This is a genomic window from Acinetobacter sp. P8-3-8 (assembly GCF_000214135.1).
Taxonomy (GTDB): Bacteria; Pseudomonadota; Gammaproteobacteria; order Pseudomonadales; family Moraxellaceae; genus Acinetobacter.
The window spans coordinates 1-93,075 of sequence record NZ_AFIE01000009.1; the positions used below are offsets into that span (position 1 = coordinate 1).

85 protein-coding genes, 7 tRNA genes, 1 other RNA gene, 2 pseudogenes and 1 riboswitch are annotated in these 93,075 nt (G+C 37.4%); of the genes and pseudogenes, 43 read left to right on the forward strand and 52 right to left on the reverse strand.

The window, feature by feature from the left end; translation table 11 throughout:
- Positions 1-383 (forward strand): diguanylate cyclase (locus tag GGG_RS0105960; RefSeq protein ID WP_010113059.1); only part of this gene is annotated, 383 nt, incomplete at its 5' end.
- A 201-nt stretch (positions 384-584) separates the two neighbouring features.
- Here GGG_RS0105960 and GGG_RS0105965 read toward each other — a convergent pair.
- Entirely contained in the window at positions 585-767 is a 183-nt protein-coding gene (locus GGG_RS0105965; RefSeq protein ID WP_010113062.1) for a hypothetical protein, read from the reverse strand.
- 451 nt (positions 768-1,218) lie between these two features.
- On the opposite strand from GGG_RS0105965, the gene GGG_RS0105970 reads away from it, so the two are divergent.
- On the forward strand, positions 1,219-2,130 hold the full coding sequence (locus tag GGG_RS0105970; protein ID WP_010113063.1) for a polyprenyl synthetase family protein: 912 nt from the start codon (positions 1,219-1,221) through the stop codon (positions 2,128-2,130).
- 179 nt (positions 2,131-2,309) lie between these two features.
- On the opposite strand, the gene GGG_RS0105975 is transcribed toward GGG_RS0105970, so the two are convergent.
- The 4 genes from GGG_RS0105975 to GGG_RS0105990 form a co-directional block, all read right to left on the reverse strand.
- Entirely contained in the window at positions 2,310-3,164 is an 855-nt protein-coding gene (locus GGG_RS0105975; protein WP_010113064.1) for an SPFH domain-containing protein, read from the reverse strand.
- A gap of 20 nt (positions 3,165-3,184) precedes the next feature.
- On the reverse strand, positions 3,185-3,652 hold the full coding sequence (locus tag GGG_RS0105980; protein WP_010113065.1) for an NfeD family protein: 468 nt from the start codon (positions 3,650-3,652) through the stop codon (positions 3,185-3,187).
- A 112-nt stretch (positions 3,653-3,764) separates the two neighbouring features.
- On the reverse strand, positions 3,765-4,682 hold the full coding sequence (locus tag GGG_RS0105985) for a patatin-like phospholipase family protein (protein WP_010113066.1): 918 nt from the start codon (positions 4,680-4,682) through the stop codon (positions 3,765-3,767).
- 61 nt (positions 4,683-4,743) lie between these two features.
- The gene (locus GGG_RS0105990; protein ID WP_010113067.1) at positions 4,744-5,370 is read right to left on the reverse strand and encodes a lysophospholipid acyltransferase family protein; all 627 of its coding nucleotides are present in this window, start codon (positions 5,368-5,370) and stop codon (positions 4,744-4,746) included.
- A gap of 163 nt (positions 5,371-5,533) precedes the next feature.
- Between GGG_RS0105990 and GGG_RS0105995 the strand changes: the two genes are divergently transcribed.
- The 4 genes from GGG_RS0105995 to GGG_RS0106010 all read left to right on the forward strand — a co-directional run bounded on the left by GGG_RS0105995 (position 5,534) and on the right by GGG_RS0106010 (position 10,959).
- On the forward strand, positions 5,534-6,823 hold the full coding sequence (locus tag GGG_RS0105995; RefSeq protein WP_010113068.1) for an MFS transporter: 1,290 nt from the start codon (positions 5,534-5,536) through the stop codon (positions 6,821-6,823).
- Positions 6,824-7,253: 430 nt separating this feature from the next.
- A complete protein-coding gene (locus GGG_RS0106000) occupies positions 7,254-8,915 on the forward strand; it encodes a phosphoethanolamine transferase (protein ID WP_010113069.1) in 1,662 nt (553 codons plus the stop codon).
- 18 nt (positions 8,916-8,933) lie between these two features.
- The gene (locus GGG_RS0106005) at positions 8,934-9,626 is read left to right on the forward strand and encodes a DNA-binding response regulator PmrA (protein ID WP_010113070.1); all 693 of its coding nucleotides are present in this window, start codon (positions 8,934-8,936) and stop codon (positions 9,624-9,626) included.
- Between the two features lies 1 nt (position 9,627).
- Positions 9,628-10,959: an ATP-binding protein gene (locus tag GGG_RS0106010; RefSeq protein WP_010113072.1), complete on the forward strand. Its 1,332-nt coding sequence runs from the start codon at positions 9,628-9,630 to the stop codon at positions 10,957-10,959.
- Positions 10,960-11,494: 535 nt separating this feature from the next.
- Here GGG_RS0106010 and GGG_RS0106015 read toward each other — a convergent pair.
- On the reverse strand, positions 11,495-12,175 hold the full coding sequence (locus tag GGG_RS0106015) for a phosphatase PAP2 family protein (RefSeq protein ID WP_029574471.1): 681 nt from the start codon (positions 12,173-12,175) through the stop codon (positions 11,495-11,497).
- Positions 12,176-12,265: 90 nt separating this feature from the next.
- Between GGG_RS0106015 and GGG_RS0106020 the strand changes: the two genes are divergently transcribed.
- A complete protein-coding gene (locus GGG_RS0106020) occupies positions 12,266-12,982 on the forward strand; it encodes an HAD family hydrolase (RefSeq protein WP_010113075.1) in 717 nt (238 codons plus the stop codon).
- Between the two features lie 73 nt (positions 12,983-13,055).
- Here GGG_RS0106020 and GGG_RS0106025 read toward each other — a convergent pair whose 3' ends face one another.
- Complete coding sequence (locus GGG_RS0106025) at positions 13,056-14,243, reverse strand: ammonium transporter (RefSeq protein ID WP_010113076.1); 1,188 nt, start codon at positions 14,241-14,243, stop codon at positions 13,056-13,058.
- 598 nt (positions 14,244-14,841) lie between these two features.
- On the opposite strand from GGG_RS0106025, the pseudogene GGG_RS19525 reads away from it, so the two are divergent.
- Positions 14,842-15,863: pseudogene (locus GGG_RS19525) on the forward strand (molecular chaperone DnaJ).
- Positions 15,864-15,937: 74 nt separating this feature from the next.
- Here the strand turns inward: GGG_RS19525 and GGG_RS0106035 are convergent.
- The 3 genes from GGG_RS0106035 to GGG_RS0106045 all read right to left on the reverse strand — a co-directional run bounded on the left by GGG_RS0106035 (position 15,938) and on the right by GGG_RS0106045 (position 21,027).
- Positions 15,938-16,633 carry an HNH endonuclease gene (locus tag GGG_RS0106035; protein WP_010113078.1) on the reverse strand — a complete coding sequence of 232 codons (696 nt, stop codon included), beginning with the start codon at positions 16,631-16,633 and terminating at the stop codon, positions 15,938-15,940.
- Positions 16,626-18,071, reverse strand: a complete 1,446-nt coding sequence (locus tag GGG_RS0106040) for an AAA family ATPase (protein WP_010113080.1) — start codon at positions 18,069-18,071, stop codon at positions 16,626-16,628. The genes GGG_RS0106035 and GGG_RS0106040 overlap by 8 nt, the downstream gene beginning before the upstream one ends.
- A gap of 64 nt (positions 18,072-18,135) precedes the next feature.
- Entirely contained in the window at positions 18,136-21,027 is a 2,892-nt protein-coding gene (locus GGG_RS0106045) for a valine--tRNA ligase (protein ID WP_010113082.1), read from the reverse strand.
- 375 nt (positions 21,028-21,402) lie between these two features.
- Here GGG_RS0106045 and GGG_RS0106050 point away from each other — a divergent pair, with 375 nt between their 5' ends.
- From GGG_RS0106050 to GGG_RS0106060, 3 genes are all read left to right on the forward strand, one after another.
- Positions 21,403-22,098: a hypothetical protein gene (locus GGG_RS0106050; RefSeq protein ID WP_010113084.1), complete on the forward strand. Its 696-nt coding sequence runs from the start codon at positions 21,403-21,405 to the stop codon at positions 22,096-22,098.
- Between the two features lie 80 nt (positions 22,099-22,178).
- The gene (locus tag GGG_RS0106055; RefSeq protein WP_010113087.1) at positions 22,179-22,976 is read left to right on the forward strand and encodes an SDR family NAD(P)-dependent oxidoreductase; all 798 of its coding nucleotides are present in this window, start codon (positions 22,179-22,181) and stop codon (positions 22,974-22,976) included.
- A 105-nt stretch (positions 22,977-23,081) separates the two neighbouring features.
- A complete protein-coding gene (locus tag GGG_RS0106060; RefSeq protein WP_010113089.1) occupies positions 23,082-23,858 on the forward strand; it encodes a hypothetical protein in 777 nt (258 codons plus the stop codon).
- 136 nt (positions 23,859-23,994) lie between these two features.
- Here the strand turns inward: GGG_RS0106060 and GGG_RS0106065 are convergent, their stop codons facing one another.
- The 9 genes from GGG_RS0106065 to sdsA form a co-directional block, all read right to left on the reverse strand.
- The gene (locus tag GGG_RS0106065; protein WP_029574472.1) at positions 23,995-25,029 is read right to left on the reverse strand and encodes an agmatine deiminase family protein; all 1,035 of its coding nucleotides are present in this window, start codon (positions 25,027-25,029) and stop codon (positions 23,995-23,997) included.
- A gap of 488 nt (positions 25,030-25,517) precedes the next feature.
- Positions 25,518-25,955, reverse strand: coding sequence for a YbjQ family protein (locus tag GGG_RS0106070; RefSeq protein WP_010113093.1), 438 nt, complete (start codon positions 25,953-25,955; stop codon positions 25,518-25,520).
- A gap of 9 nt (positions 25,956-25,964) precedes the next feature.
- Positions 25,965-26,330, reverse strand: coding sequence for a YbjQ family protein (locus tag GGG_RS0106075; RefSeq protein ID WP_010113094.1), 366 nt, complete (start codon positions 26,328-26,330; stop codon positions 25,965-25,967).
- 161 nt (positions 26,331-26,491) lie between these two features.
- Positions 26,492-27,952, reverse strand: coding sequence for a multidrug efflux RND transporter AdeIJK outer membrane channel subunit AdeK (gene adeK / locus GGG_RS0106080; protein ID WP_010113095.1), 1,461 nt, complete (start codon positions 27,950-27,952; stop codon positions 26,492-26,494).
- Positions 27,952-31,128, reverse strand: coding sequence for an efflux RND transporter permease subunit (locus GGG_RS0106085; RefSeq protein ID WP_010113096.1), 3,177 nt, complete (start codon positions 31,126-31,128; stop codon positions 27,952-27,954). Before GGG_RS0106085 ends, adeK begins: the two co-directional genes overlap by 1 nt.
- 13 nt (positions 31,129-31,141) lie before the next feature.
- Positions 31,142-32,395 (reverse strand): efflux RND transporter periplasmic adaptor subunit, encoded by a 1,254-nt coding sequence (locus GGG_RS0106090; RefSeq protein WP_010113097.1) that lies wholly within the window; start codon positions 32,393-32,395, stop codon positions 31,142-31,144.
- Positions 32,395-33,033, reverse strand: coding sequence for a phosphatase PAP2 family protein (locus GGG_RS0106095; protein ID WP_010113098.1), 639 nt, complete (start codon positions 33,031-33,033; stop codon positions 32,395-32,397). The genes GGG_RS0106090 and GGG_RS0106095 overlap by 1 nt, the downstream gene beginning before the upstream one ends.
- 161 nt (positions 33,034-33,194) lie before the next feature.
- Positions 33,195-35,249, reverse strand: coding sequence for a site-specific recombinase (locus GGG_RS0106100; protein WP_029574473.1), 2,055 nt, complete (start codon positions 35,247-35,249; stop codon positions 33,195-33,197).
- Positions 35,250-35,264: 15 nt separating this feature from the next.
- Positions 35,265-36,248, reverse strand: coding sequence for an All-trans-nonaprenyl-diphosphate synthase (sdsA, locus tag GGG_RS0106105; protein ID WP_010113100.1), 984 nt, complete (start codon positions 36,246-36,248; stop codon positions 35,265-35,267).
- Positions 36,249-36,675: 427 nt separating this feature from the next.
- Here sdsA and rplU point away from each other — a divergent pair, with 427 nt between their 5' ends.
- The 9 genes from rplU to GGG_RS0106150 all read left to right on the forward strand — a co-directional run bounded on the left by rplU (position 36,676) and on the right by GGG_RS0106150 (position 45,160).
- A complete protein-coding gene (gene rplU / locus GGG_RS0106110; RefSeq protein ID WP_010113102.1) occupies positions 36,676-36,987 on the forward strand; it encodes a 50S ribosomal protein L21 in 312 nt (103 codons plus the stop codon).
- 19 nt (positions 36,988-37,006) lie between these two features.
- Positions 37,007-37,264 (forward strand): 50S ribosomal protein L27, encoded by a 258-nt coding sequence (gene rpmA, locus GGG_RS0106115; protein WP_010113104.1) that lies wholly within the window; start codon positions 37,007-37,009, stop codon positions 37,262-37,264.
- A gap of 43 nt (positions 37,265-37,307) precedes the next feature.
- Entirely contained in the window at positions 37,308-38,297 is a 990-nt protein-coding gene (locus GGG_RS0106120; RefSeq protein ID WP_010113106.1) for a hypothetical protein, read from the forward strand.
- A gap of 150 nt (positions 38,298-38,447) precedes the next feature.
- Positions 38,448-39,143: an outer membrane lipoprotein chaperone LolA gene (gene lolA, locus GGG_RS0106125; protein WP_010113107.1), complete on the forward strand. Its 696-nt coding sequence runs from the start codon at positions 38,448-38,450 to the stop codon at positions 39,141-39,143.
- A 182-nt stretch (positions 39,144-39,325) separates the two neighbouring features.
- Positions 39,326-40,804 (forward strand): carotenoid oxygenase family protein, encoded by a 1,479-nt coding sequence (locus GGG_RS0106130; RefSeq protein WP_010113112.1) that lies wholly within the window; start codon positions 39,326-39,328, stop codon positions 40,802-40,804.
- Positions 40,805-40,955: 151 nt separating this feature from the next.
- A complete protein-coding gene (locus GGG_RS0106135) occupies positions 40,956-41,762 on the forward strand; it encodes an RsiV family protein (RefSeq protein WP_010113114.1) in 807 nt (268 codons plus the stop codon).
- Between the two features lie 108 nt (positions 41,763-41,870).
- Positions 41,871-43,142 carry a serine--tRNA ligase gene (gene serS, locus GGG_RS0106140; RefSeq protein WP_010113115.1) on the forward strand — a complete coding sequence of 424 codons (1,272 nt, stop codon included), beginning with the start codon at positions 41,871-41,873 and terminating at the stop codon, positions 43,140-43,142.
- 81 nt (positions 43,143-43,223) lie between these two features.
- A complete protein-coding gene (gene cysG, locus GGG_RS0106145) occupies positions 43,224-44,615 on the forward strand; it encodes a siroheme synthase CysG (protein ID WP_010113117.1) in 1,392 nt (463 codons plus the stop codon).
- Positions 44,616-44,680: 65 nt separating this feature from the next.
- The gene (locus GGG_RS0106150; protein ID WP_010113119.1) at positions 44,681-45,160 is read left to right on the forward strand and encodes a tRNA (cytidine(34)-2'-O)-methyltransferase; all 480 of its coding nucleotides are present in this window, start codon (positions 44,681-44,683) and stop codon (positions 45,158-45,160) included.
- Between the two features lie 216 nt (positions 45,161-45,376).
- On the opposite strand, the gene GGG_RS0106155 is transcribed toward GGG_RS0106150, so the two are convergent.
- Positions 45,377-45,766, reverse strand: coding sequence for a helix-turn-helix domain-containing protein (locus GGG_RS0106155; RefSeq protein ID WP_010113121.1), 390 nt, complete (start codon positions 45,764-45,766; stop codon positions 45,377-45,379).
- A 179-nt stretch (positions 45,767-45,945) separates the two neighbouring features.
- On the opposite strand from GGG_RS0106155, the gene GGG_RS0106160 reads away from it, so the two are divergent.
- Positions 45,946-46,647 carry an SDR family NAD(P)-dependent oxidoreductase gene (locus GGG_RS0106160; RefSeq protein WP_010113123.1) on the forward strand — a complete coding sequence of 234 codons (702 nt, stop codon included), beginning with the start codon at positions 45,946-45,948 and terminating at the stop codon, positions 46,645-46,647.
- Positions 46,648-46,704: 57 nt separating this feature from the next.
- Entirely contained in the window at positions 46,705-47,259 is a 555-nt protein-coding gene (locus GGG_RS0106165; RefSeq protein WP_010113125.1) for a flavodoxin family protein, read from the forward strand.
- An 86-nt stretch (positions 47,260-47,345) separates the two neighbouring features.
- On the opposite strand, the gene GGG_RS0106170 is transcribed toward GGG_RS0106165, so the two are convergent.
- The 4 genes from GGG_RS0106170 to lipB form a co-directional block, all read right to left on the reverse strand.
- Positions 47,346-48,731: an APC family permease gene (locus GGG_RS0106170; protein WP_010113128.1), complete on the reverse strand. Its 1,386-nt coding sequence runs from the start codon at positions 48,729-48,731 to the stop codon at positions 47,346-47,348.
- Positions 48,732-48,996: 265 nt separating this feature from the next.
- Positions 48,997-50,181, reverse strand: coding sequence for an iron-containing alcohol dehydrogenase (locus GGG_RS0106175; protein WP_010113130.1), 1,185 nt, complete (start codon positions 50,179-50,181; stop codon positions 48,997-48,999).
- Positions 50,182-50,184: 3 nt separating this feature from the next.
- Entirely contained in the window at positions 50,185-50,718 is a 534-nt protein-coding gene (locus GGG_RS0106180) for a hypothetical protein (RefSeq protein WP_010113131.1), read from the reverse strand.
- A 78-nt stretch (positions 50,719-50,796) separates the two neighbouring features.
- Entirely contained in the window at positions 50,797-51,456 is a 660-nt protein-coding gene (gene lipB, locus GGG_RS0106185; protein ID WP_029574474.1) for a lipoyl(octanoyl) transferase LipB, read from the reverse strand.
- 221 nt (positions 51,457-51,677) lie between these two features.
- Here lipB and GGG_RS0106190 point away from each other — a divergent pair, with 221 nt between their 5' ends.
- Positions 51,678-52,409 carry a CDGSH iron-sulfur domain-containing protein gene (locus GGG_RS0106190; RefSeq protein ID WP_029574475.1) on the forward strand — a complete coding sequence of 244 codons (732 nt, stop codon included), beginning with the start codon at positions 51,678-51,680 and terminating at the stop codon, positions 52,407-52,409.
- An 83-nt stretch (positions 52,410-52,492) separates the two neighbouring features.
- Here GGG_RS0106190 and GGG_RS0106195 read toward each other — a convergent pair whose 3' ends face one another.
- Positions 52,493-52,780: a YbeD family protein gene (locus GGG_RS0106195; protein ID WP_010113134.1), complete on the reverse strand. Its 288-nt coding sequence runs from the start codon at positions 52,778-52,780 to the stop codon at positions 52,493-52,495.
- Positions 52,781-52,891: 111 nt separating this feature from the next.
- Positions 52,892-54,781, reverse strand: a complete 1,890-nt coding sequence (gene rpoD, locus GGG_RS0106200; RefSeq protein WP_010113135.1) for an RNA polymerase sigma factor RpoD — start codon at positions 54,779-54,781, stop codon at positions 52,892-52,894.
- Between the two features lie 389 nt (positions 54,782-55,170).
- Between rpoD and GGG_RS0106205 the strand changes: the two genes are divergently transcribed.
- Both GGG_RS0106205 and GGG_RS0106210 read left to right on the forward strand, forming a co-directional pair.
- Complete coding sequence (locus GGG_RS0106205) at positions 55,171-55,380, forward strand: PA3496 family putative envelope integrity protein (protein ID WP_010113136.1); 210 nt, start codon at positions 55,171-55,173, stop codon at positions 55,378-55,380.
- Positions 55,381-55,447: 67 nt separating this feature from the next.
- On the forward strand, positions 55,448-55,975 hold the full coding sequence (locus GGG_RS0106210) for a YecA family protein (RefSeq protein WP_010113137.1): 528 nt from the start codon (positions 55,448-55,450) through the stop codon (positions 55,973-55,975).
- A 104-nt stretch (positions 55,976-56,079) separates the two neighbouring features.
- On the opposite strand, the gene tmpT is transcribed toward GGG_RS0106210, so the two are convergent.
- The 4 genes from tmpT to GGG_RS0106230 form a co-directional block, all read right to left on the reverse strand.
- The gene (gene tmpT / locus GGG_RS0106215) at positions 56,080-56,721 is read right to left on the reverse strand and encodes a thiopurine S-methyltransferase (protein ID WP_010113139.1); all 642 of its coding nucleotides are present in this window, start codon (positions 56,719-56,721) and stop codon (positions 56,080-56,082) included.
- A gap of 51 nt (positions 56,722-56,772) precedes the next feature.
- Complete coding sequence (locus tag GGG_RS0106220) at positions 56,773-57,375, reverse strand: DedA family protein (protein ID WP_034598947.1); 603 nt, start codon at positions 57,373-57,375, stop codon at positions 56,773-56,775.
- 99 nt (positions 57,376-57,474) lie between these two features.
- A complete protein-coding gene (locus tag GGG_RS19530; RefSeq protein ID WP_010113142.1) occupies positions 57,475-57,780 on the reverse strand; it encodes a hypothetical protein in 306 nt (101 codons plus the stop codon).
- A gap of 250 nt (positions 57,781-58,030) precedes the next feature.
- Positions 58,031-58,963 carry a rhodanese-related sulfurtransferase gene (locus GGG_RS0106230; protein ID WP_010113145.1) on the reverse strand — a complete coding sequence of 311 codons (933 nt, stop codon included), beginning with the start codon at positions 58,961-58,963 and terminating at the stop codon, positions 58,031-58,033.
- A 236-nt stretch (positions 58,964-59,199) separates the two neighbouring features.
- Here GGG_RS0106230 and GGG_RS0106235 point away from each other — a divergent pair, with 236 nt between their 5' ends.
- Positions 59,200-59,682, forward strand: coding sequence for a DUF1289 domain-containing protein (locus tag GGG_RS0106235; RefSeq protein ID WP_010113147.1), 483 nt, complete (start codon positions 59,200-59,202; stop codon positions 59,680-59,682).
- 200 nt (positions 59,683-59,882) lie between these two features.
- The gene (locus tag GGG_RS0106240; protein WP_010113149.1) at positions 59,883-60,263 is read left to right on the forward strand and encodes a DUF2750 domain-containing protein; all 381 of its coding nucleotides are present in this window, start codon (positions 59,883-59,885) and stop codon (positions 60,261-60,263) included.
- A gap of 50 nt (positions 60,264-60,313) precedes the next feature.
- On the opposite strand, the gene GGG_RS0106245 is transcribed toward GGG_RS0106240, so the two are convergent.
- Positions 60,314-60,886 carry a TetR/AcrR family transcriptional regulator gene (locus tag GGG_RS0106245; RefSeq protein WP_010113150.1) on the reverse strand — a complete coding sequence of 191 codons (573 nt, stop codon included), beginning with the start codon at positions 60,884-60,886 and terminating at the stop codon, positions 60,314-60,316.
- Between the two features lie 99 nt (positions 60,887-60,985).
- Between GGG_RS0106245 and GGG_RS0106250 the strand changes: the two genes are divergently transcribed.
- Positions 60,986-61,516 (forward strand): HPP family protein, encoded by a 531-nt coding sequence (locus GGG_RS0106250; protein ID WP_010113152.1) that lies wholly within the window; start codon positions 60,986-60,988, stop codon positions 61,514-61,516.
- 102 nt (positions 61,517-61,618) lie between these two features.
- Here the strand turns inward: GGG_RS0106250 and ribB are convergent, their stop codons facing one another.
- The gene (gene ribB, locus GGG_RS0106255; protein WP_010113154.1) at positions 61,619-62,278 is read right to left on the reverse strand and encodes a 3,4-dihydroxy-2-butanone-4-phosphate synthase; all 660 of its coding nucleotides are present in this window, start codon (positions 62,276-62,278) and stop codon (positions 61,619-61,621) included.
- A 107-nt stretch (positions 62,279-62,385) separates the two neighbouring features.
- Positions 62,386-62,558: riboswitch (FMN riboswitch) on the reverse strand.
- A gap of 272 nt (positions 62,559-62,830) precedes the next feature.
- On the opposite strand from ribB, the gene GGG_RS0106260 reads away from it, so the two are divergent.
- Positions 62,831-64,633, forward strand: coding sequence for a DUF2157 domain-containing protein (locus GGG_RS0106260; RefSeq protein ID WP_010113156.1), 1,803 nt, complete (start codon positions 62,831-62,833; stop codon positions 64,631-64,633).
- Complete coding sequence (locus GGG_RS0106265) at positions 64,630-65,247, forward strand: GDYXXLXY domain-containing protein (RefSeq protein ID WP_010113158.1); 618 nt, start codon at positions 64,630-64,632, stop codon at positions 65,245-65,247. Before GGG_RS0106260 ends, GGG_RS0106265 begins: the two co-directional genes overlap by 4 nt.
- Before the next feature lie 83 nt (positions 65,248-65,330).
- Here GGG_RS0106265 and panD read toward each other — a convergent pair whose 3' ends face one another.
- The 10 genes and pseudogenes from panD to GGG_RS19535 form a co-directional block, all read right to left on the reverse strand.
- Positions 65,331-65,711 carry an aspartate 1-decarboxylase gene (panD, locus tag GGG_RS0106270; protein WP_010113160.1) on the reverse strand — a complete coding sequence of 127 codons (381 nt, stop codon included), beginning with the start codon at positions 65,709-65,711 and terminating at the stop codon, positions 65,331-65,333.
- 156 nt (positions 65,712-65,867) lie between these two features.
- On the reverse strand, positions 65,868-66,446 hold the full coding sequence (gene pth / locus GGG_RS0106280) for an aminoacyl-tRNA hydrolase (RefSeq protein WP_010113161.1): 579 nt from the start codon (positions 66,444-66,446) through the stop codon (positions 65,868-65,870).
- Positions 66,447-66,466: 20 nt separating this feature from the next.
- On the reverse strand, positions 66,467-66,763 hold the full coding sequence (gene rplY / locus GGG_RS0106285) for a 50S ribosomal protein L25 (protein ID WP_010113162.1): 297 nt from the start codon (positions 66,761-66,763) through the stop codon (positions 66,467-66,469).
- Positions 66,764-66,860: 97 nt separating this feature from the next.
- Positions 66,861-67,814: a ribose-phosphate pyrophosphokinase gene (locus GGG_RS0106290; protein ID WP_010113163.1), complete on the reverse strand. Its 954-nt coding sequence runs from the start codon at positions 67,812-67,814 to the stop codon at positions 66,861-66,863.
- A gap of 36 nt (positions 67,815-67,850) precedes the next feature.
- Positions 67,851-67,925: transfer RNA gene (locus GGG_RS0106295), tRNA-Gln, on the reverse strand.
- A gap of 104 nt (positions 67,926-68,029) precedes the next feature.
- Positions 68,030-68,104 (reverse strand) — tRNA-Gln (locus GGG_RS0106300).
- A 30-nt stretch (positions 68,105-68,134) separates the two neighbouring features.
- Positions 68,135-68,209, reverse strand: a tRNA-Gln gene (locus GGG_RS0106305).
- A 4-nt stretch (positions 68,210-68,213) separates the two neighbouring features.
- Positions 68,214-69,041 carry a 4-(cytidine 5'-diphospho)-2-C-methyl-D-erythritol kinase gene (ispE, locus tag GGG_RS0106310; protein WP_010113164.1) on the reverse strand — a complete coding sequence of 276 codons (828 nt, stop codon included), beginning with the start codon at positions 69,039-69,041 and terminating at the stop codon, positions 68,214-68,216.
- A 21-nt stretch (positions 69,042-69,062) separates the two neighbouring features.
- The gene (gene lolB / locus GGG_RS0106315) at positions 69,063-69,677 is read right to left on the reverse strand and encodes a lipoprotein insertase outer membrane protein LolB (RefSeq protein ID WP_010113165.1); all 615 of its coding nucleotides are present in this window, start codon (positions 69,675-69,677) and stop codon (positions 69,063-69,065) included.
- 9 nt (positions 69,678-69,686) lie between these two features.
- Positions 69,687-71,389: pseudogene (locus GGG_RS19535) on the reverse strand (tetratricopeptide repeat protein).
- A gap of 89 nt (positions 71,390-71,478) precedes the next feature.
- Between GGG_RS19535 and hemA the strand changes: the two are divergent.
- Positions 71,479-72,768, forward strand: coding sequence for a glutamyl-tRNA reductase (gene hemA, locus GGG_RS0106325; RefSeq protein WP_010113167.1), 1,290 nt, complete (start codon positions 71,479-71,481; stop codon positions 72,766-72,768).
- 313 nt (positions 72,769-73,081) lie between these two features.
- Here the strand turns inward: hemA and GGG_RS0106330 are convergent, their stop codons facing one another.
- Both GGG_RS0106330 and GGG_RS0106335 read right to left on the reverse strand, forming a co-directional pair.
- Entirely contained in the window at positions 73,082-74,980 is a 1,899-nt protein-coding gene (locus GGG_RS0106330; RefSeq protein WP_010113168.1) for a DNA primase, read from the reverse strand.
- A 184-nt stretch (positions 74,981-75,164) separates the two neighbouring features.
- The gene (locus GGG_RS0106335) at positions 75,165-76,181 is read right to left on the reverse strand and encodes an outer membrane protein assembly factor BamD (protein ID WP_010113169.1); all 1,017 of its coding nucleotides are present in this window, start codon (positions 76,179-76,181) and stop codon (positions 75,165-75,167) included.
- A 71-nt stretch (positions 76,182-76,252) separates the two neighbouring features.
- Here GGG_RS0106335 and rluD point away from each other — a divergent pair, with 71 nt between their 5' ends.
- The 3 genes from rluD (at position 76,253) to GGG_RS0106350 (ending at position 78,796) form a co-directional block, all read left to right on the forward strand.
- Complete coding sequence (rluD, locus tag GGG_RS0106340) at positions 76,253-77,305, forward strand: 23S rRNA pseudouridine(1911/1915/1917) synthase RluD (protein ID WP_010113170.1); 1,053 nt, start codon at positions 76,253-76,255, stop codon at positions 77,303-77,305.
- Positions 77,306-77,341: 36 nt separating this feature from the next.
- Positions 77,342-78,082, forward strand: coding sequence for a peptidoglycan editing factor PgeF (pgeF, locus tag GGG_RS0106345; protein ID WP_010113171.1), 741 nt, complete (start codon positions 77,342-77,344; stop codon positions 78,080-78,082).
- Between the two features lie 162 nt (positions 78,083-78,244).
- Positions 78,245-78,796 (forward strand): flavodoxin family protein, encoded by a 552-nt coding sequence (locus GGG_RS0106350; protein ID WP_010113172.1) that lies wholly within the window; start codon positions 78,245-78,247, stop codon positions 78,794-78,796.
- 87 nt (positions 78,797-78,883) lie between these two features.
- Here the strand turns inward: GGG_RS0106350 and smpB are convergent, their stop codons facing one another.
- Complete coding sequence (smpB, locus tag GGG_RS0106355) at positions 78,884-79,360, reverse strand: SsrA-binding protein SmpB (RefSeq protein ID WP_010113174.1); 477 nt, start codon at positions 79,358-79,360, stop codon at positions 78,884-78,886.
- A 161-nt stretch (positions 79,361-79,521) separates the two neighbouring features.
- Between smpB and coaD the strand changes: the two genes are divergently transcribed.
- From coaD to GGG_RS0106370, 4 genes are all read left to right on the forward strand, one after another.
- On the forward strand, positions 79,522-80,013 hold the full coding sequence (gene coaD / locus GGG_RS0106360) for a pantetheine-phosphate adenylyltransferase (protein WP_010113176.1): 492 nt from the start codon (positions 79,522-79,524) through the stop codon (positions 80,011-80,013).
- A gap of 1 nt (position 80,014) precedes the next feature.
- Positions 80,015-80,278, forward strand: a complete 264-nt coding sequence (locus GGG_RS0106365; protein WP_010113178.1) for a YfhL family 4Fe-4S dicluster ferredoxin — start codon at positions 80,015-80,017, stop codon at positions 80,276-80,278.
- Between the two features lie 26 nt (positions 80,279-80,304).
- An RNA gene (gene rnpB, locus GGG_RS20430) (RNase P RNA component class A) lies at positions 80,305-80,682 on the forward strand.
- A 74-nt stretch (positions 80,683-80,756) separates the two neighbouring features.
- Positions 80,757-80,833, forward strand: a tRNA-Met gene (locus GGG_RS0106370).
- Between the two features lie 510 nt (positions 80,834-81,343).
- Here the strand turns inward: GGG_RS0106370 and GGG_RS0106375 are convergent.
- Positions 81,344-81,429, reverse strand: a tRNA-Leu gene (locus GGG_RS0106375).
- A gap of 207 nt (positions 81,430-81,636) precedes the next feature.
- Between GGG_RS0106375 and GGG_RS0106380 the strand changes: the two genes are divergently transcribed.
- The gene (locus GGG_RS0106380; RefSeq protein WP_010113179.1) at positions 81,637-83,403 is read left to right on the forward strand and encodes an alkaline phosphatase; all 1,767 of its coding nucleotides are present in this window, start codon (positions 81,637-81,639) and stop codon (positions 83,401-83,403) included.
- Between the two features lie 110 nt (positions 83,404-83,513).
- Here GGG_RS0106380 and GGG_RS0106385 read toward each other — a convergent pair whose 3' ends face one another.
- The 3 genes from GGG_RS0106385 to GGG_RS0106395 form a co-directional block, all read right to left on the reverse strand.
- Positions 83,514-84,245 (reverse strand): hypothetical protein, encoded by a 732-nt coding sequence (locus GGG_RS0106385; protein ID WP_010113181.1) that lies wholly within the window; start codon positions 84,243-84,245, stop codon positions 83,514-83,516.
- Between the two features lie 293 nt (positions 84,246-84,538).
- Positions 84,539-84,624, reverse strand: a tRNA-Leu gene (locus GGG_RS0106390).
- A gap of 10 nt (positions 84,625-84,634) precedes the next feature.
- Positions 84,635-84,708, reverse strand: a tRNA-Cys gene (locus GGG_RS0106395).
- Between the two features lie 151 nt (positions 84,709-84,859).
- On the opposite strand from GGG_RS0106395, the gene folD reads away from it, so the two are divergent.
- Positions 84,860-85,708, forward strand: a complete 849-nt coding sequence (gene folD, locus GGG_RS0106400) for a bifunctional methylenetetrahydrofolate dehydrogenase/methenyltetrahydrofolate cyclohydrolase FolD (RefSeq protein WP_010113182.1) — start codon at positions 84,860-84,862, stop codon at positions 85,706-85,708.
- A gap of 366 nt (positions 85,709-86,074) precedes the next feature.
- Positions 86,075-86,743 (forward strand): methyltransferase, encoded by a 669-nt coding sequence (locus GGG_RS0106405; RefSeq protein ID WP_010113183.1) that lies wholly within the window; start codon positions 86,075-86,077, stop codon positions 86,741-86,743.
- Positions 86,744-86,784: 41 nt separating this feature from the next.
- Here GGG_RS0106405 and GGG_RS0106410 read toward each other — a convergent pair whose 3' ends face one another.
- Entirely contained in the window at positions 86,785-87,213 is a 429-nt protein-coding gene (locus tag GGG_RS0106410) for a hypothetical protein (protein ID WP_010113185.1), read from the reverse strand.
- A gap of 333 nt (positions 87,214-87,546) precedes the next feature.
- On the opposite strand from GGG_RS0106410, the gene GGG_RS0106415 reads away from it, so the two are divergent.
- A complete protein-coding gene (locus GGG_RS0106415) occupies positions 87,547-88,308 on the forward strand; it encodes a DeoR/GlpR family DNA-binding transcription regulator (RefSeq protein ID WP_010113187.1) in 762 nt (253 codons plus the stop codon).
- Between the two features lie 277 nt (positions 88,309-88,585).
- Positions 88,586-90,115 carry a glycerol-3-phosphate dehydrogenase gene (gene glpD, locus GGG_RS0106420; protein WP_010113188.1) on the forward strand — a complete coding sequence of 510 codons (1,530 nt, stop codon included), beginning with the start codon at positions 88,586-88,588 and terminating at the stop codon, positions 90,113-90,115.
- 84 nt (positions 90,116-90,199) lie between these two features.
- Here glpD and GGG_RS0106425 read toward each other — a convergent pair whose 3' ends face one another.
- Together GGG_RS0106425 and GGG_RS0106430 are read right to left on the reverse strand one after the other, a co-directional pair.
- The gene (locus GGG_RS0106425) at positions 90,200-91,912 is read right to left on the reverse strand and encodes a flotillin family protein (RefSeq protein ID WP_010113190.1); all 1,713 of its coding nucleotides are present in this window, start codon (positions 91,910-91,912) and stop codon (positions 90,200-90,202) included.
- 30 nt (positions 91,913-91,942) lie between these two features.
- Complete coding sequence (locus tag GGG_RS0106430; protein ID WP_029574478.1) at positions 91,943-92,587, reverse strand: YqiJ family protein; 645 nt, start codon at positions 92,585-92,587, stop codon at positions 91,943-91,945.
- Positions 92,588-93,075: the final 488 nt, after the last annotated feature.

Here is a 93,075-nt window from a genome sequence, read left to right on the forward strand (position 1 = left end):
ATGATTTTAAGCGCTTCAATCAGTTGCATAGTTATACCAATGGCGATGAAGTCTTATCACAGTTGGGGGAAATTTTAAGTGAAACCATTGCGCATACGGAAGCGAAGATTTTCAGGCTCAATTCAGCAAGTTTTGTTGTTGTCATTACAGATTTAACTGATTGGGCAGTCATCACACTTGCAGAAAGGTTAAAATTTACGATTGCAGATCAGCAAATTATATTTGGCAAAGCCGATGAGTTTTTAACAGCATCTATAGGAATTTATCATTTAAATCAATCGGATAATGTTATTGGTTTAGATGTTGTACAAAGACTTGATGAGGCTGTACGACGTGCGAAAGTGCAGGGGAAAAATGAATTGTATGTGCTAAAAGATCAATAATTTGAGCATTCGTATTGTAAGACTGTATTTTGATTAGTTTTTAGTTTTTAGTTTTTAGTTTTTAGTTTTTAGTTTTTAGTTTTTAGTTTTTAGTTTTTAGTTTTAGCAATAGTTTTTTAAATAAGATAGAAAAATAAAAGAGGAAAAATAAAAGGGTTGAAGAAAAACCCACATAAAGTGAGTTCTTCGTTTAGGACTTAATTATTGAGTTGGAGATTCTTTTTGATCTGATTTTTTTTCATCAGGAGTCTCTACTTTCGGTGCATTTTCAGGCGCTGGTTGAGGTTTTTGATCGTTGCCACGAGGATGTTGAGTCGTTTCATTTGCTTTAATAGAGAATTTATTGAATGAACTTTTTCGTGGACTATTTGTATTAACTAACATAATTATTCTCAAATTTTACTGCCGAAGATTCGACCTCACAACCATGACATGTTCTGTGACTTACAATGAGACTGATTAGAGATGTTTTTGTAGAGATATGTAGGAATAAAATTTATATATCTTATTTATATTTCAAAGATTTTTTATGATTTCAGCCATGCTTTTGATTTGTCTAGCGATGTGGGAAGTCAACATAATTAAATTATATTTCATGGATACCGTACAGATACATTACTTTTTATTATCATAGCGAATGTAATATCAATATCTTGAATTGATCTATTCAGTTGTAACGGCCATAACGACAGTGCTTAAGTGATGCTATCGCTTTGGAATTAATGGGTGTGAATTATAATGACTCATAGTAGAATGTTCTCACTCATCAAATATACCAATTTATCTAGAATTTATTTTTATTGAATGCTAGAAATTCGTACAAATCGAGGCGGATGTGACTTCTATTCCAAATGTAAACGCAGATATTTTAAAACGTGCCCAACAGCAAATTCAGCAAGATTTACAAAGAGCTTTGGATGCATTTTCATTACCAGAACCTTTGAAATCTGCTGTGCATCATACGGTAATGCTCGGTGGTAAACGTGTTCGACCTGCTTTATGTTATGCCACTTCACATTTAAAACCAGATAATCCAAATTTTGCAGCAGTACGCCGTGCTGCCGTTGCCGTAGAGTTTATTCATTGTTATTCATTGGCTCATGATGACTTGCCTTGTATGGACAATGATTTATTACGTCGTGGACAACCTACATGTCATGTCGCTTACGGTGAAGATACGGCATTGCTTGCGGGTGATATTCTACAATCTATGGCTTTTGAAGTTTTAGGTAGTCGTTTATTTGATCAAGGACAATCTGTAGATCAAGGCATTGTTTTAAAACAAATGCAGATTTTGGCAACAGCAAGTTCAAAAATGGTATGTGGTCAGGTTTTAGATTTGCAAGCAGAAGGGAAACACGTAGATCAAGCGCATTTGGAAAATATCCACCGCAATAAAACTGGTGCACTTATTCAAGCGGCAATCATGTTGGCAGCAGTAACGATTTTTGCAGGAACTGATCAAGCGATTCCTCAGTTACGCCAATATGGGCAAGCGATTGGTTTAGCATTCCAAGTCCAAGATGATATTTTGGATGTCATTTCAGATACTGAATCATTAGGAAAAACTGCGGGTAAAGATGAGCAAGTGGATAAGTCTACTTATCCTGCCTTGATGGGGTTGGAGCAAGCGAAGCTCTATGCTCAGGAATTACATGATCAAGCTTTCAAAGCTTTAGAATATTTTGGTGGTCATGCTCAGGAATTAGATCAGATTTCGAGATTCTTATTGGCACGACAAAGTTGATTTGAGGCTATTGATCATTTATTCATGTTTTGAGGAATATGTGTCGAATGCGCAATTTTAGTTATCAATTCATTGATAATATGAATAAAATTTCTGTAGATATTCACATCACAAAAGAATTTAAGCCAAAAAATAGGCAACCTTAGCGTTGCCTATTTTTTTGATAATCAATAACAACTTTAGTTATTTCTACCCATCACACCACGAATCGTATTCATGATGTCTGCTGGAAGAACCACAGTTTTCGCATTATTCGATTTAGACATGTCTTGCATGGCTTTAACATATTGTTCGCCAAGCAAGTACGCAACAGGAATCTCTTTATCACCAACAGCGCTGGTCACCATTTCGATGGCTTTTTGTGATGCTTCTGCAAGAACAACTTGCGCTTCTGCATCACGACGTGAAGCTTCTAAACGACCATCTGCTTCTAAAATAGCCGCTTGTTTTTCACCATCCGCTCGAGTAACGGTTGCTCGGCGTTGACGTTCAGCAGCAGCCTGAGCTTCCATTGCTGCCTGCATCGTATTAGACGGCTGAATATCTTGAATTTCAACAGTTTTAAGCGTAATTCCCCAATCAGAAATATCATCGGAAATTGCAGCTTTTAACTTTGCTTTAATATGATCACGAGAAGACAAAGCATCATCTAAATCCATTTCACCAACGATCGAACGTAGTGAAGTTTGAACAAGATTTTGAATCGCCCACGTATAGTTTTCAATCCCATAAACCGCTTTTTCAGGGGTCGTTAAATTGATGTAGGCAACAGCATTGATGACCAATACTGCATTATCACGGGTAATCACTTCTTGTGATGGAATATCCAGTACGATGTCTTTGGTTGTGACTTTATATGCAACTTCGTCTACATAAGGAATAACAAAGTTTAGCCCTGGATTGAGTGTGGTATGGTATTTACCTAAACGTTGTACAATCCATTTATATCCTTGCGGAACAATTCGAACACCTTTAAAGATGGTGATCGCAACAAATGCAAAAATTGCTAAAACAATAATAGAACCAAATCCCATTTATTTTTCCTCTTTGTTATTTATGAAGATATTGATGAATAAGGCTGCACCACCAGATCATTGCCCAAAATATCAGTGACTTTTACTCTGTCACCCACTTGAACTGGGGATAATGTACGGCAGTTCCATTCATCGGAACCCAAAACAGGCATGGGGAAACGGACACGGATCTGATCATGTGCCAGTCCAATTTGGATGACCATACCAGTTTGTCCGATCGTTGCCTCACGGGGCATACCTGCTTTGGTTTTATCAATAGACAATGGTTTGATAAATTTAAACCAAGCGACAGTACAAATGATCGAAAGAATGATCCAACTGATGATTTGCACGGTAAAACTCATGCTTGGAAAAAGCCACAATAAAAGACTAACGACAACAGCGGCTATGCCAAACCATAACGCAGCAAATGCAGGTAAAATTAATTCAGATAAGATCAGCAAAATGCCTAAGACAAACCAATGCCACGGTTCAAAAATAAAGTTCATACATCTACTCTAGTGATTATTCATTGATATAGATGACGCATCATCTATATCAATGTAGCAGATCATTTGAATACTGCATATAAAAACTTGATTATTCTTGTTTTAGCCTTGTTTAGAATTTAGCATGAGGTGCGGGTTTCAACGCAGCAGGGGATTTTTTAAAGTTATTAATCGCTGCTTGAATTGAAGTAATTTTCAATTGTGCAGCTTTTTCACCTTCTAAAATGGCTTGATTGCTAGATTTCAAATCCAAAGTACCTAAATGACCAACTTTGGGTTGAATCACCACATTCGCCTGACTCAATTCCTGATTGATACTTTGTTGTCCCATGATGTTAATGGTTTGATCTAATAATCCCCACATATTCATCGGTTGGCTGCCCGTTGGACATGCGGAAATATCTACAGCAATCACGATATCTGCACCCATGTCACGGGCTGTTTGTACAGGAATCGGACTGACTAAACCGCCATCTACATATTTGGTTTTGCCAATGGTTGCAGGTACAAATACATTGGGAATACTGCAAGATGCACGAACGGCTTGACCTGCATTACCTTTAATAAATTCAGCTTTTTGACCATTATCCAAGCGAGTTGCAACAGCAGCAAAGCGAACAGGGAATTGTTCGATTGGTTTATTGGCAACATTGCGATTGATATAGTCTTGTAGTTTTTGACCTAAAACAATGCCTTGGCTGTTTAAGGTTAAATCACGCAGATCAGATTCTTTTAGCTGTTGAGCAATCTGTTGCATTTGATAAGGTGACTTTCCGCTTGCATAGATACTGCCAACAAAACTACCCGCACTGGTTCCTGTGACAATTTTAGGTTTAATGCCGTGAGATTCTAAAACTTTCAGCACACCAATATGAGCAAAGCCTTTCGCACCGCCACCACCGAGTGCAATTGCAATCACAGGTTCGCGAGCCTTTATCGACGTGGTTTGAGTTGGAGTTTTAGTGGCCTTATCACAACCAACTAGGGCTAGACCCATTAAGCCTATAAAACCAAGTTGTTTAAAACGCATACGGTATTACTTTTGATCAGATAAAATATGCGCACATCTGAACAGATTGCATGATTTTTTTCTAGCCATTTTTCAAAAGTTTTTGTAAAGGTTTAGATAACCAACTTGGCTTTTTAGGTGAAAAGTTGCCTTTAAAACGATTCAAAATATCCTCTAAGTCTTGGTCATAATTACCCGTAGCTTGTAAAGTGCCTAGACAGTGAATGGTTTTATGATCGTAGTCGAAAGAAAAAATAGCGATTGGAATATTGGCGCCCATTGCAATATGGTAAAAACCACTTTTAATTTTCTCTGCTTTTTTTCGTGTACCTTCAGGTGCGATTGCGATCCAAATTTTTTCTTGTTGATTGATAATGTCGACAATCTCTTGCGTTAAGCCATGCGCAGAATCACGATTGACAGGAATCACGCCCATCCATTCAAAAAGCCCTTTTAACGGTGTTTTGAATAAACTGTCTTTACCAAAAATGGTAATTTTTAAGCCGATGCCTAACATGGCCAGAAAAGCATACAATCCATCAAAATTTGACGTATGTGGTGCAATAAATACAACAGCTTTAGGTAAATTCGGAAATTCACCCACAAATTTCCATCCTTGAGCTAAGTAAAGGTTTTTAAAAAGATTTCGACTGGTTTGACTTCCACGCTGTGGAACTTGCTCAGGGAGCACTGGAAATTTTTGTGACATATTTTTAGAATGACTACTTTTAGTGGTATTTAATGATCAGTTTTTGTTTTTGCCAATGTTCAGATGATTTGCAAAATATGAATATTACAAAGAATAGCAACTAAAGCAAACAATTAAAGCAATATAATTGCCTAGCCCTCATATGGATTTTGGACAAAACCGAATGCCTAAAATGTATCTGTTATTATTTTCATTGTATTGGGCGCAAGGTTTACCTGTTGGCTTTATGACACATGCCTTACCTGTGATTTTACGTTCACAAGGGGTTTCTTTGGCACATATTGGTGGCTTTGGTTTATTGATGGCACCTTGGGCGATGAAAGTACTTTGGGCGCCTTTTGTGGATAAATTTGGACATTCACATTGGGGGCACTATCGAAGTTGGATTTTACCTACCCAGTTTTTGACGATTTTCATCCTGATTATTTTGTCTTTTTTACCGATTCAGTCATTGAATCAGCCTATTTATTTACTGTGTTTTTTCATCGCTTTATTGTGCATGAATAGTGTTGGTGCGACCCAAGATATTGCTACAGACGGTTTAGCGGTAACCATCCTCAAAGCAGATCAACAACATCTTGGAAATATGTTTCAAGTGATTGGTTCACGTTTGGGTTTTATTGTCGGTGGTGGTGCAATTTTATGGGCAATGGATTGGTTAGATTGGCAAAATACCTTTTTGATTTTGGCTGCAATTGTGGCTTTAAATACTATTCCTATTTGGCGTTATAAAGAATCGACATATCAAAATAGGGAAATAGGTCAAGATAAAGAAAAAGGTGTAAAGGATACAGTAATTGATCACACACAAAGTATTGCTCAGACTGAGTTAAGCATTGTCGAAAAATTTAAGTCTTACTTAAATTATTTTTTTGAAAATAAACAAATGCGTACATGGTTTTGGGTTTTGTGTAGCATTAAAATTACTGATGGTTTAACTGGCCCAATCACTAAACCATTATTGGTTGATTTAGGTTTAACGCTTTCTCAGATTGGTGTTTATATCACCATGTTAGGAGCGGTTGCTGCGTTGTGTGGCGCAGGTTTAGCAGGGTTTTTACTTAAAATAATAAAGCGCAATCGGGCATTATTACTATTCGCTATTTTGAAATTGATCAGTTTGGCAGGTTTTGTTTGGTTAGCAGCGATGCATGAGCAAAGCTTGCAGGTTCCAGCTACGTTGATCTATTTAATCAATGCCTTAGAAGATATGACCGCAGCAATGTTGTTGGTGATTATTTTAACTTTAGTGATGCAATACAGTCGTAGCAAACATGCTGGAACAGATTTCACTTTTCAAGTCTCCATCATGGCATGTGTGAGTGGCGTTTTGTATACCATCAGTGGTGTTATTGGTGATTATTTAGGTTATTTAAACTTTCTCTGTTACATTGTAATTATAGGTGTAATTTGTTTGATTCCTATTTACCGTTGGATGATTAATTTTAAATGATAATTATAATCAATATATTATGTAATTAAACTCAATCAATATGTTTTGTAAAAGATTTATTATATGTATGAACTTGAATTTAATCTGAGTAAAGTTTTGATGCATAGTTTAAAATTTATTTGATTTATATCGGTTTTTTAAGGTATAAAGCACTTTTCTTATTGATTATTATGATTTTTTACTAACCGTAGATCGTTAAATCACTGGAAATAATAAAAGAATTTTTAAGAACTTGATATATTTAAAAGATTAATTTTCTATATGCGAATATGAATGCTTTATATATTCGTATGATGAGAATTCTGACCATGTTTTTGGTGTTGGAATAATAGAATCAGGATAATATTTTAAGTTTGAGAATTATATTTTAAGTTGAATTTAAGTTTCATTTTTTAAATTGAAACGGTCTTAGAGAGTTCCTGCCAAAGTGATGTCTAATTTAATACAACGAATAAAACGCCGTGAAATTTCGATTTCTCTTACTACTTTTAATTTAATTTTAGCAGTATGGTTAGGTGTGTGTCTAAATTTTGGATTTTTAAATAAAATTCAGTCGTTTACGCCATATCAAGGGATTAAAGCACAACTGTTTATTTTTGCGACAGCTTTTGTTCTTATCGCTTTATATAATCTATTGTTGAGCATTTTAGACTGGAAATGGACAGCAAAGTTTTTTGCAATCGTTTTGGTTTTCATTGGTGGTTTTAGTTCGTATTTTGTGAACTCATTGGGTGCTGTGATTTCACCTGACCAAATTCAAAATATTGCGCAAACAGATACAGCCGAAGCATTTGATTTATTATCGATACAGTATTTTGTGTGGACAGCATTTTTTGTTGTACTTCCTATCATTCTCATACTTTGGATTAGAATTAAACCTGAGAAAATCGGTAAAATGCTGATGTTTAAAGGGCTGAATATTGCGGGCTCTTTTGCTGTTATTGCGAGTTTATTATTTGTATTTTATGTGGATTATGCAGCAATCTTTCGTGAACATCGTGATTTAAAAGGGATGATTTCTCCACAGAATACCATTGCCTCAACGATTTCTTATTTTCATAAAAAAGCACCAAAAGAAAATTTACCTTTAATACGCTATGGTGAAGATGCGCATTTGGTTGAAGATGTAGCGTTGAAGCATTTACCGAAACTTATGGTTCTGGTCGTGGGTGAAACAGCACGTGCTGAAAGCTTCTCTCTAAATGGCTATGCGAAAAATACCAATCCAGAGTTGTCTAAACAAGCCAATCTTATTAATTTCTCTCAAGTAAGTTCGTGTGGTACAGCAACAGCGGTCTCTGTTCCATGTATGTTCTCAGGTATGCCACGTGTGGCTTATGACGAAGGTTTAGCAAGTCATCGTGAGGGCTTACTCGATATTGCACAACGTGCAGGTTATAAAGTGACTTGGATTGATAATAATTCAGGTTGTAAAGGTGCGTGTGACCGTGTTGAAAAGTTCGTTATTCCTGAAGAGTTAAAGCAAAAATGGTGTAAGGATGGTGAGTGTGAAGACGGCATTCTTATCGATAGCTTACAGCAGTATATTGCTCAAATTCCTAAAGATGATAAAACACCGCGTTTAATCGTTTTGCATCAAATGGGTAGCCACGGTCCTGCATATTACAAACGTGCTCCAGCAGAATTCCAAAAGTTCAAACCGATTTGTGCAAGCAATGCGATTCAAGGTTGTTCACGTGAAGAATTAATCAATACTTATGATAATACAATTCTGTATACCGATCATATTTTGAATCAAGTGATTGAGACGCTTAAACAGCAACAAAATTACCGTACAGCGTTTTGGTATTTATCAGATCATGGTGAATCTACAGGTGAACATGGTATGTATTTACATGGTGCGCCATATAGCCTTGCACCAAGTCAGCAAACCCATGTTCCAATGGTGATGTGGTTCTCTGATGCATGGAAATCAATTGCAGCGAAACAAGTGAATTGTTTAACTCAACAAAAAGGTGCAACATTAAGCCAAGATAATTTATTCCCAAGTTTGTTGAGTTTACTAAATGTAAAAACTCAAGTGATTGATCCAAAAAATGATATGTTGCACCAATGTGTTGTCCGTAGCTGATTTAAAGGATATTAACCTGTGATTAAAATCTTGATGATTGAAGATGATTTTATGATTGCTGAATCATCGCAAACGCTGCTGAAGTTTCATGGTTATGACGTTGAGTGGGTGAACAATGGTTTAGATGGATTAAAACTGCTCAGCCAACAACAGTTTGATTTGGTTTTATTGGATCTCGGTCTACCGATGATGGATGGGATGCAAGTTTTAAAGCAAATCCGTCAACGTTCGAGTTTGCCTGTGCTGATCGTTTCAGCACGTGATCAGTTGCAAAATCGTGTTGAGGGCTTAAACCAAGGTGCAGATGATTATTTAATTAAACCGTATGAGTTTGAGGAATTGGTTGCACGTATTCAGGCTTTGCTAAGACGTAGTGGCAGTTTAAATTCGCAAATCATTACTCAAGAATCTACGATTTTAAAAAATGGTGAAGTGACTTTAGATGTAGAGCAGCATATCGCTACTTTAAAAGGCGCAACTGTAGATTTATCCAATCGTGAATGGGCAATTTTGATTCCTTTAATGACACATCCTAACAAAATCTTTTCTAAATCGAATTTAGAAGACAAGTTGTATGCTTTTGATAGTGAAATTAATAGTAATACCATTGAAGTCTATGTTCATCATATTCGTTCAAAATTGGGTAAAGATATTATCCGTACGATACGTGGGTTAGGTTATCGCTTAGGGCAAGCACAGAAAGCAGAATGATATGGCAACGCAATATTCATTAAAAAAGCGTTTAATCCGTTATACCTCAATTTTCAGTATTTTATTAGGCTGCGTATTGGTGTTTTCTGCATATAAAATTTCATTGGAAGAGATTGATGAAATTTTAGATGCGCAAATGGTGTATTTGGCTGAGCGTGTTGCCTTAAACCCAAGACCTATTCAAAGCGAATTTGATATACATAAGCGTTATCATGAAGAAGATTTATTCATTGATATTTGGTCTTATGCAAACCAAAGCCACAAAACGCATCCACATCATTTTTTAGTCGAGCCTAAAGAAAAAGCAGGTTTTTACCGCCAAAACTCTCCAGCGGGGATATGGATTACCTATGTTGTTCCGACAAAGAATTTTCAAATCCAAATTAGTCAACAAGAAAAGGTTAGACAGCATCTAGCTCTTGAGCTTGCTGCCAGCATGTTTGTTCCTTATTTGTTGATTATTCCTTTTGCTTTGTTTGGACTGATTTATATTATTGGAAGAAGCTTAAAACCACTGGATGATTTTAAATCTGAGTTAGCGAAACGTGATCCAGATTCATTGAAAGCGATTCAGAATGGACATTACCCAGAAGAGCTTATTCCTACGATTCATGAAATGAATCATTTATTTGAACGAATTTCTGTCGCACAGCAAGAACAACGTCAGTTTGTGGCTGATGCTGCACATGAGTTGCGAACACCCATTACTGCTTTGAATTTACAGACTAAAATTCTAATGAGTCAATTTCCTGAAGAGGAAAATTTACAAAATCTAAGTAAAGGTTTGGCTCGAATGCAGCATTTAGTCACGCAACTTTTAGCATTGGCAAAACAAGATTCAACCTTAAAGCATGAGATTCAAGTGACACAATTCAAACTGAATGATGTTGCTTTAAATTGTGTTGAACAGCTTGTGAATTTGGCAATGGAAAAGGAGATTGATTTAGGCTTTATTCGTAATGATGATGTTATTTTAAAAAGTGTAGAGCATAGTCTTCATTCAATTATTTTTAATTTAATTGATAATGCAATTAAATACACTCCAGTTTCAGGCATCATCAATATTTCAGTTTTCTCTGATATTCATGATTTTGCTTATGTTTTAATTGAAGATAGTGGATTGGGGATTGACCCTGAAATGTACGATAAAGTGCTAAAACGTTTTTATCGCGTACATCATCATTTAGAAGTCGGAAGTGGTTTGGGACTTTCTATTGTCGATAAAGCCATTCAACATTTGGGTGGTGAATTAACACTGTCACGGAGTGAAGAATTAGGTGGCTTGAGCGTATTGGTTAAAATACCAATGCAATTGACGACGAAATCTGAGTAAGGCTCAGATTTCGTGAGATACTTAGCAAAGAATCATAAAATATTTTCTTCAATATTAAATTAACGTCAGTTCGGGATAGATTTTGATGTAAGTTATTGAAAAGATAGATCAGGCACAGCGGAGTCTTACCGTTTAAAAGTCAAATGCAAGGATTAACCCACTTCGTCTTGCACTTCACTTGAAATATATTTCAATCTCGTTCAGGTTCGACCTGAGAGGTACTACCTCGCAAGGCTTTCGGGATGAGTGGCACTGCCACGCAAGGGCAAAACCATTTGTCAGTCGCCAACTCGATAGATACCATCAAGTACCTAATATATCGCAAAAACAATATATTACAGATCTTGCGGAATATATTCCTCATGCCTCAAACAATGCGACTGACATTTCCGCGTATCATATAGCTGGAAACATATCTTATCCCGAACTCAGGTTAAATTAAAACCTGAACATGTGTAGTATCAGTTTAAGTTTTTAATCATCGTATTCTTCTTAAAATAAAAATATATAAATCGAAAATCAACAGCTAAATAAGCTATAGGTTAGTGATCAACTTTTTATAGAAGATTCGGTAAAGAACGAGGTTAAAAGCAAAAATAACCCAGCCTGTCCATAAGTTATGACTTAAAAAATGTGCACCACGCATCATTTGTCCCCAACCCATGATAAAACCAAGAACAAGTCCAAGGCATAAAAATAGATAAGCAATTTTAGGATGAGATTTTCTAAAAACAAAAAATCCTGAAATGAGTGAAAAGCCTGTACTGGCATGACCACCAGGGAAGCAGTGTCCTTTGGTTGCAGAAAAATCCCAGACGTAGCCGAAAGCAGTTTGTTCAGTCATCGACCAAGGGCATGCATGAGCAGAATGTGCTTTAAGTAAACCAACGACAGCTGTTGATAAAATACTGACCCAAAATAAATAACCGAGTTGCCAACGGTAAACTTTTAACTTTGCAGATTTAAAAGAGGCAATCCAAGCGATGAGTACACAAACATAAAAACCAATGATGATATGTTTTACGACTTTATGGTTAATTTCAACCAGATACCAATTATTTTTAAGTGGAAAATGTCCAGTAGAATCCATCCAAGGTTGGATGAAATGCATATCAATTGCACCACCGACAGGGAAAACAAACCACAAGACTACAAACAAAACACCTAACAATAAACTATTTCCTAAGAAGAATTTGTTTGATTCGGAATTTTGCATGGTCAATCATAATCTATTAATATTTCTACTATTATAATAATAGAAACTTAACTTACACTTAATTATTTATTCAGACTGGAATTGTCTGCTATGACTAAACAGCTTAATACGATTATTTTTGATTTAGACAATACATTGACGCACCGAAGTCAAACAGTTGAAAAATATAGCGAATATTTACTTAAGTCTTTTAAATTAGAAGATAATTTAGAAAATGTACTGAAAATACAATCTATTATTCACAGAATTGACAATGGAGGCTATCCTCAAAAAGAACGATTAACACATTCGAGTATTGCAGCTAGTGTTGCAAATGCATTGATTGAATCACTAGATTGGCAAGTCACGCCGACTATTGAGTATCTTACTGATTTTTGGTTTGATCATTTTCCGAAACTTGCTGTTGAAATGCCTCAAGCTAGAGTCGTCTTAGAAAGTTTAAAAGCGAAAGGCTATGTTCTTGCTGTGATTTCAAATGGAATGCATTTATCAAGATTAAAAACAATTCAGAGTTTAGATTTTGAACAATATTTTGATGAAATCATCAGTTCTGAAAAAGTAGGTTTTAAAAAACCTGAGGCTGAAATTTTTCAGAAAACTTGCGAACTACTCAATGTATCGGCACAGCAATGTTTGTTTATTGGAGATCATCCAATCAATGATTATTTAGGTGCTACACATGCAGGGATGAGCGCTTTATTATTAAAAGGTTTTCATGATGTATTTGATGAAAATATTCAAACTATAGATAACTTGGAAGAAATTTTATCTTATTTGGGAATTACACATTTCGGGACTACACAATGATCGGAATCTAATGTTTAAAATGATCATAAAAAAAGCGGCTATTTGAAGCCGCTATAAACTGAAATAATGAAAATTAAAACATTGCATCTTCTGAGTTGGCAGAGATTTTGTGAATCGATAAGTCTGCACCACGGAATTCTTCTTCTTGAGTTAAACGAATACCCATGGTCATTTTGAGCACACCATAAACAACCAAACCACCAAGCATTGCAATGGCAATCGCAAGTAAAGTACCAATCAATTGCGACATCATCGATACGCCACCTAAACCACCTAACCATTGTTGACCAAAAAGCCCAACGGCAATTCCACCAAAAGCACCACAAACACCATGTAATGGCCAAACACCTAAAACATCATCCACTTTTAATTTGTTTTGTGTATAGGTAAATAATTTTACAAAGAAAAAGCCTGCACAAATTCCGATGAATAAAGCACCAATTGGGTGAACAATATCTGAACCTGCACAGATGGCAACTAAGCCTGCTAATGGTCCATTGTGTAAGAAACCTGGATCTTCTTTACCAAAAAAGTTTGCAGAGAGTGTCCCGCCAACCATTGCCATTAATGAGTTGATTGCCACAAGCCCTGAAATTGCATCTAAACGTTGTGCACTCATCACGTTAAAGCCGAACCAGCCGACAATTAAAATCCATGAACCAAGTGCTAAAAAGGGGATTGAAGAAGGTGGATGTGCGCTCACACGACCATCTTTTTTATAGCGTCCGTAACGTGCGCCTAAGAGCAATACTGCAACCAATGCGATCCATCCGCCCATGGCATGAACTACGACAGAACCTGCAAAGTCATGGAAACTTGCACCAAAAGTATTTTCTAACCACTTCTGTAAGCCATAATTTCCATTCCAAACTATCCCTTCAAAGAATGGATAAACCAAAGCAACTAAAAATAATGTTGCAATCGCCTGAGAACGCATCTTCGCTCTTTCAGCAATCCCTCCCGAAATGATTGCAGGAATAGCCGCAGCAAAAGTAAGCAAGAAGAAGCAACGCATGAGGTTATAGCCGTGCTCTGCGGACAAGTCGGCACCTGAGTGGAAAAAATGCTGTCCATAAGCAATGTAATAACCCACAAAAAAGTAAGCAATTGCAGAAATTGAAAAATCGGTGATGATTTTACTCAATGCATTGACTTGGTTTTTATGACGAACTGTGCCTAATTCTAAAAAGGCAAAACCTGCATGCATTGCTAATACAAGCACTGCACCCAGTAGTAGAAAGAGAAGATCTGTATTTTGCATAATCTGGTTCTATTTTGGTGCTATTAATCTCAATTTAGCCAGTATAGCGATACAATTGCGCAGTAAAAGAGTTTAAGCGTTTGGAAAAATTGATTAAACAATTCAAAACATTAGCAAGACTCGATATAAAGCAATTCAATGCACTAATATGGAATTTATGCACCTTAGTGATGCATTGCAATTTTATTGTATTTTTATAACTAATTGAAATTTATTATTAAAATAATTCTTGAAAAATGACGGTTTATCTCATTCATGTATGTCTTAAATATAAACTACAGAATAAGATTGAAAATAATTTTGTAATTCCGATGAAGATTCATCTAATTTTGTTAGATAAACTATCCATTAAAAGGCATTTTTAATTATAAATGATCAATAAAGTCGCATTTTGGGTGGTTTTGATGTGTAAAACTTCAAAATAATGCATGATGAACTAACTTATTATAAGAATAGTATGATGTAGAAAAATAACACACTCAAACTTACTCGGGTTTGTTTATGAATACATTTTAGATTCAAATCGTTGCTTATCTCCACTTGGTTTCATCGTATTAGTGATATTGTTATAGCACTTCTTCTATATTTTTAATTGGCTATGTCTTTTGATTTAAAAATCAGTTTTCAGCAAGCGACGATACTTAGACCACAACAGAAAAAATTAAAGCGTTTGATTGATAAAATTGAACAGCAAAAGTACGATCTTAGGACTTGGGAAAATGCTCAAGCAGATATTCAGAGTTATACTCGAAGCAAACTTTTACCGATTTATGGTGAGTTATATACGGTTTTATTTGAGCAGCTTAATACACTGTGGAATCATTTAGCCAGTGATGTATTTTCCAAAGCAGATTTAACTCAGATCGACAGTAAAATAGCAGCTTTAGTCAAAATGTTGAAAAAATCACAGATGTTGAGTACGCAGCAAAAAGAGCAAGTTGATAAAATAGATACCTTTTATCAGCAACATTCAGCGCATTTAAAAGCTAAAAAACCAAAACAACGTTAAGACAACAAGTAGATTTGTCTGAAACAATAGAACAAGAAATAGAGATGGATTGGGAGAATTATGAATATGATTCAGCTCAATATGAAGCGGAAAGAGAATGTGCAAAGCAGTTGAAACTACAAGAAAAACGTGAGCAAGCCACTAAAATGGCAGAGCAGTCGCTTAAAACGGTGTATTTAAAAATTACTGCGATGATTCACCCAGACCGTGAACCTGATGAAGTTAAAAAGTTAGAAAAAACTGAATTATTGCAAACGGTGAATGCGGCTTATACAGCGCAGGATTTATTTTATTTGCTCAAATTACAATTAGATTTAGAACAGCGCAAAGAGCAGACAGCTAAGGATTTAACTGCGGAACAAGTGAAGTTTTATAAAATCGCTTTGGAGGCACAAAGTCAGAAGCTTGAAGGTCAAATGATTGAAATTTTAGATTCTTTCCATTTAGGCAATAAAGTGAATTTGGAAAATGTACATATTGGTGATGTATATAAAGCCATAGATATTGATTGTGCTGAATTAAAACAGCAGTTAAAAGCTGAGAAAGAACGATTGAAGTATATGGAGCGAGTGAAAGGGTTAGAGATGTTATTGGAGCATGGGGTACTTTGATTTTCCCTCACCCCAACCCTCACTTGCGCTTCGCTTTAAAGCAGTGCTTTAAAACTTGCTCAGGAGAGGGAATATTATTCCAAAACGGACTGATGAAGCTCGATTTTTTCAATATCTTCTAAGGCATTTTTCAGTCTAGAGTCTTTTTCTAAATATCCACGGAGTACAGCAGAAAAAGCATAATGTGATTTTAAACGTCTTTTAATATTGTTAGCCTTTTTAATTTTTTTTTCATCTGACCAATCATCCAACTTACGTAAAAATTTGCTTCGTAATTTCAAAAAATCATTATGTACTTCAATGATTTTTTCTCTTAAATCCTCTTTACTCACTTCTTGAATGCCACTATTTTCACTATTAAAGGATTTAGTGATTAATTCTTTAGAACTTTCAGCTTTTGAGTAATATGGATGGTCATTAGGACAAGCATTAATTACTTCAATATCCTCATCGGGATTTCTGTAATAAACTTTTATCCATTCTTCAACTAAATGATCTTCATAACAGCAATTTAACATATCGTTGTGATATTTATTTTTAATAGAATTACAACGTGAACAAGCATAATAGAGATTATTCCAATCAAGTTTTAGTTTTTCATCATCTAAATGTGGAATAAAATGTTCAACATTCAAATTAGGGAAATGTTTTTGTTCACAGATATAACACTTTCCATGAAAGTCTTTTTTTAGTTGTCTAACTACTACAGGATCTTTATAATCTTTAGTAGTCCAATCAATTGGTCTAGGAGATTTGCATACTTTAAACATCTAGATCCTCCAATTCATCATGATCTAAAAGTAGATTAACAGCCTGTAAATAAAGATTTCTCAGTTTTTTATCTAATTTATCATTTTCCTCTAATGGAATTAACTTTTTGATAATAGATCTTATAGCCACAAAATTGGTCGGTGTTTCATTTAGAAGATTTTTTAATATTTGAATTAATTCTATTATTTCTGCACTAATAGGATTTACGTGGAATAGCCCTTTAATCACGGATTCATAAGAATAGCGACTTAAATCGTCTTCAAAAAATTCACCATTTGAAATATCGTAAACAACAGTGTCATTATTTGTTGATGTGATAACAAAAGGTGAATGTGTGCTTACAATAAATTGTATATTTGGAAAAGCTTTAATAAAAAAAGGTAAGACCCTCTTTTGTAAAGAAATATGAAGGTGAGAGTCAATTTCATCTATTATTACGATGCCATTAAGATTGCTTTTTAGTGTCTTTATTAATTTGGATTTAAATAATAGATTGGAATAAATTTTAAAAATAGATTTAAATCCAGAAGGTAGTTCATCAAATCCAAAAGAAATATTTTCATTTTTTTGAAGTACTAATACTCTATTATTAAAGTCATCGAAAGATAAAGAAGTAGTTTCATCATCAAATATTAATTTTAGATCCTTTTCAATATCTTCAAAAATTTTATAATATTTTTCAGAAACAGCATCTTCGGAATCTCTCATTTCTTCTCTTTTTTCTATGAGATATCTTTCTAAAGCACCTTCTACGTCAGAATCTATATTTTTTCTTAATATATCTAAATAATAAGCTAAATTTTTTATATCATAGTAACTTCCCATTTTAAGTGCTTTTTCAGGTAATTGGAGTCTATTTACATCAAAGAAACTGAAAATAGTATTGCTATTCATTTTATCAGAATTAAATGACAATCTAATATGTCGCTTTTCTGAAGTGACGTCATCTAAAGTATTCTTTAAGAGTTCATTTGATCTTTTAATATGTTCTATCTTTGCAAAATAATAAGATTTCTTCTGACTATCATGAAGAATTGAATCATTATGATCATAAATATTCTTATCTGATAAGAACATGTTGGTATGATCATTATATATTTTATATAAATTATTAAGTTCAAGAATATTATGATTTATAGTATTTTGACTATTACTTAGTAAGTTTGAAATTTTTTTAATGAATTTAAAATCTATTTCTAATACTTCTGAGTATGCTATAAATTCATTATAGAAAATGTCTAGAGCTTTTTTGATTTTAGTATCAATTAAGTTTTTATCTTTATGTATTAGTTTATCTCTGAACTCCTGTTGTAAATCTTCATATAACTTTGTTAAAAAATAAGTTTTTCCAACTCCATTGTTGCCAGTCAATATTAAATTTCTTCCTAATAAAGGGATACTTTTGCCTTGAAAATTTATCTGATCTATTTTTTTCATAAAAAGTATAAAGGGCCGAATAATCAGCCCTTTATACTACAGATTAGATCAACCTATCAACATCTTACAGCGCCGCAATCTGATCCATATTCGCTTTAATCTTCTCTAACTGAGCAGCAAACTCAGCCAGTTTAACTTTCTCGCCTTCAACTACAGCAGCAGGTGCTTTCGCCACAAAACCTTCATTACCAAGCTTCGTTGCAATTTGGTCATGTTGCTTTTGAACTTTATCAAAGTCTTTTTGCAAACGACCTAATTCTGCTTTCGGGTCAATCAAACCTTTCATTGGAACAAATACAGATGCATGACCAACGACACTTGAAGAAGACAATGGCGGTTGTTCACCATTCGCCAAGAAAGTAATACTTTCAACTTTCGCCAAAGCTTTAAACAATGGTTCAATACGCGAAATCTGCGCTTTTTCAGCATCCGTCGTATTTTGAAGCAATACTGGAAGCAAACGAGCATTACCTAAGCCCATTTCACCACGGATGTTACGTACAGCACCAATCAAACCTTGTAACCACTGCATATCTGCTTCAGCTTGATCATTGATTTTTGCTGTATCTGCAACAGGGTACTGAGCCAGCATGATGCTGTCACCGCCACGACCAATCATCGGTGCAAGGGTTTGCCAAATTTCTTCGGTCAAATACGGCATAAGCGGATGCGCAAGACGTAATGAAGCTTCCATCACAGAAAGAAGAACACGACGAACTTCAGCTTTACGCTCAGTTGGTACATCGACATCATTTAAAACGGGCTTAGTTAATTCTAAATACCAGTCACAGTATTCATTCCAAATAAATTCATAAATGGCTTGAGCAGCTAAGTCTAAACGGTAAGTTGCAAACGCTTGTTGAACAGCCGCTTCAGCTTTTTGTAAACGACTTACAATCCACTGTTCAGGAAGCTCCCAAAGATCTTCACGAACGTCTTGACCAATGGCTTGTTCTTCGCAGTTCATCATTACAAAACGAGTTGCGTTCCAAATCTTATTGGCAAAGTTACGATAACCTTCAACACGTTTCATATCGAACTTAATGTCACGACCTGTATTGGCAAGTGCGCAGAAGGTAAAACGAACAGCATCTGTACCGTAAGCTTGAATGCCTTCAGGGAATTCTTTACGAGTCGATTTTTCAATCTTGGTTGCTTGTTTCGGGTTCATCAAACCTGTTGTACGTTTTTGAACTAAGGTTTCAAGATCTACACCATCAATCAAATCTAATGGGTCAAGTACATTACCCTTAGACTTAGACATTTTTTGACCTTCACCATCACGTACCAAACCATGTACATACACAGTTTTAAACGGGACTTGTGGTGTGCCATCTTCATTTTTCATAAAGTGCATCGTAAGCATAATCATACGAGCAACCCAGAAGAAAATGATGTCAAAACCAGTCACCAGTACATCAGTTGGGTGGAAAGTATTTAAGAAATAGTTTTCTTTATCTTTCGCTTCATCACCTGTCCAACCGAGTGTAGAGAATGTCCAAAGACCTGAAGAGAACCATGTATCCAATACATCTTCATCTTGATCCAATTGAACATCCGCAGGGATACCATTCTTTTCACGAACTTCTTGTTCAGAACGACCTACATAGATGTTGCCTTCTGCATCATACCAAGCTGGGATACGATGACCCCACCACAGTTGACGTGAAATACACCAGTCTTGAATGTTGTTCATCCAAGCCATGTACATATTGCTGTATTGTTCAGGAACGAATTTAATCTCACCATCTTTAACTGCTTTGATTGCAGGCTCAGCAAGTGGTGCAATTTTTACATACCATTGGTCAGTCAATAATGGTTCAACGATTACACCTGAACGGTCACCACGTGGTGCTTTCAAGTCATACGGTTGGATTTGATCTAACCAACCTTCCGCTTCGGCTTGTTCAACTAATTTTTTACGTGCAGCAAAACGCTCTAAACCAATATAGTCTGCTGGTGCAGCAATGGTTTTAGAAATCTGTTCACCTGCTTTGGCAATAAATTCAAAATCAGCCAAAATTTCAGCGTTCTTGTTGAAAATATTGATAATTGGTAAATCATGGCGTTTACCAACATCGTAGTCATTGAAGTCATGTGCTGGGGTGATTTTTACACAGCCTGTACCGAACTCTTTTTCTACATATTCATCGGCAACAACAGGAACTAGACGACCTGTAATTGGTAATACAATGTTTTTACCCACCAAGTGTGCATAACGTTCGTCTTCAGGATGTACTGCAACAGCCGAGTCACCCAATAAAGTTTCAGGACGAGTCGTTGCAACAACTAAATAGTCGTGACCATCTTGCGTACGAAGTGATTTATCTTCAAAGAAATATTTGAAATGCCACAAAGAGCCTTTTTCTTCAACAGATTCAACTTCTAAGTCAGAAAGGGCAGTTTGTAATTTAGGATCCCAGTTTACAAGGCGTTTACCACGGTAAATTAAGCCTTGCTCATGTAGTTTTACAAAGACTTCTTTTACTGCATTGGATAAACCATCATCCATGGTAAAACGTTCACGTGACCAATCTACAGACGAGCCTAAACGACGGATTTGACGTGTAATCGTGCCGCCTGATTGTTCTTTCCATTCCCAGATTTTTTCAATGAACTTTTCACGACCAAGGTCATGACGGCTGATATTTTCAGCAGCCAATTGACGTTCAACAACCATCTGAGTTGCAATACCCGCATGGTCAGTTCCGGGTTGCCACAAAGTATTTTTGCCTGACATACGGTTATAACGTGTCAAAGCATCCATGATGGTATTGTTAAAACCATGACCCATGTGCAAGCTACCAGTGACGTTTGGTGGCGGAATCATGATACAGAATGAGTCGCCCTTACCAGATGGTTTGAAATAACCATTCTCTTCCCAAGTCTTGTACCATTTTTTCTCGATCTCAGTAGGATCGTAGGTCGTAGCAATATTTTGCGCTGAATCAGTCATAGTAAAAACAGACCAAAAGTAAGTAAAAATTGCATCTATTGTAGCAAATAATTTAGCTATATAGTTGATTCAGTTTCGAGCTTGATCAAGCAGGTTTTACAAAATTGCAAGTAGGGGATGTCGATTTGAGTATTGTTTAAATAAACTTTTAAATGAGCAGTTATATTGTTGTTTAAAAAACAATCTAACACGGTCATATTCTTTCTATATATCAAGTCAAAATTACAATGACGAAGAATAGATGACTGATTTATAATTAGTTTAATTAGAGTAAATATTCTATATCATGGTAAGAAAAGACAATGTAGCTGTCACATTGCTTTGATAAGATAGCTATCCGTAAATTTGTATAAAACAACAACAGGACAAATACTAATGCAGTATCAGATTGATTTATTGATTCAACAAAAAACTTATCAAGAATTAAAACAAATCACCAAGAGTTTAAACAATGGAGAAAAACAAGACCTTGCTAAACAGTTAGGGACAATATTCACAGAGATATCATGTCAAGTTTTAGATCAGGTCTTTGGTGCTTTGCTTGAAGAGCAACGTTCGAATAAAAATTTAGATGCGCACGGTCAGAAAAAATTAAAAGAAGCTGAACAAGTTTTTGAACAAATTGAAAGTGCTTTAAAAAAATATATGCCGTGGTCGATATCATTTTTTAGTAACGATCGTTTAAAACCTGTTGCAAATTATATGCTTGAAAAGTTTGAAGATTCTGATGCTAGTCAGGTGATTATGTACTATAAATTAGATCGTCATTTAGGTGAAGAAGCCACCAAAAATCTGCAACAATTACTGGAAGGAAATACCAGCATTCTGCCTGTTACTGTGAAAAATTTAATTAAAATTATTGACCTAGGGGTTTCTGAGTTTATCCGTGATCCAAAAACATTATTAAAGTTTAATTTTGTTGTGAATAAAACTTTAGATGGCGTGATTAACATGGTTACTAGCTCAGGCTATAAACGTTTAGACAAAGCAGGCGAAGAATATAATCCAAATAATGTTGAAAAAGCACAATATTATGCGGAGCATTTCAAGAAGTTTTTAGTTGAGGCTTAAATCGATACCATCGCAATCTTGATTTATTTGACAAATCACGTAGTGTTGTCTTTATTGATTATATTCAAGAGCATAGCGATATGGATCGTTTAGATGGCAAAGTGATTTGGATTACGGGTGCTTCTTCTGGTATTGGTAAAGCATTGGCGACCGAATGTGCTTTGAAAGGGGCTCAAGTGATTTTAAGTGCTCGGCGCTTAGATGAGCTAGAGAAAGTGCGGAGCAGTTTACACAATGCTGAACGTCATATTGCAGTTGCGATGGATATTACAGATGAAGCACAGGTACGTCATGCGTATGAGCAAGTGCTCAAAGAAAAAGGACGAATTGATTGGTTAATCAATAATGCAGGTTTAAGCCAACGTGCTTTGATTGCAGATACCACCATGCAAACTGAACGTGCGATTATGGAAATTGACTATTTCTCGCAAGTCTTTTTAACCAAATTAGTTCTTCCAACTTTCTTGGCACAAAAATCAGGGCGTATCGCATTTGTTTCGAGCGTAGCAGGGTTATTGGGTACACAATATCGTGCGACGTATTCCGCTGCCAAAGCGGCTATTCACATGTGGGCAAACAGCTTACGTGCAGAAGTTGCGCAGGATGGTGTGAAAGTTTCGGTGATTTTCCCTGGCTTTGTGAAAACCAATGTATCGTTTAATGCTTTAAATGGGGCAGGGAAACCACAAGCTCATCAAGATGATGCAATTGAAAATGGTTTGGAAGCGCATGAATTTGCACAACAAACAGTTGCAGCTCTGATAAAGGGTGAAGAATATATTGTGGTAGGTGGTCGCAAGGAAAAACTAGGCGTATTGGTATCACGACTTTCACCAAGTACGCTTTATAAAATGATTCGAAAAATGAAAGTGAAGTAGTTGAAAATTTATAAATTTTAATGTGATCATAAAGTGTTTATTGCTTATAAAAGTGATAAGCACTTGATACAATCAGCCCTAAGTACAAAAACTAAGGTTGAAACAATGAGAATTATTTCAAAAACAATTTTAAGCGTTATTTTAAAAATTAGTGTCCTACAATTTATTTTAATTGGTACAGCATCTGCGAATATTTGTGATAATGATCAAGCTGTTGCGAAAATATTGAGTCAAACCCAAATTGCTAATCTTGAACAGTCATTAATGGATTGTAAAGCTGATCCTTTAGATCATTCGAAGGTGATCATGGCTTTTGCACAATGGATTCCTGTCAAAGATGAGCCAGAACAAGGCGCTTATTATTTAAATCTTTTAAAATTCAATCAAGCAGATTTAAAAGTCTTTTATGACTATGTGGTTAGAGGCGAAATCGTGTCTGATGCGATAAGTTTGGAATCAATTCAACTTGATACAGCGAACTATAAAGTGACAAACTCAAATCGTGCTTTAGGTGTGCGCTTAAACTATTCAGGTCATTCACAACCGAATCCCTTTTCAATGCAAGTCTTAAATTTATATGATCTTAAAAATAAAAAGAAAATCTTAGACAGCCTGATTATTGAACGCTATCAAGCAGAAACAGATACACGTTGTAATGCGGCAGTGGAAGAACGTTCTTCTATTTTGGTGATGCAAAATAAGCAGAGCAAAAATTATTCAGATATTCAGGTGAATAGCAAAATTAAAAGTTATGAAATGGTTGGGACGAGAGGGGATTGTAAAGAGATCAATCAAAGGCTATCACAGCAAAGTTTTGTTCTGAAATTTGATGGTCAGGAATATCAACTCCCTAAAAAATATAAAGATGATTATCAATACTAAAATAATAGGCTTCTTGTGTAAGTTGGGTTGTGATGAGTAATTATTTATATTGACAAAGAAAGTCCCTTTCTCAGAGGGAGAAGGGACTTCTGATATTCATTTTACGAATCATTTTCAACTTTATCTGTTTGAAAATTTATTCATTAATTTCATCGAGATAATCTAAAAATAATTCAGCATTTTTCCCACGGACTTGCCATGACATACAGCGTACACCACCGCCCATATTGCAGACACTGGCAGATTGCACTGGAACTACAGTGCGCTTCGTTGCACTACGAATTTGCTGTAAGGCAACAGCATCTTCTTTTATGCCAAATTGTGGGAAATAAATACGTTCAGGTGTGACGAGCATATTGGTATATAAACCACATGCTGAACCAAATTTTTCATCGTAGATTTGACTGCCATCATAAGGTGTAATGATTTCTCGGATTTTGACATTCGGAAGCCCACGCTTTAAATCAGCTTTTAATTTTTCAGCATAATCAGGATCTTCTGGGTACGAGTTAATCACCAAAGTATTTTGATCTACAAAACTGACCACACCGTCAGCATGCTCCAAACCACCTTGTTCATCTGCTTCGATAAAGGCAATGTTCTTAGCACCTGTTAAAGCAATTAGTTTTTGTCGAGCTTCACTTTCAGATAAACGATTATCCGCTAAAAATTTTGTGCTCACGACAACATTGCCATAACCATCTTCAACCCAGTTACCACCGTCATTTAACAGTTGAGTAGTGGTATATTGCAAACCTGCTTTTTTGCCGTAGTATTTAAACTCTGCTTGTACATCATCTGAAATAGACTGGCCTTTTTTTGCACCCCCTTGTCCAGCCGCTGTATAGCGGAATAGTATAGGTTGAGCAGGGTTGGCACTGGTAAAGTCACGCATCCAAATATCGTGCATGGGGGCAATTGCGACATGATCTTCACCCAGTTCTTTTACATAATCAGGGTAAAGTTCTTTATCCGTTAAAATAACGACATTATCACCATTTTTAAGTATCTTTTTTGCATAATCGACATGAAATTCAAAAATGTCATCAATCATTTCTGCATAGTAGGCATCATCACTTTGAGGAGAAGCCAATACAATTAATTCTGCTTTTGCTACAAATGGAAGCATTGAGATTAAAGCCATACTTGTTTTAAGTGCTAAGGATTTCATCATATATATAACCTATTTATGAATATACGATATTAGCTTTTCTGCTAATTACAGTTTAGTGAATTATTGTTAACGAGCTAAGCCATATATTTTTAAATTAGTTTGGATAATAAACGGGGGATACATGGGCAATCATTTAAAAGCCCATGTTGTAATAATAGAACGTCAGTTCGGGATAAACTTTGATGTAAGATATTGAAAAGATAAATCAGGCACAGCGGAGTCTTACCGTTTAAAAATCAAATGTAAGGATTAACCTTCGGTTCGACCTACTTTTCTTTCGGGAAAAGTAGGCAAAACCATTTGTCAGTCGCCAACTCGGCAGATACTATCAAGTATCTAATATATTGCAAAAACAGTATATTGTAGATCTTGCGGAATATATTCCTCATGCCTCGAACAATGCGACTGACGTTTCCGCGTATCAAACAATTGGGAACATATCTTATCTCGAACTCAGGTTAATAGAGAATAGGTACAAATTAAGATTAAGAAGCGGAAATCGCTGTACCATAAGCAAATACTTCAACCATACCACCTTGCATGCCGAGCTCAGTCGTACTTAAACGTAATCCCATGATTTGTTTTGCACCGATTTTTTCAGCTTCTTGTTTGAGTCTAACAATAGCTTCACGACGTGCACGTTCAACCACACTTTCATAAGTGGTTAAATTTCCCCCAAGGAAGTTCTGGATTTGTGCAATGATGTATTTAAAATAATCATGTGAAATGACCACATTACTGCTAATCAGTTGCCCTTGAGCTTCGGATGTTTGGAACTTATTGGTATCGATACGGATATGCAATAAACGTTGTTCTTTTTCTGCTAATTCTTTCAAATGCTTTTGTTCAATAAAACGTCCAAAACCCCAACCAATAAAGAACAGAACCAGTGTAATGACAATTTTTAAAATTAAACCATCCATTTTGTTTGCCTAATTCGAGAAAGGGTCGGGTAATTTTGTTTGTTGTGTAGTCGTTAAGTTAGGTTCAATGATGACGGCTGTTCCATACACAAAAATTTCGGAAGCCCCTTGTGCAATATTTGAAGTTGAAAAACGAATACCGACAATCGCATTAGCACCTAGACCTTGTGCTTTTTCAATCATACGATTCATGGCTTCTTGGCGGGATTCTTCGAGCAATTCTGTATAAGCTGTAAGTTCGCCACCGACAATATTCTTTAATCCTGCCAAAAGATCACGTCCAGCATGTTTGCTGCGAACAGTGCTTCCATAAACCACATCCAGTTGTTGAATAATTTGATGCGCAGGTACGCTTTCTAAATTGCTTAATTTCATTGTAATTCTTTCAATAGATTTTAGCTTCTGATGATAAAGCATAAATCGCTGAGGTGCTAAGCTAATATTAAACAGCGCTCAGACGAACATCGTAAATTATGTTTAAGTGCAATAAAAAAGCTCACCGAGGTGAGCTTTTCATTATTGAGGATCAATCAATCTTATTTCTGATCATTTGCATGATATTTCAATTCAGATGATGAAGGCGGTTGTACAATTTGATCAGATGAGTTGGCTTTTATACCACCACCTAAAGTTTTGTACACTTCCACTTGGTTGTTCAAGTTTGCTTGTTCTAAAAGCAATAAACCTTGTTCAGCCGCATAAGAAGAACGTTGCGCATCTAATACAGACAAGAAGCTGTCAATACCAGCACGGAAGCGGGCATTTGAAAGTTTATAAGTTGTATTGGTTGCATCAACTAAACGTTTTTGTGCAGCAAGACGATCGCCAATATTTTCACGAGTCGCCAATGCATCGTTTACTTCACGGAAAGCAGATTGAATCGATTTTTCATAATCAGACAACGCAATTTGTTGATCTGTTTCTGAAATCTTAATATTTGCTTTACGTGTACCCCAATCCCAAATTGGAATATCAAGGCTTGGGCCTAAAGACCAAACGAATGCACCTGATTTAAATAAATCACTTAAATCAGTCGAAGCATAACCCGCAGAACCCGTCAAACTGATCGTTGGGAATAAACGCGCCTTCGCAGCACCAATATTGGCACCAGCAGCCGAAAGTTGATATTCAGCAGCTTTCACATCTGGACGGTTATTCAACAAGTCACTCGGTAAGCCTGAAGCAAATGCAGAACTATTGCTAATACGTGTTACACGTTGTTTAGGCAATAAATTATCTGGCACTTGTTCACCAACAAGCAAATTAAGCAAGTTTTGAGCTTGAGCAATTTGAGTCTTATAGTTTGCAACATCATTTCGTGCAGTTTCTACAGAAATCTGAGCCTGACGAACAGGAACTTCACTGTCGATACCGACATCAAAACGTTTTTTGTTCAAGTTATAAGAATCAAGCTGTGCTTTTAAAGTTTGATCAGCAAGTTTCAACTGTGCAGTGGCAAAAGAATAGTTTAACCACGCTTGAGCAACTTGACCAATCAAGCTGATTTGAGTTGCATCACGAGCACTTGCAGTCGCTAAGTAATTATCAAGCGCATTGTCTTTTAAGCTTTTTACACGTCCCCAAAAATCAAGTTCGTAAGCAGTTACACCTAGACCAACATTATATGAGGTCATTGGTTTATTTGTACTTAACGTATCTTGACGAAGAACACCACCACTCGCACCAATGGTTGGAAGCTGGTTGTTCTCTGTGATTTGGTACTGTTGTTGAGCACGTTGAATGTTCAAAGTCGCAGTACGCAAGTCACGGTTATTGGCTAATGCAAGATCAATAACTTGAAGTAAGCGTTGATCAGCAAAAAAGTCTTTATAGCCTTGTTCAGCAATAGAAGTACCAGACGCATTTGAAAGATAACTTGTTGGTAAATTTGCCTGTGCTACCGGTTCTGGGCCACGCATGCTTTGACAAGCTGTCAAAGCAAGCGCAAGTGCAGATACCGCAATGCTACGACCTGAAATAGACCATACTTTTTGCATCACGATTTATGCTCCTGAATATTTTGGTTTTTAGGTTTGTACTTAAAGATACTACGAATCCATACAAAAAATACAGGAATAAAGAAGATACCTAAAAGTGTTGAGCTGATTACACCACCAAGAACACCATAACCGACTGAGTGTTGGCTACCTGCACCCGCACCATTTGATAGCGCAAGAGGAAGTACACCAAAACCAAACGCAAGGGTCGTCATGATAATTGGACGTAAACGCATTTTCGCTGCGTGTAACGTAGCTTCAAACAGTTCTTGACCTTGTTCCTGTAACTCTTTAGCAAATTCGACAATTAAAATTGCGTTCTTCGCAGAAAGACCAATTACAGCAACAATTGCAACTTGGAAATAGATGTTAAACGATAAGTTTGGATCACCCTTAATCGTCATTCCCAACCACGTTAAAGTAAATGCACCAACAATACCTAATGGTACTACAAGTAATACTGAAACAGGAATTGACCAGCTTTCATATAAAGCTGAAAGACAAAGGAATACGATTAATAACGAAAGAAGCAATAACGGACCAGTTTGGCTACCAGAATCACGTTCTTCCAAAGATAAACCTGTCCACTCATAGTCGAAACCAGATAAGCCCATTGATGGTAACTTGCCAATAATTTCTTCCATCGCGAGCATTGCATCGCCTGAACTTACGCCCGGCGCTGGTGTACCTTGGATGTTAGCCGAAGCAATACCGTTATAGCGCTCAAGACGAGGTGAACCATAGGTCCATTCACCCGTTGCAAATGCAGAGAAAGGAACCATCGTACCTACGTTGTTACGTACATACCATTTGTTTAGGTCTTCAGGCATCATACGTGTATTTGAATCGCCTTGAACATAAACTTTTTTCACACGACCACGGTCAACGAAGTCATTGATATAAGAACCGCCCCACGCCATGTTCATGGTTGAATTAATCTCGGCAATACTCACACCCATTGCCCCTGCTTGCGCTTGATCAATGTTGATTTGATATTGCGGAGTATCTTCTTGACCATTTGGACGAACACCAGCAAGACGTTTGTCTTGTGCAGCCATGCCTAACACAGCATTACGTGCTGCAATCAGTTTATCGTGACCTTGACCACTAGCATCTTTTAACTGGATGTCAAAACCTGAAGAAACGCCTAATTCTGGCATTGCAGGTAATTGCAATGGCATGATGTAAGAGGCATCTTTAATCATATTGAGTGACATACCTCGTTGGATAATGGCACCAATTTGCGATTCAGGCGTTGTACGCTCACTCCAGTCTTTCAGTTTAATAAATGCAAGACCCGCATTTTGACCAACCCCTGTGAATGAGAAACCAGAAACCGTAAAGATTGACTCTACATTTTCTTTTTCCTTATTCAAGAAGTAATCCGTCATAGTTGTGATGACTTTATCCGTTCGCTCAAGGCTCGCACTTGGTGGTAATTGCACCAGCGTCATTACAACACCTTGGTCTTCTTCTGGTAAGAAAGAAGAAGGGAGCATTTTGTAAAGACCTACTAATGCAGCAATTACAGCAATGTACACAACACCAGAAAATAACTTGTGATGTGTCATGCGATTGACACCACCTTGGTATTTTTCTGCGAGTTTATCAAAACTGCTGTTAAACCAACGGAAGAAGCGCGCAATAATATTATTACTTTCAGCTTGATTTGGATCGTGCTGTTTTAACAATGTTGCACACAGTGCTGGCGTAAAGGTTAAAGCAATGATCAATGATAAAATCATTGCAGTTACTAAGGTAATGGAGAACTGACGATAAATAACCCCAGTTGTACCACCAAAGAATGCCATTGGAACGAATACAGCAGTTAATACACTGGTAATACCCATCAATGCGCCAGAAATTTGTTGCATTGACTTTTCAGTAGCGGTAACCGGGTCGAGATGTTCTTCTTGCATAACCCGTTCGACGTTCTCTACAACAACAATGGCGTCATCGACTAAGAGACCGATTGCCAGTACCATGGCGAACATGGTTAATGTATTGATTGAGAAGCCAAAAATATTAATAACTGCAAATGTTCCCAATACCACGACTGGAACAGCAAGTGTTGGAATAATCGTTGCACGCCAGTTCTGTAAGAATAGGAACATGACAATGAAAACCAACACGATTGCTTCAACCAGTGTATGTACTACACTCTCAATTGAAAGTCGAATAAACGGTGTAGTGTCATAAGCCAGTTGGTCTTTCAAACCACTTGGATAGTTTTTACGAAGTTCACTTAAACGTTTTTCGACAGCAGCAGCAGTTTCAAGTGCGTTAGCACCTGTTGCAAGTTTAATTGCAATACCACCTGCTTGTTTACCCATGAACTTAGAATTAAATTGATAAGTATCTGAACCTAATTCAACACGAGCAACATCACTCAAACGAACTTGAGCACCAGAAGCTGTATTTTTAAGAAATATATTCTTAAATTGTTCAGGTGTTTGCAACATACTTTGTGCATTGACAGTCGCATTCAGTACTTGACCTTGTACAGAAGGTGCACCACCCAACTGACCTACAGCCACTTGAGCATTTTGAGCACGAATTGCTGCAGCAATGTCACTTGGTGTCACTTGCAAACTGTTCATTTTCGCTGGATCTAGCCAAATACGCATTGCATATTGACCACCAAAGACTTGAATCTCACCTACACCAGCAACACGGCTAAGTGGTTCAGAAATATTAGAGTTCACATAGTCTTTAATGTCCGCCCCAGAAAGACTTCCATCTGGAGAGTAAAATGCAAGTACTTGCATAAAACTTGCGCCAGACTTAGTCACTTTCACACCTTGACGTTGTACATCTTCAGGTAAAAGTGCTGTTGCAGATTGCAATTTGTTCTGAACTTGAACCTGTGCAATGTCTGGATCAACCCCTTGTTCAAAGTTCAAGTTGATTGATGCTTGACCATTACCCGCACTGTTAGATGAAATATAACGTAAACCATCTAAACCATTCATTTGTTGTTCAATGATTTGCGTTACAGTATTTTCAACAGTTTGTGCAGAAGCACCAGGATAAGTTGCAGCAATTGTCACCACGGGTGGTGCAATTGTTGGATATTGGGCAACTGGCATTGTAGTTAGCGAAAGAACCCCCGCTAACATAATCACCAGTGCAATCACCCAAGCAAAAATAGGGCGATGAATGAAAAATTGAGCCATATTCGTCTACCCCTTATGTATTTGAAGTAGCTTTTTGTTCACTAGACTTATTTTGTTGAGCTGGTTGTGTTGCACCTTGCTTAGCAGCACCTGCTTGTGGAGCAGCTGCTTGAGGCTGATAAGGTTTAGCCACTACAGCTTGTTCAGGTTTGACTTTGGCAATACCATCAACGATGACTTTGTCACCTGTTTGTAGACCTTGGGTCACAATCCAGTCTGTACCTTGAACACCAGAAGTCGTAATAGGACGAGGCTCTACTTGACCTTTAGCATTAACTAACATTGCCATCGCTTGACCTGTAGGTGTGCGTGTAATCGCAGCCTGTGGAATCAAGTAAGCATTTGGAATCACACCTTGAACAATTTGCGCATTGGCAAACATACCTGGCAACAACAAATGGTTCGGGTTAGAGAATACAGCACGTAAAGTTACTGTACCTGTATCTGGGTTTACGCTTGCATCAGAAAATGCAAGATTGCCCTCAATTGGGTAATTACTACCATCTTCAAGTTTTAAACGAACTTTTGTATTGTTACTGCGGTCAATACTACCTTGGCTCAATTGCTGGCGTAGGCGTAATAATTCAGCACTTGATTGATTAATATCAACATAAATCGGATCAAGTTGTTGAATTGTGACCAATGCAGTCGCTTGGCCCGCTGTAACTAAAGCACCAGCAGTGACAGACGAACGACCAGATTGGCCTGAAATAGGTGAACGAACCGTAGAGTAACCTAAGTCAATTTGAGCATTTTTTACAGCTGCATTTGAAGCTGCAATATCTGCTTCAGCAAGTTTAATTTGAGCAACTAAGTCATCATATTCTTGTTTAGAAACAGCATTAATGCCCACAAGTTGACGATAGCGATTCGCTTTCACTTGGTAAGCATTTAAGTTGGCTTGTTGGCGCACTAAAGCAGCTTTAGCGCTGTCTAAGTTTGCGCGGTTTATGCTTGAATCAATCTCGTATAGAGGTTGACCTTCACGAACAAAGCTGCCTTCGGTAAACAAGCGTTTTAAAATCACGCCATTTGTTTGTGGGCGAACTTCAGAGATTTGATACGCTGATGTACGACCTGAAAGTTCGACAGTTTGTTCAACACTTTGTGGTTGAGCAACAATGACACCAACTTCAGTTGGTGGCATTTTCTGGGCAGCAGCGCCTTGCTCAGCTTGTTTAGTGTCTTTGCTACAACCAACAAGTGCAATACTTGTTGCGAGAGCACAAGCAGTAAGGGCAGGAGCCCAAAGCTTTGCCGACATCATTATTCCACCTCGTTCAGATTTTTATTTGAAAATAATTTATTTCTACTCAACGTCTTTGATGACAACATGAACCATAAAAGAGCAGTCCATATAAAGCCTATACTCCAACCTGCAACGACATCGGTTGGAAAATGTGCTCCCAAATACACCCGAGAGATACCCATGCTTAGAAACCAAAAACAGCATACTAAGCTAATCAGTTTAGCCCGCTTATATTTATGAAATATAAAGATAATCGAACAACTTAAAAAAGCAGCATAAATACTGTGAGCACTTGGAAATGAAGCACCATAGGTTTGAACCATTTGGTACATTTCATCTGGTCGTGGGCGATTTACTAAATATTTGATTATCCAGCCAATCACCGTCACACCAAACAAACCAATCGTGAGCATAAGTACATTTGTATATTGTTTCAGCCGAAAAAAATACAAACTACTTATTGCTACAATCACAATCATCGGTGGCAAACCACCCAAGTAGGAGAGCGTGACTGTAATATTATCCATTATGTTTGAACGATGTGAACTCATCCACGCAACACTTGAAAAATCAAATTGTTGTATGTCTTTAATATTTAAACCAATACTACTAGTTAATAAACCTATACAGCCAATCCAGATAAGTAAATAAGGCATAAAATAACCTAGAGTATATTAATCACACTCGTTGAGCTTTAAATTAATGGGGCAAAGTGTACTAGTCAGTACACTTTTTTTCAAGTGAGTATAATTATGTAATTTATACTAATTTCTTTTTGCAAAAAAAATAACAATTCGCACAAAAAATAACAAAATCTTTAATGATTTAGTTTGTTTTGTGCGCTGGTTTGCTCTTCTACTTGCAAAGGTTGTTTAGGCGGCCAGAAGAAATCGAGAGGGCGAGTAAAAAAGTGAGTAAAAACAAGCTTTGCCAGTGGTTTCCATTGTTCGAAACGGACTTGTCTTGCTCTTAATGCCACAATAATGGTTAAAGTGAAGCTGACAAAGAGGTTGGTGAGTCCAATACACAATACGCCGAAGAAAGAGACAATGATGACGCCTAAATCAGGGGAACCATTGACAGTCATTAAGCCTTGAATAAAGTTTGCCGATGCAAAGGCAATATGACGGATATCAATCGGTAAACCTAAGATAAACCCTATAGTTCCCATGCTTCCGAGCATGACCCCAAATAGAAAATTACCTGCTAAAGCACCTAAATTTCTTTCGATATATGCTGCAAATTTATCCAGTCTTTCTTGTCCCATTAAGTTTCTTAATTTGACATGTGCTTTCAAACGAGGGCCAACTTTGCGATAAATGGCCATATTGTCAAAATATCCAGCAATTAATCCTGATAAAAATAAACAAACTCCTGCGATTGCAGCATGTGGAATAGCGAGTGAAGTGAATGGATTTAAACTGTGCAGTAAATGCGTTGCTTTGGCATGATTTAACAAAGGCTCATGCATCATTACTTGCCAAAGAAAGGTTATTAGCGCTGCTGTTGGAATAGCGATAGAAATATTACCGAGAATCGCAATAAACTGCGTCCGTATAATATTGATAATTAGACCTGCTAATTCAGCGATTTGAGCAGTTTTCGAACCTTTACGATGTTGTACCGTAGAGGCCAAAGCGGCAGCGGTCATTGCGGGCTGTTTGGTTGCAACAGTAAAGTGCAAAACATGAATCAGTATAAAACCCAGTGAGTAATTCATACTGAACAAAAAGGCTTGGAGAAATGGTGCCAATACAAGTCGAGCAGTCAATATCTTAATGGTCGCCATGATGGCAATGATGACACCTGCACCTGCCGCAGCATTGTACATTCCCAAAAAACCTTTTTTATCGGTACTTACATAGTGCTCGCCTGTTTTACTGGCATTCTCAGTCACCTGCAATGCGATCAGTTCACTATTGGTTTTCAATAAGTCACGTACACTGGTTTCACTATAATGTGCATGAACCAAATCAATGAGCAATTCACCATAGATTTGATAACGGGTTTGGTCATATTCAACGATCAAATTTAAAAGCAGTTCAATCCGATCTAAACATTGCTCTAATAAAGACACAAGATAAGTCAGACTTAAACTTACCCCCGTTCTTTTGGTTGCTCGACGAATTTTTAATACAACATCACGGCACTGTTCAATCATCACCAGTGCTTGATCAGCATCAGGTAGAGCGCTATCAGTCAGTTCGTCTTGATTACGATGTGATTTTTTATAAGCTTCTATAAATTCAATAATTTCACGGTTTTGAACCAGAAAAGGGGATTCGTATTCCTGTAGCTCAGGATGAGCGTTGATAAATTCTGGGTAGAGTCCAATACCGCTAATTCGATAAGAAAGCACAGTAATGGCTTTGACAATTTCTCTTTTAATTCCAAGCTTGGCACTTTTATAACGATGACCTTGATTCAGAAGCTGAAATAACAGATGCCATTGCTCATCTTCAATATTTTCAAGCCAATACTTATCACTACGTTGATGAAAGACTTTCCCCACTAAGTCTTTGAGTTCAGATCCATCGACCAATAGCGGTAGAAAGTGAGCGCCTACTCGTTGCCCAAGCTGATTCCAAAAGCCATCTAAAGATAAAATTCCGCTGTCTGCATATAAACTGGCTTGTTTGTAGTGGTTAATCAGTTTGAGTAAATAGCCTTGAAATGCCGATGCAGCATTGGGTGTGATGAGTAATGCTTGAGTTAAAGCATCGAATTTATAATGTGTTTCTTCTAAATTATGGCTGTCATCGGGTCTGATACGATCTATCAGGGTAATTAAAATATTCGGATTTGGAACAGCTTTGACATTATCAAGCTGTTCCTGCATGAGGATAAAAAGATCATTAAATTGTATCTGCATAAGCCTTGGGAGTTTTTATTGAATTCGGTGTAAGGCAAGTTGCGCTAAATTATAGAGTGCTTGACGGTATTCAGATTCAGGTAGAGACGTCAAAGCTTGAATAGCGGCTTCCGTTTCTTCAGTCGCACGGCGACTACAATAGTCTAAAGCACCAGATGTTTGCACGATTTCGATCACACGCGCTAAATCTGCTGTTCCACCTGTAGCAATACTCTTTCTAATAATTTCGTGCTCTTCGCCTTGTGTATTTGCTAGGGCAGAGATTAAAGGTAAAGTCGGTTTGCCTTCCATTAAATCATCACCAATATTTTTACCTAATGTTTCAGCATCAGACGTGTAATCTAAAATATCGTCAATAATTTGGAACGCATTACCAAAATGACCTGCAAATAAACGCAGTGGTTCACGGTACTCAGGTTTACCCGCAAGAATTGCTGCGCCTTCAGTCGCTAGCTCAAATAAACGTGATGTTTTACCGTGGATAATATCTAAATAAGTTTGTTCATTGGTGTCAGGTTGATGCTGTGCTTGAAGTTGTAATACTTCGCCTTCTGCAATTTCACATGTACCTGTTGAGAAGTCTTTGAGCAAAACCATATTGTCGAGATCGACCAATAAGTCAAACGCACGAGAAATCAAAAAGTCACCGACCAAAACTGCTGTTTGGTTATTCCATGTAGCATTGGCAGTTGGACGACCACGACGTAATCCAGATTCATCAACGACATCGTCATGGACAAGTGTTGCTGTATGTAGCATTTCAATAATTGCAGCAAGTTTACGATATGCATCCATCTGTGCATCTGTTGCACCACAAGCTTTTGCGGCAAGTAGGCACATAATTGGACGCATGCGTTTGCCACCTGCTTCAACTACATGCTTACTGACGGCCATAACCAATGCAACTTTTGAAGTAATCCCTTCATTAATAAACTTGTCCATTGCTGCAAAGTCAGTTGCAACAGGAGCGAGAATATCTTGCTTAAAGTCAATGGTCATAGAGAGGGGGCCTCATGCAAATGCGTTTAAGTGGTGAGTGTAACAAGTAACATCAATAAATGTTGCAATAGAAAACAGTCATTGTACTGAATCTTAATGATTTGTTCTTTATCTGTCCAAATATAATGAAAGTAACATGCATCAGTCAGTCGTTCTTTTGCGTTACATAGTAGCGGATTTGTTTTAAAAATCTATTTCAATTTTTGTAATATCTCAAAAAAATATTCATATTTTCAATGGGTAAATCTTAAAACTTGGATCTAAGATTGATTATTTTGTTTATGCTAAGATTATTTGATGGAAATGACTTGTTGTTTAATTCATTATCACTTAAAATCTTTGCCCTTGTATAACCCCCAGTGGCGTTCGTATTAAGATCGATATATTCCTTTATCGGCACGACGACACGGGCAAGTTGGAGTACATTATGTACGCAGTAATCCAAAGCGGTGGTAAACAGCACCGTGTTGTTGAGGGTGAAACCCTTAAAGTAGAATTGTTGAAAGCTGAAACTGGCGCAACTATTACATTTGATGATGTATTAATGGTTGTGAATGGCGAGAGCATTCAAATCGGTGCTCCAGTTGTTGCTGGCGCGAAAGTAACTGCAGAAGTGGTTGGTCATGGTCGTCACGACAAAATCCGTATTGTTAAAATGCGTCGTCGTAAGCATTACCGTAAACAACAAGGTCACCGTCAATGGTTTACCGAGTTGAAAATTACTGCGATCGCAGGCTAATCACTAGGAGTAAATAGACATGGCAACTAAAAAAGCCGGTGGTTCGACTAAAAACGGTCGTGACTCGAACCCTAAAATGTTAGGTGTTAAAATGTACGGTGGTCAAGCTGTGACTGCTGGTAACATTATCGTTCGTCAACGTGGTACAGAATTCCACGCTGGTGCAAACGTAGGTATGGGCCGTGACCATACTTTGTTCGCTACTGCTGACGGCGTAATCAAATTCGAAGTGAAGGGTCAATTTGGCCGTCGCTACGTAACTGTTGAAACTGCATAAGTTTTAAGAGTTCTAAAAGACCCGCTTAATTGCGGGTTTTTTTATGGCTATAATAATGCGCATTGAAAAGAAAGAAATAATGACAATGTATTTGGAAGAAATAGTTGAGCAACTAAATTGGGTTGCTAAAGAATTACAAAATAATTGTAAGCCTTATCAAATGGTGCTAAGTGAAAGCGCAAGATTTATTTCAGTAAAAAAAGAGAGTATCAATCATTATATAAAACACCGATATCCTGAATATGAACGAGTATTTGGATATCAGGATTATTTGGTTTTCTTTGAAAATGATCGACTGACTTTTGCTTATGAAACAGGTGTGAGTATTGGAGGTGAGCATCAGGTTTTAATTAAGAATATTTATGATTTGGTCGACTTAATTGCATGGCTGAGCGATTGGACTTTAAAGAAAAAATTTGAAAGAATTACAGATGAATTTATTGCCCATGTTGAAAAAAATCATCCACATTATGCGTTGGTGGAGCAATTTATAGCGATTAATCAGGAGTACAGTGAATTAAACTCTATGGATGATACAGAAAATTTAATTCGAACTTATCCTGACTTGTCTGAATTATATTTTGTTGTCAAAGCAAATGAAGGGCAAAATGTTGATGCGCAATTGATAGAATATGCCAAATCGGTTTTGCAGCAGGATTATGAATTAATGCCTGAATTTTTAACTGATCATGGTATCAAATTATCTGATATATTCAGTAAAATCAGTATCATTAATGCTATTTTTAAAGTGCTGTATTTTAGGCAAAGTATAAGAATGGAGAGTTTCCTAGGCTCTATTAATTCACCTGAATATTTACAAAAAGAAAAATTATTAATTGATTTGAGAGCTAGACTTAAAACGGATATTGAGCCGATCGCACGGCTTTATTATGTAGAAAAAATAGTTAAAGAATTGTTTCTAAGCGAAGCTTTTCTTTGGCTAAACTCCGAATTATTTCCTGAAAGTACTGACGCAATGTATATTGCAAAGCTGAGGTCTTACTTAGCTGTCTGTATCAATGGTATAGAATAGTTATCCTCTCCATCATGATGAATACTTTTCTACATTTTGCACCAATAACAATACAAAACTTCTTATTTTCTCTAATATTAGCGCTAAAATTTAGTTTATGATGAACCATCTTACAAATTGCGATGACGCAAATATATAAAAGGTGAACCTATGAATATGCTTCGTAAAACGATGGGTGCAGTAGCAATCAGTGCGACTATGCTTGCACCTGTAATGAGCACAACAGTTTTTGCAGCTTCTGCTGCGTCGGAGCAACAAGCAACTGCAAATTTAGTACGCCAATTAAGTGGTGTAAAAAGCTTTACAGCAGATTTTGAGCAAAGTACGAAAGTGACTCAATCAAGTAAAGTTGCTCAGAAGAAAGGTTTAACTGCACAACATATGAATCAGACCTTCAAAGGTGTGATGAAAGTAGAGCGCCCAGGTAAATTCTATTGGCAGACGACAACACCTGCGAAACAAACCATTGTGACTTCTGGTAAAACTGTTTGGATTTACGATCCTGATTTAGAGCAAGCAGTACGTCAAAGCCTAGATGAGCAAGTTGCGAATACACCAGCGTTATTATTGAGCGGAAACACTCAACAGATTCAAAAAGCGTATCGTATTACTCAGCCTAATGCAGGGAAAACATACTATACCTTGTATCCAAAACAAAAAGATGGTGCTTTTCAAAGCTTGACCATTAGTTTTGGGGCGAAAAATGCGCCGACTTTAATGATTTTGCAAGATTCATTGGGGCAAACAACCACAGTACGTTTCAACAATGTACAGGTCAATGCATCTATTCCTGCATCAACCTTTAACTTTGTACCGCCTAAAGGTACTGATATTATTGATCAATAAGTTCTTGATCTGTTTAATGAGCAACCTTCGGGTTGCTTTTTTGTATCACCTGATCCAAATAATAGTAAGGATGAAGTGATGACTTTTGAATAAGCAACGTTGTTTGAGAAATTAAAGTGGTATTCAATTTTTGTTTATTCTATTCTCAAACAATAGCTTGAATATAAAAATTGAGATGCTTTATGTATCGCAAAGAGCAGTTGAAATCATATCCACGCATGACTGTCCAAAAGTCCCTGTGGAATGTGTTTAGACAAAAACTAATCAAAGTGATTGGACAGTTTTTACGACGAAATAATCATTATCGCGAAGCCAACCTTTATCAGAAAAAACTGTATCAACCTGTAGAAGAAACAACAATTACTGCGCTAAAAGTTTCAGGGATCATTCCGCCTCATTTGAATGGTTTATTGCTCAGAATTGGCTCAAATCCTATTTATACTCCGCAACCTACATTATTTGAATGGTATCTCGGTGATGGAATGATTCATGCACTAAAACTGCAACAGGGGCAGGCTGTTTGCTATCAAAGCACGATGATTGCAACCGATCGGGTACAGCGATTGAAGCAAAAACCATTGATTCAAGGTTTTCGTCGTGGTGCGCATGATGTTGTGAATACCAATATTTTTCAACATGCAGGTAAGCTTTGGGCTGTGATTGAAGCGGGCGCATTTCCGATTTGTTTAAATGATCAATTACAAGCTGAGCGTTATCAACTTTTCAATAGTGATGCTGATTTACCCTTTACAGCACATCCTCGGAAAGACCCTAAAACTGGGCATTTACATGCGATTAGTTATGATGCCTTAGATGGTAAAAATGCCTATTATCAAGTCATTGATGAAAAGGGTACTTTAATCCATGTGACTCAAATTTTATTGCAACATGGACCAATGATTCATGATTGTTTAATTACAGAGCAAGAGGTTTTGGTATTTGATTTTCCACTGACTTTTTCTACGAAGCGGTTATTCCACGGTGCGAGTGTTCCATATCAGTGGAATAAACAGCATCAAGCACGGATTGGAATATTACCTAAGTATGGAAATGCCGATCAAATTCAATGGATCAATCTTGAGCCTTGTTTTGTTTTTCATGCTGCAAATGCTTTTCGTGATCAGGACAATAGAATTATTTTAGATGTCATCGTCCATCAAGATGATTTTGAGCATTCTCAACATGCTGCTTATGAATTGCAAAATGCCAAGTTAGAGCGTTGGATCATTGGCCCAGATATGCAAATGCTCAAGCGATCTGTATTAGATTCTCGTATTCAAGAATTTCCGAAAATTGATGAAAGGTTTACAGGAAGCCCATATCGCTATTTATATACTTTGGGATTTGCTCAAGCAGGTTTGTTTAATTGCTTATATATTCATGATTTAGAAATGAAAACCTCTGTAACTTATGATTTTGGAGCACAGTGGGCAATTGGTGAAGTGACTTTTGTTGCAGATGTTCTCGATATTGAAGAACATCAGCACAGTCCAGAAGGTCATGGCTATTTGATGGCATATTTACACCATATTGATGGTGAGGTTGCCAAAGCTGTTATTTTGAAAGTAAAAGGTTTAGACATTCAAAGACAAGCTGACATTGATTTAGGGGTACATATACCTTTAGGTTTTCATTGTAATTGGGTTGGAATACAGCCTTAAAGCAAGCAGAAGCTATGCGAAATTGATGACATTTAAAGCATATTCCAAAACTTAAACAACAAAATATCAATAATTAACAATTATGAATATTAATTTTGGGGTTCTGGTTTTATGATAGTGTTATTACTTAATATGCTTTAAAGATATAGAAATGAAAGTAAATTTTAAAAGTGGTCTGATTTTTTCATCTCTGTTATCGACGATGCTCATGGTTACAGCATGTCAAGAAAAGCCTGCACCTCAAGTAGAGCAAGCAACGACTCAAAATCAAGCAGAAACAACGCCACTCATTCAAGCGAAAATTGAGCGTGTTGAAATTCCTAAAAAACAATTTTGTGATGAAGATGGTTGCATTCAATACGACTTACAAACAGTGAAGTCGAATGTGGCTTGGATTGATGATTATTTTCTAACACGTATTAAAAAAGATGTGCCAAATGCTTTTGAGCAAGGGCATGCAAATCCGCAAGCGAATGATGAAGCACAATCTTCACCTAAAGGTTTAAATCAAAATTCGATTTATGTACGTTTTATTTCCCAACAAAATAATTTAGCGACTTTTGTGATTCAAACTTATAGCTATGCAGCAGGGGCTGCGCATGGCATGTATCACAATGAGTATGTCACTTTTGATTTAAATGCCAAGAAACGTTTGGCACTGACTGATATTTTAAAACCTAATGTCGAAGCAAAAGTGGCTGAACAACTTTATGATGCCAATGCAAACTGGTTGATTCAAAAAGACATTACCCGTGAAAAATTACAATTGAGTGATAACTATTATTACGGTGTAAACGGTATTGTTTTTGTGTATCCATTGTATGAGTTGACATCTTATGCAGATGGAATGCCTGAACTGAAATTACCGTACCAAGTGGCAAGAGATTTGGTTAAACCTGAATATTTACCAAGTTTACCGCAAGTAGAACCTGTGGTTGAAAAACCAGTAAATCCATAATTTGTTGTCAAATCATACAAATTCATGTCTGTGTAATGCTCTGTCACTGTATTTTTTTAGGTGAAGGGCTTACACTATAGTCAGTTTTTTTCTTACTTTAGATTGGCTATGATTGACCCGAAATTACTCAGAAATAATATTGAGGCTGTAAATTTAGCCTTAGCGAAACGTGGTGTACAACTCAACGTTGAAGAATGGGCATCACTAGAAGCTCGCCGTAAAGAAATTCAGTCTAGAACTGAAAATTTGCAGGCTGAGCGTAATTCGGGTGCAAAACAGGTTGGTCAAATCAAAAAAGCAGGCGGCGATGCTTCTGAGATCATGGCGCGTATGGGTGCTATTGGTGATGAAATCAAAGCTGCGGAAGTTGAATTGAATGAACTTCAAGCTGAACTTGAAGGAAAATTACTGTCTATTCCAAACTTGCCACACGAATCTGTACCTGAAGGTAAAGACGAAAGTGATAATGTTGAAGTTTTAAAATGGGGCACACCTCGTCAATTTGATTTCGAAATTAAAGATCACACAGATCTTGGCGAAATGATGGGTGGTTTAGAGTTTGAAACTGCAACAAAATTGACAGGTACTCGTTTTAGCGTGTTAAAAGGGCCATTGGCTCGCTTACAACGTGCTTTAACACAGTTTATGTTAGATACACATACGCTTAAAAATGGTTATACAGAAGCTTATGTACCTTATTTGGTGAATGCTGATTCACTGCGTGGTACAGGACAATTACCTAAATTTGAAGAAGATTTATTCAAATTACAAGGTGAAAAAGAATATTATCTTATTCCGACAGCGGAAGTACCTGTAACGAATTTTGTCCGTGATGAAATCATCGATGCTGATCGCCTACCACTGAAATACGCAGCACATACGCCATGTTTCCGTAGCGAAGCAGGTTCTTATGGCCGTGATACACGTGGTTTGATTCGTCAACACCAATTCGACAAAGTTGAAATGGTGCAAATCGTTAAACCTGAAGAATCTATGGATGCCCTAGAAGCATTAACAGGTCATGCGGAAGGAATCTTACAAGTTTTAGGCTTACCATATCGTAAAGTTCTATTATGTGCAGGCGATATGGGCTTTGGTGCGTGTAAAACTTATGATTTAGAAGTTTGGGTTCCAAGTCAAAACACCTATCGCGAAATTTCTTCTTGTTCAAACATGTGGGACTTTCAAGCACGTCGTATGATGGCTCGTTATCGTGCAGACCAAAAGAAAACTGAATTGGTACATACCTTAAATGGTTCAGGTTTGGCAGTTGGTCGTACATTATTGGCGGTGATGGAAAATTATCAACGTACAGATGGCTCTATTGAAGTGCCTGAAGTGCTTCGTCCGTACATGGCTGGTGCAACTTATATCGACTAAGGCAAAATTAGCTGATAAATGACTTAGTTTTGTGCACAAAAATTGCTTAGTACAATCAGATTTGAACTTTTGAGGAACACTGTGGAAATTTTCCCAATTTCGTTAAAGCTACAAGGGCAACCTTGTCTGATTGTCGGTGGCGGACATATTGCCTACCGTAAAGCAGTTTTACTTGCAAAAGCAGGTGCAATCATTCATGTGGTTGCACCTGAAATTGAACCAAGTTTGTTGGAAATTATTCATGCAACGCAAGGACAGTTCCATCAAGCAGCATTTGATGATCAAATTAGCCTAAGCAGTTATCGTTTGGTTATTGCAGCGACCAATAATGGTGCGGTTAACCAAGCTGTTTTTGAGGCTTGTGAAGATTTAAATGTGTTGGTTAATAGTGTTGATGATCCTCCACATTGCCGTTTTATGGTGCCTGCGATTATTGATCGTTCACCTTTAGTGGTTTCGATAGCCACCAATGGTGCATCACCTGTTTTATCTCGTCAGATTCGTACCCAATTAGAAGCGGTAATTCCACATGGTATGGGGAAACTTGCTGATTTTTCAGGTAAATGGCGCAAAGTTGTTAAAGAAAAGATTATTAATCCTGATGAACGTCGTATCTTTTGGGAAGACTTGTATGCAAGTCCACTGAAAGAGCAGGTTTTTAATGACAATCTAGCTGAAGCAGACCATTTAATTGAACAAGCTTTGACTAAGTGGCAAAAGCCAAAAGGTGAAGTGTATTTAATTGGTGCAGGGCCGGGCGATCCAGAGTTATTAACGCTAAAAGCACTTAGATTGATGCAACAAGCAGATGTAGTTATTTACGATCGCCTTGTTTCAGCACCTATTTTAGAACTGTGTCGCCGTGATGCAACCAAAATCTATGTAGGTAAAGCCCGTTCTAATCACTCCGTTCCGCAAGATGGAATCAACGCCTTATTGGTTCAATATGCTTCAGAAGGTAAGCGAGTTTGCCGTTTGAAAGGTGGTGATCCATTTATTTTTGGACGTGGTGGTGAAGAAATTCAAGAGCTTTATGAAGCAGGGATTACCTTCCAAGTCGTTCCTGGAATTACGGCTGCTTCAGGCTGTTCGGCTTATGCAGGGATTCCGCTCACCCATCGTGATTATGCGCAAAGTGTACGTTTTCTGACTGGGCATTTGAAAGAAGGTTCACCTGAATTACCTTGGAATGAGTTGGTCTATGAAAATCAAACCCTTGTACTTTATATGGGCTTGGTCGGTTTAGAAAAAATTTGCCAACAACTTATTGCACATGGTCAGCGTCCAAGCATGCCTGTTGCACTTATTTCTAAAGGCACGACCCCTGATCAAAAAGTGGTCGTCGGGACTTTGGCTGATATTGCTTCAAAAGTTGAAGAAAATCATATTCAAGCACCAACTTTGACCATTATTGGTGAAGTGGTGAGTTTACGTGAACAGTTGCAATGGCAATTCCTCCCAAGCTCCTCTTAAAAAGGGAGAAATTCTCCTCTTTAAGAAAGCGGAGTTCGGGGGAGATTTTAAAGTAGAGATATCTTGTGATTCATGTTGTTTTATTTGAACCTGAAATTCCTGCAAATACTGGGAATATCATTCGTTTATGTGCCAATACTGGTGCGCAATTACATTTGGTCAAACCTTTAGGTTTTGAGTTGGATGATAAAAAGCTGCGCCGTGCAGGTTTGGATTATCATGAATGGGCGCATATGAAAGTTTGGGAAAATTTTGCAGAATGTTTGGCTCATCTTGAAGCACAAGGGATTGATCAAAATGCCATTTATCCTTTAACCACCAAAGGTACAGAAACACCGCACACTTCTGATTTAAATCGTTCGATTGCGTTGTTAATGGGGCCTGAAACACGTGGCCTACCAGAAGATGTTCGTATGATGTTTCCGCAACAACATTGGATTCGTCTGCCGATGGCGCCAAACTCTCGTAGCTTAAACTTATCCAATGCAACTGCTGTTATTCTTTATGAAGCTTGGCGTCAGCAAGGGTTTAAAGAATTGGTTTAATTTATTTAATCAACCATTCAAACAATATTGTGATGATACCAAAGTGAATCCATTGCTTAATTCACTTGGTATCAAAAGCTTATAGCGACATATTATAATTACAAAATTTTAATGATTTTTCTTATTTTCAATAAAAATAGCGTTAATCCTCTTGAATCAGCAGACCCTAAGTACAATTGATATTTTTCATATCGATTATTCACTCATCACCACTGTTTAAGCATTTTGTTCAAGCTCGACTTGAGCCGCATCAAATTTTCTTTGTGCACGAATCACATGTTGCATATTTCCCTCAGCCCATATTTTGAATGACAACGCTGTTTGCGCAAATTCCAACCCTAAAGGAGTGAGTGCGTATTCAACACGAATCACATTATTCTCGTGAATAGTACGAGAGATAAAACCATCTCGTTCCAATATTTTAAGTTTTTGCGAAAGTACTTTTGGAGAAATTCCAATCAAACTTTTTTTCAGTTCGTTAAAATGTTGAGACTGTTGATCTAAGCGATAAATAATTAATAGAATCCATTTATCTGCAAATTTTTCAAAAAAAGATCGGGCAGGGCAATTGGGATGAAAAATATTAAAATTGAAAGCATTAGTCATTTTAAATCACCTTGATCATCGGTTTTTAATACAATCAATACAAAAAAGAGACCAGTTACCAGCTAGTAACTAATTGATACTAGGTTTCAAAAGTATATCATAACTCAATCAGATCAAGTGAAGTTCAGTGAATGATCTTCAATATGAAATAAAGACTTTTCAATTTTGAGCATAGTCCGATGAAAATAACAGATGCAGTGGTTTTTGTTACAGGCGCTAATCGTGGATTGGGATTGGTTTTAGCCAAAGAAGCATTACAGCGTGGCGCTAAAAAAGTATATGCAGGTATGCGCAACACAGCAGGTTTTAATGAAGTGGGGATTACTCCCATTCAAATTGATGTAACAGATAGTGAATCCATTCAAAAAGCAGTTGCAGAATGTGGTGATGTAAATATATTGATTAACAATGCAGGTATTGCAAGATTAAATCAAAGTCCTGTAGATTCAGAAATAATGACAACAACACGTAAAATTCTAGAAACGAATTTGTATGGCGTCATTGGTAGTACGCAATATTTCTCTTCAACTTTGCAGAAAAATAGTGAAAGTTATATCGTCAATATTTTGTCAGATGTGTCTTGGGAACCCAGTACATTTCTTGCAAGTTATGCGATATCTAAGGCAGCGGCGTGGTCTTATACCAATTCCACGCGTCAAGCTTTGAGTCAGTCGAATGTGCATGTCATGGGTGTGCACGTCGGATTTATTGATACTGACTTAACTCAAACCTTGGATATTCCTAAAATCTCACCGAAAACGGTTGCAGAACAAGTTTTTGATGGGATTGAGCAAAATGCATTTGAGGTTTTGGTCGGGGAGTCTACTCAAAAATTGAAACAAGATCTCACTGCGGCTATCCCAAGTTATGTGAAGATTTAATTCTTAGATTTAAATAAAATTTTTAAGCACAAAACATTTATTCATGAGGAATTCATAATGTCAAATATCGCTGTTGTTTATTATTCAGGATACGGTCATACCAAAGTTATTGCAGAAACATTTGCACGTGAAATTGATGCGCAATTGATTGAAGTCGATCAGGAAGGCAATGTTCCTGAAGATGCTTGGGACAAGCTAAATGCGGCTCAAGGTATTGTTTTTGGCGCACCAACGTATATGGCTGGTGTGCCATGGCAGTTTAAAAAGTTTGCTGATGCAACATCTAAGATTTGGTTTACCCAAGGTTGGAAAGATAAAATATTTGCAGGTTTTACCAATAGCGCAAGTATGAATGGTGATAAACAAGTGACTCTCATTAGCTTGCAAACACTGGCTTCACAACATGGTGGTATTTGGGTAAGCCTAGGTCTTGCACCATCAAATACCAAAGCAGCGACGCGTGCTGATGTGAATAATCTGGGTGGTTCTGTGGGCTTATTGGTGCAATCTCCAGCAGATGCAAGTGTAAGCGAAATTCCTTCAGGAGACTTGGATACAGCTAAATTGTATGCACTACGTGTTCAAACGATTGTGAATAAATTTGTAGATTAAATTAACTCTGAGCATTTAAGTCGAATGAATAAAACAAAAGGCGCATCATGCGCCTTTTGTCGATTTTGAATCATGCCAGCGAAAGCTTATTCATGTTCATTATGTTGTGGAGCAGGGTAACGGAAACCTTTGGTTTTATAACCTAAGTAAAGGATACCGAACATCGCCCACCACAAGCCGAATTTCAATGCTGTTTCTTCAATTTCAAGCCACATTGCAAAGATACTGATAAAACCAAGCAAAGGAATAATCACAAAGCTTAAAATATCTTTAAACGTTTTGGTACGACCATCACGCAGTGCATAGCGCGAGATCACAGACAAATTCACGAAAGTGAATGCAGTTAAAGCACCAAAACTGATCATTGAAATAACAATATCAAGATCCATAAAGCCTGCAGTTAACGCTACAGCACCAACGATCAAAATATTGTATGAAGGTGTAAAGCTTTTTGAACTGATATGACCAAAGACTTTCTTGTTAATGACACCATCACGTCCCATCACATACATCAAGCGTGATACACCAGCGTGTGCTGAGATACCTGAAGCCATCACTGTAACAATCGCAAAATACAGCACAACTGTTTTAAAGGCAGCGCCACCCACAGCTTGAAGAATATCTGGTTGCGTCGCAGCAACATCTTCAAAGTAGGTCTTAGGATCGTTCGGGAAGTAAATTTGCATGAAATAAGTGCTGATAATGAAGATCACACCTGCAAACAAAGCAGTCATGAAAATTGCACGTGGCAATGTCTTTTCAGTATCTTTAGTTTCTTCCGCAAGAGAACTGAGTGAATCGAAGCCTGTGAACGAGAAGCACAGTAATGTTGCACCAGTGATCAGTGGGCCTAATGCAGTCATCTCATTCCAAAACGGTTCTAAACTCCACAATTGGTATTTGGCATTAACCAAAGTACCATCGGCATTGACACCACTTGCGAGAAGTTGATAGACCATCCATGTGAAGTATGCAATCACACCCAACTGTACGAAAACGATCAAACTGTTAAAGTTTGCAACGAATTTAGCACCCCGTAAATTCACTGCGGTCATTACAGCAGTCAAACCAATAACCCAAACCCAATGATTGATTTCTGGGAATAATGCTTCCAAATAAATCACAGCAAGAATGATATTGACCATTGGTGAGAGTAAATAATCTAACCAAGAAGACCAACCCACCATAAAGCCAACATTTGGGTGAATGGATTTTTGCGCATAGGTATATGCAGAACCCGACGAAGGATATCGACGGATCATATGACCATAACTAATGGATGTAAATAAAATTGCAATCAGCGCAATAATATAAGAGGTTGGAACGTGATAATGACTTTCTTCAGATACTAATCCAAAAGTATCAAATAGGGTCATCGGTTGGATATATGCCAAACCAATAATAATGATGTGCCAAAAGCCAAGCGTTTTTTGCAGTTTAGCTGCCGATTGAGTCCCAGGGATATTTGTCAACGGCGTTGTCCTCTTAATCGTTGATCAAGGATCAGTCATGTTTATAAGGATCGTTTGAGACGAACGATCCCCCCTACAAATGAAACAAAAGTTCGCCAATCTACTCTAAAAAGGTGGCTTTTGTCAGTAACTTTGTTAAGTTTTTTAGCAGAAAATGTACCAACTTGTCTAAAAAATAGATGACTTTAAGTTCAAAATAGCAAAAGCCCAATGTTGATTAAACATCGGGCTTTTATTCACACTATGCTTTAAGCATTTGAGTCGATTACCAAGCTTTTTCTAAAATGTCTCTTAAATCTTTCAATGTTGCTTCTTTCGGATTGAAAATGATTGAACCATCATTTAATGCTTTCTCAGCCACATCATCCAATTGTTCTTTAGTGATTTTACCAGTTTCACTCAAAGTACGTGGAAGTTTGGTTAAAGCAAATAAACGATCACGAATTTCATTTAAAGTTGCAATGGTTTTATTGGCACGTTCGTTTGCAGGTGTTTGCGCATAAATGTCTGGCCCTGCAAGCGGTAACAGTAAATCAGCGATTTTGTCACCATTCACATCTTTGTTGTACTCTAAAACATAAGGTAAGAACAAATTCATGCATAAACCATGGGGCAGGTGAGCGACAGCACCTAAAGCATGACCTAGAGAATGGACTATGCCAACCATTGAATTCGAAAACGCAATTCCCGCCATTGTTGATGCTTGAGCCAATTCAAGGCGACCATTCGCATCCGTTAGGTTTTCTAAAACATTAAATAAATTATTGCTTACTTTTTTGATTGCAGCCGTTGCATAGGCATCTGAAATCGGATTGGCTGCCATACAAGTGTAGGCTTCAACTGCATGAGTCATCGCATCCATAGCGGTCATTGCCGTTAAGTGCGGTGGCAAAGTTTGTGTCATGCGAGGGTCTAAAATTGCAGCATGAGGCATTAAGTAGTTTGATGCAAAAGCTAACTTCACATTTTTCTGATTATCCGATACGACAGCAGCAAGTGTAACTTCTGAGCCTGTACCTGATGTTGTTGGAATCACAAAAAAAGGTTTAAGCGGTTTCGGAAGATTATGTGCGCCTGAATATTTTAAAAGGTCATCACCACCTTCAGAAACAAGAATATTTGCCGTTTTAGAAGTATCAATGACTGAACCACCACCCACAGCAATAATCGCATCACAATTATTTGCACGATAAGCCTGCGCTGCAGCACGGACTGTTTCTAAACTTGAATCAGGTGGAACATCATCAAAAATAAAACCGATTTCAATATCTGTCGATTCGAAAGATGCTTCAATAGGCGCTAAAAGATTATTGCTACGTACACCTTTGTCGGTGATGATCATTGGGCGTTTTGAGCCTAAAACAGCCAATTCAAAAGGAATATGTTCGAGTGCAGCATGACCAGCAATCACTTTTACAGGACAGAAAAATTCGTAATATGGTTTAGCCATGGGTTAAGCACTCCTTTTTAAATATGATTGGGCAACTTTTAGATAAATATTTGCAGCACCAGCAAGTTTTTCTTTTAACGATAAATCGGTAGGGTATTCTTTCACCGCAAGTTCAGCGACCAGTTTCGGTAAAATTAAAGCTTCCATTTTATTTAAACAACGCACCAAACGAATGGCATAAGCAACATCGCCATCCGCAATCATACGGTCATTAGCAAAAGCCTGCGCTGTACTTTCTTGGAAAGAAAAAACTAAAAAAGCATGATGAACATGTTTGAAAATGATGGAAAGATCAGGTTTAGTGTCTAAAGATTTTACCAGTTCCAATTGGTGGTTTTGATTCACTCTGGCAATAAAAGCAGCTCCGTTTGGGAATACTTTCATTGAGAGCGTAAAACCAACAGGGAAGACTGATACTTCATGTTTTATTTCGTCATCAACTTGACTCGCCATAACCAAGCCTCTGCCAATCACATCCATCATGACTTTGACATAAGCTTGTTCTAAAGCGGGTTTGACAGATTTACTTGAAATCACACGCTTGTCCCTTTTATGAATTGTATTTCTGTTTTAGAGTAATTACTCTAATTTGTTTTAAGATAAAAAGAAAGCGATTTATGTAGAAATGACTTCAACGTCATTAAAGTAACCGCTCTGTTGCAAATATTCAATCACATCATGACATAATTGCTTGTAATCAGGATAATTTTTAACAAGATCACTGACTCGAACCATTTCCAAGCCTGCATAACCACATGGATTAATGGTATGAAAACCATCTAAATTACAGTCAATATTTAATGCTAAACCGTGATAACTACGCCCTTTACGGATTTTAAATCCAAGTGATCCAATTTTTCGCTCATCAACATATACACCGGGCGCATCAGGTTTTGCATAGGCCTCAATATCGTATTTTTTGAGTAAATTAATCATTAGATTTTCGGCATAAGTTACCAGAGTGCGGACATTCCATTTCAATCGATTTAAATCAAACATGAAGTAAATGACCATTTGACCCGGACCATGCCACGTGACTTGCCCGCCACGATCTGATTGCACGACAGGGATATTTGTCGGGATTAAAATATGTTCAGGTTTGCCTGCTTGTCCTTGAGTAAGTACATCAGGATGTTGCAAAATCCAAAGTTGATCCGGAGAATTTTCATCCCGTTGTTCAGTGTAGCTTTTCATTTCTTGAAAACGGTCTGAATAAGGGGTGAGTTCAAGATATTGACGAATAATAAGAGAGGGTTTCAGAACAGCATCATTCACTGACATGCGTCCTTTAAAAATTCAAATAAAATTGATTATAAATAAATTTAGTAAAGAATGGCTAAGTCTTAGGAGATTAAGTCAATATTTCTTCAATTTCTATATCAACATTAACGCAAAATTGAAATGAGAATAATTTTTATCTATTACAAAAAAGCTGATTTAATTTTTTAAAATCGATGCATTCTATAAAAGATAACAACGACATGGAAGATATTAAAATGACAACGCAACCACGTTATATTATTCAAACAGGTACAACCGTAGCACCTGACACTATTTATATTCAAGTCACGAAAGATGGCCCATATTTAGTTCATGGCAGCCCAAAACTATTACAAGTTTTTATTGAAAAGAATGCGTCTGGAAATTCGGGACAATATCGACAAGGTAAAGAATTTAAAGTTCAAGACAAAATGTATTTATGTCGCTGTGGGCACAGTAAAAATGCACCATTTTGTGATGGATCACATTTAAAAGCAGGGGAAGACCTTACAGAAGCAGAGAACTTTGCGCCATTGCTTGAAGGTTCCTCAGAAATTGATGGACCTACTCAAATTTTGACTGATAATGAAAATTATTGTGCGTTTTCAAGATTTTGTGACAATGGAAATCGTGTTTGGAATGAAGTGCAAATGCAGGGAGAAGAACACGAAAAATTGACGGAATTTATGGTACACAATTGTGCTGCTGGACGGTTATTGGTGTGGGATAAGAAAACTTTACAGCCCATAGAAACGGCAGAAGATGCGGGCATTTATCCAATTGAAGATCCTGGGATTGGTTGCAGCGGACCTTTAATGGTACGTGGAGGTGTTCGCGCAGAAAGTGCTGATGGTCGATCTTATGAAATTCGAAACCGTCAAGCATTGTGTCGTTGTGGAAAATCTTCGAATAAACCATTTTGTAATGGCGCACATGCTTCGGTGAAATATCAGGATGGGATTGAATAAACGCTTTGTTGTATTTAAATCTGAAAATTTAAGATAAAAAATAGAGCAACACAATCGCAGTGTGTTGCTCTATTCATTTTGGATCAAAGTGCTGTACGAATATGTTCACAAGCAGCTAGATCAGCATAAAGGGCATGAACTTGTTCAAGTTCTTCAAAACGTAATTGCGCAGTAATCGAATGATACTTGCCTGTACGTGATGGTTGTACAACAAGTGTTGCTTCATCAAATTCTGGGAAATGTTTTACCAAAATTTCTACAACTGCGCCTTTAAGTTCTTCACCCGCATTGCCAATCAGTTTAATTGGATAATCCATTGGAAAAACCCAAAGATCTTCTTGTAATTCGCGAGATGGAGTGCGGTCTAACATATTTCACCTCTAATTTATAGACAAAGCCTGCGAGAATGCAGGCTTTGTGTTTCTCTTAGTTACTAAATGGGGATACTCGATTGTTTTTCAAGTCCTCAAAGTAATCTTAGATTAGTCATTTTCTAAGAAAGAACGTAAGTGTTCTGAACGAGAAGGATGGCGTAATTTACGTAACGCTTTCGCTTCAATCTGACGAATACGTTCACGTGTTACATCAAACTGTTTACCCACTTCTTCTAAAGTATGATCCGTTGGCATATCGATACCAAAACGCATTTTCAATACTTTCGCCTCACGCTCAGTTAAGTTTTCTAAAACTTCACGTGTCGCTTCTTTTAAGCCTTCAGATGTTGCTGCATCCACTGGAGATGTGATGTTGCCATCTTCAATGAAGTCACCAAGATGCGAATCTTCATCATCACCAATTGGTGTTTCCATCGAAATCGGTTCTTTAGCGATTTTAAGCACTTTACGAACTTTAACTTCATCCATTTCCAAACGTTCACCTAACTCTTCAGGTGTCGGTTCACGCCCCATTTCTTGAAGAAGTTGGCGAGATACACGGTTGATCTTGTTAATAGTTTCGATCATGTGTACTGGAATACGAATGGTACGTGCTTGGTCTGCAATCGAACGGGTAATCGCCTGACGAATCCACCATGTTGCATAAGTAGAGAACTTATAACCACGACGGTATTCAAACTTATCCACGGCTTTCATCAAACCGATGTTACCTTCTTGAATCAAGTCAAGGAATTGCAAACCACGGTTGGTGTATTTTTTCGCAATCGAAATAACCAAACGTAAGTTAGCTTCAACCATTTCTTTTTTCGCACGACGTGCTTTTGCTTCACCAATCGCCATACGTTTAGAAATGTCTTTAATTTCTTTCACATTCAGATTCAATTCTTTTTCGATGTCAGCAATCTGTTGTTGGAATGCTAAGACATCAGGACGAACTTTTTCTAAATATGCTTTTGATTCAGCAGGTGCTTTGGCAATTTGTTCATCTAACCAAGCTGGATTTGATTCTTGACCTGGGAATGATGTGCGGAATTGAGTACGATCCATACGACCACGACGAACTGCATAACGCATTACTTCACGTTCAGAAGTACGGATTTGCTCATGCGTACCACGAATCATTTCAGAGATGATGTCGAATAAACGAGGCGTAAATTTAAACATCATAAACACAGCAGCAAGTGACTCAATCGCTTCTTTGCCTTCATCACTATTACGACCGTGTTTAGCAAGTGTTTCTTTGGCATTATTCCAAACAGAGGCTAATTCATCAAAACGAGCTTTAGCAATTTCTGGATCTGGACCTGATTCACCTTCAGAGTCATCATCACCTTCAGACTCTTCTTCTTCGTCATCATCATCCAGTTTTACATCTTTGGTCGGTTTAGCAGATGCACTTTCATCATCTTCTAACTCTTCAGTTTCTTCTTCAATAACTTCTGGAATCACTTCGTCTGATTCAGGATCTAAATAACCTGATAAAATATCGGCAAGACGACGTTCGCCTGTTTCATAATCTTTATATTCTTGCAAAACTACTTCGACTGCATTTGGCCAATATGCAATTGAATGCAGTACATCACGAATACCTTCTTCGATACGTTTGGCAATGCTAATTTCGCCTTCACGTGTCAACAGTTCAACAGTACCCATTTCACGCATATACATACGCACAGGGTCAGTTGTACGACCAGGTTCGTTTTCTACAGAAGCAAGTACGGCAGCAGCTTCCTCTTCTGCAACTTCATCAGCAGCTTCGCTATTCCCTTCGAACATCGTATCATCAGATTCTGGTGCACGTTCGTGTACAGGAATACCAACGTCTTGAAGCATTTGGATAATGTCTTCAATCTGTTCGCTTTCAGTGATCGAGTCTGGGAGATGATCGTTAACCTCAGCGTAGGTTAAGTAACCTTGTTCTTTGCCTCGGCTAATAAGAGCCGCTACTTGTGAAGTAGGGGAATGCATTTCGCTCATCTTTACTCTCTTCTCGTTGAATCAGTGGCAGTAAAAAACCGTGCATAATAGCACAATTCATATCAATAAATCTGTGAATAGCACAGGTATCCCACCAGTGAATTACAGTAAAAAAACTGTCTGGTGAAATATTAAAAAATTTAAATTCAGTGCAATAGGTGGGGTTGAAATTGTTGTTTTCAAGTTCATCCCGTGCGAGTTTCAGTCTGGAATCAATCGTAAAACAGAAAGACGCAGGGTGGATTATATCATGCCATAAAAATTGGTCAGAAAAAAAGCCCCAAAATCGATTTGAATGCGAAAAAAACAAATAAAACTTGACAAGTTTTTAGAACAGGGATAAATAGCGCCTAGACCCATTCACTTTTTTTCATTATGAGGTAGTTTTAGTGTCTTCTACAGATTTTGAACTAGATGATAACTACGGTGATGATGATGTTAGTTTTGATGAGTCATCAAGCAAAATTAGCGCTAAAGAATCCTTAGAAAAGCGTCGTTTAATAGATGACTTACTTGCTCAACGCCGTTTAGAACGCGAATTAAAAGATTTTGATTATGATCTTGATGATGACGATCTTGACGACGATGAAGAAGATTAAAAATACATTGGGCATAGTGTGGGAAAATGCTATGCTTCACCCTGATACACATTGAACTGGAAATAAAATGAGTGCTTTAGATTTAGATCTGTTAAGTGACTATTTAGATGGTGACCAAAATGAATATGGTCTAGATTTTGCTGCGACTCATGGATTTTTGTGTGCGACTGCAGTAGGTCCAACTTTTGATCAATGGCTAGATGAGCTATTTGATAATAATCAAAAGAAAGTACCTGCTGAAATCATTGCGCAAATTAAGGCATGGTTAGATGCAATTCGTCAGAACTTAGCCAATGAAGAAGGGATTGAATTTCCTTTTGAAATTGAAGAAGCAGACGTAGAATCAAGTCTAGGCGACTGGAGCGTTGGTTTTGTAGATGCAATGTTCCTCAATGAAGATGCTTGGTTTGCACCAGAATATGAAGAGCAAGTTGTAGACTTAACCCTACCAATGATGGTGTTCAGTGGTGTGGACGATGAAGATCCTCAAATGGAATCTTTCCGTCGCAATGGACAATTGATGGATGAAATTGCTGAAGAAATTCCAGACAATTTAAATGAAATCTATCTGATGTATCATACGCCAGCGAAGTGATATTTCTTGTGTCGCTATCATTGCGACTCAAGTATCACGCTATCACACAGTAAGCTAAGCTTGCCATTTAATTGCATTGAAAAGCACCTTTCGGAGGTGCTTTTTTATTTCTCAAGTTTAGGTTTTAAATACCACACTTTTTCCATGGCATTTTGCCCTTTAAAACTGTCTGATAAATCAACCTGCTCCAACAGCTTAATCTGATAAGCATGCTGATAATGTTGATGAATTTCAGCTTCAGTTACAGAAAAGGGAGGGCCTTCATAACTATCTTGATCATATTCATAGCTAATGATTAATTGTGGAACATGAGCAAGCTCAATAAGATGAGCTGTGTACTGTTTACGTGTTGTTTCAGGTAAAGCGACCAATGCAGCACGATCATAAATAGCATCAACATGACCCAGTAGATTTTTGTTTAGATGAAAAATATCACCAACAAATAAATCGAGTTGATCATGTTGATAATGAACCAATTCACCGACTTGATGTTGTGTAAATTCAAGTTGTAATTCAAGTATGAGTGCATCAACTGCTTTTTGACTCAATTCAATCGCGACAACACGAAAGCCTTGAGCAAGTAACCAACCGATGTCTAGGGATTTACCACTCAGTGGCATAAAAATACGTGCACCTTTATCCAAGGAAAGGGCAGATAAGTTTTCGAGCAATAATGGGTTAGGTTGTGGCAGATGAAAACCAATTCGATTTTCCTGCCAGCGTTGGTGCCAAAATTGATAATCCATAGAAACCTCATGATTGATTACAAAAGCGATTATCGCTGTATAATATTGATATTATTTAGTTTGATAAAATTTTTTATAGAGCCAAATACAACCAAAAAGAATACACAATGCAATAATCACATAACCTACACGGCTAAAAATTTGTTGCATCAATTCAGTATTATTTCCAAAATAAAAACCAACACAGGCGAGGAATGTTGTCCAAATGACAGTTCCTGATGCGCTGTAACTCATAAACTTCCAGAAGGGCATGCGACTCATCCCTGCTGGAATACTAATCAGAGAGCGAACGGCAGGAACCATACGTCCAAAGAAAACCACACGATGTCCATAATGTTCAAACCAATCTAAGGCCTTTTTAACATCATCTGATTTGATAAAAAGATATTTACCGTATTGGTCAATCCAGTTGAACAGTGCGTCATGTGAGATTTTACGACCAATCCAATACAGTGCAGCAGCGGCAATTAAAGAGCCGATACTTCCTGAAATAATAACGCCAAATAGTGTTAATTGACCTTGTGATGCAGCAAAGCCCGCAGAAGGCATAATAATTTCAGAGGGAATGGGTGGAAAGACATTATCCAAAAACATAAGTAGAGCAATACCGAAGTACCCCAACTGCTCCATGATAGAAATAATCCAATCGGTCATTTTATAAATAAAAATAGGATGTTAGACACATCCTAAGATTTTATTTGATAAATGAACAGTAGGAATTTGTATTTAAAAGATTGTATTCACAAATGCAGCTTAATCTTGAAAATGCAATACGGTATAAATATAGACTTTGCGCAATAAATAACACAAAGCAATGGGAATAAGGATCAGCAATAACGACAGGGTAAAATTGGCTTTGAGACCATATCCGATTGCCATAGCGATGGTAGAACCTGTGACTAAGCCTAAAATCAGGATTAAAAAATGTGGTTGCTGATTTAAGCATTTTTCGAGTTGTAATGGGTCAACACGTTTTCTCAACATGTTTAAGTTATGCAGTACAGCATGATGATGCGTCATCGTTAAATGAGGTGAATATTTTGAAGTCACTTTTTGCATAGCGGTACTCCTAAAATTATTACAACTGATGTATGTGTCACGGTTTTGTGTTGCGTTAAAAAGCTGATTTTATTTAAGTTTATACAAGTAAATTAGCAATGTTGTGGTGAAAAGCAATCACTAAGATTGGTGAACTTTGTTTATTTTTTGTGATTTAAATTTGGCAATAAAAAACCGTAGTTTTAAGGCTACGGTTTGGGTCATTACCAATGAATATTGAAATGATTTTTATTCGATTGTCAGTTTTAAATTAAAGACGTTTACGTTTTGCAGCAACAATTTGTGATTGGCGCATACGGAAGCCTGCTTTTTGTTTCTCCGAAGTTTTATCAATACAGTATTTACATGAAACACCATGTTCATAACTGCTTAATTCAACTTCTTCAGGAAGTAAAGGCCATCCGCAAGCATGGCATTTGGTGTTTAAACCTTCTTCGACACCATGTGTAACGGCTGTACGACCATCAAATACAAAACATTCACCTTCCCACATGCTTTCATCAGCAGGGGTTTCTTCAAGGTATTTTAAAATACCACCTTTAAGGTGATAAACCTCATTAAAACCTTCTTGAAGAAGCAATGATGTTGATTTTTCACAACGAATACCACCTGTACAGAACATCGCAATTTTCTTGTCTTTGTGTTGTTCTAGGTTTTGTTTTACATATTCTGGAAACTCACGGAACGTTTCTGTTTTAGGATCAATTGCACCTTTAAATGTACCCGCTTTGTATTCATAGTCATTACGCGTATCAATCAAAATCACATCATCACGTGCAATCAGTTCATTCCACTCTTTAGGGTCAAGATAATGCCCCACAAGATCACGTGGCTTTACTTCAACACCAAGCGTTACAATTTCAGTTTTAAGTTTAATTTTCATTTTACGGAAAGGTTTTTCATCACTATGCGATTCCTTATATTCCATCGCATTGAAACCTTCACCTAAAAGGAATTGATTTATACAATCAATCGCTTGTCGATCACCTGCAACTGTACCGTTAATTCCTTCACCTGCAACAATTAGAGTTCCACAAAGGTTGATGGTTTTTACCAAATCTAAAAGACGTTGTTGAAGATCGGCAGGATCTTGAACTTCTTTGAATTGATAAAGCGCTGCAACAACCCAACCAGAGGTCGCTTGCTGTTCTACAGGTGCAAGCTGTTCTACAGTAGCGTTCATGGAAAACTCCAAATGTATAATAATAGGATAAAATTTTAGGCGCACATTTTAACGTGATTTATTGGAATATGCGAGAAATCCATACACATTGTAGTGAATTTTTAAGGCAGACAAATTTTATGGATTTAAATACTAAATCTAGTGCTTTAACATTTTTTATATACCATATATAGTATGGCTAAATTGAAATTCAGCATTGAAAATGTGTGCTAGATTGCTTGTTTGAGGAACTTATTTTGAATAGCCAACGTCGTATACCATCATTAACGCCTTGCGCAGGTCGTTGTTCTACGGTATTTGGTGATTCAGTTTGTCGTGGTTGTCGTCGTTTTAACCATGAAGTGATTCAGTGGAATACCTATTCTGCTGAGCAGCGATTGGCTGTGTGGGTACGGTTAGATGCGCAACTTGATCAAATCCTTGTACCTTTATTGCCTTTAGCGGATTTAAAACATGTCGAAGGCTTTATTCATAGCAAACATGTACGTGTTTTGGACACAGCGTCTAAAGGCAGAAAGTATTATCATGCACTTAAAATCTGTGAAAAAAATCGAAATTTAGCCCATGACAGTGGTTTAGGTATTGATTCAAAACAAGTTAAGCCTTTATGGGATGAGTTTGAGCGCAGAGTATTGGCATTGGCGAATGCAAGTTATGATTTTGCTTGGTTAAGAGCAGTTGGGATTCGACAAAGCATTTTACATTTAGAAGAAAATTAATTTTATTATTCATGTGGATAGAGCGATGCTTTAAGGATGTGTTGATTGTTAATGCTGCGTGATTCAAAATTTTAAAAAAGTTTAAACAATTAAAAAATACAATTGTAGGACTGAATTAGAAAATATCTTTGAAATAGTTATTTAAAATTATATATAATGTGACTTGTGTCAAATAAATATTCGTAAAAACGAGAATGATCATGAATGAAGTTAAAGAATTAGAAGCCATTAAACAATTAAAAATTGAAGAAAAGTATGCGTTTTTTATTGAACAAGTGCTAGAAAATGGTGAAATTTGGGGATTGTGCGGAGAAGGATGGGCTTCATTCCTAGATGATGCACAAGGTATTCAAGCTTTTCCAGTTTGGTCAGATAAAACTTTTGCAGAGTTCAATGCTGTTGGTGATTGGGAGGGGTTTAAAGCCACACCTTTTACTGTTCAGCAATTGATTACTGAACTTGCACCTGAACTCGCTCAGGCAAATATTCAGCTTTCAGTGTTTAAATTTCCGCAAGATTCAGGACATTTGATTGCTGCTGAACTGCTTTCAAATACTTTGCGAAACAAGTTGGCATCATAATATTCAATACCTTCATCAATATCTTAATAAATCTTTTTGCTAAAATTGGTTTATTGATGAGCTGCTGAAGGTCGTTCGGTATAATTTTTGATGAGTTGAAGCATTGCAGTTTTTTGCTGTTGGGCAATACCTGAATCAAAGCCTTCAACTAAAAATCTACTGATTAAACCTTCAATGAGATTGTAAAATAAATCGGCTACGACTTGGTCTTGACTCACTTGATGTGAAAAATGATGGATGAATTGTCGTAGCCAAATTTTATGTGCAACTGAAATTTCTATAATTTCAGTATCTTGAATAGAAGACTCAGCGACAGCTCGCACGAATAAACAACCTTTAAAATGATCTTGCTGAAACCAAAGCATATGCCAGTCATAAATTTTGTCTAATGCACCAAGACCCTCAGAATCAGCAACAAATTCAATCAAGCTTTGTCTAAAGCGTAGATCTCGTTGTTTAAGAACTTCTGCAATAAGTTGTTGTTTATTTTTAAAATAAGTATACATGGTTGTTTTAGAGCAACCTGATTCATCACGGATTAAATCCACGCCGACACTGGTAAAACTATGTGCATTAAAAAGTGCTTCGGCAGTCGTCAAAATTTTTGTTGCTGACTTAGACATCACTTGATTCTCAAAATTGATTGTTGAAAACAGTACAGATCTGTACTATTTTAATTTTAGCGCGCTAAAACTCAATAAATCAATCAAGAGGGCATCTCTATGTCAATATTTGCTGGAAAAGAAAAACTAGCCCCAAGGCCGAAAAATCAAGACATGATAAGATGTTTTATTGGGGGAACACTGAGCATTTTTATTTTACTGCTATTGAGTAAGTTATCGCACAACCCATTTATTATGGCGCCATTTGGTGCAAGCTGTGTCATTCTTTATGCTGTTTCACAGTCACCATTAGCACAACCTAGAAATGTGATTCTCGGTCACTTTATTTCAGCTTTGGTCGGAATATGTTTATTGAAATGGTTTGGCAGTAATGTTTTGAGTATCGCAGTTTCTGTAGGTTTGGCCATTACTTTGATGATGTATTTTCGATGTGTACATCCGCCTGCTGGTGCAAATCCATTGGTGATTTTATTAACAGCCAATAGCATTCATTATGATTGGACGTTTTTACTCTTTCCTGTGCTCACTGGATCAATTGCTTTAGTTGCCGTGGCGTATGGGGTAAATAATGTTAAAGCTTCGCAAAAGTGGCCGAGCTATGGTTTGGCATTATGGCGTAGTAAAAATTAAGATTGTGTATCAGCTTGAAGATAGGAAGTAAAAACTAAAAATCCCAGCTTAATGATTTAAACTGGGATTTTAAAGGCTTATCAATTTATAAATAACAATGGTTTAGATGTTATTTTTTAAACGATATTGCACAATTTCTTCAATGGTAATTAAGGTTAAATGATGGGTTTGTGCATAAGCTAAAACTTGTACACCTGAAGCCATTGTGCCATCTAGGTTGGTAACTTCGCATAAAACGCCAGCAGGTTTTAAGCCAGCCATACGGGCTAAATCAATAGAACCTTCGGTATGACCACGACGGGTGAGTACGCCACCATCACGTCCACGGAGAGGGAATACATGCCCCGGACGATTAAGATCGCTTGCAACTGCACCATCTTTAATGGCTGCATGAATCGTTGTGGTACGATCTTGAGCCGATACACCTGTGGTGACGCCTTCAGCAGCTTCGATGGTAATGGTGAAGGCTGTTTTAAACTGACTCGAATTATCATTCACCATCGGTGGTAATTCTAAATGATCAGCAAGTTCTGAAGAAAGCGTTAAACAGACAATACCTGAACCATCACGAATCATACGTGCCATGGTTTCGACATTTAATGTTTCTGCTGCAACAATCAAATCAGCTTCATTTTCACGATCAAAATCGTCCATGACCAAAACAGGTTTGCCTTGGCGCATATCTTCTAAAGCTTGTTCGATGCGTTGATCTGCAGGTGAAAGGGTAGAAAAGAAAATTTCGGGTTGAATTAAACTAGACATTGAAACGCTCTCGTAAAAAATTATACGGTTGAACATTTCAGGACATGAGAAATAGTGGCGTACAAAAACATTTCCAAAATGATGATATTGGAAATTTTTAGCTGTAACGTCGTCTTCTTTCATCCGGACTATACCGTCGGCATTGGCATTTCACCAAATCTGCTCATTGAAAATTTTTCGAAACCCAATAAGCTCGTGGGCTGTTGGCGCATGATTTAAAAAATTAAAAATCAGACCAATTCACCACCGGTGGGGAATTACACCCCGCCCTGAAGCGATGTCTTTTGATTATAGCCCCAAATATTAAGAAAAACAGCGGCATTTTTAGAATGATCAGTTTTATCTATAGAACAATTTTTGCTAAAGCTTTGTTAATCTAAAAATTTAATAATTGCTAAATAGAAACAATATTTTTGATGATTTGAATTAGTATGGAATAAATGTTTAAAAATTAGTCTTGGGTGTAAAGGATTGAACTGGAAATAGGTTGTTCTTTATTAAGATACACACATTTCATCTTCATAAGATAAAAACAAAAGCGAGGAATAAGGATTGATAAAAATTCAAGAACATCACTATCCTTGGAATGCAGCATCATTTGTTAAACATTTACAAGTATTTGGCTTTACATTGATTGCTGTGAGCATGCTGTATTTGGTTGCAGCGAATTGGTTCATGTTGCCACAGACCATGCAGTTGGCAATTCCACAGCTATTATTATTGTTGAGTGCGCTCAGCAGTTTATTGCTTACAAAGCATGATTTCTTGGTGCAGTGTCTACATACAATATGCGGTTTGATGATCGGTTTAAGCTTGGCAGTGATCGGGCAGATTTATCAAACTGGTGCTGATAGTTATTTATTATTTCTGATTTGGTCGGTATTACTTTTGCCATGGTTATATCGACATAATATCGGCATTTTTCTTCTTCTATGTGTGATTAGCCAAATCGCGCTGTTCCTGTTTTTTATACAAACTTTTTGGGGGGATCAGTATCCTAAATTGTTTTTAATTAGTATTCATATATTTGCACTTATTCAATTCTATTTTTGCATTCGATACTATTCGAAATTACGTTATCTGCTTATATTGTGGTTTGCCATACTCTCTATTTGGAGTATGGTGATGTATTTATATACGGATAAAGGCATTCTTTATTTTATATTTTCCTTCGTCTTTTTGGGTATTTTGTTTACCTACTTTTATAAAAATAAAGATCAATTGTGTAGCACACTTTCAGCAGTGGGCTTAGGCATTACATTCACTTTGGTGATTGTTAAAATATTGAGTGATTTCTTTAGCAGTAATGAAGTTTTCCAATTATTTTTTATTGCACTGATTATTTTTGCATGGTTTGCATTGATTACTTATTTATTGATTCGTTTCATTCCCCAGAGCCGATTTAATGCGATTCCGCTTGCTGTTGGTGCATGGATTGCTGGCGCCGTTTTTGCATTGTTGATGCTAACATTCTGGGGGAATTTCTCATTAATTATGGGAGTGGTCTTTGTTGTTATCGCTGCTTATATTTTAAAACTTAAACGCGCAGATCAAATACAGCACGGTCTATTTTTAAGGCAGTTTGCTTATTGTATGTGGATTGCAGGTCAAATCGCAGTAATCTTTCATACATTTGATTTAATCGATCTAATTCTTCCCATTGTAATTTTACAATTGGGCATGCTAATAATCGCTTATTTTATTCGGGCACATTGGTTCTTTATTTTTATTCAAATCTTAGGTTTATATGTAGCAGGTTTTGTCTACATTTTAGATATCCATTCATTTTGGAGTCGGACAAGTTTTTTTGAAAATTTTGCTTATTTAGTGCTTTGGAATTATGTTTTTTATTTTGCCATTCTTGCAATTAAATTCATTCAGCCTAAAGAATATCAACGCAGTTTACTACTTGCAGTTCTAGTGATTATTTTACATTCAATGGGAATTTATACCTTATTGGGCAAATATGAGTTAGCCAAAATTGAGCATATAGCGATACTCACTTATGGTTTACCTATTCTGTGGTTTATTCTTTTTGTCTTTTTACATATCCAAAAGCAATTTCATTTATTCGCAAATATTATCTTGGCATTTTTTGCAGCCGTGTTAATTTTTTATGGTTATTTCGAGATTTTTATTTGTTTAGCCGTCATTTCTTGGGCATTAAAAAAGCAAGATAAAGTAATCTATGCTTTTGCACTGGTGACTTTCGCCTTAATTTTAGGGTTTTTATATTATTCCTTAGAGATGACATTTCTGATTAAAAGCTTCAGTATTTTTATGTCTGGTCTAGTGTTGTTATTGCTGACACTGAGTTTGAATCAATTTAAAAATAAAGAGGAGTTAAGCATATGAAAAAAATAATTCCGCTTTGTTTAGCACTTTTGAGTATTGCTGTATTTTTAGGTTTAATTTTCAAAAATGAATGGCATTTAAAACATAGTCAGAGTATTTATGTACGCTTACAGCCTGTAGACCCGCGTTCGATTCTTCAAGGTGATTATATGAGGCTGAATTATCAACTGTATTTTGCACCTCAAAATTCGATACTTGAAAATACGGATCAGCAAAACACGAATCAGCAAAACATTAACCAAGAAGAGCATATTTTTTCAGGTCATTATTTCGATCAAATCATTCAGAATAAGTCCTCAATCGTGACTTATGTTGAATTGGATCCGCAAAGGCGAGTAATTCATACCAGTTTTGAACCACTTAAAAATGTTCAGATACAGCGACTTGTGCTGCAAAATCCAAACAATCGCTACACGATGCTTTATCCTGCATCGAAGAGTTTCTTATTTGCAGAAGGTTTGGCAGAATGCTATCAACAAGCAGAATATGCAGAATTTAAGGTTGATGAGCAGGGGAATGCGATACTCAATGCATTGAAAGGCAATCAGCTACAGGACTTAGGATGTGAAAAGCAAGCGCATTGGTTAGACAGTTTTGATCGTGCGAAAACCTAATCAATGAGAATGAGCTTTATAGATTTGAAAATAATCAGGTAATAAAAAATCCGCATTTAGCGGATTTTTTTAAACTGTAAAAATTAAGCCACTTGAACTGGAATACAGTTTGCAGTGTGATTTACAGTATTATTTGGATTTGCATAAACAAGACGCGGTTTATGTGCATCAGCTTCAGCATTACTAAAATCGCCAAATGTTGCAATAATTAATAAATCGCCAACATCGGCTTGATGCGCTGCACCACCATTTACAGAAATGATGCCAGAACCTTCTTCACCACGGATAGCGTAAGTTGTGAAGCGCTTACCATTAGTCACGTTCCAAATGTGAATTTCTTCATATTCGCGGATACCAGCTAAATCCAATAGATTACCGTCAATTGCACAAGAACCTTCATAATGTAATTCTGCTTGTGTAACAACACAACGGTGGATTTTTGCTTTTAATAAACGAGATAGCATGATTAGCGTCTCCAGAGTCTAGCCCTTACGATTGTTATTTGGTGTCTATATAACAATTTTCAATAGGGGGATGCATTTGAAAGCGCATTTTGCTCTTAAAAATGTATCATGGCAAGAAAAATTGTTTAACAAAGGATATTTTTTAACTGATCAAAATCAAGGTTTATAAGCATTAATTTGATTCATTGCTTGTTGAATCTGCCCATTGACCAATAATCTTGTTCTGCCCAAAGCATGATGTATTGCATCATCCATCAAAGTTTGTTCACTGCTTGGTGCTTTACCTAAAACATGCCCAGAAACTTTCTCTTTCGCGCCTGGATGTCCTATGCCTATGCGTAAGCGGTGAAAATTAGAACCGATATGTGGAACAATGTCGCGTAGACCGTTGTGCCCACCATGCCCACCACCTGTTTTAAGACGAATTACGCCCGGATCCATATCCAGTTCGTCATGGGCAATGAGAATTTCTTCAGGTTTAATTTGATAGAATTTGGCAAAGGGTACAACACTTTGACCAGAGAGATTCATGAAGGTTGTGGGTAACAATAGACGAACGTCTTGACCTTCAATATTACCACGACCACTAATCCCTTTATATTTAGAATCAGTTTTTAAGTGGATGCCATATTGCTCTGCAAGGCGTTCTACAAACCAGAAGCCTGCATTATGGCGGGTTTGGGCATATTCCGAACCGGGATTACCCAAACCGACAATCAGTGAAAGTTTACTCACTCATTTACACCATTAAATACTTATGCGCGTTTGAAATCTGCGTGCATAGGAGTATTTTTAGCTGGGTGACGTTGTAAAGCTTGGATTTTAACGCTTTCAGCTTTACCGTCGATGTTTACTTCAATTACTTCTTCAAAGAAAGCATTGTTTTCTAAAGCTTTAACAAGTTCACGAAGCTCTAAAGTTACAGCTACAGGCTCAGCAGCACCACCATAGATGATTGCTGGAACTTTATTTTGCAGACGAAGGCGGCGGCTCGAACCTTTCCCTTGAACTGCTTCTTCACGTGCTACTGCATTTAATACGAAGTTTGCCATGATGACATTTCCTCATTGAGTTTAATTAGACTGAACTTTCGACCAGCTCAGTGATAGAAAGCCCCACCAAAGGGTAGGGCTTTGAAAATTTGCGCTATTATAGATAAGAATCGAACATCGCGCTAATAGATTCTTCGTTGTTAATACGACGAATTGTTTCTGCAACCATACTTGCTACAGAAACTTGGCGAATCTTACCAAGCTGTAAAGCTTCATCTGATAATGGAATTGTGTCAGTTACGACCAATTCATCAATTACAGATTTGCTTAAATTTTCAAGTGCTTTACCTGAAAGTACTGGGTGTGTTGCATAAGCAACAACTTTGCGAGCACCGAAAGTTTTCAATGCATCAGCAGCTTTACACAAAGTACCTGCAGTATCAACCATGTCATCAACAATAACACAGTCACGATCACGTACATCACCAATCAAATGCATCACTTGTGATTCATTCGCTTTTTGACGACGTTTATCAATAATTGCAAGATCGATATCGCCCATTTGTTTTGCAACAGCACGCGCACGTACTACACCACCAACGTCAGGTGAAACCACCATCAAGTTGTGATGTTGTTGTTGACGTAAGTCAGCAAGCAAAGCAGGAGTACCGTAGATGTTATCTACAGGAATATCGAAGAAACCTTGGATCTGGTCTGCATGCAAATCAATCATTACAACACGATCAATTCCAACAGTTGTTAGCATATCTGCAACAACTTTAGCTGTAATTGGTACACGAGTTGAACGAGGACGACGGTCTTGACGAGCATAACCGAAGTAAGGAATCACAGCAGTAATACGACCCGCACTTGCACGACGCAAAGCGTCAGCCATAACTAAGATTTCCATCAGGTTATCATTCGTTGGGGCACAAGTAGGTTGCACGATAAATACGTCTTTACCACGTACGTTTTCAGTAATTTCGACAGTGATTTCACCATCAGAAAATTTACCTACAGCGGCAGCACCCAAAGGGATGTGCAAGTGGCTAACGACTTTTTGGGCGAATTGTGGATGCGCAGTTCCACTAAAAACGACAAGATTGGGCATGAAGCACCCTTGGCGGTTGGCAAATTTGAAATTAGATGGCAGGGGCGGCTGGATTCGAACCAACGGATGCCGAGATCAAAACCCGGTGCCTTACCACTTGGCGACGCCCCTAATGCGAGCAGAACTTTAATATTTTTACTGTTCACTGTCAAGGTTTTTAACAAAAAACCAAGTCAGAATAACCAATAAATTGTTCTGTCTTTTGAACTTGAAAATGGCAGGGGCGGCTGGATTCGAACCAACGGATGCCGAGATCAAAACCCGGTGCCTTACCACTTGGCGACGCCCCTAAAAATACAACGATCTACAGATGAAAATGATGGCAGGGGCGGCTGGATTCGAACCAACGGATGCCGAGATCAAAACCCGGTGCCTTACCACTTGGCGACGCCCCTATCATTACACTTTAAAATGAATGAGTGGTGATTCATTCAAGCTGTTCACCAAATAGGCTCTACAGGGTGAATGATTTAAAATATCATCAATCTTCATTTGTTCAGTGATTTCAACAAAAACACAAGCACCTGTACCTGTAAGCTTTGCTTTACCGAACTGATCTAAGTATTGCATTGCTTCATCGACTTCAGGATATAAACTTCTTGCCAGTGGCTCAAAGTCATTTCTAAAATCAGATGGCTTTAGCTGATAGGCGCAAAATTTAGTAGGCTTCGTATCTCTTGTCAATGTTTTTTGTGAAAAAAGTAATTGAGTGCTGATAAAACAATCAGGTTTTAACACAATGTATTGTTTTTGATCTAAGTCTATGAATGTTAAGTGTTCACCAATACCTTCTGCCCATGCATTACGACCATGGACAAAGATTGGGACATCTGCACCCAGTTTAACACCAAGTTCTGCTAATTGTTCAGTATTTAATCCGCAATGCCACAGTTGATTGACCACAATCAACGTTGTTGCTGCATTGGATGAACCACCACCCAAGCCTGCACCCATTGGAATATTTTTTTCAATACGAATATTTAATCCCGATATGTTTTGAGCATAAGGTTTTAAGATTTGTATGGCTTTGTAGATTAAATTTTGTTCTTGATCGACATCGCTTAAACCATCAATGTGAATCGCAGGATCATTTGTTTGCGTAAATTCAAGCCAATCAAACAAATCGATCAGCTGAAAAATACTTTGCAATTCATGGTAGCCATTTTCACGACGACCCGTAATATGCAAAAAAAGATTCAACTTAGCAGGCGAGGGAACTCGAATCATAGTATGAGGAACTTAAATAAATTAACGATTTTGAATGACCATTGTAATACGGTTTTCCTGATTTGCTTCAAGCTGTTGCTTTAAAATCAATTTATTTGGCAATGTCGCTTGATCTTTATAACTGAAATCTACAGTCCAACCATCTTCAATGATTTGTGAAATTCGTTGAGTTTGGTCACGAGAGATTTGTGCATTTTCAGTGGCTGGAACAGCTTGAACCCAGTCTACGATATGCGTAATTGGCGCAACCCAACCTGTTGCTTTTTCGAGTAATTCTTCAGGATTTTCAGCCGATATCAACCCCGTTTTTGAACTATTTAGGGTGACTTCACCTGATTTACCTTCAATAACAGTTTTACCAATACCTAAGATTCCGCTCAATTGGATATTAAAATCTTGTTGATCCTGTACCCATGTATAGAATGCGCTGCCTGATTGTTTCGGTGTTTTAACACCAATTTTCCCTTCCAAATTGAATTGGTTAGATGGCTTTTCAATCACGATATCGGTTGTTGCAGAAGTTGGTGCGCCTACCGTAGTTGAGGTCTGTGTAGGTTTAACCACTTGCTGACAACCTGTAAATGCCAGACTGGTGATAGCGATAAGGGGAAATGCAATGTGCTTGAAGTTGCGCATAAAGGGCCATTAACTCTTTTTAATATGTTGCGGTAATATTAATGAATCTAATTGATTTAATTGAGGATCATTTGGATGATTTTGTTTGAGTTGTTGTAACACTTCATTAAATTGCGCTAAAGAACCTTGCATATACAAAGATTTTGCATAGCGCACTCCAATGTTAATGCTATGACTCAATTGATAAGCTTTGGCTAAGATTTGCGAAGATGCTTCAAAATCATTTTGTAAAAAAGTGATATAGCCAAGCGTATCCAAAATCGAAGCTTGTTCAGGTGCAAATTCCAATGCATGTTCTGCATAAGAGCGTGCTTCACTTAAACGTCTATTTTGTAAAGCCAGTGTATAAGCGTAGGCATTTAAGTATGTCGGGCTATTAGGCTCTAAAGTCAATAATTGCTTTAAGGCTTTATCTAAACGATCACGATCTTCAAATGGATCAAGTAAAAGCACTTCTGAATATAAAATTTCAGGATCATCAGGCAAGTTTTTAACAGCTTCATTCAATAATCGCAGTGCTGCTTGTTTATTGCCCATACGTCTTAAAATTTCAGCTTGAGCCTGATATAAAAAGCTCGCATGTTGAGGATAATTCACACGTTCTTGCGTTAAAAAGCGTAAAGCATCATTTACTTTGTTTTGACGTTCATAAATCGAAATCAAATTACGACGTGAAACGGTATATAAATTTCCATCGACCAAACGATAGTAAGCTTTGGCAGTTTCGTCATTTTGTTTTCGTTCAGCATTGACTGCGAGATAGAAGTAAGCTTCGTTTTGATAGCGAGATGAATAACGTAACTCAACCAAATATTGCTCAGCTTGATCAAATTTCTTTAAATCAATTGCGGTTAAGCCTGCGATAAATAAAGCTTCTTCCGCATCTGGCCAATGTTCAATAATATTTTCAAGCTTTTCTAAGGCTAATTCATCTTGTTGTATTTTGATTAAATACTTCACTTCAGCCAAACGGATATCTAAATTATATTTGTTCTTTTTACTGCTACGTGCATACCAGTCCAAAGTTGCTTCTTGATCGCCTAAAGCTTCAAGCAAATTGGCTTTCATTAGAATAAAGCCTGTGACTTTTGGTCGTTTACGCAAGGCTTTATTGACAGTTTTTAAAGCTTGTTCAATTTCATCATTTTGTGCTTCTAAGCCAGCAATCAAAATCAGAACAGATGGATTATTTTTTCTTTACTTGCTGTTAATGTATTCAGCAAGTTTTGGCGATCTTCTTCAGATTCAGGTGAAATTCCTTCTAAAATCTTTTCAAGATCAGCATTTTGATCAATATTCAAAATGCTGTCTAAGGTTTCAGCAGCCAACTCATATTCATGTGATTTAAGTGCAATATGCGCCAAATAAAATTTTGCAGGAACGTCTTCAGGCTCTTGTACAACCCAATGAGTCGCGATATCCAAAGCTGCTTGTAAATCATTTTGTTCAATAGCAACATTCAAGGCGCGTTGCTTAATCGTGGTGGAATTACTGCGAATCGCAAGGACAGTATAGTTATGTAGTGCAGTTGCTGTATCATGATAAGCCAGTGAAAATTCAGCAATCATGCTTTGTTTTAATGCATTTGTATTATATTTTGTATGATAAAATTCTCCAGATGCTCTAATATGAGCACTAGAAGCCATGCTACCTACAAGTAACAATGTGGTAGAATATTGCTTAATTGTCGAGCCGCTTAAGCGGTTGTTTATTTGACGCAATTTTTTTCCGAATCCAAGTAATGCTTTCTATGACACCGTTATTGCACAATAGCATAAATTTAGCGAAATGATGATCTGATATGTCTTTCTTTGCATTGGGTGTCAACCATCAAACAGCTTCTGTTGAGTTGCGAGAACAAGTTGCTTTTAATCCTGAACGATTAAAAGATTTACTTGCACAGCAAAGTCATCATCAAAATCTGAATGATATGGTGGTGGTTTCAACCTGTAATCGTACCGAAGTTTACGCCATGGCTGAAAATGCTGATATGGTATTGCATTGGCTTGCCCAAACAAACGGTATTGATGTAAAGCAATTGTCAAATCATGTATATCGTTATGAAAATACCGATGCGGTTTCACATCTCATGCGTGTAGCGAGTGGTTTAGATTCATTGATGTTGGGTGAGCCTCAAATTCTCGGTCAAGTCAAAACAGCCTTAGCTTTAGCCAAAGATGCTGACATCGTTTCACAAAATTTAAGTCAAATCTTCGAATATGCATTTTATGCAGCAAAGCGTGTACGTTCAGAAACTGCTGTCGGAAGTCATGCCGTTTCTATGGGCTATGCTGTTGCACAACTTGCGCTTCAAGTCTTTAGTAAACCGAATCAGCTCACGGTGATGGTGGTTGCAGCGGGTGAAATGAATAGCTTAGTTGCTAAACATTTGGCAGAGATGGGCGTTGCGAAAATTTTGATTTGTAATCGAAGTGTTGAACGTGCTGAACATTTAGCACAAGAAATTGCACATCGTGTTGAAGTTGAAATCATTCCATTTACTGAGCTTGCAGAAAATTTATATCGTGCTGATGTGATTTCTAGCTGTACAGGTAGTTTACATCAAGTGATTGCCTATAAAGATGTGAAAGTGGCACTTAAAAAACGTCGTTATCAACAAATGCTTATGGTTGATTTGGCTGTACCACGTGATATTGATCCAAAAGTTGAAAGTTTGGATGGCGTTTATCTGTATGGCGTCGATGATCTGCAAAGTGTGATTGATGAAAATTTAGCGCATCGTCGTCAGGCAGCGGTTGAAGCAGAAGTGATGGTGAATCAATTGGTCACTCAATTGGTAACACATCAAAAGATTCATCAAGCAGGCAGTACAATTCAGCAATTTCGTGAACATGGTGAAGAACAACGCCAGATGGAGTTGTCGCATGCTTTAGAGCGAATTCAGGCAGGTGAAGATACTCAAGATGTTCTTGAAGATTTTGCACATCGTTTGACGCAGAAGCTCTTGCATCCTTCTTCAATTTTATTACGCCAAGCAGCGAAGGATGAAGATCCTTCACATTTTGAATGGTTGAAAGAAAGAATTCAGGATATTTTTGAGCAAGAACGAAAGCCTAAGAACATAAAATAATTTTCTCTCTATGTGAGAGATTTAATTTACCTATAAAATCTTTTTATTTTCAAACAAATATGACCTCATCTTTATCATTTAAAGTTTAAATGAACATACTAGATATCTTGCAAAAGTCAAAAGTGATCGAAAATTAATATTGAGAGTCCTTACTCTTGCGCCATATATAGCTCAAGGGAAGGTTGGGATGAGGGCGATTTATCATATAAATCCTCACCCCCTTGCGCGTAATAACGCTCATCCTTTTAAAGGAGAGGGAACTTCCATTATATAAATAAATGTTCATCACAACTCGACTTATGCAAGAAGTCTATTAGTTATGTACTAACTTTAAACTGATCTGTCGAGTGAGTTCATTCAATTGTTTACGTAAATTACGCGATTCACTTAAAGAAATCGGTGATTTAAGTTTCTGTTTTAGATATTTTTCTTGTAAAGCCAAAGAATAATCAGAAGCCAATTTATCCGCCATTTCAGGTGCTTCGGTAAATGCTTGAATATTAGTACGTTGCATAATGTCCGATAATTCTAAATGATAAGCACTGCAAGCCCCTAAAATATAATAGGTTGCGAGTTCTTGATCATCAGGTAATTCATCGAAAATACGATCAAATACCGCCAAGATTTGTGCCAATAATTCATTCGGATCAATAAAGGCACGTAAAACTTCGAAATGGATATACAAAAAAGGGTGTTGCATTAAAATGGCGATGGCAAACTCTTCATTGCCCATATTTTGTTTAAACGAAAGGGTGGCATCCAAACTGACTTGAGGTTGCCATTTTTTATTAAAGCCAAGTTTTTCCTTAAAAAATTGACGCAATAAATAACGATACGAACCATGTTTAGGCAATAATTCAGTCAGTTGATTCAGTTCAGCCATGACCTGACTTTTACCTTCAGGCGTACCAATTTCATAATTTTGACTGAGTAATGCAAATACAAAATCAGATAATAATGGCGACTGTTGCCATAAGCGATTGAATATTTCTAAACCTTCTTTACGAATCAACGAGTCTGGATCATGCTCTTTCGGTAAGACAAAGAATTTCAGTTCACGACCATCATTGAGTAAAGGTAAGGCAATTTCTAAAGTACGACGAGCCGCTTTTTGACCCGCAGCATCACCATCAAAAGCAATGGTGATTTGATTATTTTGTTTAAATAAAATATTTAAATGGTCAGCATTACTGGCTGTTCCAAGGGTTGCGACTGCGCCTGAAATCCCGTTCTGTTGTAAGGCAATAACATCCATATAGCCCTCAACCATGAGCCAGTTTTGCGCGCGATCTTTTCGCCCCTCATATAAGCCATAAAGCAGTTGGTTTTTATGAAAAACTTCAGAATCGGGTGAGTTGATATATTTCGGTTTGATTTCATCGTTGAGCGCACGTCCACCAAAGCCAACAACACGTCCTTTGCTGTCACGAATTGGGAAAATGACGCGATCTCGCAATAGGTCAAAATCACGTCCACTATCACTGGTTCGAATTAAACCAAGTAATTTTAAACCTTCAATATCTTGAGGAAAGGCTTTTTCTAAATGTTGCCAATCTTCAGGTGCATAACCTAAGCGCCAATATTGAATGGTTTCTTTGCTCAACCCACGATGTTTAAAATAATGCTGTGCGGTTTTACTATTGGGTAACTGACGTTCATAAAATTGTGCAATATTTTCGAGCAAATCATAGAGATTGCCGTCAATAGGCGGCTGAGTAAAACCGACATCACCAAACTGAGTTGGATCAAAATTGTCAAAGTCTGAATAGCTTTGAAATGCTTCAAAAGGGTCAATGTCGATTGCGACAGCAGATTCATTTGCTGTTTGAGTAGGCGGCGACTCTACTTTTTTAATTTCAGCTTTTGGCTGTGGTTTTATGGCTTCACGTTTATAGGATAGTTTTTTATTATCATGGTTGTCTTTGGGAAGTTCGACACCTGCATGACTGGATAATTCCTTCATCACATCGATAAAGTTGCGATTATCAATGTCCATAAGAAAGCGAATCGCATTACCATTGGCTTGGCAACCAAAGCAGTGATAATACTGTTTGTCACGATACACGTGAAAAGATGGCGATTTTTCCTGATGAAAAGGGCAGCATCCTGAATAGGTGCGACCTGTCTTTTTCAATTTCACACGTTGACCAATCAGCTCGACAATGTCTGTGCGATCGAGGATTTGATCAATAGTATGTTGAGGAATTGCCATAGAAAAGCCAAAGTGAGTACAAAATTACAGAAACAAAGTGTACCTTAGTTTGAAATTGAAAAATATCTATGTATAAAAAAGACGGGTAGAAACCCGTCTTGATTTGTCGCATTGATCACTAAATCGAAAATAGCTTAGACGCTAAAAAGAAAAAGCTAAAAGAAGAAGTGAAAATAATTAATGATTATTTACGCTGACCGTCATACAAACTTTCATCAGCACGTGCAGGTTCGCTTGAAACTTCACGATTAGGACGATCCAATAAGCCAAAGCTCACTTTATTCAAAAGACTTGATTTTTGCTCATCTGTCGTTTGATTCGTTGTTTCTGTGCTTAGATCTGCTTTATCGCTACGTCCAAAAATACCCAAAGTTGCACGGTTGACCCAGCTTGCTTCTTTACGTGCAGCACGAAGATTTACTTCGCCATTTGATTTAACCAAATTAGGATAATTTTTCTTTAACACTTCAATATATTGTTCTGAAGTTGCTTTGTCGCCTAATTTGTCATAACCATAAGCAATGGTTGCTAAAGCTTCAGGGATTTGCGGAGTTTGTGGGTAATGCTCTAAAACCCATTGAGAGCGTTCAACAGCAGCCAAATATGCTTTACGTTTAATGTTGAAACGCGCTGCGTTCATTTCGCTTTCAGCCAATTCCTGACCAATAAATTTCATACGTTCTGCTGCATCTACAGAATATTGACTTGAAGGATAACGACGAATCAAGTCCACAAAGTTTTGATAAGCAACTTTTAAATAGCCAACATCACGATGTGCTTGTTTTAATGAAGTATAACGCAACATACTGTCATAGTTTTGCTCCATATTCGCTACACCACGAACATAGTAGGCATAGTCTAAATTTGGATGTTGCGGATTCAAACGAATAAAACGATCTGCAAGTGCGATCGTACCTTCATAATCTTTTTGCTTAAATTTTGTATAAATTAATTCGAGTTGAGCCTGTTGCGCATATTGTCCTGTTGGATAATAGGTATCAATTGCCTCTAAAGATTTTGCAGCGTCGCCATATTGCCCATTATCTAGTGATTTCATCGCTTTATTGAAATAAATTTGCTCGCTAGATTGTGGGCCAGTATCCACAACATCTTTCTTAGGATTGCTGCTACAACCTACAAAAGCTGTTGCTAAGCCTACAGTTAAAGCAAGCATTGTGACTTTATAACGTGGTAGCGACATAAAAATTCCTCTGTTTATACGGGCAATAGGCTACAATTGCGCTATTAAACCACTTTTGTCCGAATGAGCAAATGACTTCAGCACACTCTTCTAATTCTAATTTCCCAGAAAATGATTTCAATTTACTTGAAGATTCTGAGGATGCAGATAATCATAATTCTGCGCCGACTGCAACACGTTTATCGTTGCAATTTCAACTGGATGACAGCTATTTAGGGCAACGCATAGACCAAGTTGCAGCAACTGTTTGGAATGAGTTTTCGCGTGAAAAACTTAAACAGTGGATGAAGGAAGGTCATTTGTTGGTAAATGGTAACATTGTCAAACCAAAGTATAAATGTGAAGGCAATGAAATGTTGACTTTGGAGGTTGAGCTTGAGGCTCAAACTTCAGCACAACCTGAAAATATTCCTTTAGATATCATCTATGAAGATGATGACATCATGGTCATCAATAAGCCTGTAGGTATGGTGGTTCATCCAGGTGCAGGCAATCCGAATGGAACATTGGTCAATGCATTGCTTTACCATTATCCAAAATCAGCCGAACTCACTCGTGCAGGTTTAGTCCATCGTATCGATAAAGATACCAGTGGCTTATTGGTGGTTGCGAAGAATTTAGAGGCGCAATTTTCACTCAGTAAACAATTGGCTAAAAAAACAGTTTATCGAGTCTATGACTTGATTTGTTATGGAACGATGATTGCTGGCGGTAAAATCGACGAGCCGATCAAACGTCATCCTGTAGATCGTGTGAAAATGGCGATTTTACCAGGCGGTCGTGATGCGGTAACGCATTACAATGTCAAAGAGCGTTTTCAGCATTTTACCCGTGTACAAGCACAGCTTGAGACAGGGCGTACCCATCAAATCCGTATTCATTTCACTTATATTGGTTTTCCTTTAGTAGGTGATCCTGTCTATGTCAGCCGTGTGAAAGTACCTGCTGGAGCTTCTGATAAATTAGCGAGCACTTTACGTGGCTTTAAACGCCAAGCTTTACATGCTTCAAAACTTGGTTTGATTCATCCACAAACTAAGCAGGAAATGATGTTTGAAGCACCGTGGCCACAAGATTTTATTGATCTATTGGATGTTTTACGTTCTGAAAATAAAGCTTATTAATTGAAAAAGTGAATTGAATAAAAGGATCAGAAACACATGCAATTTGTTCAAGGATTACCACAAGGCGTATTTGTCGGACAGACACATATTCAGCATCCTAAAGCTTTGGCTTCGGAGCAATCTGAGCTTGATGGTTTTAATTTGGCGTTGCATGTGAATGACGATCCGAAGCGGGTACAAACGCATCGCATGATTTTGTTAGATGAGTTTGCTGAGTTCGGTGTAGATAAAATCACGTGGATGACGCAAACCCATAGCACAATTTGCCATACCATCAATGAAGAAATGCCTTTAGTGGCGCTAATCGGTGATGGATTGGTGACGCAAAAAACAGGTCATGTACTCATGATGATGACCGCAGATTGTTTACCTGTGGTTTTAGGTAATGCAGAAGGTACTGAAATTGCCAATTTACATGCAGGTTGGCGTGGTTTAGCAGGTGGTATTGTTGAAAATACGCTTGCAGAAATGAAGTCAAAACCAACATGGGCATGGTTAGGTGCAGCAATTAGCCAGCCTTGTTTTGAAGTGGGTGCAGAGGTTAAAGAAGCTTTCTGTTCAAAATATGCAGAATTAAACACAGCATTTCAAGACGGAGAGCAAGGTAAATACTATGCAGATCTTTATGCGATTGCTCGCTTCATTTTAAAACAACATGGTGTAGCAACAGTTTTAGGTGGTGATCAATGTTCTTATCGCCAAGATCAAGATTACTATTCTTATCGTCGACATGCTAAAACAGGCCGTATGGCAACATTTGCTTATATGAAAAAATAAATGAAAAAAATAAAAATAGATATTCAATGAAATTTTTGAACGAAGTGGAATCTTTATTGATTTCACTTTTTTCAATTTGATTCTGATTTGAATGATTTTTACAAGAATTGTTAAAATTTGAATTAGTGTTAAACTTGACTAAATTTGTTTGTTTTTATCGCTATGCCTTTATCCTCAAAATCTGTCGCGATCGTCTACCACAGCCCTTATGGTCATACTGCAAAAGTTGCAAATCATATCGCAGAAGGGGTGAAGAAGGTCGGTGTTCAAGTTCACCTGATGAATGTTGAGCATGTAGATTGGGATGTATTAGACCAAGCAGATGCTATTATTTTCGGCTGTCCAACTTATATGGGTAGCTTAACTTCTGCATTAAAATTATTTATGGAACAGTCATCTAAGCGTTGGTTAGCACGGACTTGGCAGGGGAAATTGGCTGCCGGTTTCACCAATGGTGGTGGTTTAAGTGGTGATAAACTGGCAGTGCTTCAGCAAATCAATCTTTTTGCCATGCAACATGGCATGTTATGGAGTGGTTTGCCAATGATGCCGACAGGGCGTGGACAAAATGACTTAAATCGCATGTCGAGCTTTTTAGGTTTAATGACCCAATCTGATAATGCACCTGTAGAAGTCACACCGCCTAAAGGTGATTTAGAAACTGCTATGTGGTTTGGTGAATATACGGCTTTGATGGTAAATCGTATTAAATAACGTATTGAGTTTGAGATAAATATAGATACATAGAATTGTAAAAAACCTCCAAGTGGAGGTTTTTTTATCGATCGATTGTTTTGTTGATTATTTATGCATAATACGTGCTTTATCACGTTGCCAATCACGGTCTTTCTCAGTCGCACGTTTGTCATGTAATTGTTTACCTTTCACCAATGCAATTTCAAGTTTTGCCAGAGGACCTTTCCAATAACATGCTAAAGGCACGCAGGTATAACCTTTTTGGTTAATCGCCCCCATCAACTTTTCAAGTTCACGGCGAGAAAGTAATAATTTACGTGTACGTGTTGCCTCTGGTACAACGTGAGAAGAGGCAGAAAGTAAGGGTTGAATCTGAGCTCCAAACAGGAAAGCTTCATTATTTTTAAACGTAATATAGCTTTCAGTGATCGTCATACGCCCAGCACGTAACGATTTCACTTCCCAGCCTTGTAAAGACAGACCAGCTTCAAATTTTTCTTCAATGAAATAATCGTGGCGTGCACGTTTATTTAGCGCAATCGTCCCACTATTATTTTTTTTAACAACAATGTTTTTCGACATAATACAAATATTCCAAGAATAGTCTTATTTTGCCTCAAACTTGAGTCAAGGTGAAGTCATTTCAGAATTAAAAACCTGATTGTAAATGAGTTGAGGTTCTTCGCTAATATTTCAGTTTTTGTTAAACTATGTGCTGACTTCACAAACTAGAGTATAAATGGATGTCTAAAACTCGTGTTATTTATCCGGGGACTTTTGATCCAATTACCAATGGTCATGTCGATTTAGTGGCGCGCGCCGCCAGAATGTTCGATGAGGTTGTGGTCGCTATTGCGATTGGACATCATAAAAATCCAGTCTTTAGTTTGGAAGAACGTGTAGAGCTAGCACAGATTTCGCTCAAACATTTACCCAATGTGGAGTTTGTTGGCTTCGATGGTTTACTTGTTAATTTTGCCCGTGAGCAAAATGCTACAGCCGTATTGCGTGGTTTAAGAGCCGTTTCTGATTTTGAATACGAATTTCAACTTGCCAATATGAATCGCCAATTAGATCAGCATTTTGAAACAGTATTTCTAACACCGTCAGAACAATTTTCATTTATTTCCTCAACGATGGTTCGGGAAATAGCACGATTAAAAGGTGATGTGGCTAAATTTGTTCCACAATGTGTCGTAGAAGCCTTTGATCGTAAACATCAACAAGGTTGGTAGTGTGTCTTTAATCATCACCGAAGAATGCATCAATTGTGATGTGTGTGAGCCTGTATGTCCAAATGAAGCGATTTACATGGGGGAGGAAATTTATGAAATTAATCCAAACCTATGTACTGAGTGTGTTGGGCATTATGATCAACCACAATGTTCACTTTTCTGTCCTGTCGATTGTATTCCGCTTGATCCCAATCATGTGGAAAGCCAAGATGAATTGATGGAAAAGTATAAAAAACTGATTGCTCAAAAAAGCACGAGCAATTAGCAATAAAATTTGTTAGGATACGCCCCGAAGTGAGCCAGACGATCGCTGCTGTGGAAATCTCCGTGATTGAAGCAGGGGAGGAAAGTCCGGGCTTCAACGGGCAAGGTGCCAGGTAACGCCTGGGCGGTGTGAACCGACGGAAAGTGCAGCAGAGAGTAGACCGCCTTCAATATCGTTTCTTTTCGGAGAAATGGAAGGTAAGGGTGAAAGGGTGCGGTAAGAGCGCACCGCATGACTGGTAACAGTTCATGGCATGGTAAACCCCACCGGAAGCAAGACCAAATAGGGATCCTTTAGGCATGGCCCATGCTGGATCCGGGTAGGTTGCTGGAGCGTATGAGTGATTGTACGCCTAGAGGAATGATCGTTCACGACAGAACCCGGCTTATCGGCTCACTTCAACAAATTTTGATCAATTAAGCGCATTAAGTACTTGACGTACAGATGATAACATCACATAATGCGCCCACAGTTTTTCGGCTATGTAGCTCAGTTGGTTAGAGCACCGCACTCATAATGCGGGGGTCACAAGTTCAAGTCTCGTCATAGCCACCATTTTTATAGACCACGTTCCAAAACGTGGTCTTTTTTTATCTTTAAAATTCTCACTGAATCCTCCTCTTACTTGAACAATCTAATTTTTATCTAAATTGATTCATCTAAATTCATTCAAAATAAAGCTGTATTAAACTGATCTATCTATTTTTAATGATTCGATCTTATAGAACTGGAATTAAAAAATAATAATTGATTCATTCATTCTCTGATCGAGATTCTGATCTTTCTAATGCTGGCAAAAGTGCTGTGAGGCTATACCTATTCAGGTATTCTCTGGCTTAGGGAAGGAGATATTGGATTATTATAATGATCTTTATAATAACCTTCTTGGAGTGGATTGATGTGTAATTCAGCAGATTTGACTGTAATTTGTTGAAATTTCAGTAAGAATTTTCTTGATAAATAATCTATTCGATATTATTTTAGCTCATGCAGATACTGAATTTTAGGCATAAAAAAACCAGCATATCGCTGGAATTTTTATTGCACCATTTTAGATCTGTAAAATGGTGCCCGAGGCCAGACTCGAACTGGCACGCTTTGTGGGCGGGGGATTTTAAATCCCCTGTGTCTACCGATTTCACCACTCGGGCATGAGCGCAATAATAAAGGAGAGATTTTCACTTGGCAAGGATATTTCAGTCGATTTGCTTTCTTTTCAATCAATTCATGTGTTTATGTTTGAAAATAAGCCAATTTTTCTTAAAAAATGTTTTTGTCATGATTTTTTCATTCATTTGAGATCAAAGTGAAATCTAAATGTTCTAAATTAACTGGATAAAAAAACTTAGGGAAAATCAATGTCTAATTCAATTTCACGCCGTGCACTTATTCAAAGGTCATTAGCAGGTTTTGGGGCATTATCTTTACCAGTCGGGTTGACTGCATGTGATGATGATAACGATAGTTCAATTAAACCAACAACAAAAGCGACATTTAAACACGGGGTAGCAAGTGGTGATCCGCTGAAAGATCGAGTGATTTTGTGGACACGTATTACACCAGAAGATACATCACTACGTTTAGAGGTGGTGTGGGAAATAGCAACGGACGACAAATTTACCCAAATTATCAATACAGGCAAGGTACAAACGGCTGCCGCGCAAGATTTCACCATTAAAGTTGATGCAGATAAATTGAAATCGGGACAAACGTATTTCTATCGCTTTAAATTTGGTTCGGTCACTTCACCAGTAGGGCGTACCAAAACATTGCCAGAAACCACCAGCTCGGTGCAATTTGCAGTGTGTTCTTGTGCAAACTATCCAGCAGGCTATTTCCATGTTTATAAAGAAATGGCAAAACAAGAACTTGATGCGATTATTCATTTGGGTGATTACATTTATGAATATGGTCAAGGTGGCTATGCAACAGCAGATGCTGAAAAGTTAGGTCGTACTTTCGCAGCGGGTAATGAAAACGAAATTATCAAATTGGATGATTATCGTAAACGTTATGCGTTGTACCGTTTGGATGTGGATTTACAAGCTGCACATCTGCGTCATCCATTTATTGTGATTTGGGATGACCATGAGTTAGCCAATGATGCATGGAAAGATGGCGCAGGGAATCATCAAAGTACTGAAGGTGCTTTTTTAGATCGTAAATTAGCAGCATTACAAGCTTATTTTGAATGGATGCCGATTCGTCCCGTGTCTGAAACAGATCATTTGAATATTTACCGTCAATTTGACTTTGGTTCATTGGTTCAACTCACCATGCTAGATACACGTATTTTGGCGCGTGATAAGCAGTTGGATTATGCTGATTATATGACAGCGTCAGGCATGGATTTTGCTCGTTTCCAAGCGGATTTAGCCAGTACTACACGAACTTTGGTGGGTTATACGCAACGTGCATGGCTACAACAGAAATTGGCGCAATCTACAGCGACATGGAACGTACTTGGACAGCAAGTGTTGATGTCTAAAATGTTAATTCCTGCTGAATTGTTGTTGCCTCTTGCTGCGATTACCAGTGGTAATGCGACATCTGAAGTTTTAGCTCAAATGAATAAACAAATTACTGAATTGGTTACATTGAAAATGCGTTTGCAGGCTGGCGACCCAAGTTTAACCGCTGCGGAAAAAGCACGTGTCACAACTGTTGCGCCGTATAACCTTGATGCATGGGATGGTTATTATGTGGAACGTGAAGTTTTATACGGAACATTAAAAGCATTGAATAAGAAAGTTGTTGTACTCGCAGGAGATACACATAATGCTTGGTCTTCAGATTTGCATTCGCAAGCAGGTGACTTTGTTGGCGTAGAATTGGCGACCAGTTCTGTTTCTTCACCGGGCTTAGAAGAATATTTGAATATTCCGATGGCACAGTTGCAGCAATTCGAAATGGCATTTACCACGTTAATTGATGAGTTGAACTACGCTAACTTGAATCAACGTGGTTATTTAAAAGTCAATTTTACAGCACAGCAAGTGCAAGCGGACTGGGTCTTTATGAGTACAATTAAAGACAAGAGCTATGTTGTGGATACAGTACGTGGACATCAATTGGTATTGAATAGTGCTTTGGTCGACGTAGCAACTGTGCAGAAAAGTGCTTAGATCAATTTGCTTCTGATGTTGATACAAAAGTATTGATACAAAAAACCAAGCATTTATTGCTTGGTTTTTTCTTTATGGGCATCTTAACAAGAAGAAATAAGAGTCTGACCTTACATTAAACTGTCCATATAAGCATCTAAGTCGACATATTTATAAGTCATACACATTTCATTTTCGAATTTAAGTAGTTTTAAGTGTAGTTCTAAATACTGTGTCAATTGTTGTTGCTGAAATTTAAATTGCTCAGAATTTTTAGCATGGAATTTCATTTTAAATTTAGCTTTTTTGGCTTGTTTATACGCCCAAAAGCAGGTTCTACGGATTTGTTGTAATTGATAATATTCAGTATCTTTGGTGCTATCTCTAAATAAATTTTCTTTATAGAACTTCACAAAACCAAAACTCATAGCAAAAAAGAACAGAACACCTTGTAATAAAATGCTTTCAAAAAAGTAAATGTTCAGTGCTTGTAAGATGATGAGAATAGCGAGTTTAAGCGGAGTATTGTTGAGTTGTTTATAAAGATGTACAGAACTGTGTTTAATCTGTTTGATAATAAATGGCACGATCAGCATAAAAAAGAGCATGATGGCTAAAGCTGCAATACCTTTGGCTTGAAAAGGATCAAACTGAGGGTAATGATTTTCTATATAGTGACCTAAACTAAAATAAATACTACAGAAAATCATGATCGATAAAACCCACGGAATGAATTCCTTTGCTTCGTCTAAAAGTCCTTTTGTTTTCATCTGACTGTAAAATAAAAAATTGCGTTTAAACGCTTGAGGATATTTATTTTGCAAGTCTTGCAGAAAAAGCACAGCTTGTTGGGATCTGATCATACTACTCATTTGGCATAGACTGAACATGTTCATCGTTCAGAGTACTATTACGATTTTCAAAATTAAACTCATTGTAAGGCTAATTTTGAATTGGGGGCAAGAACTTGAATCAAATACAATGTGTTTTAAATTTTTGAAAATGTAGAAGTTCGTGATTTGGGTGGGAATAAACTTAAAAATAGTATTGTAAGTACTTAATAAATATTATTAATTCTTATATTTAGTAAATTTTAGATATAAAAAAACCAGCATAAGCTGGAATTTTTATTGCACCATTTTAAGAAGTATTAAAATGGTGCCCGAGGCCAGACTCGAACTGGCACGCTTTGTGGGCGGGGGATTTTAAATCCCCTGTGTCTACCGATTTCACCACTCGGGCTTTACAAGATTGGAGGCGGAGGTCGGAATCGAACCGGCGTACACGGAGTTGCAGTCCGCTGCATGACCACTCTGCCACCCCGCCATGTCTTGGTGATGCACATATTAGCAACCTTTGAAAAAAAACAATACTATAATTCATGCATATGCACATAAATTCGGCATATAGAATAAAAATGTTCAAATAATCATGTATTATTTGCAAAATTGATTCATATCTACCTTGGAGATGTGCCGTGGCATTGGTATTAGATGGTCGCGCATTAGCGAAACAAATTGAAGCAGACTTGTTGACTCGTGTTGAAGCTTTAAAAGCAAAAACAGGTCGTACCCCAATTTTAGCCACTATTTTGGTCGGTGATGATGGTGCATCTGCAACTTATGTACGTATGAAAGGTAATGCTTGCCGTCGTGTAGGTATGGATTCTCTTAAAGTTGAATTAGGTAAAGAAACAACGACTGAACAATTACTCGCTGAAATTGAGAAGTTGAATGCCAATCCTGATGTTCACGGTATTTTGTTACAGCATCCTGTACCTGAACAAATTGATGAACGTGCTTGTTTTGATGCTATTTCACTTGAAAAAGATGTAGATGGCGTAACTTGCTTAGGTTTTGGTCGTATGGCAATGGGTGAGGCGGCGTATGGTTCTGCGACCCCAGCAGGTATTATGACCACGCTTAAAGAATACAACATTGAAATCGCGGGTAAGCATGCTGTTGTTGTCGGTCGTTCTGCGATTCTGGGTAAGCCGATGGCGATGATGCTATTACAAGCTAATGCGACTGTAACGATTTGCCATTCACGTACTCAAAATCTTGCAGAATTGGTGAAACAAGCGGATATCGTTGTTGGTGCTGTCGGTAAGGCTGAGTTAATCCAAAAAGATTGGATTAAACAAGGCGCTGTCGTTGTTGATGCAGGTTTCCATCCACGTGATGGTGGCGGTGTAGGCGATATTCAATTGGTCGGTATTGAAGACGTTGCTTCTGCTTATACACCAGTACCGGGTGGTGTCGGGCCTATGACGATTACAACATTAATTCGTCAAACAGTTGAAGCTGCTGAAAAAGCGTTGGGTTAATAGTGCTGTAGTTATTCCTTCTCCCTTTGGGATGAGGAATATTATTCCGCAAGAGGATGAGGGAAATTTATCATATAAATCCTCTCCCTTGCGCGTAATAACGCTCATCCTTTAAAAGGAGAGAGGGAACTTCCATTATTATAAATGGTTCATCACAACTCGACTTATGCAAGAAGTCTATTGTAGCGATTACTCCTTCTCCCTTATGGGTGAGGAATATTATTCCGCAAGAGGATGAGGGGTATAAATCCTCTCGCTCTTATGTGAAATAATGTTCATCCTTTAAAAGGAGGGAACATAATGACCTTAGGCTTATATCGCGTTTTTATGAATTAAACGTTTAACCTTAAAATGAATAAAAATCAAATGAGCTGTACTTTTCAATTGGCTAAAGCCCCGCAACATTTACTCACTGCCTTGCACGAAGTCATTCCAAATTGTGAGCTTATTGCACAGCAATTGCCTGAAACACCAATTTCTTTGTGGCTGATTCCACCTGTATTTCCAACAGATCGCTTAGATGATGAAGTGATTCGTCGTATTTGGAACGATACGCCTTATTGGATATTTTGTTGGGCTTCAGGGCTTGCAATGGCACAGTGGTTACTTGCAGAGCCACATCATGTCAAAGATAAAGTGGTTTTAGACTTTGGCGCAGGGTCGGGCGTGGTTGCGATTGCTGCGAAAATGGCAGGTGCAAAACGAGTGATTTGTTGTGATATCGATCAAGTGAGTTTAGATGCATGTCGTGAAAATGCATTATTAAATAACGTCGAACTTGAATATTTAGATGATTTGTATAAAGCAGAGCAGGTGGATGTCTTACTTGCAGCAGATGTTTTATATGATCAATCCAATCGCTTCTTCTTGGATGAATTTTTAAAATTTGCACCTGAGGTTTGGGTGGCTGATAGTCGTGTGAAGAATTTTAGTCATCCACATTATCAAAAGCTAGATGAGCGTAGTGCGACAACTTGGCCTGATTTAGATGAAGCCAAAGAGTTTAGAAATGTAAGTTTTTATAAGACGCTGTAATTGCGTCTTATAAATTTTTATTAGTGTCGTAAATATTTACATTAAGAACAAGTATAACGAACCACATGCAAAGTACTTGGACGTGTTTCTAGTGCTTGACGAGTCGCATAGTCTTCGCTGTTATTTAAATTTGGTGTGTTTGAAAGTCCAAAAGAAGTACGACTGTGGCCTAACTGAACCCCTTTTTGATCATTGCTTGCTGTTTGCGGATTAATAATTTCATTCACACTTAAGACAGCAATCTTATAAGATTTATTTTCACCTAAAACTTTTTTGCAGGCACGTTGTAATTTATCTTCATCTAAATCACGATCTGCACGACCAGATAGTGTATAAGCCAGCGTAGCGCTGTTTGAACTTTGATTTTCGATTTGATAGCCTGTAACACCGTTATACTGACGTGGTGTAGTTTGACATGCAGTTAAACCTAACATAAGGCAACCTAGTCCTAAGAATGTAATCTTTTTCATTTTGCAAGTCTCGGTGTTGTTGTTATTTTAAGTATGCCATAGCTCAAATCAATTCACGAACATTGTCTTGAGTATTCATGCAAAAGTGAGCTAAAAATTAGATTAAAATAGGGTGCGATAATGATCCAATATATTTTGAGAAATAGAGCTTTAAAATTGTCATGTAAATAAAGCAGGGATGTTAGGAACGAATATTGAACACGGAACAAATTTTTTGAATAAATATTCATATTTTAAATGTTCTTTTTTAAAGAATAGATTTAGGGATTTATATTTATGATATTTTATTCATTGTATGTTCGTTTTCGAAAATAAAACAACAAGGTTTATCAAATGAGTTTAGCGATCCGCCAACAACAGACTTTAGAATTGGTCAAAGAACGTGGTTATATCAGTATTGATGAGTTAGCACAGCATTTCTCAGTGACACCACAAACAGTACGTCGTGATATCAATCAATTAGCCGATGATGGATTGTTACGTAGATACCACGGTGGCGCAGCCATAGAGTCTAATTCTAGTGTTTCCAACACTGATTATAGTATGCGTATTGATCATAATTTCGAAGAAAAACAAAGAATTGCTAAGGCAATTGCAGATGCTGTTCCAGATCATGCCTCTATTTTCATCAATATTGGAACCACGACTGAAGCGATTGCACATGCATTAATGGAACATCATGGTTTAAAAGTAATCACCAATAATCTGAACGTTGCCAATATTTTAAGTAAAAAAGAAGATTTTGAAATTCTGATTGCTAGTGGCAAAGTTCGTCCAGATGGTGGCGTGATTGGGCAAGCAACGTCTGATTTTTTTAAACAGTTCAAAGTAGATTATGCTTTAATTGGAATTAGTGGTATTGATGAAGACGGCACTTTGCTTGATTTTGATTTCCAAGAAGTTTCTGTTTCTCAAGAGATTATTGCAGGTGCAAGACAGGTTTTTCTTGCTGCCGATCATAGTAAATTTGGTCGCAATGCGATGATGCGCGTGGGAAGTTTGACTGATATTGAATGTCTTTTTACCAATGAAAAACCAAGTGATGCTTTTCTACAAAAGATTAAAGAAGCAGACGTGACTTTAGTGATTGCATAAATTGTCGAACACGGGTTATTGAGCGCAAGCTATTGATCATTTTCATTAAAATGAAAATGTGTTGATCACTGATATTAAGTATTTAAAACAATCCATCATTGTGCGGTAATATAAAGAAGCATCTGAATGTTTACTGTTTAGTATTGCTGAATAATGAAAATAAACGAAAAATATAAATGTACGTTGATCGTTTTTTGATAGACAATATGTTCATAATTGTTTATTATTTTCTTAAATGAAAATAAACGAAAAATACTGCAAGGTATAGGTGATCGAAATGAATCAAATTCTTGAGCAACAGACGTGTTATGACATTGCTGTAATTGGCGGTGGGATTAATGGTGTTGGAATTGCCACGGATGCGATTGGGCGTGGCTTATCTGTTTTTTTATGTGAGAAAGACGATTTAGCCAGCCATACCTCATCTGCAAGTAGTAAATTGATTCATGGTGGTTTGCGTTATTTAGAGCATAAAGAATTTAGATTGGTTCGTGAAGCATTGGCAGAGCGTGAAGTTTTATTGACTAAAGCGCCGCATATTATCCGACCAATGCGTTTTATTATGCCACATCAACCGCATTTACGACCTGCATGGTTAATCCGTACAGGCTTGTTTTTTTACGATCATTTAGGGAAACGAGAAAAGCTTGCTGGTTCTAATTTGGTTCAGTTTGTTGCTGAAACCAGTCCTTTAAAAGATGAAATAACACGTGGTTTTGAATATTCAGACTGTGCTGTTGATGATTCACGATTAGTGATTCTCAATGCAATACAAGCGCGTGAAAAGGGCGCTAAAATTGTAACGCAAACACGTTGCGTATCTGCAAAACGTGAAAATGGAATTTGGGTCGTCGAGCTTGAAAATGAACAAGGTCGCTATCAAATCCATGCAAAAGCTTTGGTTAATGCAGCAGGACCATGGGTTGCTCAATTTATAAAGCAAGATTTAAAGCTCAAATCTCAATATGGTATTCGTTTAATACAAGGCAGTCACATTATTGTGCCTAAAATTTATGAGGGCGATAAAGCTTTCATTATGCAAAATGATGATCAACGTATTGTATTTGCGATTCCTTATTTAGATAAATACACCATGATTGGGACGACGGATCGTGAATATACAGGTGATCCAAATCAAGTCGAAATTACTCAAGCTGAAATTGAATATCTTTTAGATGTGGCGAATGATCATTTTAAAAAGACATTACAGCAAGACGATATTATTCAGACTTTTTCTGGTGTACGTCCATTGTGCGATGACGAATCGGATAACCCAGCGGCCATTACACGTGATTACACTTTGGTTTTATCGAAAGATGAAGAGAATGAAGCACCGTTGTTGTCTGTGTTTGGTGGGAAGTTAACCACTTATCGTAAGCTTGCTGAATCAGCAATGGAACATTTGAAAAAGTTTTTCCCTGACATGGCGAAACCGTGGACTGAAAAAGCGTTATTGCCTGGCGCTGAAAATTTAGCTTCTATAGATGATTTAATTCTTGAAATACAAAATAAAATCAAAGGTCTGGATGCAGAAACAGCAAATCGTTGGGCACGTGCGTATGGGACGTGTGTGTGGAACTTTGTTCAGTACGCAACATCTGTTCATGAGCTTGGTCAGCATTTCGGACATGGTTTATATGCGCAAGAAGTTGATTATTTAGTCGATGCAGAATGGGCGACAACTAGCGTTGATATTTTAAAGCGCCGTACCAAACTGTATTTAGAACTTACACAGGATGAAGTGCAAGCATTAGATGTATATCTACTTGAATTGCATCAACGTCGTATGCAAAAAGAAGTGGCTTAGTTTGATCAGTTTCTGGGGAAGGTAAGTTGTAGATTCTCGTAATAAATCAAAGCCTCTATAAATAGAGGCTTTGATTTTAATGGATTATTCTTTTTCAGACTTCGGATGTAATGATTGAGTTAAACCATTAATATCCCCACCTTTAATTCCTAATTCATTCATTAAACTATCAATCAGTGGTGCTTGAGAGCGATAACGTAGAGCACTATTGACGACTTGGTCTGAAAGGGCAACTTGACCTTGTTCAGATGCTTCACCTGAATGAGTTGTCGTATTCATACCACCTAAACCATTGACTTGTAAAATTTTAATATCATCAATGTTTTCCATAGGCTTAACGCTTTCACGAATAATTTCAGGTAAATACTTCATGAGTGCTAAGCGAATTTGCATCTCAACTTGTTCAGTAGACAAGATGTTATTGGCTTCATTGACAGCACGTGTACCATCAGCATCAACTTGATATTGTTTCTCTTGAGCTGCGGCAAGTAACATTTTTGCATCTGCTTCACCTTTGGCTTTTAAGCGAACTTTTTCAGCTTCAGCTTGTGCTGCGATACGTACAGCTTCTGCATCATCTGCTGCTGCTTGTTTAGAAGCTTCTGCTGCAACGGTAATGGCAATCGCATCTGTTTCGGCAACCTGTTTAGCTGCAACCAATTCAACAGCTTTTAAACGCTCTGCACGTTGAGTCTCACGTACAGTCGTCACTTCTTCTTCTGCTTTTACAGCTTGAGCACGGGCTTGGTCAGCCAGTGCTTTTGCTTCAGATTCAGCACGTGATTTTTCTGCTATGGCAATGGCACGATCTTGCTCAGCCAATTCAATGGTTTTCTTTTGTTCGACTTGCGCTTTTTGAATCAATTGTGCTTTCTGAATATTTTCATTTTCAACATCACGAGCAGATGCAATACGTTTTAATTCAACTTCACGTTCAGCAGCAATTCGAGCTTCTTCAGCTTCACGTTTTTTCCCTGCTTCCTGCGATGCGATTTCAGCCATTTGTTCTGCTTTACGAATGGCGATTTCACGTTCTTGTTGAAGCTTTGCGTATTCTTCTTCACGTAAAATTTGTAAACGAGCTTGTTCAGTCGAAAGGTTTTTAGCTTTGATGGCTAAGTCATTGTCTTGTTCAATATCATTTCGTTTTTTACGACGATCTTCAATCGTTTCAGTGAGTTTAGTCAAACCTTCTGCATCGAAAGCATTTTGTGGGTTAAAGTATTCAAAACTGGTTTGGTCTAAACCTGTTAGAGAAACGGTTTCTAATTCTAAACCATTTTTAAATAAATCTTCAGAGACGACTTGTTGAACTTTTTGAACGAAATCAACACGCTTTTCATGTAATTCTTCCATTGCCATTTCAGCAGCAACGGCACGCAAAGAGTCAACAAACTTACCTTCAACCAAGTCTTTTAACTCTTGCGGAGACATGGTTTTTTTACCCAAAGTCTGTGCAGCAGTAGCAATCGACTCCGCAGTCGGTTTAACTCGAACGTAGAATTCAGCCATCACGTCAACACGCATACGGTCACGAGTAATTAAAGCTTGATCTGTTGCACGTTTTACTTCAAGGCGAAGCGTGTTCATATTCACAGGAATCACTTCATGTAAGACTGGAAGTACCAAAGCACCACCATTTAAGATGACTTTCTCACCACCAAAACCTGTACGGACAAAAGATACTTCTTTACTTGAACGCTTATATAAGCGTGCAATAATCACCCCAATGACAACTAATGCCACCAGTATAATTCCTGCTAAAACAAGTATTTCATATAAATTTTCAGTCAACATTTTATTATCTCTGAGTTTGTTATTTAAAAATTAGACGGTAACGGCTTGGAAACCAATTTTGGTTCTTTGTGTTAAAAGGACTTCTTGACCTTGTTGAAAGATAACATCTGTTTCAGGTTCAACTAAGATGTAATGGGTTTGTCCAAATTGATCAACCACTTTGGCCTGAGCAGGGTAGTTAAGCTTTGCTTCACCTAAAATAATCTGTGCTTTACGTCCAATCAATTCATCACTATGAATGGCTGTGGTTTCATCTTGCGGTAAAATTTTCGCAATGACTGCTGCACAAGTACGCACGATCGGCATACATAAGAAAAGGGCAGCAGGAGCAATGATCCAGATTGGAAAATAACTTTGTGTAAAGTGGTGGAAAATGGCTTGAACAATAAAGCCAAACAATGCATAAACTGTCAGGAAAATGATCAACCAGACTAAAACAGGAATGCGGCCTAAGTACAACCAATCTAAGAATTGTACAAAAACACTGCTTTCTGCATTGAGTTCTACATCGGGATGATGCGATTCAAGTAATTGATCAGGAATGAATTGATCTAAGAAGCCTTGCGAGGTTGATCCAATTATTAACAGTAGGCATTCCAAAATACCGAGCAATAACATGAGGCATAAGCTGACGCTAAAGATGAGATTGGATGAATGCGTAAAGAGTTCCCACATGTTTGCTGTACTCAATATATTGTTTAGTTTTCTTATAAAAATACAATTTAATATGAATTAATGTATAAAAATATCATTAATTAATTCAATGAATAGATAAAGCTTATCGGTTTTATAAAGAGATTGCAATTTAAATATTTGCTTATAATAATCAAAATCAATGTGTTATGTTTTATTAAGAAAAACTAAGTTAAAAATATGAATTAAAAACTATTGCTTGCGTTTTATTCAAGTATTGCTTATAAATGAAGCTGTTTTTACGGATGAAAACAAAGACAAAAAAAATACGCAATGATTGGGGTGATCATTGCGTAGAACAACGAATCTGCTTTCACAGTTCGGTTAAGGAGAAATGTTATGAATTTTGGGGAAGATTCATAACTTAAGTAGATAGTAGATGTTCTCATCTGTAATTTCATTGGTATTCACGTAAATAAGTGTTAACTCTCGTAAGCGAGGTTAAAATGTGAACACCATCAAACAAAAAA

Bases quoted from the DNA above. Each gene is read 5' to 3' on its own strand.
- GGG_RS0105965 (WP_010113062.1), bottom strand. From the start codon at position 767: ATGTTAGTTAATACAAATAGTCCACGAAAAAGTTCATTCAATAAATTC.
- GGG_RS0105975 (WP_010113064.1), bottom strand. From the start codon at position 3,164: ATGGGATTTGGTTCTATTATTGTTTTAGCAATTTTTGCATTTGTTGCG.
- GGG_RS0105980 (WP_010113065.1), bottom strand. From the start codon at position 3,652: ATGAACTTTATTTTTGAACCGTGGCATTGGTTTGTCTTAGGCATTTTG.
- GGG_RS0105985 (WP_010113066.1), bottom strand. From the start codon at position 4,682: ATGCGTTTTAAACAACTTGGTTTTATAGGCTTAATGGGTCTAGCCCTA.
- GGG_RS0105990 (WP_010113067.1), bottom strand. From the start codon at position 5,370: ATGTCACAAAAATTTCCAGTGCTCCCTGAGCAAGTTCCACAGCGTGGA.
- GGG_RS0105995 (WP_010113068.1), top strand. From the start codon at position 5,534: ATGCCTAAAATGTATCTGTTATTATTTTCATTGTATTGGGCGCAAGGT.
- GGG_RS0106000 (WP_010113069.1), top strand. From the start codon at position 7,254: ATGTCTAATTTAATACAACGAATAAAACGCCGTGAAATTTCGATTTCT.
- GGG_RS0106010 (WP_010113072.1), top strand. From the start codon at position 9,628: ATGGCAACGCAATATTCATTAAAAAAGCGTTTAATCCGTTATACCTCA.
- GGG_RS0106015 (WP_029574471.1), bottom strand. From the start codon at position 12,175: ATGCAAAATTCCGAATCAAACAAATTCTTCTTAGGAAATAGTTTATTG.
- GGG_RS0106020 (WP_010113075.1), top strand. From the start codon at position 12,266: ATGACTAAACAGCTTAATACGATTATTTTTGATTTAGACAATACATTG.
- GGG_RS0106025 (WP_010113076.1), bottom strand. From the start codon at position 14,243: ATGCAAAATACAGATCTTCTCTTTCTACTACTGGGTGCAGTGCTTGTA.
- GGG_RS0106035 (WP_010113078.1), bottom strand. From the start codon at position 16,633: ATGTTTAAAGTATGCAAATCTCCTAGACCAATTGATTGGACTACTAAA.
- GGG_RS0106040 (WP_010113080.1), bottom strand. From the start codon at position 18,071: ATGAAAAAAATAGATCAGATAAATTTTCAAGGCAAAAGTATCCCTTTA.
- GGG_RS0106045 (WP_010113082.1), bottom strand. From the start codon at position 21,027: ATGACTGATTCAGCGCAAAATATTGCTACGACCTACGATCCTACTGAG.
- GGG_RS0106050 (WP_010113084.1), top strand. From the start codon at position 21,403: ATGCAGTATCAGATTGATTTATTGATTCAACAAAAAACTTATCAAGAA.
- GGG_RS0106055 (WP_010113087.1), top strand. From the start codon at position 22,179: ATGGATCGTTTAGATGGCAAAGTGATTTGGATTACGGGTGCTTCTTCT.
- GGG_RS0106060 (WP_010113089.1), top strand. From the start codon at position 23,082: ATGAGAATTATTTCAAAAACAATTTTAAGCGTTATTTTAAAAATTAGT.
- GGG_RS0106065 (WP_029574472.1), bottom strand. From the start codon at position 25,029: ATGAAATCCTTAGCACTTAAAACAAGTATGGCTTTAATCTCAATGCTT.
- GGG_RS0106070 (WP_010113093.1), bottom strand. From the start codon at position 25,955: ATGGATGGTTTAATTTTAAAAATTGTCATTACACTGGTTCTGTTCTTT.
- GGG_RS0106075 (WP_010113094.1), bottom strand. From the start codon at position 26,330: ATGAAATTAAGCAATTTAGAAAGCGTACCTGCGCATCAAATTATTCAA.
- adeK (WP_010113095.1), bottom strand. From the start codon at position 27,952: ATGCAAAAAGTATGGTCTATTTCAGGTCGTAGCATTGCGGTATCTGCA.
- GGG_RS0106085 (WP_010113096.1), bottom strand. From the start codon at position 31,128: ATGGCTCAATTTTTCATTCATCGCCCTATTTTTGCTTGGGTGATTGCA.
- GGG_RS0106090 (WP_010113097.1), bottom strand. From the start codon at position 32,395: ATGATGTCGGCAAAGCTTTGGGCTCCTGCCCTTACTGCTTGTGCTCTC.
- GGG_RS0106095 (WP_010113098.1), bottom strand. From the start codon at position 33,033: ATGCCTTATTTACTTATCTGGATTGGCTGTATAGGTTTATTAACTAGT.
- GGG_RS0106100 (WP_029574473.1), bottom strand. From the start codon at position 35,249: ATGCAGATACAATTTAATGATCTTTTTATCCTCATGCAGGAACAGCTT.
- sdsA (WP_010113100.1), bottom strand. From the start codon at position 36,248: ATGACCATTGACTTTAAGCAAGATATTCTCGCTCCTGTTGCAACTGAC.
- rplU (WP_010113102.1), top strand. From the start codon at position 36,676: ATGTACGCAGTAATCCAAAGCGGTGGTAAACAGCACCGTGTTGTTGAG.
- rpmA (WP_010113104.1), top strand. From the start codon at position 37,007: ATGGCAACTAAAAAAGCCGGTGGTTCGACTAAAAACGGTCGTGACTCG.
- GGG_RS0106120 (WP_010113106.1), top strand. From the start codon at position 37,308: ATGGCTATAATAATGCGCATTGAAAAGAAAGAAATAATGACAATGTAT.
- lolA (WP_010113107.1), top strand. From the start codon at position 38,448: ATGAATATGCTTCGTAAAACGATGGGTGCAGTAGCAATCAGTGCGACT.
- GGG_RS0106130 (WP_010113112.1), top strand. From the start codon at position 39,326: ATGTATCGCAAAGAGCAGTTGAAATCATATCCACGCATGACTGTCCAA.
- GGG_RS0106135 (WP_010113114.1), top strand. From the start codon at position 40,956: ATGAAAGTAAATTTTAAAAGTGGTCTGATTTTTTCATCTCTGTTATCG.
- serS (WP_010113115.1), top strand. From the start codon at position 41,871: ATGATTGACCCGAAATTACTCAGAAATAATATTGAGGCTGTAAATTTA.
- GGG_RS0106155 (WP_010113121.1), bottom strand. From the start codon at position 45,766: ATGACTAATGCTTTCAATTTTAATATTTTTCATCCCAATTGCCCTGCC.
- GGG_RS0106160 (WP_010113123.1), top strand. From the start codon at position 45,946: ATGAAAATAACAGATGCAGTGGTTTTTGTTACAGGCGCTAATCGTGGA.
- GGG_RS0106165 (WP_010113125.1), top strand. From the start codon at position 46,705: ATGTCAAATATCGCTGTTGTTTATTATTCAGGATACGGTCATACCAAA.
- GGG_RS0106175 (WP_010113130.1), bottom strand. From the start codon at position 50,181: ATGGCTAAACCATATTACGAATTTTTCTGTCCTGTAAAAGTGATTGCT.
- GGG_RS0106190 (WP_029574475.1), top strand. From the start codon at position 51,678: ATGACAACGCAACCACGTTATATTATTCAAACAGGTACAACCGTAGCA.
- GGG_RS0106195 (WP_010113134.1), bottom strand. From the start codon at position 52,780: ATGTTAGACCGCACTCCATCTCGCGAATTACAAGAAGATCTTTGGGTT.
- rpoD (WP_010113135.1), bottom strand. From the start codon at position 54,781: ATGAGCGAAATGCATTCCCCTACTTCACAAGTAGCGGCTCTTATTAGC.
- GGG_RS0106210 (WP_010113137.1), top strand. From the start codon at position 55,448: ATGAGTGCTTTAGATTTAGATCTGTTAAGTGACTATTTAGATGGTGAC.
- tmpT (WP_010113139.1), bottom strand. From the start codon at position 56,721: ATGGATTATCAATTTTGGCACCAACGCTGGCAGGAAAATCGAATTGGT.
- GGG_RS0106220 (WP_034598947.1), bottom strand. From the start codon at position 57,375: ATGACCGATTGGATTATTTCTATCATGGAGCAGTTGGGGTACTTCGGT.
- GGG_RS19530 (WP_010113142.1), bottom strand. From the start codon at position 57,780: ATGCAAAAAGTGACTTCAAAATATTCACCTCATTTAACGATGACGCAT.
- GGG_RS0106230 (WP_010113145.1), bottom strand. From the start codon at position 58,963: ATGAACGCTACTGTAGAACAGCTTGCACCTGTAGAACAGCAAGCGACC.
- GGG_RS0106240 (WP_010113149.1), top strand. From the start codon at position 59,883: ATGAATGAAGTTAAAGAATTAGAAGCCATTAAACAATTAAAAATTGAA.
- GGG_RS0106245 (WP_010113150.1), bottom strand. From the start codon at position 60,886: ATGTCTAAGTCAGCAACAAAAATTTTGACGACTGCCGAAGCACTTTTT.
- GGG_RS0106250 (WP_010113152.1), top strand. From the start codon at position 60,986: ATGTCAATATTTGCTGGAAAAGAAAAACTAGCCCCAAGGCCGAAAAAT.
- ribB (WP_010113154.1), bottom strand. From the start codon at position 62,278: ATGTCTAGTTTAATTCAACCCGAAATTTTCTTTTCTACCCTTTCACCT.
- GGG_RS0106265 (WP_010113158.1), top strand. From the start codon at position 64,630: ATGAAAAAAATAATTCCGCTTTGTTTAGCACTTTTGAGTATTGCTGTA.
- panD (WP_010113160.1), bottom strand. From the start codon at position 65,711: ATGCTATCTCGTTTATTAAAAGCAAAAATCCACCGTTGTGTTGTTACA.
- rplY (WP_010113162.1), bottom strand. From the start codon at position 66,763: ATGGCAAACTTCGTATTAAATGCAGTAGCACGTGAAGAAGCAGTTCAA.
- GGG_RS0106290 (WP_010113163.1), bottom strand. From the start codon at position 67,814: ATGCCCAATCTTGTCGTTTTTAGTGGAACTGCGCATCCACAATTCGCC.
- ispE (WP_010113164.1), bottom strand. From the start codon at position 69,041: ATGATTCGAGTTCCCTCGCCTGCTAAGTTGAATCTTTTTTTGCATATT.
- lolB (WP_010113165.1), bottom strand. From the start codon at position 69,677: ATGCGCAACTTCAAGCACATTGCATTTCCCCTTATCGCTATCACCAGT.
- hemA (WP_010113167.1), top strand. From the start codon at position 71,479: ATGTCTTTCTTTGCATTGGGTGTCAACCATCAAACAGCTTCTGTTGAG.
- GGG_RS0106330 (WP_010113168.1), bottom strand. From the start codon at position 74,980: ATGGCAATTCCTCAACATACTATTGATCAAATCCTCGATCGCACAGAC.
- GGG_RS0106335 (WP_010113169.1), bottom strand. From the start codon at position 76,181: ATGTCGCTACCACGTTATAAAGTCACAATGCTTGCTTTAACTGTAGGC.
- rluD (WP_010113170.1), top strand. From the start codon at position 76,253: ATGACTTCAGCACACTCTTCTAATTCTAATTTCCCAGAAAATGATTTC.
- pgeF (WP_010113171.1), top strand. From the start codon at position 77,342: ATGCAATTTGTTCAAGGATTACCACAAGGCGTATTTGTCGGACAGACA.
- GGG_RS0106350 (WP_010113172.1), top strand. From the start codon at position 78,245: ATGCCTTTATCCTCAAAATCTGTCGCGATCGTCTACCACAGCCCTTAT.
- smpB (WP_010113174.1), bottom strand. From the start codon at position 79,360: ATGTCGAAAAACATTGTTGTTAAAAAAAATAATAGTGGGACGATTGCG.
- coaD (WP_010113176.1), top strand. From the start codon at position 79,522: ATGTCTAAAACTCGTGTTATTTATCCGGGGACTTTTGATCCAATTACC.
- GGG_RS0106380 (WP_010113179.1), top strand. From the start codon at position 81,637: ATGTCTAATTCAATTTCACGCCGTGCACTTATTCAAAGGTCATTAGCA.
- GGG_RS0106385 (WP_010113181.1), bottom strand. From the start codon at position 84,245: ATGATCAGATCCCAACAAGCTGTGCTTTTTCTGCAAGACTTGCAAAAT.
- GGG_RS0106405 (WP_010113183.1), top strand. From the start codon at position 86,075: ATGAGCTGTACTTTTCAATTGGCTAAAGCCCCGCAACATTTACTCACT.
- GGG_RS0106410 (WP_010113185.1), bottom strand. From the start codon at position 87,213: ATGAAAAAGATTACATTCTTAGGACTAGGTTGCCTTATGTTAGGTTTA.
- GGG_RS0106415 (WP_010113187.1), top strand. From the start codon at position 87,547: ATGAGTTTAGCGATCCGCCAACAACAGACTTTAGAATTGGTCAAAGAA.
- glpD (WP_010113188.1), top strand. From the start codon at position 88,586: ATGAATCAAATTCTTGAGCAACAGACGTGTTATGACATTGCTGTAATT.
- GGG_RS0106425 (WP_010113190.1), bottom strand. From the start codon at position 91,912: ATGTTGACTGAAAATTTATATGAAATACTTGTTTTAGCAGGAATTATA.
- GGG_RS0106430 (WP_029574478.1), bottom strand. From the start codon at position 92,587: ATGTGGGAACTCTTTACGCATTCATCCAATCTCATCTTTAGCGTCAGC.